102 protein-coding genes (1 of these 102 cut by a window edge) are annotated in these 114,493 nt (G+C 64.1%); 53 read left to right on the plus strand and 49 right to left on the minus strand.

The genetic code is table 11. The features are described from left to right. The first annotated feature begins 151 nt into the window (after positions 1-151). The 3 genes from FLQ44_RS05075 (at position 152) to FLQ44_RS05085 (ending at position 2,365) form a co-directional block, all read left to right on the plus strand. Positions 152-1,687: a hypothetical protein gene (locus tag FLQ44_RS05075; protein WP_147693361.1), complete on the plus strand. Its 1,536-nt coding sequence runs from the start codon at positions 152-154 to the stop codon at positions 1,685-1,687. Then, complete coding sequence (locus tag FLQ44_RS05080; protein WP_147693362.1) at positions 1,684-2,001, plus strand: hypothetical protein; 318 nt, start codon at positions 1,684-1,686, stop codon at positions 1,999-2,001. The genes FLQ44_RS05075 and FLQ44_RS05080 overlap by 4 nt, the downstream gene beginning before the upstream one ends. 172 nt (positions 2,002-2,173) lie before the next feature. Further along, positions 2,174-2,365 carry a DUF7940 domain-containing protein gene (locus tag FLQ44_RS05085; protein WP_147693363.1) on the plus strand — a complete coding sequence of 64 codons (192 nt, stop codon included), beginning with the start codon at positions 2,174-2,176 and terminating at the stop codon, positions 2,363-2,365. Positions 2,366-2,826: 461 nt separating this feature from the next. Here FLQ44_RS05085 and FLQ44_RS05090 read toward each other — a convergent pair whose 3' ends face one another. Continuing rightward, positions 2,827-5,358: a cation-translocating P-type ATPase gene (locus FLQ44_RS05090; RefSeq protein WP_147693364.1), complete on the minus strand. Its 2,532-nt coding sequence runs from the start codon at positions 5,356-5,358 to the stop codon at positions 2,827-2,829. A 359-nt stretch (positions 5,359-5,717) separates the two neighbouring features. Between FLQ44_RS05090 and FLQ44_RS05095 the strand changes: the two genes are divergently transcribed. The 3 genes from FLQ44_RS05095 to FLQ44_RS05105 all read left to right on the plus strand — a co-directional run bounded on the left by FLQ44_RS05095 (position 5,718) and on the right by FLQ44_RS05105 (position 8,289). Next, a complete protein-coding gene (locus FLQ44_RS05095) occupies positions 5,718-6,308 on the plus strand; it encodes a helix-turn-helix domain-containing protein (protein ID WP_240801189.1) in 591 nt (196 codons plus the stop codon). Next, the gene (locus FLQ44_RS05100; protein ID WP_147693365.1) at positions 6,305-6,835 is read left to right on the plus strand and encodes a GNAT family N-acetyltransferase; all 531 of its coding nucleotides are present in this window, start codon (positions 6,305-6,307) and stop codon (positions 6,833-6,835) included. The genes FLQ44_RS05095 and FLQ44_RS05100 overlap by 4 nt, the downstream gene beginning before the upstream one ends. A gap of 263 nt (positions 6,836-7,098) precedes the next feature. Beyond that, positions 7,099-8,289: an alpha/beta hydrolase gene (locus tag FLQ44_RS05105; RefSeq protein WP_170252811.1), complete on the plus strand. Its 1,191-nt coding sequence runs from the start codon at positions 7,099-7,101 to the stop codon at positions 8,287-8,289. On the opposite strand, the gene FLQ44_RS05110 is transcribed toward FLQ44_RS05105, so the two are convergent. Continuing rightward, the gene (locus FLQ44_RS05110; RefSeq protein WP_147693366.1) at positions 8,253-9,146 is read right to left on the minus strand and encodes a LysR family transcriptional regulator; all 894 of its coding nucleotides are present in this window, start codon (positions 9,144-9,146) and stop codon (positions 8,253-8,255) included. The two genes, FLQ44_RS05105 and FLQ44_RS05110, sit on opposite strands and share 37 nt — an antisense overlap. Before the next feature lie 94 nt (positions 9,147-9,240). On the opposite strand from FLQ44_RS05110, the gene FLQ44_RS05115 reads away from it, so the two are divergent. The 6 genes from FLQ44_RS05115 to FLQ44_RS05140 all read left to right on the plus strand — a co-directional run bounded on the left by FLQ44_RS05115 (position 9,241) and on the right by FLQ44_RS05140 (position 15,027). Next, positions 9,241-10,272 (plus strand): agmatine deiminase family protein, encoded by a 1,032-nt coding sequence (locus FLQ44_RS05115; RefSeq protein ID WP_147693367.1) that lies wholly within the window; start codon positions 9,241-9,243, stop codon positions 10,270-10,272. Between the two features lie 35 nt (positions 10,273-10,307). Beyond that, positions 10,308-11,231: an N-carbamoylputrescine amidase gene (aguB, locus tag FLQ44_RS05120; RefSeq protein WP_147693368.1), complete on the plus strand. Its 924-nt coding sequence runs from the start codon at positions 10,308-10,310 to the stop codon at positions 11,229-11,231. Next, positions 11,228-12,322 carry a polyamine ABC transporter substrate-binding protein gene (locus tag FLQ44_RS05125; RefSeq protein ID WP_147693369.1) on the plus strand — a complete coding sequence of 365 codons (1,095 nt, stop codon included), beginning with the start codon at positions 11,228-11,230 and terminating at the stop codon, positions 12,320-12,322. Before aguB ends, FLQ44_RS05125 begins: the two co-directional genes overlap by 4 nt. A 21-nt stretch (positions 12,323-12,343) precedes the next feature. Further along, entirely contained in the window at positions 12,344-13,450 is a 1,107-nt protein-coding gene (locus FLQ44_RS05130; RefSeq protein WP_147693370.1) for an agmatine deiminase family protein, read from the plus strand. Between the two features lie 91 nt (positions 13,451-13,541). Then, a complete protein-coding gene (locus FLQ44_RS05135; protein ID WP_147693371.1) occupies positions 13,542-14,627 on the plus strand; it encodes an agmatine deiminase family protein in 1,086 nt (361 codons plus the stop codon). A gap of 64 nt (positions 14,628-14,691) precedes the next feature. Beyond that, on the plus strand, positions 14,692-15,027 hold the full coding sequence (locus FLQ44_RS05140; protein WP_147693372.1) for a hypothetical protein: 336 nt from the start codon (positions 14,692-14,694) through the stop codon (positions 15,025-15,027). 3 nt (positions 15,028-15,030) lie between these two features. On the opposite strand, the gene kdpE is transcribed toward FLQ44_RS05140, so the two are convergent. The 5 genes from kdpE to kdpA all read right to left on the minus strand — a co-directional run bounded on the left by kdpE (position 15,031) and on the right by kdpA (position 22,941). Further along, positions 15,031-15,723, minus strand: coding sequence for a two-component system response regulator KdpE (gene kdpE / locus FLQ44_RS05145; RefSeq protein WP_147693373.1), 693 nt, complete (start codon positions 15,721-15,723; stop codon positions 15,031-15,033). Further along, on the minus strand, positions 15,720-18,365 hold the full coding sequence (locus FLQ44_RS05150; RefSeq protein ID WP_147693374.1) for a DUF4118 domain-containing protein: 2,646 nt from the start codon (positions 18,363-18,365) through the stop codon (positions 15,720-15,722). The genes kdpE and FLQ44_RS05150 overlap by 4 nt, the downstream gene beginning before the upstream one ends. A 92-nt stretch (positions 18,366-18,457) precedes the next feature. Then, positions 18,458-19,075, minus strand: coding sequence for a potassium-transporting ATPase subunit KdpC (gene kdpC, locus FLQ44_RS05155; RefSeq protein ID WP_206208674.1), 618 nt, complete (start codon positions 19,073-19,075; stop codon positions 18,458-18,460). 25 nt (positions 19,076-19,100) lie between these two features. Beyond that, complete coding sequence (gene kdpB / locus FLQ44_RS05160) at positions 19,101-21,239, minus strand: potassium-transporting ATPase subunit KdpB (RefSeq protein ID WP_147693375.1); 2,139 nt, start codon at positions 21,237-21,239, stop codon at positions 19,101-19,103. Positions 21,240-21,252: 13 nt separating this feature from the next. After that, positions 21,253-22,941, minus strand: a complete 1,689-nt coding sequence (gene kdpA, locus FLQ44_RS05165) for a potassium-transporting ATPase subunit KdpA (RefSeq protein WP_147693376.1) — start codon at positions 22,939-22,941, stop codon at positions 21,253-21,255. A gap of 383 nt (positions 22,942-23,324) precedes the next feature. On the opposite strand from kdpA, the gene FLQ44_RS05170 reads away from it, so the two are divergent. The 8 genes from FLQ44_RS05170 to FLQ44_RS05205 all read left to right on the plus strand — a co-directional run bounded on the left by FLQ44_RS05170 (position 23,325) and on the right by FLQ44_RS05205 (position 33,246). After that, complete coding sequence (locus FLQ44_RS05170; RefSeq protein WP_147693377.1) at positions 23,325-24,434, plus strand: ABC transporter substrate-binding protein; 1,110 nt, start codon at positions 23,325-23,327, stop codon at positions 24,432-24,434. Then, on the plus strand, positions 24,431-25,471 hold the full coding sequence (locus tag FLQ44_RS05175; RefSeq protein WP_147693378.1) for a FecCD family ABC transporter permease: 1,041 nt from the start codon (positions 24,431-24,433) through the stop codon (positions 25,469-25,471). Before FLQ44_RS05170 ends, FLQ44_RS05175 begins: the two co-directional genes overlap by 4 nt. Further along, on the plus strand, positions 25,471-26,232 hold the full coding sequence (locus tag FLQ44_RS05180; RefSeq protein WP_170252813.1) for an ABC transporter ATP-binding protein: 762 nt from the start codon (positions 25,471-25,473) through the stop codon (positions 26,230-26,232). Before FLQ44_RS05175 ends, FLQ44_RS05180 begins: the two co-directional genes overlap by 1 nt. A 172-nt stretch (positions 26,233-26,404) precedes the next feature. After that, on the plus strand, positions 26,405-27,928 hold the full coding sequence (locus FLQ44_RS05185; RefSeq protein WP_147693380.1) for an ABC transporter substrate-binding protein: 1,524 nt from the start codon (positions 26,405-26,407) through the stop codon (positions 27,926-27,928). Further along, positions 27,929-28,891, plus strand: a complete 963-nt coding sequence (locus FLQ44_RS05190; RefSeq protein WP_147693381.1) for an ABC transporter permease — start codon at positions 27,929-27,931, stop codon at positions 28,889-28,891. It begins immediately after the preceding gene. Continuing rightward, positions 28,892-29,689 (plus strand): ABC transporter permease, encoded by a 798-nt coding sequence (locus FLQ44_RS05195; protein ID WP_147693382.1) that lies wholly within the window; start codon positions 28,892-28,894, stop codon positions 29,687-29,689. It begins immediately after the preceding gene. Then, positions 29,686-31,059, plus strand: coding sequence for an ABC transporter ATP-binding protein (locus tag FLQ44_RS05200; protein ID WP_147693383.1), 1,374 nt, complete (start codon positions 29,686-29,688; stop codon positions 31,057-31,059). The genes FLQ44_RS05195 and FLQ44_RS05200 overlap by 4 nt, the downstream gene beginning before the upstream one ends. A gap of 321 nt (positions 31,060-31,380) precedes the next feature. Further along, a complete protein-coding gene (locus FLQ44_RS05205) occupies positions 31,381-33,246 on the plus strand; it encodes a methyl-accepting chemotaxis protein (protein ID WP_147693384.1) in 1,866 nt (621 codons plus the stop codon). Between the two features lie 70 nt (positions 33,247-33,316). Here FLQ44_RS05205 and FLQ44_RS05210 read toward each other — a convergent pair whose 3' ends face one another. Both FLQ44_RS05210 and gcvA read right to left on the minus strand, forming a co-directional pair. Further along, a complete protein-coding gene (locus FLQ44_RS05210; protein ID WP_147693385.1) occupies positions 33,317-33,733 on the minus strand; it encodes an aminotransferase-like domain-containing protein in 417 nt (138 codons plus the stop codon). Between the two features lie 35 nt (positions 33,734-33,768). Then, the gene (gene gcvA / locus FLQ44_RS05215; protein WP_147693386.1) at positions 33,769-34,662 is read right to left on the minus strand and encodes a transcriptional regulator GcvA; all 894 of its coding nucleotides are present in this window, start codon (positions 34,660-34,662) and stop codon (positions 33,769-33,771) included. 77 nt (positions 34,663-34,739) lie between these two features. Between gcvA and FLQ44_RS05220 the strand changes: the two genes are divergently transcribed. The 6 genes from FLQ44_RS05220 (at position 34,740) to FLQ44_RS05245 (ending at position 38,967) form a co-directional block, all read left to right on the plus strand. Then, positions 34,740-35,291 (plus strand): chromate transporter, encoded by a 552-nt coding sequence (locus tag FLQ44_RS05220; RefSeq protein ID WP_147693387.1) that lies wholly within the window; start codon positions 34,740-34,742, stop codon positions 35,289-35,291. A gap of 1 nt (position 35,292) precedes the next feature. Further along, entirely contained in the window at positions 35,293-35,808 is a 516-nt protein-coding gene (locus FLQ44_RS05225; RefSeq protein ID WP_147693388.1) for a chromate transporter, read from the plus strand. Between the two features lie 98 nt (positions 35,809-35,906). Further along, a complete protein-coding gene (locus tag FLQ44_RS05230) occupies positions 35,907-36,686 on the plus strand; it encodes a DNA/RNA non-specific endonuclease (RefSeq protein WP_147693389.1) in 780 nt (259 codons plus the stop codon). Positions 36,687-36,809: 123 nt separating this feature from the next. Beyond that, entirely contained in the window at positions 36,810-37,271 is a 462-nt protein-coding gene (locus FLQ44_RS05235; RefSeq protein ID WP_147693390.1) for a DUF3429 domain-containing protein, read from the plus strand. Between the two features lie 3 nt (positions 37,272-37,274). Next, positions 37,275-37,637 carry a hypothetical protein gene (locus FLQ44_RS05240; protein WP_147693391.1) on the plus strand — a complete coding sequence of 121 codons (363 nt, stop codon included), beginning with the start codon at positions 37,275-37,277 and terminating at the stop codon, positions 37,635-37,637. Then, positions 37,561-38,967, plus strand: coding sequence for an ABC1 kinase family protein (locus FLQ44_RS05245; protein ID WP_206208675.1), 1,407 nt, complete (start codon positions 37,561-37,563; stop codon positions 38,965-38,967). The genes FLQ44_RS05240 and FLQ44_RS05245 overlap by 77 nt, the downstream gene beginning before the upstream one ends. Here FLQ44_RS05245 and FLQ44_RS05250 read toward each other — a convergent pair. From FLQ44_RS05250 to FLQ44_RS05290, 9 genes are all read right to left on the minus strand, one after another. Further along, positions 38,962-40,356, minus strand: coding sequence for a B12-binding domain-containing radical SAM protein (locus FLQ44_RS05250; protein WP_147693393.1), 1,395 nt, complete (start codon positions 40,354-40,356; stop codon positions 38,962-38,964). The genes FLQ44_RS05245 and FLQ44_RS05250 overlap by 6 nt on opposite strands. A gap of 203 nt (positions 40,357-40,559) precedes the next feature. Next, entirely contained in the window at positions 40,560-41,051 is a 492-nt protein-coding gene (locus tag FLQ44_RS05255) for a heme-degrading domain-containing protein (protein WP_147693394.1), read from the minus strand. A gap of 80 nt (positions 41,052-41,131) precedes the next feature. Further along, complete coding sequence (locus FLQ44_RS05260) at positions 41,132-41,938, minus strand: TOBE domain-containing protein (RefSeq protein WP_147693395.1); 807 nt, start codon at positions 41,936-41,938, stop codon at positions 41,132-41,134. Beyond that, the gene (locus tag FLQ44_RS05265) at positions 41,931-42,635 is read right to left on the minus strand and encodes a sulfate/molybdate ABC transporter ATP-binding protein (RefSeq protein ID WP_147693396.1); all 705 of its coding nucleotides are present in this window, start codon (positions 42,633-42,635) and stop codon (positions 41,931-41,933) included. The genes FLQ44_RS05260 and FLQ44_RS05265 overlap by 8 nt, the downstream gene beginning before the upstream one ends. 8 nt (positions 42,636-42,643) lie before the next feature. Continuing rightward, positions 42,644-43,315, minus strand: a complete 672-nt coding sequence (modB, locus tag FLQ44_RS05270; protein ID WP_147693461.1) for a molybdate ABC transporter permease subunit — start codon at positions 43,313-43,315, stop codon at positions 42,644-42,646. A 12-nt stretch (positions 43,316-43,327) separates the two neighbouring features. Continuing rightward, complete coding sequence (gene modA / locus FLQ44_RS05275) at positions 43,328-44,080, minus strand: molybdate ABC transporter substrate-binding protein (RefSeq protein ID WP_147693398.1); 753 nt, start codon at positions 44,078-44,080, stop codon at positions 43,328-43,330. A gap of 89 nt (positions 44,081-44,169) precedes the next feature. Continuing rightward, positions 44,170-44,964, minus strand: coding sequence for an EAL domain-containing protein (locus FLQ44_RS05280; protein ID WP_147693399.1), 795 nt, complete (start codon positions 44,962-44,964; stop codon positions 44,170-44,172). Positions 44,965-45,321: 357 nt separating this feature from the next. Beyond that, positions 45,322-46,500, minus strand: a complete 1,179-nt coding sequence (locus FLQ44_RS05285) for a UvrD-helicase domain-containing protein (protein WP_147693400.1) — start codon at positions 46,498-46,500, stop codon at positions 45,322-45,324. Then, a complete protein-coding gene (locus FLQ44_RS05290) occupies positions 46,493-48,151 on the minus strand; it encodes an ATP-dependent nuclease (protein WP_147693401.1) in 1,659 nt (552 codons plus the stop codon). Before FLQ44_RS05290 ends, FLQ44_RS05285 begins: the two co-directional genes overlap by 8 nt. A gap of 414 nt (positions 48,152-48,565) precedes the next feature. Between FLQ44_RS05290 and FLQ44_RS05295 the strand changes: the two genes are divergently transcribed. The 4 genes from FLQ44_RS05295 to FLQ44_RS05310 all read left to right on the plus strand — a co-directional run bounded on the left by FLQ44_RS05295 (position 48,566) and on the right by FLQ44_RS05310 (position 52,073). Then, positions 48,566-49,174, plus strand: coding sequence for a TetR/AcrR family transcriptional regulator (locus tag FLQ44_RS05295; protein ID WP_147693402.1), 609 nt, complete (start codon positions 48,566-48,568; stop codon positions 49,172-49,174). A 91-nt stretch (positions 49,175-49,265) separates the two neighbouring features. Next, positions 49,266-50,006, plus strand: a complete 741-nt coding sequence (locus FLQ44_RS05300) for an NADPH-dependent oxidoreductase (RefSeq protein ID WP_147693403.1) — start codon at positions 49,266-49,268, stop codon at positions 50,004-50,006. 21 nt (positions 50,007-50,027) lie between these two features. After that, positions 50,028-51,128: an alkene reductase gene (locus FLQ44_RS05305; RefSeq protein ID WP_147693405.1), complete on the plus strand. Its 1,101-nt coding sequence runs from the start codon at positions 50,028-50,030 to the stop codon at positions 51,126-51,128. A gap of 261 nt (positions 51,129-51,389) precedes the next feature. Then, complete coding sequence (locus tag FLQ44_RS05310; protein WP_147693406.1) at positions 51,390-52,073, plus strand: type 1 glutamine amidotransferase domain-containing protein; 684 nt, start codon at positions 51,390-51,392, stop codon at positions 52,071-52,073. 170 nt (positions 52,074-52,243) lie between these two features. Here FLQ44_RS05310 and FLQ44_RS05315 read toward each other — a convergent pair whose 3' ends face one another. Next, positions 52,244-53,401 carry a response regulator gene (locus FLQ44_RS05315; protein WP_170252815.1) on the minus strand — a complete coding sequence of 386 codons (1,158 nt, stop codon included), beginning with the start codon at positions 53,399-53,401 and terminating at the stop codon, positions 52,244-52,246. Between the two features lie 501 nt (positions 53,402-53,902). Between FLQ44_RS05315 and glpK the strand changes: the two genes are divergently transcribed. The 3 genes from glpK to glpD all read left to right on the plus strand — a co-directional run bounded on the left by glpK (position 53,903) and on the right by glpD (position 57,963). Next, entirely contained in the window at positions 53,903-55,405 is a 1,503-nt protein-coding gene (gene glpK / locus FLQ44_RS05320; protein ID WP_147693408.1) for a glycerol kinase GlpK, read from the plus strand. 109 nt (positions 55,406-55,514) lie between these two features. Beyond that, entirely contained in the window at positions 55,515-56,219 is a 705-nt protein-coding gene (locus FLQ44_RS05325) for an MIP/aquaporin family protein (protein ID WP_147693409.1), read from the plus strand. Between the two features lie 217 nt (positions 56,220-56,436). Continuing rightward, a complete protein-coding gene (gene glpD, locus FLQ44_RS05330) occupies positions 56,437-57,963 on the plus strand; it encodes a glycerol-3-phosphate dehydrogenase (RefSeq protein ID WP_147693411.1) in 1,527 nt (508 codons plus the stop codon). Between the two features lie 22 nt (positions 57,964-57,985). Here the strand turns inward: glpD and FLQ44_RS05335 are convergent, their stop codons facing one another. Continuing rightward, entirely contained in the window at positions 57,986-58,615 is a 630-nt protein-coding gene (locus FLQ44_RS05335; protein ID WP_147693412.1) for a LysE family translocator, read from the minus strand. A 143-nt stretch (positions 58,616-58,758) separates the two neighbouring features. Next, positions 58,759-59,523, minus strand: coding sequence for a DeoR/GlpR family DNA-binding transcription regulator (locus FLQ44_RS05340; protein WP_147693413.1), 765 nt, complete (start codon positions 59,521-59,523; stop codon positions 58,759-58,761). Positions 59,524-59,700: 177 nt separating this feature from the next. Between FLQ44_RS05340 and FLQ44_RS05345 the strand changes: the two genes are divergently transcribed. From FLQ44_RS05345 to FLQ44_RS05395, 11 genes are all read left to right on the plus strand, one after another. Then, positions 59,701-60,627: a diacylglycerol/lipid kinase family protein gene (locus FLQ44_RS05345; protein WP_170252817.1), complete on the plus strand. Its 927-nt coding sequence runs from the start codon at positions 59,701-59,703 to the stop codon at positions 60,625-60,627. Positions 60,628-60,750: 123 nt separating this feature from the next. Next, positions 60,751-61,446 carry a 7-cyano-7-deazaguanine synthase QueC gene (gene queC, locus FLQ44_RS05350; RefSeq protein WP_147693415.1) on the plus strand — a complete coding sequence of 232 codons (696 nt, stop codon included), beginning with the start codon at positions 60,751-60,753 and terminating at the stop codon, positions 61,444-61,446. After that, on the plus strand, positions 61,443-62,453 hold the full coding sequence (locus FLQ44_RS25220) for a 6-pyruvoyl trahydropterin synthase family protein (RefSeq protein WP_147693416.1): 1,011 nt from the start codon (positions 61,443-61,445) through the stop codon (positions 62,451-62,453). The genes queC and FLQ44_RS25220 overlap by 4 nt, the downstream gene beginning before the upstream one ends. A gap of 10 nt (positions 62,454-62,463) precedes the next feature. Next, positions 62,464-63,105: a 7-carboxy-7-deazaguanine synthase gene (gene queE, locus FLQ44_RS05360; RefSeq protein WP_147693417.1), complete on the plus strand. Its 642-nt coding sequence runs from the start codon at positions 62,464-62,466 to the stop codon at positions 63,103-63,105. 222 nt (positions 63,106-63,327) lie between these two features. Then, on the plus strand, positions 63,328-63,585 hold the full coding sequence (locus tag FLQ44_RS05365; protein ID WP_147693418.1) for a BufA1 family periplasmic bufferin-type metallophore: 258 nt from the start codon (positions 63,328-63,330) through the stop codon (positions 63,583-63,585). A gap of 66 nt (positions 63,586-63,651) precedes the next feature. Further along, the gene (bufB, locus tag FLQ44_RS05370; RefSeq protein ID WP_147693419.1) at positions 63,652-64,500 is read left to right on the plus strand and encodes an MNIO family bufferin maturase; all 849 of its coding nucleotides are present in this window, start codon (positions 63,652-63,654) and stop codon (positions 64,498-64,500) included. Next, positions 64,497-65,246: an HvfC/BufC N-terminal domain-containing protein gene (locus FLQ44_RS05375; protein ID WP_170252819.1), complete on the plus strand. Its 750-nt coding sequence runs from the start codon at positions 64,497-64,499 to the stop codon at positions 65,244-65,246. The genes bufB and FLQ44_RS05375 overlap by 4 nt, the downstream gene beginning before the upstream one ends. Next, complete coding sequence (locus FLQ44_RS05380) at positions 65,243-65,695, plus strand: DoxX family protein (protein ID WP_147693421.1); 453 nt, start codon at positions 65,243-65,245, stop codon at positions 65,693-65,695. Before FLQ44_RS05375 ends, FLQ44_RS05380 begins: the two co-directional genes overlap by 4 nt. Before the next feature lie 49 nt (positions 65,696-65,744). After that, entirely contained in the window at positions 65,745-66,590 is an 846-nt protein-coding gene (gene serB / locus FLQ44_RS05385) for a phosphoserine phosphatase SerB (RefSeq protein WP_147693422.1), read from the plus strand. Positions 66,591-66,593: 3 nt separating this feature from the next. Continuing rightward, on the plus strand, positions 66,594-67,106 hold the full coding sequence (locus FLQ44_RS05390) for a hypothetical protein (RefSeq protein WP_147693423.1): 513 nt from the start codon (positions 66,594-66,596) through the stop codon (positions 67,104-67,106). After that, a complete protein-coding gene (locus tag FLQ44_RS05395) occupies positions 67,103-68,983 on the plus strand; it encodes a sensor domain-containing diguanylate cyclase (protein ID WP_147693424.1) in 1,881 nt (626 codons plus the stop codon). The genes FLQ44_RS05390 and FLQ44_RS05395 overlap by 4 nt, the downstream gene beginning before the upstream one ends. A 465-nt stretch (positions 68,984-69,448) precedes the next feature. Here FLQ44_RS05395 and mpl read toward each other — a convergent pair whose 3' ends face one another. From mpl to glyQ, 9 genes are all read right to left on the minus strand, one after another. Further along, a complete protein-coding gene (mpl, locus tag FLQ44_RS05400; RefSeq protein ID WP_206208682.1) occupies positions 69,449-70,828 on the minus strand; it encodes a UDP-N-acetylmuramate:L-alanyl-gamma-D-glutamyl-meso-diaminopimelate ligase in 1,380 nt (459 codons plus the stop codon). 85 nt (positions 70,829-70,913) lie between these two features. Next, the gene (locus FLQ44_RS05405; RefSeq protein ID WP_147693426.1) at positions 70,914-72,308 is read right to left on the minus strand and encodes a sodium:proton antiporter; all 1,395 of its coding nucleotides are present in this window, start codon (positions 72,306-72,308) and stop codon (positions 70,914-70,916) included. Between the two features lie 207 nt (positions 72,309-72,515). Next, positions 72,516-72,905: a lactoylglutathione lyase gene (gene gloA, locus FLQ44_RS05410; protein WP_240801190.1), complete on the minus strand. Its 390-nt coding sequence runs from the start codon at positions 72,903-72,905 to the stop codon at positions 72,516-72,518. A 142-nt stretch (positions 72,906-73,047) separates the two neighbouring features. Continuing rightward, entirely contained in the window at positions 73,048-73,761 is a 714-nt protein-coding gene (locus FLQ44_RS05415) for a M48 family metallopeptidase (protein ID WP_147693428.1), read from the minus strand. Next, positions 73,721-74,491, minus strand: coding sequence for a lysophospholipid acyltransferase family protein (locus FLQ44_RS05420; RefSeq protein ID WP_147693429.1), 771 nt, complete (start codon positions 74,489-74,491; stop codon positions 73,721-73,723). Before FLQ44_RS05420 ends, FLQ44_RS05415 begins: the two co-directional genes overlap by 41 nt. 5 nt (positions 74,492-74,496) lie before the next feature. Then, the gene (gene gmhB / locus FLQ44_RS05425; RefSeq protein ID WP_147693430.1) at positions 74,497-75,039 is read right to left on the minus strand and encodes a D-glycero-beta-D-manno-heptose 1,7-bisphosphate 7-phosphatase; all 543 of its coding nucleotides are present in this window, start codon (positions 75,037-75,039) and stop codon (positions 74,497-74,499) included. Positions 75,040-75,161: 122 nt separating this feature from the next. Then, positions 75,162-77,228, minus strand: a complete 2,067-nt coding sequence (glyS, locus tag FLQ44_RS05430; RefSeq protein ID WP_147693462.1) for a glycine--tRNA ligase subunit beta — start codon at positions 77,226-77,228, stop codon at positions 75,162-75,164. Positions 77,229-77,230: 2 nt separating this feature from the next. Further along, on the minus strand, positions 77,231-77,698 hold the full coding sequence (locus FLQ44_RS05435) for a surface-adhesin E family protein (RefSeq protein ID WP_147693431.1): 468 nt from the start codon (positions 77,696-77,698) through the stop codon (positions 77,231-77,233). Between the two features lie 3 nt (positions 77,699-77,701). Next, positions 77,702-78,592, minus strand: coding sequence for a glycine--tRNA ligase subunit alpha (gene glyQ, locus FLQ44_RS05440; protein WP_147689114.1), 891 nt, complete (start codon positions 78,590-78,592; stop codon positions 77,702-77,704). 382 nt (positions 78,593-78,974) lie between these two features. Between glyQ and FLQ44_RS05445 the strand changes: the two genes are divergently transcribed. Both FLQ44_RS05445 and FLQ44_RS05450 read left to right on the plus strand, forming a co-directional pair. Beyond that, positions 78,975-85,940, plus strand: a complete 6,966-nt coding sequence (locus FLQ44_RS05445; RefSeq protein WP_147693432.1) for a response regulator — start codon at positions 78,975-78,977, stop codon at positions 85,938-85,940. Then, complete coding sequence (locus FLQ44_RS05450) at positions 85,937-86,878, plus strand: diguanylate cyclase (RefSeq protein ID WP_147693433.1); 942 nt, start codon at positions 85,937-85,939, stop codon at positions 86,876-86,878. The genes FLQ44_RS05445 and FLQ44_RS05450 overlap by 4 nt, the downstream gene beginning before the upstream one ends. A gap of 22 nt (positions 86,879-86,900) precedes the next feature. On the opposite strand, the gene FLQ44_RS05455 is transcribed toward FLQ44_RS05450, so the two are convergent. Both FLQ44_RS05455 and FLQ44_RS05460 read right to left on the minus strand, forming a co-directional pair. Further along, positions 86,901-87,527 carry a 2OG-Fe(II) oxygenase gene (locus tag FLQ44_RS05455; RefSeq protein WP_147693434.1) on the minus strand — a complete coding sequence of 209 codons (627 nt, stop codon included), beginning with the start codon at positions 87,525-87,527 and terminating at the stop codon, positions 86,901-86,903. 70 nt (positions 87,528-87,597) lie between these two features. Further along, positions 87,598-88,527, minus strand: coding sequence for an alpha/beta hydrolase family protein (locus FLQ44_RS05460; RefSeq protein WP_147693435.1), 930 nt, complete (start codon positions 88,525-88,527; stop codon positions 87,598-87,600). A 165-nt stretch (positions 88,528-88,692) separates the two neighbouring features. Here FLQ44_RS05460 and FLQ44_RS05465 point away from each other — a divergent pair, with 165 nt between their 5' ends. Beyond that, positions 88,693-89,922 carry a DEAD/DEAH box helicase gene (locus FLQ44_RS05465; protein WP_147693436.1) on the plus strand — a complete coding sequence of 410 codons (1,230 nt, stop codon included), beginning with the start codon at positions 88,693-88,695 and terminating at the stop codon, positions 89,920-89,922. Here the strand turns inward: FLQ44_RS05465 and FLQ44_RS05470 are convergent. The 11 genes from FLQ44_RS05470 to FLQ44_RS05520 all read right to left on the minus strand — a co-directional run bounded on the left by FLQ44_RS05470 (position 89,919) and on the right by FLQ44_RS05520 (position 99,153). After that, entirely contained in the window at positions 89,919-92,570 is a 2,652-nt protein-coding gene (locus tag FLQ44_RS05470; RefSeq protein WP_147693437.1) for a bifunctional diguanylate cyclase/phosphodiesterase, read from the minus strand. The two genes, FLQ44_RS05465 and FLQ44_RS05470, sit on opposite strands and share 4 nt — an antisense overlap. Positions 92,571-92,583: 13 nt before the next feature. Beyond that, a complete protein-coding gene (locus FLQ44_RS05475) occupies positions 92,584-93,363 on the minus strand; it encodes a substrate-binding periplasmic protein (RefSeq protein ID WP_147693438.1) in 780 nt (259 codons plus the stop codon). 218 nt (positions 93,364-93,581) lie between these two features. Next, positions 93,582-94,541 carry a 23S rRNA (adenine(1618)-N(6))-methyltransferase RlmF gene (gene rlmF, locus FLQ44_RS05480; RefSeq protein ID WP_147689106.1) on the minus strand — a complete coding sequence of 320 codons (960 nt, stop codon included), beginning with the start codon at positions 94,539-94,541 and terminating at the stop codon, positions 93,582-93,584. Positions 94,542-94,683: 142 nt separating this feature from the next. Further along, on the minus strand, positions 94,684-94,989 hold the full coding sequence (locus FLQ44_RS05485) for a hypothetical protein (protein WP_147693439.1): 306 nt from the start codon (positions 94,987-94,989) through the stop codon (positions 94,684-94,686). An 87-nt stretch (positions 94,990-95,076) separates the two neighbouring features. Beyond that, the gene (locus tag FLQ44_RS05490) at positions 95,077-96,018 is read right to left on the minus strand and encodes a GlxA family transcriptional regulator (protein WP_147693440.1); all 942 of its coding nucleotides are present in this window, start codon (positions 96,016-96,018) and stop codon (positions 95,077-95,079) included. 16 nt (positions 96,019-96,034) lie between these two features. Next, positions 96,035-96,535 carry a DUF1579 domain-containing protein gene (locus tag FLQ44_RS05495; RefSeq protein ID WP_147693441.1) on the minus strand — a complete coding sequence of 167 codons (501 nt, stop codon included), beginning with the start codon at positions 96,533-96,535 and terminating at the stop codon, positions 96,035-96,037. Between the two features lie 27 nt (positions 96,536-96,562). Beyond that, positions 96,563-96,760 (minus strand): DUF1737 domain-containing protein, encoded by a 198-nt coding sequence (locus FLQ44_RS05500; protein WP_017507177.1) that lies wholly within the window; start codon positions 96,758-96,760, stop codon positions 96,563-96,565. 16 nt (positions 96,761-96,776) lie between these two features. Further along, on the minus strand, positions 96,777-97,238 hold the full coding sequence (locus FLQ44_RS05505; RefSeq protein WP_147693442.1) for a GNAT family N-acetyltransferase: 462 nt from the start codon (positions 97,236-97,238) through the stop codon (positions 96,777-96,779). A gap of 10 nt (positions 97,239-97,248) precedes the next feature. Further along, on the minus strand, positions 97,249-98,142 hold the full coding sequence (locus FLQ44_RS05510) for an EamA family transporter (RefSeq protein WP_147693443.1): 894 nt from the start codon (positions 98,140-98,142) through the stop codon (positions 97,249-97,251). A 176-nt stretch (positions 98,143-98,318) separates the two neighbouring features. Next, on the minus strand, positions 98,319-98,564 hold the full coding sequence (locus FLQ44_RS05515) for a DUF1272 domain-containing protein (protein WP_240801191.1): 246 nt from the start codon (positions 98,562-98,564) through the stop codon (positions 98,319-98,321). 13 nt (positions 98,565-98,577) lie between these two features. Beyond that, a complete protein-coding gene (locus FLQ44_RS05520) occupies positions 98,578-99,153 on the minus strand; it encodes an isochorismatase family protein (RefSeq protein ID WP_147693444.1) in 576 nt (191 codons plus the stop codon). A gap of 220 nt (positions 99,154-99,373) precedes the next feature. On the opposite strand from FLQ44_RS05520, the gene FLQ44_RS05525 reads away from it, so the two are divergent. From FLQ44_RS05525 to FLQ44_RS05540, 4 genes are all read left to right on the plus strand, one after another. Then, positions 99,374-99,850, plus strand: a complete 477-nt coding sequence (locus FLQ44_RS05525) for a hypothetical protein (RefSeq protein WP_147693445.1) — start codon at positions 99,374-99,376, stop codon at positions 99,848-99,850. A 72-nt stretch (positions 99,851-99,922) separates the two neighbouring features. Next, positions 99,923-100,633 (plus strand): response regulator, encoded by a 711-nt coding sequence (locus FLQ44_RS05530; RefSeq protein ID WP_147693446.1) that lies wholly within the window; start codon positions 99,923-99,925, stop codon positions 100,631-100,633. A 22-nt stretch (positions 100,634-100,655) separates the two neighbouring features. After that, positions 100,656-101,702 (plus strand): ATP-binding protein, encoded by a 1,047-nt coding sequence (locus FLQ44_RS05535; protein ID WP_206208676.1) that lies wholly within the window; start codon positions 100,656-100,658, stop codon positions 101,700-101,702. Positions 101,703-101,848: 146 nt separating this feature from the next. After that, positions 101,849-102,616, plus strand: a complete 768-nt coding sequence (locus tag FLQ44_RS05540) for an EF-hand domain-containing protein (RefSeq protein ID WP_170252821.1) — start codon at positions 101,849-101,851, stop codon at positions 102,614-102,616. Positions 102,617-102,772: 156 nt separating this feature from the next. Here FLQ44_RS05540 and FLQ44_RS05545 read toward each other — a convergent pair whose 3' ends face one another. Further along, the gene (locus FLQ44_RS05545) at positions 102,773-103,462 is read right to left on the minus strand and encodes a response regulator transcription factor (RefSeq protein WP_147693449.1); all 690 of its coding nucleotides are present in this window, start codon (positions 103,460-103,462) and stop codon (positions 102,773-102,775) included. Beyond that, a complete protein-coding gene (locus FLQ44_RS05550; protein WP_147693450.1) occupies positions 103,438-105,267 on the minus strand; it encodes a sensor histidine kinase in 1,830 nt (609 codons plus the stop codon). The genes FLQ44_RS05545 and FLQ44_RS05550 overlap by 25 nt, the downstream gene beginning before the upstream one ends. 118 nt (positions 105,268-105,385) lie before the next feature. Here FLQ44_RS05550 and FLQ44_RS05555 point away from each other — a divergent pair, with 118 nt between their 5' ends. Continuing rightward, complete coding sequence (locus FLQ44_RS05555; protein ID WP_147693451.1) at positions 105,386-105,820, plus strand: DUF411 domain-containing protein; 435 nt, start codon at positions 105,386-105,388, stop codon at positions 105,818-105,820. A gap of 188 nt (positions 105,821-106,008) precedes the next feature. Here the strand turns inward: FLQ44_RS05555 and FLQ44_RS05560 are convergent, their stop codons facing one another. The 4 genes from FLQ44_RS05560 to ppsA form a co-directional block, all read right to left on the minus strand. Beyond that, entirely contained in the window at positions 106,009-107,631 is a 1,623-nt protein-coding gene (locus tag FLQ44_RS05560; protein WP_170252823.1) for a methyl-accepting chemotaxis protein, read from the minus strand. A gap of 553 nt (positions 107,632-108,184) precedes the next feature. Further along, positions 108,185-109,717, minus strand: a complete 1,533-nt coding sequence (locus tag FLQ44_RS05565; RefSeq protein WP_147693453.1) for a fumarate hydratase — start codon at positions 109,715-109,717, stop codon at positions 108,185-108,187. Between the two features lie 184 nt (positions 109,718-109,901). Then, complete coding sequence (locus tag FLQ44_RS05570; protein ID WP_147693454.1) at positions 109,902-110,906, minus strand: class 1 fructose-bisphosphatase; 1,005 nt, start codon at positions 110,904-110,906, stop codon at positions 109,902-109,904. Between the two features lie 170 nt (positions 110,907-111,076). Next, a complete protein-coding gene (ppsA, locus tag FLQ44_RS05575; protein WP_147693455.1) occupies positions 111,077-113,464 on the minus strand; it encodes a phosphoenolpyruvate synthase in 2,388 nt (795 codons plus the stop codon). Positions 113,465-113,752: 288 nt separating this feature from the next. On the opposite strand from ppsA, the gene ppsR reads away from it, so the two are divergent. Next, a protein-coding gene (ppsR, locus tag FLQ44_RS05580; protein ID WP_147693456.1) for a posphoenolpyruvate synthetase regulatory kinase/phosphorylase PpsR crosses the window boundary here: on the plus strand, positions 113,753-114,493 show its 5' portion. Its footprint extends 81 nt past the window's final position; only the first 741 of its 822 coding nucleotides appear in the window; it begins with the start codon at positions 113,753-113,755; its stop codon lies beyond the right edge, outside the window.

Genomic DNA, 114,493 nt, shown 5'->3' on the forward strand with positions numbered 1-114,493 from the left:
CTTCCGACACCACCAGCTTCCGCATTCCGGCCAACACTTCGCAGGTTCTGTCGGTGGTTGGCGACAAGGTAAGCGTCACCCTGTCGTTGAAGCGCACGAATGGCAGCAGTGCCGAAGTTGTCTACGTCTGCGCTGGCGCGGGTTTCTAATCATGGGTGCCATGCTTAATGGGCAGCCGCGGCGCACGGTGCGCTCGCGGCGCAGTAGCTCGATCATCGCCCAAGCCATCGCTGTGCTGGCCAAGTACGGCGGTTCGTGGTGGCAGTCTGGCCCAGAGTATTCATTCACTGGTAGCGATGGCACTGGCGCTGCCGGTGACGGCTCGGACGTTGGCTACGGTGTTGACCGGTGTGCGACGCTCGGGCCGGAGCGTATAGCAGACGTTGAGCTTTCGACTGGCAATAATCCTGTCGAGTGGACTACGAGCGGCACGAACGCATCGAATACCGTGGCGTTTTCTCCGGGCTTTGTTACCTTCAATACTTCGGACACCACCAATATTTCTATGAACAAGGCGAATGCCTTAGTTATTGGTGCTGCGTATGAGGCGGAGATTGTCGTAACAGATCAGTCTGGCGGCATTGTTCCGGGCATATTTACCGGCAGTGCAGATATCACGTTTGGTTCTGGCGTAGGTACTAAGCGCGTGGTTTTCGTCGCAAACAACACGACGTTGGTGATAAAGCGTATTGGTGGCGGTGTTGGCTCATTTACTATCGACCGCGTGTCGGTGAAGGAAATCATTGGCCGCCCGCTCACGCAAGCAACCACCGGCTTCAAGCCTAAGCTGAAACGGGTTCCGAAGCGGCTGGGGGCGGAGTTGGTGACGAACGGGGATTTTGCTAGCGCAACCGGCTGGAGTGCTGGCACCAACTGGGCGATAAGCGGCGGAGTGGCAACGCACGGAGCGTCTGGCGTCAACACTCTTACTCAGACGATAGGAACTACAGCAGGAAAGACTTACGCTGTTGCTTGGCAAATATCAGCAGTTACATCCGTAGGTGGTGGCCTATCGGCTCGTATTGGCACTGGTGGCGCCGGTTCGGTGCTGGGCGGCGTCTACAGTGCAGTAGGCTCTTACGTTGATCTACTAACCCCAACAGTAGACCAGACGGGGTTTCAGTTAATTACCCGTGGTGCTGTTGGCGACTGGGTTGGCTCAGTAGATAACATCAGCGTCCGCGAGGTGCTGGAATGGACGTGGGCTTGGGTGTTTGATGGGGTGGATGACCTGCTGGCTACGGCGTCGCAGCCGGCAATCACTGGCGAGACATTTGGCATCGCTCTACAGCATATCGACGTAAACCCGTTTGAAAACTTGTTTGCCAAGCGTGTTGCGTCGCCGGCTGCGGGTTGGCTGCTTTTTGCTGACAAGGCGCAATCCCGCGAAACGTTGTCTATCCAAGGTTTTACTGGCGCAACGGTGGCAAGCACCACGTCGGCAACGGTAATTTCCGCACGCGCTGCGCCTACGGCGTTGGCGTTCCGCAAAAACGGCAGCCAAGTAGTGGCTCCAGTTGGCACGTACACGCCAGCATCTGCGCCAGTGCAGATCGGCGGATTTGCAGGCAACTACTCTCGCCCAAGCGTGATGGCGGCTTTCTACGCCCCTGCGGCAATCCCTGACGCCGAGCTACTTATCATCGAACGCGCCATGGCTCAACTTGCCGGAGTGACCATCTTATGAGCGACTACCGCGTGACCGTGACCGTGCCGGTTGATCACCGCGACACCGCCAGCGCCATAGGCAGGGCCATGGATATCGACGTTGGCGGGGCCGATAGCTTCATCGAAGCCGACGGCGTGCTGGCAGCCAGGACGTGGGCGAGTGCAGAATTCGCCACAATGTTCGAATACCTGATTGCACGACCCGAGGCGCTGTATATGGCAGTGGCCACAGACTACGGGGCACGCTGGCCGGAGCTGGTACCGCCAGACCTGAAGGCCATCGAGACGTTTTGCCATGCGGCCAGCATGACAATAGACCCGCCGCTAGCGTAGCACCGCGAAAACCTGCCACCACCCCCGATACATTCACCGTGTCGGGGGTTTTTCATTGGGCCCCTGCATGTGGAGCTGATGACGATGTTTCGTGAGTTCAAACCGTGCGGGGTATGCGGCCAACGTTACCCAGGTACGCACAGCAAACACTGGAACTGCCAGGGAAGGAAAGATGATGAAGCTGGAATTGATCGAGAACGCGGGCGCGGCATGGCGCTTTTGGAGTGTTCGCCTGTCGGCGGGCATTGTGGCAGTCGCTGCAGCAGAGCCGTACCTTCCGACGCTGAAGGCAGTACTGCCCCCGGCGTGGTACGGCTATGCTGCCGGCGCTGTGATGGTGGCGCGGCTGTTTAAGCAGCGCTGAGTGAATGTGCCGGTTTTGTACCGACACAGAGAAAAGGGGTCATGTGGCAATTGTGTGCCGCACTGTGTAATAGCTAGCATCACTGTGACGCAGTGTGCCGCAACTTGCGGGTAGGCAAAAGGCGCAAGTCTTTGAATTTAAACGTTTCTACAGATAAAACGCGGACTCGAAATCAGGCGTACGTGCGAGCGTACCGAGGGTTCGAATCCCTCCCTCTCCGCCAGTACACACAGCTAAGTCCTTGAGAAATCAAGGGCTTTTTTGTTTTTGCATTACTGGCACGCACCGGCATTCATACCTGATGCCGTTCTACAAAACTGACAAACGCTCTGCTTTGTTGCGCCAGCCAGCCGATAACCGGCACGCCACCAAACGCATACCAGGCCACCCTGCTGCAGGCCATGTGCGGCATGCCACGCCTGGCGCGTACACCGATGCGGCAGAACGGCCAACCTTATCCCTCACGACATGTGCTTGTGCCGGATGAACACTAGCCGCTTGACGGTTTCGAACCACAGCAGATTCGCCACCGCCACCGCCACACCAAATAGCAGCCACATGGCAGAGGGTGCAACAAACCCGAATAGCTGGCGAATGGCCGGAATATAGAGTGTAGCGGCGAGCAAAAGGCCGGTGGCCAGGCTGATCCAGGCCAGATAGCGATACGCGGTACCAGCTGCCTGCTTGCCGGCGCGCCCCCACGAGCGGTTGGCCTGTATCAAGCCCAGGTTGGACAGGATCAGCACGAAAAAGGTGAGCGCTCTGGCGATGTCGTCCGACGCTGTTTCGCTCTTTGTGTACGCATACACCGCTAGCAGCACCAGCAGCAGGCCTGTGCCCTGCCACAGGCCAAGCGCCAGCACTTTGCTGTCAAACAGGCGGGACGCCGGGCTGCGTGGCGGTTTTTGCATGGCGTCGGCTTCTGATGGCTGCGCCTCGAACACCATGGAGCACGCCGGGTCGATGATGAGCTGTAAAAACAGTACGTGCACCGGCATCAGCAGCATGGGCCAGCCCAGTAATACCGGCACGATGGATAGACCGACAATGGGCACGTGCACTGCCACCACAAACACGACGGCTTTGCGCAAATTGGCAAACACCCTGCGCCCGTAACGGACTGCGGTCACCAGCGAGGCAAAGTCATCTTTCAACAGCACCACATCTGCCGCCTCCCGCGCGACATCGGTACCATGGGCGCCCATGGCCACACCGATGTGGGCGGCTTTTAACGCTGGCGCATCATTCACGCCATCCCCCGTCATGGCTACCACCGCCCCACTGTCTCGAAATGCCTGAACCAGGCGTAGCTTCTGCGCGGGCAGAATGCGGCAAAACACCGTGATATTGCTGATCTGCTGGGCCAGCTCTGCCGCACTGTATGCGGCCAAGGCCTGGCCGGTCATGACGCCGCCACTGACGGGCAGCCCTGCCTGGCGGGCGATGGCCAGCGCGGTTACCGGGTGATCGCCCGTAATCATCACCACCTTGATACCCGCCGCATGGCATTCGGCGATTGCTGCGGGCACCTCTGGCCGTAAGGGGTCTTCCAGGGCGAGCAAACCCGAGAACGCGAAGGCAAAGTCGTGCTGCTTGCCTGGCAAGGTTTCTGCAGCAAATGTTGCCTGGGCCACACCCAGCACCCGCAGCCCGTCTGCCGCCCACAGTTCTACCTGTTTCACGATCTGGCTACGCGTAGCAGGGTCCAGGTGGCACAGGTCGATGATGGCCTCTGGCGAGCCTTTGGCCGCAATAATGCGCTCGTGGCAGTCTGGCGACTGCCACACCCGCGACATGGCCAGCATGGCCGGTGACAAGGCGTAGTCGTCCACCAGGGTCCAATCCGCATGCAGGTGCGCTGTGTGGGCCAGCAGGCGCTGCCCCGCGTCGGCAATCGCCGTGTCCATCGGGTCCAGTGCCTGCCGGTGGCTGGCCAATACCGCAAACTCCAGCACTTCATGCAAGGCCTCTGGCAGCGGCAAGCCCGGCAAGGTGTCGTACCCGGCGGTGCCGGACCACAAGCGCCGCACCGCCATCTGGTTGCTGGTCAGCGTGCCGGTTTTATCCACGCACAAGACCGTGGTGGCCCCTAGCAGCTCGATGGTGGGCACATTTCTGGTTAATACTTTTTCACGGGCCAGCTGCCAGGCGCCCAGCCCCATGAACACCGTAAGGATAACGGTGAGCTCTTCCGGCAGAATGGCCATCGCCAAAGTCAGGCCGGCAAGCAAGCCATGCAGCCAGTCGCCCAGCAGCAAACCATAAGCCACGGCAAGACAAGCCGCTAGCACCAAACCCAGCACGGCTACCCGCTGGACAATCCGACGGGTTTCTCTTTGTATCGGCGTCGTTTCCTCGCCCAGCCCGCGCAGTGATACGCCAATCCGCCCCAGCTGGCTTTGCTCCCCGGTCGCCACCACGTGGCCGCGCGCGGTTCCCCGGGTAACGAGCGTGCCGGAAAAAACCTGCGCAAGGTGCAACGCTGCCGGGTCCTGGGCGCCCTCTGCGGCCACGGTACTGACCGATTTGTCTATCGGCACAGACTCGCCGGTAAGCAGCGACTCATCCACCTGCAGGTTCGTGGCCTCGGTCAGGACAAGATCTGCCGGAACGCGCACGCCTTCGGCCAGGAGCACCGTGTCACCGCACACCAGCTCCCGCGCAGGCACGCGAGACAGCCGGCCACCACGCATGACCAGGGCTTGCGGGCTGGACAGGTCTCGCAGTGCATCCAGCGAGCGTTCGGTGCGCTGCTGCTGAAAATAGGTCATCACCATGACGACCAGCACAAAACCCAGCAGCATCAGTGCCTCGCGCTTGTCCCCCAGCAGCATATAGATGCCACCGCATGCCAGCAGCAGCAGAAACATGGGGTCTGCCACGATGGCACGCAGCAGGCGTAAGCGGCTACGCGGGCGCGACACGGGCAATTCGTTTGGGCCGTCTTTGGCAAGACGCTGCCGTGCTTCCATGTCGCTTAGGCCATCAGGCATAGGTTTGCTCCCCGCTTTACGTCGGTACTTGTTGGCCGCTACCCGGAAAATCGCAAGAAACACGGCTGGTCGCCCTGCATCCGGCAGCACGCCTGCGCACGATGACACCAGCCAGACAGCGCAAGGCATAGCAGTCGGGTGCACCCCGTGCGAAGGCGCTCGCGGCGATGGCTCATCATAAAAACACCTGCCGGCAGCATCTGTACGCTAGCGCACAGCCTGGCATGCGCCGACAAGGGGCCGCTGTGTTCAGGCAGCGCCAGCACTGTGCGGCCAACCCCAAGCCCATCAGCGGCAACGCAGTTTGGCGGCCAACGACAAACATCTTGTTTAATGGATTTGTATTCCCGTATATTGGAATGATGAATCTGGATACCCTGCTGGCCCAACGCATCCGCTCGCTACGCAAGCAGCGCGCTTACGCGCTGGACACCCTTGCCGAGCTCAGCGGCGTGAGCCGTTCAATGATTTCGCTGATCGAGCGCGCCGAAACCAGCGCCACGGCCATGGTGCTGAACAAGCTGGCCGACGCGCTGGGCGTGAGCCTGGCCTCGCTGTTTGCAGAAGAAACCGCAGAGCAAGCCGCCTCGCCGCTAGCCCGCCATGGCACCCAGCCGGTGTGGCAAGACCCCGGCAGCGGCTACCTGCGCCGCCAGCTGTCACCACCCGGCTTTGCCACCCCCATCGAGCTGGCCGAGGTCACGTTCCTGCCCGGCCAAAGCGTTACCTTTGATAACGCCCTGCGCAGCATCGTTACCTACCAGCAGATCTGGCTGTTATCCGGCGAAATGCACATTACGGCAGCGGGCCAGTGCTGGCAGCTACAGGCTGGCGACTGCCTGGCGATCACGCTGGGCCCGCAGATCGTATTCCATAACCCCGCGGCCAACCCGGCACGCTATCTGGTTGCGCTGTGCGCGCAACCTTCCGCCATAGGGAAACCATCATGAGTGAGAACAAGCTGGTTCACTGCACTGCCGAGCGCCACGCCGCCGCCATTCTGGACATCTTCAACGAAGCCATCCTGAACTCCACCGCACTGTACGACTACACCCCGCGCCCACCCGAAAGCATGGTGAGCTGGTTTGATACCAAGCAAAAAGGCGGCTTCCCGGTGATTGGCGTGGAAGACAGCCAGGGCACCCTGCTGGCGTTTGGCAGCTACGGTACCTTCCGCGCCTGGCCGGCGTTCAAGTACTCGGTGGAGCATTCCATTTATGTACACAAGGATCACCGCGGCCAGGGCCTGGGCCGCACCGTGATGCAGGCGCTGATTGCCGCCGCACGGCAAAACAATGTGCACGCCATGATCGGCGGCATCGACGCCAGCAACAGCGGCAGCATTGCCCTGCATGAACAGCTGGGCTTCAAGCATGTGGCTACCCTGCCGGAGGTAGGCTTCAAGTTTGGCCGCTGGCTGGATTTATCCTTCTACCAGCTGCTGCTGGACACCCCGCACGCGCCGGTGGATGGCTAGGCCGCTACGGCCAGCGCTGCGGCCATAAGGCGCCGCCTTGTGTGCCAGCCACATGCTGGCTGGCCATAAAAGAAAACCCGCCATGGGGTAGCGGGTGTGGCACAGACTGCCGAGTGATGGAGACAACACGAGGAGGATCCTCGCTTTCAGCCTAGACGCCACATTGCTGCATTGCAACAAATATATCGCCGGCAGGCCCCACCGGCGAAACTTAGCGCCGCCTTGTTACTCCATATCCCTTTGCCTTGCCGCCGCCACACACGATGAAACCTGTATTGCCTTTGTTATTGGCGCTATGCGTCACGGCCTGTACACAAACCCGCGCACCGGACGCGCTGCCCCCGCTGGGGCAAGCTGACTTTGCCAGCTATCAGGCGCAAACCCGGCAATGGCTGCAGCAGCACCGCCAGTTCGTCACCGCCACCCCGCAGGACGAGCTGGCCTATAACAGCCCGCAGCAGTGGCGGCCAGCCGGCGCGCCACGCGGTGCCATCCTACTGGTACACGGGCTGGGCGATTCACCGTATTCGTTTACCGACCTGGGGCCAGGGTTGGCCGCAGCCGGCTACCTGGTACGCAGCGTGCTGTTGCCGGGGCATGGCAGCAAACCGGCCGACCTGATGGCGGCACGCTACGAAGACTGGCAGGCGCTGGTAGCGCAGCAAACGGCGCTGCTACGGCGCGAAGGCGTACCGGTTTACCTGGGCGGCTTTTCCACGGGCGCCAACCTGGTGATGCTGCAGGCACAGGCCGACCGCAATATTGCCGGTGTACTGCTGTTTTCGCCGGCGTTCAAATCCGATAGCAGCATAGACTGGCTGGCGCCGTGGGTGGCACCGCTCAAGCCATGGCTGCGCCAGCCGGACGAGGGCACACAGCAGACACCGGTGCGTTACCTGAACGTGCCCACCCACGGCTTTGGCCTGTTTTACCGCAGCAGCAGCGCCGTGCTGTCTGCGCTCGCCGCCAAGCCGTACGACAAACCGGCCTTCATGGTGCTGGCCGAGCACGATTCGGTCGTGGATGTCGGGCAGGCGCGCACGCTGTTCCAGCAGCGCTTTACCCATCCCGCCAGCCGCCTGGTGTGGTACGGCCGCCAGGCACCGGCCAGTAGCGATACGCGCCAGCTGTGGCAAAGCGACTACCTGCCGCAACAGCGCATCAGCCAGTTTTCGCACATGAGCGTGCTGTTTTCGCCGGCCAACCCGCTGTACGGGCAAGACGGCAGCCTGCGCATGTGCCGTAACGGCCAGGAAGATGCCGAAGTTACCGCCTGCCAGCGCGGCGCCACGGTGTGGTATAGCGACTGGGGCTACCGCGAACCCGGCAAGGTGCACGCCCGCCTTACCTTCAACCCGTATTTTGACTGGCAGCTGGGCGTGGCCCGTAGCGTGCTGCAGGCCGCCCAGCCTCCCACTCAAACCACCCTGGCCGCTTCGTCCAGCAGCCACTGATACAGCTGGCGCACCATCGGTGCCCGCGTGTCGCCCTCTGCACGGGCTATCCACCATTGCTGCCCAGGCTGCGCCGGGTAGCCCGCCACCGCCTGCAGCCTGCCGGCAGCCATGGCGTCGGCCACTTGCCAGCGCGACAGCCACGCCACGCCCAGGCTGCGCTCGGCTGCTTCTTGCAGCAGGCGGGCATCGTCCACAATCAGGCGGCGGCGAAAGCCCGCCAGCGCGGCGGGTAGCGCCTCGTGCCCGCTGCCTATCGTCAGCGCACGCTCCAGGCACAGCAGGCCGGCATGGGCCGCGTGTTCGGCCAGCGGCAGCGGTGCCAGCCGCTGCGCCAGTGCCGGGCTGGCCACCAGTAGCTGCTCATCCTGCAGCCACGGCTGCTCCAGCACACCCGGCTGCTGCAGTGGCCGCGCCACGATATTGATATCCACATCCAGCTCGTCTACATAGCGTGCGCTTTCGTCAGTAGACAGCAGCGGGCATAAGCCGGGCAGCGCCTGCTGCAATGCGGCCAACCTGGGCAGCAGCCAGCCCTGCTGCAATGGCGCCGGGCACACCAGCACCACCAGCCCCGGGTCCAGATACGTGGCAATACGCCCCAGCCCGCTTTTTAGCGCGTCCAGCGACAGCTGCACGCTGCGCAGCAGTACCTCGCCCGCCACGGTCAGCTCTACCCCGCGCCCTACCCGGCTAAACAGCGGCTGGCCAAGCTGTTCTTCCAGCTGCTGTATCTGGTGGCTAATGGCGGACTGCGACAGGTACAGCTCTTCGGCCGCACGGGAAAAGCTGCCCAGCCTGGCGGCGGCCTCGAAGCCGCTAAGCAGGCGTAACGACGGAATACGTGGCTTGTTCATATGAGAAAACCTGGTCAATACCCGCAATAAACATCAATTTTTCTAAAGTCATGCTAGCGCCACAATACGCCCATCACAACAGGAGGCAAACCAGATGGGACGTTTTGATGCACGCATACAGGGCTACCGCATGCCCGCCGAATGGGAAACCCAGCACACCACCTGGCTGGGCTGGCCGATGCTGGCCGACCGCGAAGAACTGTGGGGTGAACACTACGCCCAGGTGGTGGCCGAGTTTGCGCTGACCGCCCGCACCATTGCCCGCTACCAGCGCTGCGTGGTGACCGCGCATCACAGCCTGGCGGCGCAGGCGCGCGAGCTGTGCGGCCCCACGGTAACGGTGCTGCCGGTGGCGGCTGAGGACAACTGGGTGCGCGACTGCGGCCCCATCTTCTTGCAAGGCCAGGGCGGGCAGTTGGCCGCAGCGGCGTTCCGCTTTAACGCCTGGGGCAATAAATACCAGCCCTACGATGGCTGCCAGCAGCTAGCCCAAGACATCGCCCGCCACGCCGGCGCCACACTGTTCAACAGCGATATGGTGCTGGAAGGCGGCTCGTTCTACGTGGATGGCCAGGGCACGCTGCTCACCACCGAAAGCTGCCTGCTGCACCCCAACCGCAACCCCGGTATGCGCCGCGCCGAGATCGAAGAAGAGCTGGGCCGCATGCTGGGCATCCGCAAGGTGATCTGGCTACCGGGCAACCCGCTGGAGGTAGAAACCAACGGCCATGTGGACGGCATCGCCTCGTTCATCGCGCCAGGCCAGGTGCTGTGCCAGGGCGCCACGCCAGACCAGGGCGACTACTACTACGTGCTGCGCGAAAACCGCCGCGCACTGGCGCTGGCCACCGACGCCCGCGGCCGCGCGTTCAGCTTTCTGGAGCTGCCCTCGCCGCAGGTCACCCAGCGCTACGACAGCGAACGCTACTGCGACTGCTACGCCAACTACATCCTGCTCAACGGCGCGGTGATCAGCACCGCCTTTGGCGTGGCCGAAGACGCCGCCGCGCGCGAGGTGTTTGCCCAGGCCTTCCCGGGGCGCGAGGTCGTGCTGCTGCCGGTGACCGCCATCTCCATCGGCGGCGGCAGCCTGCACTGCTCCACCCAGCAACAGCCAGCCGTCTGAGCCTGGCAGCACACAACACACCAAGGAGAACCCCCATGAGCCGAACCCTTACCGTCGCCGCCGTACAAATGGCCTCCGGCAGCTGGCAGACAGAACACAATATGGACCGTGCCGAACGGCTGATCCGCCAGGCTGCCGCCGCCGGCGCACAGCTGGTGCTGTGCCCCGAGCTATTCATGCTGCCCTACTTCTGCATCGACCAGCACGTAGACCACCTGCAGCTGGCGCAGCCGTTTGCAGGCCACCCCGGCATCGCCCGCTTTGCCCGCCTGGCCGGCGAGCTGGGCGTGGTCATCCCCATCGGCTTTTTCGAGCGCGCCGGTAATGCCGCCTACAACAGCATTGCCGTGGCCGATAGCGATGGCCGCGTGCTGGGCGTATACCGCAAGACGCACATTCCGGACGGGCCGGGCTACACCGAAAAGTTCTACTTCACCCCCGGTGATACCGGCTTCAAGGTATGGGACACCCGCGTGGGCAAAATCGGCATCGGCATCTGCTGGGACCAGTGGTACCCGGAAACCGCGCGCAGCCTGGCGCTGATGGGCGCCGAGGTACTGTGCTTCCCCACCATTATCGGTAGCGAGCCGTTCAGTGCAGATTACGACTCATCCGGCCACTGGCAGCGCACCATGCAGGGCCACGCTGCGGCCAACATGCTGCCGGTAGTGGCCGCCAACCGCATCGGCAGCGAAACCGGCATCGGCAACGGCAACCCGCACCAGCAGGGCCTGAGCGCCACCTTTTACGGCAGCAGCTTTATTGCCGACCACACCGGCCACAAGGTGCAAGAGGCTGGCCGCAGCGAGGAAGCCATCCTGCTGCACACCTTCGACCTGGACGCCATCCGCGACGAGCGCCAGAGCTGGGGCTTCTTCCGCGACCGCCGCCCCGAGATGTACCGCACGCTGCTGACTAGCGACGGTGCAGCATCCTGCTACCAAGGAGCCCCCGCATGAGCCCGCGCCACAGCCTGTTAGCCGCCGCACTGGCGCTGGCCTGCACCGCAGGCCACGCCGCCGAAGAGAAAATCCTCTACCTGTTCAACTGGGCCGACTACTTTGCCCCCGACACACTCAGCCAGTTTGAAAAGGAAACCGGCATCAAGGTACGACTGGACGTGTACGACAGCGATGAAACGCTGCAAGCCAAGCTGCTCACCGGCGACAGCGGCTACGACGTGGTATGGCCCAGCAACGACTTCATGGCCAAGCAGATCCAGGCCGGCGTATACCGCCCGCTGGACAAAAGCAAGCTGCCCAACCTGAAGCACCTGGACCCGCGGCTGATGAATATCATCGCCCAGTCCGACCCCGGCCACCGCTACGGCGTGCCCTATATGTGGGGCACCATCGGCGTGGGCTACGACCGGGTAAAGGTAGAAAAACTGCTGGGCAAGGTACCCGCCAACAGCATGGACCTGCTGTTCGACCCCGCCACCAGCGCCAAGTTGGCCGCAGGCGGCTGCCGCCTGGGCGTGCAGGACTCGGCCAGCGCCATGCTGCCGCTGGCGCTGCGCTACATCGGCCGCGACCCGGTCAACCCCGCCAAAGCCGACTTTGACGCTGCGCTGGCCATGCTGAAAAAAGTGCGCCAACACATCAGCCTGTTTGTGGCCTCGCCCAACGCCAACGAGCTGATCAGCGGCGAGCTGTGCGTGTTTGCCGGCTACTCCGGCGCCATCAACCTGGCGGCAGAAAAAGTACGCGAACAAGGCGGCAAGCGCAGCATTGTGTACGACATCCCCAGCATGGGCAGCCTGATGTGGTTCGACGGCATGCTCATCCCCAAAACCGCGCGCCACCCCGACAACGCCCACGCCTTCATCAACTACATCCTGCGCCCGGACGTGGTGGCCAAGATCAGCAACGCCACCCGCTACGCCAACGCCAACCTGGGCGCACTCAAGCTGATGGACCGCACGCTGGTAAGCAACCCCAGCGTGTATCTGAATGACGAGCGCAAGAAAACGCTATTCCTGCAAAAAGTGCAAAGCAGCGACACCACGCGGCTGGAAGGCCGCACCTGGATGAGCTTCAAAAAGGGCTGACCGCCACCTAAAGGACACACCATGAACCGACGACACTTTCTGGGCTACAGCAGCGCCAGCCTGCTCGCCAGCGCACTGGGCAGCCACGCGCTGCTGGCCAGCGCCCCCGCCCATGCGGCCAACCCCACCCGCTGGCGCATGCCGGACGAAGGCGAACCGCACGCCGCCACCTGGCTGGCCTTTGCTGCCAGCCAGGCCATCTGGGGGCGCAAGCTGCTGGCCGGCGCCCGCGACAGCCAGGCGCGCATTGCCCAGGCGATTGCCGGCTACGAAACCGTAAACATGCTGGTGCGCGAACAGGACTACGACCTGGCCTACCGCCTGTGCGGTGCGGCGGCCAACCTGGTGGTGGCCCCGCTGGACGACCTGTGGCTGCGCGACAGCGGCCCGGTGTTTGTAGAAGACGCACAAGGCCAGCGCGCCGCTATCGACTTCAACTTTAACGGCTGGGGCAAAAAGCAAACCCACGCCAACGATGCCAAAGTCGCCGCCCGCGTGGCCGCACACAGCCGCACCCCGCTGCTGCATACCAAGCTGGTACTGGAAGGCGGCGGCATAGAAGTAGACGGCGAAGGCACCGCCATCATTACCGAAAGCTGCGTACTGAACCGTAACCGCAACCCCGGTGTGAGCAAAGCGGCTTGCGAAACCGAGCTCAAACGCCTACTGGGCTTGCAAAAGATCATCTGGCTGCCTGGCATTGCCGGACGGGATATTACCGACGGCCACACCGACTTTTACGCCCGCTTTGCCGGCCCCGGCGTGGTAGTGGTACACAGCGATACCGACCCGGCCTCGTACGACTACGCCGTCACCCGCCGCCACCTCGACATCCTGAAAACCGCCACCGACGCCCGTGGCCGCAAGCTGCAGCTGATCGTGATCCCCGGTGCGCGCAGCACACGGCCGCGCTACCGCAATGCCGACTTTGCCGCTGGCTACATCAATTTTTATGTGTGCAACCACGCCGTGATCGCGCCGCAGTTTGGCGACGTGCGCGCCGACAGCTACTGCCGCGACGCGCTGCAGGATGCCTTCCCCAGCCGCGACGTGGTGCAGCTGGATATCGACGCCATTGCCGCCGGTGGCGGGGGCATACACTGTATTACGCAACAGCAGCCCGCCTGAGTCATTCCATCCGAATTGGTTAAATCGTTGCTGCCACCTATGGTAAGAACACCCCTGCGGCCAACCTTGGCCCCTGCTAGAAAGGCACACCATGTTTACACGCAGACACTTTATCGCCTCCTCCGGCCTGGCCTTGCTCGGTAGCAGCCTGGCGCTGCCCACCCATGCCGCCGCCAGCAGCTGGCACATGCCGGATGAGGGCGAGCGCCACACCGCCACCTGGATGGCCTTTGGCCCCGGCACCGAGGTGTGGGGGGAAGACCTGCAGCGCGGCGCGCAAGAAGCCCTGGGCCGCATCGCCCGCGCCATCGTGGCCTATGAGCCGGTCAACATGCTGGTACGCAAAGAAGACCATGACACCGCCAGCCGCCTGTGCGGCAACAAGGTAAAACTGATCGTGCAGGACATAGACGACCTGTGGATGCGCGACACCGGCCCGGTGTTTGTGAAGAACAGCAGCGGCCAACTGGCTGGCGTGGACTTCAACTTCAACGGCTGGGGCGACAAGCAGCAGCACGACGCTGACGCCGCCGTGGCCGGTTTTGTGTGCGAGCACAGCGGGGTAAGCCGGCTGGAAACCAAGCTGGTGCTAGAAGGCGGCGGTATCGAGGTAGATGGCCAGGGCACTGCCATCATCACCGAAAGCTGCGTGCTGAACCCCAACCGCAACCCGGGCGTAAGCAAAGCCGCCTGCGAAGCCGAGCTGAAACGCCTGCTGGGCCTGCAGAAAATCATCTGGCTACCCGGTATTGCCGGGCGCGACATTACCGATGGCCATACCGACTTTTACGCCCGCTTTACCCAGCCGGGCGTAGTGGTAGCCGCACTGGATACCGACCCGCAATCCTACGACCACCCAGTGACCAAGCGCCATCTGGACATCCTGAAAAGCGCCACCGACGCCCGCGGGCGCAAGCTGAAAGTGGTGGTGCTGAACGCACCTACCGATATCCGCCCGCGCTACCGCAATGACGACTTTGCCGCCGGCTACATCAATTTTTACGTGTGCAACGGCGCGGTAATCGCCCCGCAGTTTGGCGACACACGCGCCGACCGCAACTGCCACGCCATCCTGCGCGAGCAGTTCCCCGGCCGCGACATTGTCCAGCTGGATATCGACGCCATCGCAGCGGGTGGCGGCGGCATACACTGCACCACACAACAGCAGCCAGCCTGAGCCCCTGCGGCCAACCTTCCCCCACCCCGCCCGGCCCGCCAGCCGGGCTTTTACGGAGTACGCCATGAGCCAACCCGACCCCGACATGAACCACGACATGAAGGACTTCCGCCAGCCCATGGTGACCTCGCTGGGCATTATCCTGGGCTTCATGCTGAATTTTCTCGGCCAGTGGGCCATCCAGGACGACGGCGAGATAGCGGTCACCACCAAGGCCGACTTTGTGGTGGCGCTGGGCCTGATTGGCGCCATCGCGCTAATGCTGTGGGTGCTGTTCCGCCTGCTGAACAACCGCTACCCGCTGCAACAGGCCGGCCACTACTACCACACCACCTTCCGCGCCTACATGCTGGCCATCCTGCTGGCCTTTGGCGCGGTGGCGGCGGCGTTGTTCGTGTAGCGGCTAGCCGGCTGCCAGCCGGTAGCCCACGCCGGTTTCGGTCAGCAGGTAGCGCGGCTGGGCCGGGTCTTGCTCCAGCTTTTGCCGCAGGTGGGCCATGTAGATGCGCAGGTAGTGGTTGTGCTCGATGTGCGCCGGGCCCCACACCTCTTTCAGCAGCTGGCGGTGGGTCAGCACCTTGCCGCGCTGTGCAATCAGCGCCACCAGCAGGCGGTATTCCAGCTGCGTCAGGTGCAGCGGCTCGCCGCCGCGGCTAACGCTGCGCAGGCCCAGGTCTACCACTACGTCGCCCAGTGTGACTTTGTCGCTTTCGCTGGCGGCGCTGCTGCCACGGCGGCGCAGCTGGGCGCGCACGCGGGCTTGCAGCTCGCCGGTGCCAAACGGTTTGGTGAGGTAGTCGTCGGCGCCGGCGTCCAGCGCGGCGATCTTGTCGCCCTCGTCTACCCGTGCCGACAGCACGATCACCGGGACGCTGCTCCAGCTGCGCAGGTCCAGCAGCAGCGCCACGCCGTCGCCGTCGGGCAGGCCCAGGTCCAGCACCACTAGGTCGGGCTTGCGGGTACCGGCCTCGATCAGGCCGCGCGCCACGCTATCCGCCTCGTACACGCGGTGGCCGTCTTCTTCCAGCGCCGCTTTCACAAAGCGGCGGATCACCGCCTCGTCTTCAATGACCAGAATGCTGGGGGCGTTGTTCACTGCAGGTTCTCCGGGTCGAAATCCAGCGCCGGCTGGGGCGCCAGCGGCAGGCTAAGGGTAAAGCAGGCACCACCGGCCGGCAGGTTGGCCGCAGCGATGCGCCCGCCATGCACGTCGGCAATGGTGCGACAGATGGCCAGCCCCAGGCCCACGCCGCTAATGGCCGACTCGCGCTCGCCACGGGTAAAGGCGGTAAACAGCGTGTCGGGGTCGCCCGGCGGCAGGCCGCGCCCCTGGTCGGCCACGCTCAGCACAATGTGCTGCGCGCTGGCCGTAGCCGTGAGGGTGATGGTGCTGCCGGCGGGGCTGTATTTGAGCGCATTTTCCAGCAGGTTGACCAGCAGCCTTTCCAGCAGGATGGGGTCGGCGTACAGCATGGGGCAGCTCAGTGGCGCGTCTACCTGCAGGCGGTGGCTGGCCGTGGCGCTGCCCAGCGCGGCGATGGCGCTGCCGAACAGCTCTTGCGGCGGCAGCCAGTCGCGGCGCAGCGTCACGCCGCCGGCCTGCAACCTGGCCATTTCCAGCAGGTTGGTCACCAGGCGCGAGATACGCTGGCTTTGCGCCTGCAATGTGGCCGCCTGCGCGGCGTGCGGTGATGCCTCGCGGGCAAGCTGGCGCTGCAGGGTTTCGGCCTGGCCTGTAAGCGCGGTGAGAGGCGTGCGCAGGTCGTGCGACAGCGCAGCCAGCAGCGAGTGGCGCAGCCGTTCCGATTCCATAGCCACCAGCGTTTGCTGCGCCACGGCAATGTAATGCAGCCGTTCCAGCGTTTGCGCCGCCAGCGCCGCTACCGCCTCGGCCAGGCGGCGGTTGTCCGGCTCGCCCAGCATGGCAGGCTCGGCCACCCGCAGCACCAGCACGCCACGGGTGCGCATCGGCGCTTTTAGCGGCAGGTACAGGCACGGCGCCTGCGGCAGGGTGTGGGTGGCGATGCCGGCTGGCGCAGCGTGGTCGTAACACCAGCGCACGATGGCGGCGTCTTCGCCCAGCGCGTCACCGGCCTGCGGCTGCAGCACGCCGTCTTCGTCGTCCGGCGGCAGCCACAGCCGCACATTGGCGCCCAGGCTGGCGTGCAAAAAGCGCTGGCTGATCTCGCCCACCTGCTCCGGCAGCAGGGCCACGCCCAGCTCGCGTGCCATCTCGTACAGGGTGCGGGTGTGCGCCTCGCGCTGGCGTGCTTGCGCGGCGGTGTGGCGCTGGCTGGCCACCAGCTGGCCGGCCACCAGACCCACGATCAGCATCACCGCAAAAGTAATCAGGTACTGCACGTCGGACACCGCAAACGAGAAATGCGGCTGCACGAAGAAAAAGTCGAACAGCGCCACCGACAGCACCGCGCTGAGCGCCGCCGGGCCGCGCCCGTAGCGCACCGCCACCCACAGCACGCCCAGCAGGTAGAACATCACCAGGTTGGTGGGCTCCAGCACGCCGTGCAGCGGGCTGGCCAGCACGGTGATGGCCACGCACAGCAGGCTGGCGGCCAGCCAGCCCTGGCGTGATAGCTGCCATTGCGGCCACTGCAGCCAGCGTTGCGCGCCGGCAGCCGGCGCCTGGCCGGACAGCAGCAGCAGGTCGAGGTCGCCCGCGTGCTGCTGCAGTGCGCGCTGCAGGCGCGGCCGTGCCTGCGGCGCAGCCATGGCCAGCAGCGACAGGTTGTGGCGGCGGGCGTAGTCCACCAGCAGGCGGGGGGTGGACTGGCCGCTGAGCACCAGCGTGGTGGCGCCCTGCTCGGCCGCCTGCTGCAACGCAGCCAGCGCGGCAGCGCGCTGGGCGCCGCTGGTGTGGCCATCGTCTACCCATACCGCGTGCCAGGCAGCGCCCAGCTGCCGTGCCAGCCGCTGGCACTGGCGCACGCTGTCGGCACCAAAGCGGCCATCCACCAACAGTAGCAGGCCGTGGCGCGTGGCCCATACCGGCGCCGCCTGCTGCGTGGCGCGCTGCGCTTTCATCTGGCCGTCTACCCGGTCGGCCATGCGCCGCAGCGCCAGCTCGCGCAGGGCGATGAGGTTGCCTTTGCGAAAGAAGTTGGCCGCAGCGCGCTCGGCCACCTCGGGCAGGTAGACCTTGCCTGCGGCCAACCTTTGCAGCAGGTCGTCCGGCGGCAGGTCTACCAGCCGTACTTCGTCGGCCTGGTCAAACACGTGGTCGGGCACGGTTTCGGCCACCTCCACGCCGGTTACGCGGCTGACGATGTCGCGCAGGCTGTACAGGTGCTGCACGTTCATGGCGCTGTACACGTCGATGCCGCTGGCCAGCAGCTCTTCCACGTCTTGCCAGCGTTTGGGGTGGCGGCTGCCGGCGGCGTTGCTGTGCGGCAGCTCGTCTACCACCACCAGCGCCGGGCGGCGCGCCAGGATGGCGTCGATGTCCAGCGCGGCCACGGTCTTGCTGCGGTGGTCCAGCTGGCGGCGCGGCAGCAGCGCCAGGCCGTGCAGCATGGCTTCGGTATCGGCGCGGCCGTGGGTATCCACCCAGCCCACCAGCACGTCCAGGCCCTGGGCGCGTTTTTCCTGTGCCTCGGCCAGCATGGCGTAGGTTTTGCCCACGCCGGGGGCGGCGCCGAAAAACAGCTTCAGCCGGCCACGCGGGCGCGGCAGGCTGGCCAGCAGGGCGTCGGGGTCGGGGCGGCGGTCTGGGTCGGTCATGGTTGGGGTGTGTCTTGATCAGTTACGGGAAACAGCCACAGGGTTGGCCGCATGCGGCCAACCCTGCAACGTCAAACGGCACGCCGATGGTATCAGCTGCGTGCCAGCGCCAGGTTCAGCTGCAGCACATTCACCCGTGCGGTGGCGTCGCTGCCGAACCACGCCTGCTCGGCCTGCTGGCGTACCCGCTGTGCCAGTTTAGCGGCGTCCAGCTGGCGGGCAGCGGCCACGCGCGGCACCTGGTACAGCGCGGCGGCCAGGCTGATGTGCGGGTCCAGGCCGCTGGCAGATGCGGTGACCAGGTCAGCCGGTACCGGCCCCGCGGGCAGCGGGCCGGCGGCTTTCAGCGCGGCGATGCGCTCGGCCACGGCCTTGGCCAGCGCCGGGTTGGCCGGGCCCAGGTTGCTGCCGCCGGAGCCGGCACCGTTATACGGGGTGCTAGCGGTGGCGGACGGGCGGCCCCAGAACTCGCCCGGTTTGCTGAAGGCCTGGCCCACCAGCGCCAAGCCCACGGTGCGGCCTTGCTGTTGCAGCAGCGAGCCCTGCGCCTGCGCCGGGAACAGCCACTGCGCCAGGCCGGTTACCGCCAGCGGGTAGCCCAGGCCCAGCAGCAGGGTGAGACCCAGCAGCAGGCGGGTGGCGGGCCACCACAGTGCGCTGGCCGCGGGTGTGGCCGTTGGGGTAGCGGTGCCGGAAAGTGCGTGTTGCATGATGCTTCCTTTCAAGGTGTGTTGCTTACACCAGCCCCAGCAGGGCCAGCAGCATGTCGATCAGCTTGATGCCGGCAAAAGGCAGCAGCAGGCCGCCCAGGCCATACACCAGCAGGTTGCGGCGCAGCAGCGCCTCGGCGCCCAGCGCGCGGTAGCGCACGCCTTTGAGCGCCAGCGGTATCAGCACCACGATGATCAGCGCGTTGAAGATCACCGCCGACAGCAGGGCCGAGGCCGGGCTGGCCAGCTGCATCACGTTCAGCAAGCCCAGCTGCGGGTAGGTGCCGGCAAAGGCGGCCGGGATGATGGCAAAGTACTTGGCCACATCGTTGGCCAGGCTGAAGGTGGTGAGCGCGCCGCGTGTCATCAGCATTTGCTTGCCGATTTCCACGACCTGAATCAGCTTGGTGGGGCTGGAATCCAGGTCCACCATATTGGCGGCTTCGCGCGCGGCCTGGGTGCCGCTGTTCATGGCCACTGCCACGTCGGCCTGCGCCAGCGCCGGGGCGTCGTTGGTGCCGTCGCCGGTCATGGCCACCAGTTGGCCGCGCTGCTGGTAGTCGCGTATCAGCGCCAGCTTGTTTTCCGGTGTGGCCTCGGCCAGGAAGTCGTCCACGCCCGCTTCGGCGGCGATGGCGGCAGCGGTGAGGCGGTTGTCACCGGTGACCATTACCGTCTTGATGCCCATCTGCCGCAGCTGGGCAAAGCGTTCCTTGATGCCTGGCTTCACCACGTCTTTCAGCTCCACCACGCCCAGCACCTGCGCGCCCTCGGCCACCACCAGCGGCGTGCTGCCACGGCTGGCAATGCCGTCTACCTGCTGCTGCAGCGCGGCGCTAAAGCTGCCGCCCAGCTGCAGTACGTGGCGGCGAATGGCGTCGGCCGCGCCCTTGCGGATCTGGCGCTCGCCCAGGTTGACGCCGGACATGCGCGACTGCGCGGTAAACGGCACAAAGGTCGCGCCAGCGGGGATCACGCCCAGGTGCAGCGCCTGCAGCGTGCTGCGGCCCAGCAGGCTTTCGCTCTGCACACCGTCGTGGTGGGCGGCCGGTGCGCGGGTATGCTGCTGCGCCAGCACCACGATGCTCTTGCCTTCCGGCGTGTCGTCGGCCAGCGAGGCCAGCCAGGCTGCCTCGGCCAGCGCAGCCGGGGTGGTGCCGGCAGCGGCGATAAAGGCGGCGGCCTGGCGGTTGCCAAAGGTGATGGTGCCGGTTTTATCCAGCAGCAGCACGTCTACGTCGCCGGCGGCTTCTACCGCACGGCCGCTGGTGGCAATCACGTTGGCCGCCATCAGCCGGCTCATGCCTGCTACGCCAATAGCCGACAGCAAGCCGCCGATGGTGGTGGGTATCAGGCACACCAGCAGCGCCAGCAGCACCGGCAGCGAAATCACCTGGCCGCTGCCGGCGGCGCCCACGCTGTATACCGAGAACGGCAGCAGCGTGACTGTCACCATCAAAAACACCAGCGTCAGCGCCAACAGCAGGATGGTGAGTGCAATCTCGTTGGGCGTTTTGCGGCGCTTGGCGCCTTCCACCATGGCGATCATGCGGTCGATAAAGGTTTCGCCGGGGTTCACGCTGACGCGCACCACGATCCAGTCCGACAGCACGCGGGTGCCGCCGGTCACCGAGCTGAAATCGCCGCCCGATTCGCGGATCACCGGTGCCGACTCGCCGGTAATGGCCGACTCGTCCACGCTGGCAATGCCCTCGATGATCTCGCCATCGCAGGGGATCAGGTCGGTGTGCTGCACCAGCACCACGTCGCCCTTGCGCAGGTCGCTGGCGTCCACCACGGTAAAGGCGGCACCGTAGCGCTGCGGTGCGGCCAACCTTTTGGCGATGGTGGCTTTTTTCAGGCTCTTGAGGCTGGCGGCCTGGGCGCGGCTGCGGCCCTCGGCCAGCGCCTCGGCAAAGTTGGCAAACAGCACGGTAAACCACAGCCACACGGCAATGCTGCCGGTGAGCCAGGCCGGTGCGTCGCCCTGCCCTTGCAGCGCCATGACCCACAGCACGCTGCACAGCACGCTGCCCAGGTACACCACGAACATCACCGGGTTTTTCAGCTGCTCGCGCAGCGCCAGCTTGCGCACGCTGTCGCGCAGCGCCGGGCGTAACAGTGCCGGGTCGAACAACGGCAGGCTTGCTTTTTTGTCAGTCATATTGGTCTCCTGCTTAACGCGCCCAGATCATCAGGTGCTCGGCCACCGGGCCCAGCGCCAGTGCCGGCAGATAGGTCAATGCGCCCACCAGCAGTACGCTGCCGACCAGCAGGCCGATGAACAGGCCGCCGTGGGTGGGCATGCTGCCGTTGGTGGTGGCCAGCGTCTTTTTGGCGGCCAGGCTGCCGGCCAGCGCCAGCACCGGCACGATGACGGCAAAGCGGCCCAGCCACATGGCGATGCCCAGCAGCGCGTTGTAGTACGCGGTGTTGGCAGACAGGCCGGCAAAGGCGCTGCCGTTGTTGTTGGCCGCCGAGCTGAACGCGTACAGCACCTCGCTAAAGCCGTGCGCGCCAGGGTTGGCCAGGCCAGCCAGGCCCGGCGCCAGCAGCACGCTGGCAGCGCTGCCAGCCAGCACCAGTGCCGGGGTGGTGAGGATGACCAGCGCCACCATTTTCATGTCGAAGGCTTCGATCTTCTTGCCCAGGTATTCCGGCGTGCGGCCCACCATCAGCCCGGCCACGAACACCGCCAGCACGGCAAAGACCAGCATGCCGTACAGGCCGGAGCCCACGCCGCCGAACACCACCTCACCCAGCTGCATCAGCCACATCGGCAGCATGCCGCCCAGCGCGGTGAGCGAATCGTGCATGGCGTTGACCGCGCCACAGCTGGCTGCCGTGGTAACGGTAATGAACAGGCTGCTGGCGGCCATGCCAAAGCGCACTTCCTTGCCTTCCCAGTTACCACTGCTGCCGTCCACGCCCAGTGCGGCCAACAGCGGGTTGCCCTGGCTTTCGGCGGCCATCACGCCGATGGCGCAGGCGATAAAGATCACGCTCATGGCCGCGTACAGCGCCCAGCCCTGGCGGCGGTCGCCGGCCAGGCGGCCAAAGGCGTGGGTGAGCCCGGCCGGAATCAGGAAGATGGCCAGCATCTGCAGCAGGTTGGTCAGCTCGGTGGGGTTTTCGAACGGGTGCGCCGAGTTGGCGTTGAAGAAGCCGCCGCCATTGGTACCCAGCAGCTTGATGGCTTCCTGCGAGGCCACCGGGCCTAGCGCCAGCGTCTGCGCGTGGCCGGCTAGCGCGGTGTAATCGCTATACGCGGCCAACGTTTGCGGCACACCTTGCTGCACGAATACCAGCGCCAGCAGCAGCGACAGCGGCAGCAGCAGGTAGACCGACACGCGCAGCACATCGGCCCAGAAGTTGCCCAGGTCGGCGCTTTCGCGACGGGTAAAGCCGCGCATCAGCGCAAACGCCACGGCAATGCCGGTAGCGGCAGACAGGAAGTTCTGCACCGCCAGGCCGGCCATCTGGGTGAAATAGCTCATGGTGCTTTCGCCGGCGTAGCCCTGCCAGTTGGTATTGGTGACAAAGCTGATGGCGGTATTGAATGCCGAGCCGGCCTCCACCGCGCCCATGCCCTGCGGGTTGAACGGCAGCACGCCTTGCAGGCGTTGCAATGCGTACAGCAGCAGCGCGCCCAGCAGGTTGAACACCAGCACCGCCAGCGCGTACTGGCGCCAGCCCATGCCGGTATCGCGAATACCCGCCACGCGCAGCAGCGCGCTATCGAATGTTTGCCAGCGCGCTGGCAGCTGGCCTGCGGCCAACGGTGCCAGCCAGGCGCCCATGGGGCGGGCAGACAAGGTCAGCAGCAGCATGAATAGCGCCAGCAGGCTGTAGAACTGCAGCATCATGACAGGTCCTCCGCGTGCAGCAGGGCATGCACCAGCCAGCCTGCCAGAAGTACGGCCAGTACGGCCGCGATCAGGGTCAGCAGGGTCATAGCGCCCCCCTGCCGGACAAAGCGTGATAAACGCGCAGCAGGCCGACCGTGCTGCCAAACAGCAGCACCAGCCCACCCAGCCAGATCAGATCGTGCATGATTTCCTCGACAGTGAATGCAACACTGCCACTGTAGGGAGGCGCGTGGAAAGATCGTGCTAAATGACAAGGGTGCGGTGTAAACGCCGTATAAAAACGCGGCCACGCCGCCCCCTGCGACACTATGTCGCAGGCGCTGCGGCCAACCTTTATCGATAATCCGGCCTTTGATTCTCATCCCTTGCCGGAGCACCGCATGCCTGCCCTTTCCCGCCCCCTGTTGCTGGCCACCCTGTGCCTGCTGCCTGCCACCAGCGTGCTGGCCAAACCGATCAAGCTCACCGATGTCAGCGGCCGCGAAGTCACCGTGGACGCGCCGGCCAAGCGTGTGGTGCTGGGCTTTCACTTTGAAGAATTCACCGCCGTGGCCGGGGCCAAGGCGTGGCAGAACGTGGTGGGCATCAGCAAAACCGGCTGGGCTGGCTGGCGCGCCGGCAACTGGGCACGCTATGTGGAGGTGATGCCGCAGCTGAAAGACATGCCGGACGTGGGCTTTACCGACGACAACAGCTTTAGCGCCGAAAAAGTCATCGCGCTGAAGCCCGACGTGCTGATCCTGCCGGAATGGGGCTACAAGGCACTGGGCCCGGCAGCGCAGCAGCTCAGCGCCGCCGGCATCCCCATTGTGGTGGTGGACTACAACGCGCAAACGCTGGAACGCCACCTGGCCAGCACCCGCTTGCTGGGCAAGGTGATGGGCACCGACAAGCGCGCCGAAGAGCTGGCCAGCCTGTATCAAAGCAAATACCAGGACGTGATGGCGCGCATCACCCGCGCCAAGGCTACGGTCAAGCCCAAGGTGTACGTAGAGCTGGGCCGTGACGGCGCCGATACCATCGGCAACACCTACCGCGACACCATGTGGGGCCAGATGCTGGACAACCTGGGCGCCGACAATATCGCCAACGGCCGCATCAGCGCCAACTGGGGCCCGCTGAACCCCGAAGCGGTGCTGGCGGCCAACCCGGAGCACGTGATCATTGCCGGCTCGTCGTGGCAGAACCGCCCCAAGGCGGTCAAGCTGGGCTACGCCTCGGACGACGCTACCGCGCGCGCCACGCTGCTGCCCTATACCAAACGCGCCGGCTGGGACACGCTGAAAGCCGTGCAACAGCAGCATGTGTACACGCTGGACCACGGCCTGGCGCGCACGCTGGTGGACTACACCGCCATGCAGTTCATCGCCAAACAGCTGTACCCGGCGCAGTTTGCCAATGTGAACCCGGTGGCCGAGCTGCGCCAGTTCCACGAACGCTACCTGCCGGTGAAATACAGCGGTAGCTGGATGGTGACGCTGAAACCGTGAACACGCTAAGCCTGCCCCTGTACACCGCGCGCCGGCTGGCACCGGCCGTGGCCACCCTGCTGCTGCTGGCAGCCTTGCTGTTGCTGTCGCTGTTGCTGGACGTGGCCAGCGGCCCGTCCATGCTGCCGCTGCGCGAGGTCGCCAGCGCGCTGGCGGGCGGCGCGGTAGAACGCGGCAGCGAGGTGATCGTGTGGCAGATCCGCCTGCCGGTGGCGCTGATGGCGCTGCTGGTGGGTGCCGCGCTGGGCTTGTCCGGCCTGGTGATGCAAACCGTGCTGCACAACCCGCTGGCCAGCAGCTACACGCTGGGCGTATCGGCCGGGGCGGGTTTTGGCGCGGCGCTGGTGATTGTGCTGGGGGCGGCACTGCCGCTGCCGGAGGCCATTGCCGTCCCGCTGGCCGCCTTCCTGTTTGCCGGCATCGCCTGCAGCGCGGTGCTGGGCATAGGCCGCGCCAAGGGCGGCCAGGCCGATAGCTATGTGCTGGGCGGCATTGCGCTGTTGTTCCTGTTTCAGGCGCTGCTGTCGCTGCTGCAATACCTGGCCTCGCCCGAGGCGCTGCAGGCCATTGTGTTCTGGCTGTTCGGCAGCTTGTACAAGGCCAGCTGGCCCAAGCTGGGGCTGGTGGCCGCGGTGCTGGCCGTGTGCCTGCCGCTGCTGCTGCGCGACGCGTGGCGCTTTACCGCGCTGGGCCTGTCGGACGAGCGCGCGCAGAGCCTGGGGGTGAATGTACCGGCGCTGCGCTGGCGCGCGCTGGCGATTGTGTCGCTGCTGACCGGCGCGGCGGTGGCCTTTGTCGGCACCATCGGTTTTGTCGGGCTGATCGCGCCGCATATCGCGCGCTTTTTGCTGGGCGAAGACCAGCGCCTGCTGCTGCCCGGCGCCGCGCTGTGCGGGGCGCTGCTGCTGTCGCTGTCGTCGCTGCTGGGCAAATGGCTGTCGCCGGGGGCGCTGATTCCCATCGGTATTGTTACCGCCGCCGTTGGCGTGCCGTTCTTTCTGCTGCTGGTGATGCGCAGCAAACCGGGGGCGTGGTAATGCTGCAAGCACAACAACTCTGCGTCAGCCTGGGGCGGCAGGCCATTTTGCACGATGTGTCGTTCGAGGCGCAGCCGGGGCAGGTCACCGCGCTGCTGGGCCCCAACGGCAGCGGCAAAACCACGCTGCTGAAAACGCTGGCCGGCCTGCTGCCGGCACGCGGCCAACTACAGTGGCAGGGCCAGCCACAGCCGCTGCAGCGCGGCGGCCAGCTGCACGCGGCGTGCGGCTACCTGCCGCAAGACTGCAGCACGCGCAGCCGCCTGACCGTGGCCGAGGCGGTGCTGCTGGGGCGGCTGGGCACGCTGGGCTGGCGTGTCAGTGCCGAACAGCACGCGGCGGTACAGCAACAGTTGGCCGCACTGGGCCTGGCGGCGCTGGCCGGGCGCCGCCTGTGCGAGCTCAGCGGCGGGCAGCGCCAGATGGTGTTTCTGGCGCAGGTACTGCTGCGCGAGCCCAGCCTGCTGCTGCTGGACGAGCCCATCAGCGCGCTGGACCTGCAGCACCAGGTGCAGGTGATGCGTACCGTGCGCGAGCAAACGCGCGCGCGCCAGCTCACCACCGTGGTGGTGCTGCACGACCTGAACGCCGCGCTGGCCTACGCCGACCGCGTACTGCTGCTGCAGCACGGCCGGCTGGTGGCGGCAGGCAACACGGCCGACATCCTCACCCCCGCCGTGCTGGCGCCGGTATTCGGCGTGGCCATCCACCAGGCGCACACTGCCAGCGGCCACAGCGTGCTGTGCCCGCACAGCGGCTAGCACCGCTCGGCCCGCCTTCCTCGCCCACAGCCCGGCCTGCAGCGTGCACGCCGGGCTGCTACTTTTGGCAGCCCCTGCACCCTGCTGCGGTGCGGCAATCTGCACTTGCCAAACAAAATGTTACTGTATAGCATTCCGCCCGATAATAATTCTCGATAAGATCGGATACGACATGCACCCTCTGCCATCCCGCCTGTTTGCCGGCAGCTTGCTGCTGGCTATCGGCCTGTCTGCCCAGGCCAAACCGCTGAACCTGATCGGCCCGTGGGAAATCCACAGCCTGGACCCGTCCTCCAGCAGCGGCATCCTGTTTACCCGCATGCAGGTTGCCGAAACCCTGGTCGACGCCGATAACCTGGGCACACTCAAGCCCGGCCTGGCCAGCCGCTGGCAAGCCAGCAGCGACCAGCTCAGCTGGCGCTTTACCCTGCGCGACGGCGCACGCTACCACGATGGCAGCGCCGTGACCGCGGCCAACGTGGTAGCCGCGCTGGAAAAAGCGCGCAAGAAACCCGGCATGCTGGAAAACGCCCCCGTCAGCGCCATCCGCGCCGACGGCAAAGACGTGGTAGTGCAGCTGAGCAAACCGTTTGCCCCGCTGCCCGCCGTGTTTGCCCATACCCATACCCAGATCCTGGCGCCGGCGTCCTACGCCGCCGACGGCAGTGTAAAAAGCATCATCGGCAGCGGCCCCTACCGCATTAGCCAGCTGCAACAACCGCAGCGCGTCAGCGTGCAGGCCTTTGCCAGCTGGCAGGGCAAGAAACCCGCCATCGGCGAGGTGAGCTACCAGGCCATCGGCCGTGCCGAAAGCCGCACCCTGATGGCAGAAAGTGGCCAGGCCGACATCGCCTTCGGCCTGGACCCGGTGAGCATTACGCGGCTGAAAGCCAGCCCGCGTGTGAGCATTGTGTCGGCCACGCTGCCACGCGCGATCCAGCTCAAGTTCAACGCTGGCCACAAATGGCTGAACAGCCCGGCCATGCGCCAGGCCATCAGCCAGAGCCTGAACCGCCAGGCCATCGCCACCGCGCTGCTGCGCGACCCGGACATGGCCGCCACGCAGCTGTTCCCGCCCAGCATGAAAGCGTGGCACCAGGCCGCGCTGCCCGCGCTGGCCTACCAGCCGGACCAAGCCCGCCGCAGCTTTGCCGCACAGGGCTGGAAGCCGGACGCCGACGGCCAGCTGGTACGCAACGGCGAACGCCTGGCGCTAACGCTGCGCACCTACCCCGACCGCCCCGAGCTGCCGCTGATTGCCACCGCGCTGCAAGAACAGCTGCGCCAGGCCGGCATCAGCGTGCAGGTAAAGGTGGGTAACTCCAGCGAGATTCCGGCCGGCCACAAAGACGGCACGCTGGAGCTGGCACTGTACGCGCGCAACTACGCACTGGTGCCGGACCCGCTGGTCACACTGCTGGGTGACTTCACCGACGATGGCGCCGACTGGGGCGTGATGAAATGGCAGAACGCCGTGCTATCGCAACAGTTGGCCGCACTGGGCCAGGGCGGGCTGAAACCGGCGCAGGCCGCCGCCGCACGGCTGAAGATAGCCAGCATCCTGCAACAGGAGCTGCCGGTGCTGCCGGTGGCCTGGTACCGCCAGAGCGCAGCGGTCAGCAAAGCGCTGCGCGGCGTGACGCTCGACCCGCAAGAGCGTAGCTACCGCCTGGCCGACATGAGCTGGGGCCGCTAAATGGCGGCACTCACGCAACACGGCCTGGCCCGCGTGCTGGGCCAGCGCCTGCTGCAGGCGCTGGTGGTATCGCTGCTGGTGGCCACGCTGTGCTTCGTGCTGGTACAGCAGCTGCCGGGGGACATGGCGTTTCGCATTGCCGCCGGCCGCTACGGCTACGACTACGTGGACGCCGCCGCTGCCGAGGCGGTACGGCAAGAGCTGGGGCTGGCACGCCCGGCCTGGCAGCAGTTTGCCGGCTGGCTGCAGCAGCTGGGCCAGGGCCAGCTGGGGCAATCGCTGGTCACCGGCGGCGCGGTGCTGGACGAAGTGCGCCACCACCTGGGCGCCACGCTGCAGCTGGCCGCCGCCAGCGTGGTGCTGGCGCTGGGGCTGGGCCTGCCACTGGGGCTGGCCAGCGGCCTGCGCCCGGGCGGCTGGGCCGACCGCCTTACCCTGCTATGGAGCGTAGTGCTGCGCACGCTGCCGCCGTTTTTACTGGGCCTGATGCTGATGCTGGGGCTATCGGTACAGCTGGGCTGGGTACCGGCTGCCGGCCACGGCGACAGCGGCAACCTGCTGCTGCCGGCGCTGACGCTGGGGCTGGGCCTGTCCGGCCTGACCGCACGCATCGTGCGCGACAGCGTGCTGGCCGTGGTGCAGTCCGACTACTACCGCTTTGCGCTCACCAAGGGCCTGTCACCGTGGCGGGCTTTCTGGCGCCACGGTCTGCGCAATATCGGCGTCACCGTGGTGGCTTACGCCGGAGTGCAGCTGATCCTGCTGATCGAGGGCGTAGTAGTGGTGGAAAGCCTGTTTGCCTGGCCCGGCGTGGGTCACGCGCTGGTGCACGCCGTGTTCTGGCGCGATGTGCCCATGATCCAGGGCTGCACCTTGCTGCTGGCCTGGCTATTCGTGCTGCTCAATACCCTTACCGACCTGTTATGCCTGGCCATCGACCCGCGTGGCCCGGCGGAGCCGTAAATGACTGACCTTGCTTTCTTACCCTGGCACCGCCGCCTGGCCTGGCTGCTGCTGGCGCTGGTGCTACTACTGGCCATCGTCGGCCCGTGGCTGTGGCCCGACCCGGCGCGACAGGACCTGATGCAGTTTCTGGCCAGCCCCAGCCTGGCCGAGCCGCTGGGCCGCGACCAGCTGGGCCGCAGCGTGATGGCGCGCGTGGCCAGCGCCACCCGGCTATCGCTAGGGTTGGCCGCACTGTGCGTGCTGAGCGCTGCGCTGCTGGGCAGCCTGCTTGGCGTGCTGTCCGCCTGGCGCGGCGGCCTCACCGACACCCTGCTGCGCGGCGTGGCCGACGGCGTACTGGCGCTGCCTGGCCTGCTGATCGTGCTGATTTTCTCGGCCATGGCCAAAGGTGGCTTTCTCACGCTGTACCTGGGCCTGGCGCTGGCGCAATGGGTGGAATACTTCCGCATGACGCGGGCGCGCAGCCGGCTGGTACTGGCCAGCCCGCACGTGGAAGCCTCGCGCCTGCTGGGCTTTGGCCCGCTATACATCGTGCGCCGCCACCTGTGGCCGGAGCTGTCCCCCATGCTGCTGACCATGGCCAGCTTCGGCATGGCCACTGCCATTCTGGCGCTGTCCACGCTGGGCTATGTCGGCGTGGGCCTGCAGCCGCCCGCCGCCGAGCTGGGCCTGATGATGACCGAAGCACTGCCGCATTACAGCGAGGCACCGCGCCTGGTACTGGCACCGGTGGCCGTGCTGGCGCTCACGCTGGCCGCACTGGTGCTGCTGCGCCCGCTGGAGGTAACACGATGAGCACCCTGCATCTGGGCGGCGTAGCCGTCTACCAGCAACAGCACTGCCTGCTGCAGCCGCTGGACCTGACCCTCTACCCCGGCGAGGCACTCACCGTGCTGGGCGAAAGCGGCTCCGGCAAATCGCTGCTGGCGCACGCCATCATGGGCACCCTGCCCACCGGCCTGCGCGCCAGCGGCGAGCTACGCCAGGGCAGCCAGGCCTGGCCGCTGGCCGATGCGGCCAACCGCCGCGCGCTGTGGGGCGCACAGCTGGCCATCCTGCCGCAAGAGCCCGCCACCGCACTGGACCCCACCATGCGCGTACTGCCGCAGGTGGCCGAAGGCTGGCGCGGTGCGGCCAACCAGGCCCACGCCCAGGCGCACAGCCTGCTAGGCAGCCTGGGGCTGCACGCGGCACAGCGGCACTATCCGCACCAGCTGTCGGGCGGCATGGCGCAGCGGGTGGCGTTTGCCGCCGCCACGCTGGGCGGTGCCGGCCTGCTGCTGGCCGACGAACCCAGCAAGGGGCTGGACAGCCAGGCCTGCGCCACGCTGGCGCAACTGCTGCAACAACACCTGGCCAGCGGGCAATGCCTGCTCACCATCACCCACGACATCGCCCTGGCGCGCGCGCTGGGTGGCCAGGTGCTGGTAATGCGTGGCGGCGAGGTGGTAGAGCACGGCCCGGCCAGCCAGGTATTACAGCAGCCACGGCACACGTACACGCAGCAGCTGCTGGCCGCCGAGCCGCAAGCCTGGCCCGCCATCGCCCACCCGGCAGCGGGCGACTGGCTGCTGCAGGGGCGCGGCCTCAGCAAGGCCTACGGCAGCCAGACACTGTTCCGCAACGTGGATATCGATATCGCCGCTGGCGAGCGCGTGGCGCTGCTGGCCCATAGCGGCGCCGGCAAAAGCACGCTGGGCAATATCCTGCTGGGGCTGACCCGCGCCGACCACGGCAGCGTGCGCTACCGCGACGGCCTGCCGCGCACCGCCTGGCAAAAGCTGTATCAGGACCCGGTGCAGGCCTTTGCCCCGCACATTAGCCTGCACACCGCGCTGCACGACGTATTGCAGCGCTGCGGCCAACCTTTGGCCAGCCTGGAAACGCTGCTGCACCGGCTGCGGCTATCGCCCGATCTGCTGGCGCGCAAGCCGTCGCAGGTATCCGGCGGCGAGCTGCAGCGGCTGGCGCTGATCCGCACCCTGCTGCTGCAACCGGCGCTGCTGTTTGCCGACGAGCCCACGTCGCGGCTGGACCCGCTCACCCAGCAGGACACCCTGCACTGCCTGCTGGACGAGCTGGCGCGCATCGGCTGCGCGCTGCTGCTGGTGACCCACGACCACGCACTGGCCGGTAAAGCCACCAGCCGACAGCTACGCTGGTAAACCACCGCCCCGTACCGCGCCTGCCGTGGTGCGGGGCAGCCCTTCACCACGCCCCCGCCATGGCCCGGATACCGGGCGCTCACGGCACGCAGCAGCCCGCATTTTTGACGCCGCCCCCGCCCCCACACGCACATCGACGCTGGACTATTTGTCATTGCCTGTTAACATTTAGCCGGTATATTCATTACAAAACAATACAAATAGTAAGGTTATTCCTTACCACACACCTACCCACCCAGAGGCGAACACCGGCCGGCGCGATAACGGCAGGGCTCGCCCTTTTTCATCTAGAGGCACACCATGTCGTTAAAACAGCGACTTATGCTTTTTGTGGCCATCCTGCTGGCCATCGCCATTGCCGTGCTGTCGGCACTGGCCTACCAACGCATGCGCAGCGAAATCGTACGCGGCGTAGAGCAGGAACTGAACGCCGCCATTGCCGGTAACAGCCAGGCACTGGGCCGCTGGGTAGGCCAGCGCAGCGATGCGATCCGCGCCACGGCCAACCGCCTGGGTAAAGAAGACGCCAGCGCGCCGTACGCTAGCCTGGAACAAGGCAAAGAGGCCGGCGGCTTTGACCAGATTTTTGCTGGCTACGAAGACAAGGCCATGCACTATGACGACCCGAACCGCCCACCCAAACCCGGCTACGACCCCACCGCCCGCCCCTGGTACAAGCTGGCCAGCGAAAAGCGCAGCGTGGTGCTAACCCAGCCTTATATGTTTGCCAGCCCGGCCAAGCTGGGCGTCACCCTGGCCAGCCCCATCCTGCGTGACGGCCAGCTGGTGGGCGTGGCCGGTGGCGACATCGTGCTGGAAGGCCTCACCGCCGTGGTGAAAGGCATCAAGCTGCGTGGCGACGGCTACGCTTTTCTGGCCACGCGCGAAGGCAATATCGTGGTGCACCCGGCCGAGGGCAGCACGCTCAAACCGGTGAGCGAGGTGATGAAGGGCTTTGACACCAGCCTGCTGACTGCGGCCAACAGCACACCGCAGCTGCACGAGGTCGATATCGACGGCCACACCTACTACGCCGAGCTGGTACCGGTAGAAGGCACCGACTGGGTGCTGGGTACCGTCGCCGAAAAAGACGTGCTGCTGGCGCCACTGAACCAGATGCTGGTCACGCTGATGCTGGCCGGCCTGGCCGTGGCGGTAGCCGCCATCCTGCTGGCCAATGTGGCGCTAAACCGCCTGCTGGCCAACCTGGTACGCCTGCGCGATGCCCTGCTGGACGTGGCCAGCGGCCAAGGAGACCTGACCCACCAGCTGCACATCGATAGCCGCGACGAAATCGGCCAGACAGCCCAGGCGTTCAACCGCTTTATCGGCAGCCTGCGCCAGATGTTTGTCGAGGTACGCGACCACTCGGTATCGCTGAACGGCGGCATTGACGCGCTCAACGGCATTACGCGCCAGCTGGCCAGCGATTCGCAGCAGCAGGCCGATGCCTCCAGCGCCACCGCGGCTACCATCGAACAGATCACCGTCAGCATCAACCACATTGCCAGCAACGCCGGCAGCGCCGAGGAATCGGTGGTACAAACCGGCCACACCTCGCGCCAGTCGGCGCAGTCGGTGGGGGCACTGGCCGACAGCATCGAAGGCATTGCCTGTTCTGTGGGCGAGCTGGCCAGCACACTGGGTGGCCTGGGCCAGCGCTCGGCGCAGATGGACCAGATCATCAACGTGATCAAGGATATTGCCGACCAGACCAACCTGCTGGCGCTGAATGCGGCGATTGAAGCCGCCCGCGCCGGCGAAATGGGCCGCGGCTTTGCCGTGGTGGCCGACGAAGTGCGCAAGCTGGCCGAGCGCACGTCCAAGGCCACGGTGGAGATCGGCGGGCTGATTCACGCCACCCATGCCGACGTGAACTCGGCACTGGCCAATATGAACAGCACGCAGCAGTCGGTGCAGTCCGGCGTGGGCGCTTCGCGCCAGGTGGCGCAGGAGATTGCCGGCATCGAAAGCGAAGTTGGCCGCGTGGTGCAAACCATCCGCGACATAGCCGACGCCACCCGTGAGCAGTCCATTGCCACCACCGAGATGGCGCGTGCGGCCGAGGTGGCCAACCACATGGCCATTGAAACCGACCAGGCAGTACAAACCGCCACGCACACGGTGAACGAGCTGCACCAGCTGTCCAGCCACCTGCACGGCATGGTGTCGCGCTTCCGCCTGTAAGCGGCAGCCCGGCAAAAGCACAAGGCCGCAGCATCCGCTGCGGCCTTGTTGTTTTATCCAGCCAGGCTAGCTACAACGCCAGGCACAGCTGGCTGGCCAGCTGCCCCAGCCGCTGCAACCGTGCGTGCTGCTGTGCACTCCACGGGTCGGCACAGGACAGGCGCAGGCAGTGCCGGTAGCCACCGCGCGGCGAAAACAGCGGGCCGGGCGTCAGGCCTATGCCCTCCAGCCGCGCCTGCTCGTACAGGGCAATGCTGTCAAAGCCGGGCGGAAACCTCAGCCACAGGCAAAAGCCGCCCTGCGGCGCCACAAACTGCACACAGCCCGGAAAGTGGCGGCCAACCTCACCCTGCAATACCGCCATCTGGCTGGCAATGCTGCGCCGCAGCCGCCGCATGTGGCGCGGGTAGGCACCGCTGTCCAGAAAGCGTGCCAGCACCTGCTGGTTCAGCGTAGGGGTGGAATGGCTGGCCAGGTACTTTTGCACCTCGATCTGGCTGTGATAGCGGTAATGGCTAGGGCCTAGCCCGCTTGCCAGGCCTGGCCTTCGTCCTCTAGCCAGGCGCAGAACCCGGCGCACAGCGGGTCTTCTGCCAGCGCCAGCGGCACCACCCACGAGTAGCCGCGCACCCGCACGGCCGGGGCGGGCAGCGCTACCTGCAGCTTGCCGCTGGCCAGCAGCTCGTCAATCACCGGCCGCGGCCCCAGCGTAATGCCCATGCCGTCTACTGCGGCCTGCAGCGCCAGATAGTAGTGGTCGAAATGCTGGTTGGCCGCAGGCTGCAGGCCGGGCACCCCTGCGGCGGCCAGCCAGCGCTCCCACGCCACCGGCCGTGTTTCGGAATGCAGCAGGGTGTGCTGCGCCAGCGCGGCGGCGTCGGGCAGCGGCTGGCGCGCCAGTAGGGCTGGGCTGGCTACCGGCAGCTCGTGCTCGGTCAGGAAAATATGCGAAACAAAGCCGTGCCAGTGGTCGTTGCCACGGCGGATGGCGATATCGAAATCGGCGTTCTGGTTGTTGATGATGGCGTCTGAGGTGGCCAGGCGTAGCTCGACCTCGGGGTGGCGGCGCTGGAACTGCGTCAGCCGCGGCAGCAGCCAGTGCATGGCCAGCGTGGGGGCGGCATTGATGCGCAGCAGCCTAGGCTTCTGGCTTGTGAGTTTTTCGGTGGCATTGGCCAGGCTGTCAAACGCGGCTTGCACCACCGGCAAATACTGGCGGCCAGCGTCGGTAAGCTGCAGCCTGCGGCCAACCCTGTCGAATAATGTCAGGCCCAGCCAGTCTTCCAGCAGCTTTACCTGCCGGCTCACCGCGCTGTGGGTGACGTGCAGCTGCTCGGCTGCGGCAGTCAGGCTTTGGTAGCGGGCGGCCATTTCGAAGGCACGCAGCGCGTTAAGCGGGGGGAGCTTGCGGTTCATGCTTGTGAGAATAACGCACAAGCAAAGCCAGAAAAAGCCGTTTGTGCCACGGCGCTGGCCGCCCTACGCTAAGGGGTATGAACACCCTGATCATTCCAGACAAAAAAGCCTTGTTCCGCGGCTTTTTTCTTATCGGCCTTAGCGGCTTTGGCGGCGTGCTGCCGCAGGCGCAGCACCAGCTGGTACAGCGCCGGTGCTGGCTTACCGACACCGAGTTTGCCGAGCTGCTGGCGCTAGGCCAGGTACTGCCGGGGCCGAATATCGTCAATATGGCGGTGGCCATCGGCAGCCGCTTTCACGGCGTGGCCGGCGCACTGCTGGCGGTAGCCGGCCTGCTGCTGGCCCCGCTGGTGCTCATCCTGCTGCTGGCGACGCTGTACCAGCACTATCAGCAGGCCAGCTGGCTACAGCAGCTGCTGGCCGGGCTGGCACCGGCCGGCATCGGCTTGTTGCTGGGCATGGTGCTGAAGCTGGCGGCACGGCTGCCCCGCCGCCTGCTGCCGTGGCTATTGGCCGTGCTGACCTTTATTGCCGTAGCAGGCGTACACCTGCCGCTGTGGATCGTGCTGCTGGTGCTGGCACCGCTGGGCATAGGCCTGGCATGGCGCTACCCGCAAGGAGGGCTGTGACATGTTGCTGTTCCTGTTTCTGATGTTTGTACAGTTTTCCCTGCTGGCGGTGGGCGGCGCCAACGCCATCGTGCCGGAGCTGCACCGCGTGGTAGTGACCGAGCTGCACTGGATGAGCGGCCAGGAGTTTGCCGCGCTGTTTGCGCTGGCGCAGGCCGCGCCGGGGCCAAATGTACTGATAGTGAGCCTGGTAGGCTGGAAGGTAGCGGGCGTGCCCGGCGCCATTGTCAGCCTGATCGGTATCTGCTTGCCGTCGTCGCTGCTCAGCTTCTGGGTGGCGCGCTGGTGGCAGCAGGCGCGCGGCAGCCGGCTGACTACCGCCATCAGCAAGGGGCTGGCGCCGCTGACGGTGGGGCTCATTGCGGCAGGTGTGGCCATGATGGCAGCCAGCCATCCGCCATCATGGGCCGCCGGGCTGCTGCTGGCTAGCTGCGCACTACTGAGCTGGCGCACGCGGCTGAACCCGCTGTGGCTGCTGGCGGCGGGTGCTGCCGCCGGGCTGGGCGGGCTGGTCTAAGCCAGCTACCGATAGCCTGCCTGCTGGCGGGCAACAACGCTACATTGCGATAAAACTTGCTATAGAATTGCCGGCCTTTTCCCGCTGTTGTTGCTTGCATGAAAAAGCCGCTTGCCCTGTTGCCCCTGCTTGTTGCCCTGCTTTACGCTGCTGTCGAACACTACCAGGCCCCGGCCACCCCTGCTGCGGCCAACCCTGGCCCAGGCGGGCCGCAAGTAGCCACCCGCTTTGCCGACTGCCCGCAGCTGTTCTACCGCAACACCCCGCCCGCCATCCCCGCCGAACAGCAGCACGCCAGCACGCGCGAGCTGTGCTTCGACGATTTTGCCATTCTGTACGACGGCGACCGCCGCACGCCGGTATTTGCCGCCGAAAAGCTGTCTGCGCGCAGCCTGGCCGACGCCGACGAAAAACGCACCGACCGCTTTTACGAAGAAGCCCGCCTGCGCAGCAACGAGCGCGCCACGCTGGCCGACTACCGCGGTAGCGGCTACGACCGTGGCCACATGGCCGCCGCCGCACAGCGCACCACGCCCGAGGCCATGGCGCAAAGCTTTAGCCTGGCCAATATGGTGCCGCAGGTGCCGGAAAATAACCGTGGCGTGTGGGCGCGCGCGGTAGAGGCCGCCACGCGCAAGTACGTGCAGCGCACCCGCGGCGATGTTTACGTGTTTACCGGCCCCTATTTCGATATGCAGCAAACCCCGCGCTACGCCGGCAAGGTGCGCGTGCCCGACGCGCTGTACAAGCTGGTGTACGACCCGGCCACCGGCAAGTCCTGGGTGTACTGGACGGCCAACGCCGACGTGGCCAAGCCGCAGATGCTGACCTATGCCGAGCTGCAAAGCCGCACCGGCATAAGCTTTCTGCCGCAGTAAGCGCCGCCCAGCCAGCAGGCACGGTTGGCCGCATTGGCATTTTTGTTCATGCTTTGTGTTGGACAAAAACCGGGCGCATTACTATGATCAGGGCAGTAATGAACCCTGCCCTGGCCCGCCATCATGACTTCCGATACTGCCCCCGCACCTCTGCCCGCCCCGGCCGCCTGGCTGGGCTACGGCGGTGCCTTGCCCTTTATTGCCCTGGCTGCCTTGTGCTGGCTAGCCGCTAGCCACGCCGGTTTCTGGTTCGGCCTGCTGCTGGCCTACGGTGCCGTGATTTTGTCGTTTGTCGGCGCGCTGCACTGGGGCTTTGCCATGACGCTGCCGGGGCTGGATAGCGCACGCCGCAGCCGCATGATGGCCTGGAGCGTGGTACCGGCGCTGCTGGCCTGGCCGGCGGTGCTGCTACCTGCCGCCCCCGGCGTAGCCACCCTGCTGCTGGGCTATCTGCTGCATTACCTGCAAGACCAGCGCCTGTGCCGCCATGCCGACCTGCCCAGCTGGTACCTGCCGCTGCGCCGCCACCTCAGCCTGGCCGCCGGCACCAGCCTGCTGGCCGGTATGCTGGCACTGCAGGGCTAAGCCATGAGCCGCTACTTCAACAAACTGGGCGGTTTCCAGCGCAGCCCGGCCGGGCTGGAAAGCCGCCTGCTGGCGCTGGCGCCGCGCTGCCTGGCTTATGGCACGCTGCTGCTGGGCAGCCCTATCTGCCTGTGGCGGCTGCAAGTCTGGCTATGGCCGGGCAGCCTTAGCGCACAACAGGCGGGCATGGTGGATATTCTGGCCATCAGCTGGCTGATTCTGCTGTGGACGGTGGTGTTTACCGTGGCGCTGGGCGCGTGGATCGTGCGCATCATGAAAGGCCCGGCTTATGTGGCCGACGCCTACCCGTTGGCCGACCACCCGCGCCCCGGCAGCCAACCCGCCGCGCCACCACACCATGACTGACAACGCCAAATCCCGCGCCGTACCCGTGGGCCGCCTGTCGCGGCTGGCGCGCCTGGGCACCCTGGCCGGCGGCATCGCCAGCGGCATGGTGGCCGAAGGCGCACGCCGGCTGGCCAGCGGCCAACGCCCGCAATGGCAAGACCTGCTGCTGACCCCGGCCAATGCCACCCGCTTTGCCCACCAGCTATCGCAGATGCGCGGCGCCGCCATGAAGATGGGGCAGCTGTTATCCATGGACGCAGGCGACCTGCTGCCGCCCACGCTACGCGACATCCTGGCCACGCTGCGCGAAGACGCACACACCATGCCGCTCAGCCAGCTGGCGGACGTACTGGAGCAGGAATGGGGCGAAGACTGGCAAACGCGTTTCAAGCGTTTTTCCTTTCAGCCGGTGGCGGCCGCGTCCATCGGCCAGGTACACCGGGCCGAGCTGGCCAGCGGGCAGACGCTAGCCATCAAGGTGCAATACCCCGGTGTGGCACGAAGCATTGATAGCGATGTGGACAATGTCGCCAGCCTGCTGCGCCTGAGCGGCCTGCTGCCGCCAGGCTTCGAGCTGGCCACGCTGCTGACCGAAGCCAAGCGCCAGCTACACCAGGAAGCCGACTACCAGCAGGAAGCGGCCAACCTGCAACACTACCGCCAGCTGCTGGCAGGCCACGCCGACCTGCTGCTGCCGCAAGCCGTGCCCGAGCTGTGCACGCCCCGCATCCTGGCCATGGACTTTATCGACAGCGTGCCCATCACCACGCTGCAGCAGGCGCCGCAGGCCGAGCGCGACCGCGTGGCCACCCTGCTGTTCGATTTATTGCTGCGCGAAATTTTCGACTTTGCCTGCCTGCAAAGCGACCCGAACTTTGCCAACTATCGCTACCAGCCCGACAGCGGCCGGCTGGTGCTGCTGGACTTTGGCGCCACGCGCCGGCTGGCGGCCGACACCGTACAGCACTACCGCCGCCTGCTGTTGGCCGCACAGGCGCAAGACCGGCAGGCGCTGGGCGAGGCGGCCACCGCGCTGGGCTACTTTCCGCAGCAGGTGTCGGCGCAGCATTACGACGAGGTGATGGCTATCTTTCTACTGGCCTGCGAGCCGCTACGCCACGCCGGCGCCTATGACTTTGGCCACAGCACGCTGGCCGCCCGTATGCGCGACGCCGGCTGGGCCATGCGCCACGAGCGCGACGCCTGGCACACCCCGCCAGTGGATGCATTGTTCCTGCACCGCAAGGTAGCCGGGCTGTACCTGCTGGCCGCCCGCCTGCAGGCGCGGGTGGATATAGCCAGCCTGTTTGCCCGCTACCACAGCAGCCCGGCGGCGATCACGTCATAGTTTGCGCAGGTATTTGAAGCGGATATCGATAAACTTCTGGCGCCAGCTGCGCAGGTCTTCCAGGCTCATGTTGTAGGGTTTGATCACACAGCCGTCCTGGTGGGCGCGCACGGGCACCTGCCACAGGTTGTCGGTATCCAGGCCGCCGATAAACAGATTGTCACGCACGCTTTGCTCGAATACGGGGGTGCCGGGGAAGGGAATCAGGGTGCCTACCCAGTTACGGTCCAGCTGCAGGTCGTCGATCATGTCCATGGTTTCCTGCAGCGTTTCATTGGTGTCTTCCGGGAAACCCATGATCCAGTTGCCGGCCAGGCTGACGCGGTGTTTTTTCAGGTCTTCTACCACCTTGTAAATGGTGTCGCGCTTCAGGCCCTTTTTGATCACGGTGTTGCGGATATAGTCCGAGCCATGCTCTGGCGCCAGCAGGGCCGAGGTCATGCCCGCCGCCACCATGGCGTCGATCACATCGGTACGCAGGCTGTTCATGCCCAGCCCGCCGGCGGTGGTGAACTGGATATCCAGGCCGCGGCGCAGAATCTCGTTGCAGATACCCAGGATGTGCTTGTTGTCTACCGTGAGGTTGTCGTCCATGAAGGTAAAGAAACGTTGGCCGCGCTCGGTGGCCAGGTACTCCAGCTCGTCGACAAACTTTTCCGGCGTGCGCCGCCGCAGCTTGCGCCCCTGCACCAGGTACATATCACAGAAGGTGCATTTAAACGGGCAGCCGCGCTCGGAAATCACCGGCACCACATTCTTGATTACGTGGTTCTTGAAGTTGGAATAATGGCCCAGGTCCATTTCGAACTCGGTAAAGTCCACCATATCCCACGCCTGCATCGGCAGCTCTTCGTAATCGATCCACTCGCGGTCGCGGTTGATGCGCACTTTGCCCTGCTCGTCGCGGAAGGCAAACGACTTGATATCGTTCAGGTTGCCCAGCTCGCCGCTGGCAATGCGGTCGGCCATGGCCACCATCTGCGGCTCGCCCTCACCCAGCGCGATGTAGTCGAACTCCGGGCAGTTGGTGAGGATTTCCTGCGGGTAGGTGGTGGCGTGAATGCCACCGGTCATGATCTTGAGCCCGGGCGCTACCGCCTTGATCTCGCGCGCATAGCGCCAGGCGGTTTTCATGAAACCGGAAAACAGAAAGGAAATGGCCACCAGGCCCGGCTGCTCGGTACGGATGGCGTGCGTGATTTTGTCCAGGCAATACTGATTGGGCTCGGCCTGCTCGTGCACACGCCGGTTGTTCAGGTCTAGCAATACCGGTGTGTGGCCGGCCTTGCGCAGCACCGCTGCCAGCGACAGCAAAGCCGCAGAAGGCAGAAAATCTGTGCGGTTGGGCTGGGGCTCATCCAGATAGGGGGCAATCAGCAGTACTTTCACCTTGGCATTCTCCGTGTGTCTTTTATCGTGTTGTGCAACAGGCTTTCAGCTATAGCCCTTCTTGTGGTGGGTGTATAAAACCACAACATGGCCACGGCTTAAAGCAATAACTAAAGAATGCACACAGATAAAACGCAGGAAAACACACAAGAACCATAAAACAGCGCGCAGGCCGCAGGCCTAAGCGGGCAAGCCTGCGCCGTTTACACAGGCAACCGTGGCACGTCGGCCAGGCCGTACTGGCGGGCTAATGCTTCTACCACCAGCTCGTGGTCGGCGCGCTGCGCCAGGCCAGACACCCCTACCGAACCGATGCACCCTACGCCAGCCACGCGCAGCGGGAAGCTGCCGCCATGGCTGGCGTAGTCGCGCTCGGGCAGCGCGCTGCGCTCGGCCAGGGTTTTGCCTTTTAGCTGGCAGGCCAGCCCCACCGCGTAGGAGCTTTGCTGGAAATGCTGCACCACATTGTGTTTGCGCCGCAGCCAGTCGTCGTTGGCGGGTGTGGCGCCGGGCAGCATGCTGAAAAACAGGCGCTGCTGGTTTACCGTAATGGCAATGGCCACCGGGGCTTGCTGCGCCAGCGCCATGCCCCGCAGCGCCGAGCCCAGCTGCCAGGCGTCGTCTTCATCAAAATGCGGCAGTACCAGCATGGCTTCCTGCCGGGCTACCAGGGCAAGTTCGTCTTGTAGCAACATGGTTGGTCCTTGATGGTGGTGCTATCCAGTATGCGGCAGCGCGCGGCAATGGTCATGGCCGATATGCCGCGCGGTGGCAGTCAGGCCGGTACGGCCAGTATCACGCTGGATGCCTTGAACAGCGCACTGGCCGGCTGGCCCACGGCCAGCGCCAGGGTGTCGCAGCTATCGTTCGTCACCACCGCGGCCACGCTGACACCGCCGGGCAGTGCAATGACCACCTCGGTATTCACCGCCCCTGGCTGGATGCGTGCGATTACACCATGCAGCTGGTTGCGCGCCGAAAAGCGTGCGCTGCCCGCGTCGCTTACCAGCATGATGGACGATGCTTTCACCAGCGCCAGTGCCTGGGCTCCCGGCTGCAAACCCAGGCTCAGTACGCTGTCGTGGGTCACCGTCGCCACGATGCGCTGGCCGGCCGGGGTCAGCAGGGTCACTTCGTCGTTCACGGCGCCGGGCTTTACCGCCTCGACGGTACCGGCAAACTGGTTGCGTGCGCTGGTTCGCATGGCCATCTTCCGTATCAATACATAGTCGTCGGCCAGCGCGGGGGCCTGGCTGGCCAGGCTGTGGACAAAGCGCTGGTGCTCGGCCTGCAGGGTATGAAAGTTGTGCAAAAGCTGCGCGCCACGCGCGGTCAGCTGGGTGCCACCACCGCCCTTGCCACCGGCTAGGCGCGCCACCAGCGGCTCGCCGGCCAGGTTATTCATGGTGTCGATAGCGTCCCAGGCGGCTTTGTAGCTCATGCCTGCTGCCTTGGCCGCTTGGGTAATGGAGCCGCAGGTAGCGATGTGCGCCAACAGGGCCATGCGGTCGGCCCCACCCAGTGGCTGGCCGTTTATCGTCATCCACAGGCTGCCCTGCAGCTGGATGGTTTTATCAGTCATGGCGGGGCGTTGCCTCGGTAAAGGTAGCCAGGTTGGCCGCATGGGCCTGACCATCGCGCAGCTCGAATACCTGCTGGCCAAACAGGGCGACGTCTTGTTCGTCGTGGGTAATCAGCAGCAGCGGTATCTGCACCTGTGCCAGCAGGGCCAGCAGCGTCTGGCGCATGTCGTGGCGCAGCGCCGGGTCCAGCGCGGCAAAGGGTTCGTCCAGCAGCAAGGCGCGCGGTTTGGCCACCAGCGCCCGCGCCAGCGCCACGCGCTGGCGCTGGCCGCCGGACAGCTCGCCCGGCCGCTGCTGCGCCATGGCCGCCAGGCCAAAGGAGCGCAGCCAGTGCTCTACTTCGTCGTGCTGTGCGCTGGTACGCGGGTTCAGCCAGCCGCGCACCAGGCCAAAGGCCACGTTTTGGCGCACGGTCAGGTGGGGAAACAGCGCGTAATCCTGAAACAGATAGCCCAGCTGCCGCGCCTGCGGGGCCAGGTTTACCCCACCAGGCTGCGAGAACAGCAGCCGCCCGCCCAGGCGGATATGGCCGCTGTCTGGCGTCATCAGCCCGGCAATGGCCTTGAGGGTCAGGCTTTTGCCCGCACCAGACTGGCCAAACAGCACGGTGTGCTGGCTGGCCGACTGCAGCTGTACGTTCAGCTGAAAGCTGCGCTTGCCGGTGCGCAGGGTTTTCTGGATGGCAATATCAAGCATGCGGCCCCCTAGCGCTGCGCTACTCGGCCTGGCGCCAGGTAGCCTGCGGCCAACAATACGGTAATGCACACGGCCGAGATCACGGCCACCAGCAGGTTGGCCACATCGTCTTGCCCGGCCTGCACCGCTTCGTACACGGCTATCGACAGGGTCTGGGTTTTGCCCGGAATGCTGCCTGCCACCATCAGCGTGGCGCCAAACTCGCCCAGCGCACGGGCAAAGGCCAGCAGGATACCGGCCAGAATACCGCGCCAGGCCAGCGGCAGGGTAATGCGGAAAAACACTGCCAGACGGCTGATGCCCAGCACCTGCGCCGCCTGCTCCAGCTGGCCGTCTACCGCCTCGAACGCCGCCCGCGCCGGCTTGAACACCAGCGGAAACGCCACCACCGCCGCGGCGATGACCGCGCCCTGCCAGCTAAAAATCAGGTTAATGCCCCACTGCGCCTGCAGCCAGCCGCCCAGCGCGCCCTGCCTACCCAGTAACACCAGCAGGTAATAGCCCAGCACGGTAGGCGGCAGCACCATGGGTAGGGTCAGCAGCGTGTCCAGCACATCGCGCCCCGGAAAGCGCCCGCGTGCCAGCACAAAGCCGGTAGCCACGCCCAGCAGCGCCGCCAGCAAGGTGGCCAGGCCGGCTACTTTCAGCGACAGCGCCAGGGCGACCCATACGGTGTCCATACCCGGCATCACTCAGGGTTTCTGAAAGCCATAGCGGGCCAGAATGGCCTGCCCGGCGGGTGACAACACATAGTCGATAAAGCTTTTGGCCTCGCGCGGGTTGGCCGCAGCGGTGGTGCTAGCAATGGGGTAGCGGATGGGCTCACCCAGCGGCACGGTCAACGCCACTTTTACCTTGTCGGCCATCTGCCGGGCGTCGGTAGCGTACACAAAACCAGCGTCCACCTCGCCACGCGCCACGTAGTCCAGCGACTGGCGCACGTTCAGCGTGTTGACCGCCTTGGCGCTCACCACCGGCCATAACCGGGCCGCTGCCAGCGCGTCCTGGGTATAGCGCCCTACCGGCACGCTAGCCGGGTTGCCGATCGCCACCTTGCCATAAGCTGGCCGGGCCAAGTCGGCCAGGCTTTTGGGGGCCAGCTTGCTCCCCGCCGGCACTACCAGCACCAGGGTATTGCGCGCAAAATCGCGGCGGCTGGCCGGCTGGATCAGCCCCTGTTTGGCGGCCTGCTCCAGGGTTTCCTGGTCGGCCGAGGCCAGCACATCCACCGGCGCGCCTTTGGCCAGCTGCTGCAGCAGCGCGCCAGAGGCGGCAAAGTTCAGCAGCACCTTGCTGCCGGGGTGCTGGGCCTCGAAGGCCTGCGCCACCTCTTTAAAAGCATTACTCAGGCTGGCGGCGGCCGATACCGTTATCTCGCCCGCCAGCGCCATACTGCAGGCCAGGCTCAGGGCCATGCTGGCGAGCAGGGTGTAAAAGCGCGTCATGTTGCCTTGCTCCGCGTAGGGAAATCGATGCGCTATATAAGCATGTATATAGCGGTAGGCGCAATACGGCAGCATGCGGCCAATTAGCGCTAGGCCTGCGGCCAGATTTGGGCAATATCCGCCACGCACTGCTCGAATAGCGGCTTGCCAAACAGATAGCCCTGCACCAGGTGCACACCTATGTCTTGCAGGCAGGCCAGCTCCTCGCGCGTTTCCACGCCTTCGGCAATCACGCGGATACCCAGCTCGTCGCACATGCGCACCACGCAGGCCACAATCACGCGGCTGGCTTTTTTCTGCTCGATACCCCGCACCAGCGCCATATCCAGCTTAACGATATCCGGCTGAAAACTGGCCAGCAGGTTCAGCCCGGCGTAGCCCGCGCCAAAGTCGTCAATCGCCGTCATGAAGCCAATGCGCTGGTAGGCGCTAAACACCTTGGCCAGCCAGCTGCCATCGTCGATACGCTCGCTCTCTACCGTCTCGAAAATGATCTGATCTACCGGAAAGCCAAACTGGCGTGCCGCCTGCAGCGTGGTACGTATGCACACCTCGGGGCGGTAAATGGCGTTGGGCAAAAAGTTGATGGACAGCCTGCTGCGCATACCCAGCCGCGCCGCCACCTCGATGGCTTTCACACGGCAAGCCTGGTCAAAACGGTAGCGGTTGGTGTCGTTCACCTGCGCCAGTACGCTGAGCGCCCCTTCCCCTGCCGTACCGCGCACCAGCGCCTCGTGCGCAAAAATGCTGCCGGCGCGCAGGTCGATGATGGGCTGAAAAGCGTAGCTAAAGGCAAAACCCAGCGGCTCGCCATCGCGGCAGTCACCGCAAGGGGGCAAGGCGGCGGTGGGTTCGATTGCAGGGCTGATAGGTATAAGGCTCATGTGCGTACGGCATCACAATGCGTGAAGGGATATTTATTGCCAGTATAGGGCAACTTGCAAGTAATACCGTGGCATTGTCTGGCTTGGCCGCCAGATAATCTGTTCTGGCCCGTTAAAGGCGAAAACATATCCCCTGCCGTGGCAAGGCTTGCTGCGGGTCTGTTTCCGTTAGCGTTTTTGCTAGTGTCGAAAACAGCCAGCTTGCCAACACCCTGCCATGCTCACCCAGGCAAGGCGGCCACCCGGACAGTAGTGCAACAGCCTGACAAGGCGAGAACTGCGTCGTTGATCAGGCTCTTGTACGGTCACTCATCGGCCTTAGCGGTCATTGGGATGAGCAATGCGAAACGTCAGCAATCAGTCAGCTAGCCACTCTGCGGCAACACCATCCCACACAGGGTAAGGTAGATCTTTTACCAATTTGTCTTCGACCAAGAACGCTAGGCTATAGCGAGCCCGGGTGATCGCGACGTATAGCTTGTTTCGCGACTCTTCCGTTTTTTCCTTCTCGAAAACCTTGATATCGCCGCCGATAAATTTCAGATGCTTATCTGGGGGGATTACAAGCACTCGGTCAAAGCCAAGGCCTTTACAAGATCCGAACGTGTAACAGATAAGGCTGCTTGGGAGGTACCTACTGCCGGTGGTAGACGACCAGCGCAGTACTTGGGGCTGAAAGGCTGCCAGATAATCCTTTACTTGTGACTGCTTTACGATGAACACACCACAGTGATGGGCCATCTCGCCAGGAACTTTCTCAACACCAGATATTGTTTTATCATACATGCCAGTATGGATTGTATCTGACAGGTCGCAGATTTCCTGGACGCACCTGCGATTATTAGGTAGCGAACGTTTCTCGAACTTCATCTTACTGACGAAGTAATCAACTTTCTGCTGTGACGTCTGCGGAGCCTTATGGCCAAACGTCGTAGTGTAAATCGTCTGTCGAAAGTCCCCCACGCAACAGATCGAATTGACCATTACCTTGTTGAGCGATTTGATAACGTCGTAGTCCCAACCGACCAAATCCTGCACTTCATCAAAAAAGACTCTTTGATAAATTTCCTTCAGTCGCTTGGCGGGGGCATCGTTGGATAGCTTCGCAATTAGAGTCGCAAGCTTTGCCAACAATCCGGAGTAAGCCTTAGTTTTGCAGGGGGTAAGGTAATGCAGTGGATTGATCGTTCCGTCTTCCGATTTTTCTGCTCTGCCTTCAATGTAGTAGGTTGTACCTGGTCTCAAGTGAGGATTGTTCTCAGTGAACGAGATGCTCGTGATCCGATCGGGAAATACCTCGCTCTGATAGGGGCGCACCATGTCTTCGAGGTAAAAAGAGAACAGCCCCTTGACGACGAAATGCTCGCTGCTGGCACCATAGAGTTCGACAAATCGGGCACGCAATTCCGCTTGGTTGTTGGTGGTATAAGTAACCACCAGCACCCGCCCACCGCTCTTGATAACCTCAATGGCATCTGTGATGATCTTGTGAGTTTTGCCCGAACCGGCGCCAGCGATCCAGAGTTCGTTAGTCAAAAGCGAGCACCTCGTCCAAGAACGGTGGGTATTTGAAGTCCAGCTCACTATCAAAGAGCCTGATGGCCGAATCGACCTTGCGGGTACCTTTGCCATTGCCTTTTACGCTCTTAAACCACCCGATCAGATTTTCTCGTCTGTCTTCCAAGGTTATGTTTTCGTCGTACAGCTTATAGGTCTGACTCGATAACACCTCTTTTGCAAACGCATTAAGTGTTTCAATATCGATCGCATTGGCATAAATCATTGCCGGCTCAAGTGAAAACTCTTCGTTTTCAACTGGCGAGAACAGTTTGATATTGGGGAACGCTGTGTATTCCAGACGTTCTTGCACAACGTTAGCGTGATAGTCACCGTCATTATCCCTGAGCACATGGATCTTGGTGCCAATCTCCTTGCCCACCTCAATGAAAGTTTTGAATCCCACGCCACGCACCACGATGATATCGATCCCATCTTGCTCAGGCAGTCGTTCATGTTTTCGTTGGTAGATTTTTTTGAGTACCAGTTCATCCGACGGCCCCTCGACCAGAATGACCTTGCTAGACAGTGCCACCCGCAAAGTATCGTAGCCGGGGAGACGCTTGAGCGTTTTCACCACTTTGGGGTCTAGCTTGTGCAACCTTTTGTAGCCGGTTTGCACTAGGCAAATCTTGTCGATACTGAGTTTGTTCAGTACGTAGGAGCTATGGGTGGTCAGAAACAACTGCTTGTCGCCCCGCTGACTTTCGACGTAGTGCACGAGCTTGTTCAGATTGGTGTGAGACAGGTGGTTTTCAGGCTCTTCCATCATCACCAAATCGATATCATGGGATTTGTTCTGGATGGCCAGTTTGATCTGTATATTGCTTTGCTCGCCTTTGCCAATGAAGTGAAACGGCACATCATCGACCTCCAATTGCAGGCCGGTTTGTATGGAGCCCGCTGGTAACGTACTTGCTGCAATGGTGAGCTTGCTATCAGTGATGAGGTGATCCGCATCAAGATTGGAGTTAACCGTCTGAACCTCTCCAGAGTTGTTAAACACCTGTAGGTTTTCACGATAATTGAGGGTCAGTTTTACCAAATCCTCCTTCTCGAGAGCAGTGTTCAGGATGCTCGAAATGTACTGATTCTTGCCCATTGTTGGGTGGATGCGTGTGGGGTCGATGTACAGCGCCTTGAATTTCTTGGCGATCGGCTTAATCGGGTTCCAGGAGAAATCGAGCCAGTCCAGCTTGTAAAACTCGATCGGAATGCTGGTGATGTTGGGTCTGGTCAGCAGGTAGCGCTCGTACACCGGCTCCAGCGACGCATCGAAACAGGCTTGCACTACGACGCCCTGGGCGTCTGCCTTGAGGCTATTATTTACGCCTCGGTACTCAGGTACGCCTTCAATGTAGGCCTCGATGATCAGACTGGGTAGGTACTTCGGGGTTTTGTCAGAGGCGAGGAACTGATTGACGGCATCCTGATTGAAAAGATCAGGGGAGAATTCGTTGTTAAAGGGCCGACCTCGATGGTTGTAATTGAGAACAATTTCTAACGCTTCTAGGATCGTGCTTTTGCCAGCATTGTTATCGCCGACGAAAATATTAACGTCGTCATTAAACTCAAAAAGTTCGTTGCGAAATTTTTTGAAGTTGACCAGCTTGATTGATTTAACGTGCACTTTCCAATCCCTCTATATATCGTTCCGCAGTGGCGCATCACCATAATGAGTGAACGGTACCTCGAGTAGCGCATGCTGTCCATATGACGAGCAGCTTTTTAGGATCAACTGTAAATCGCCTATGGGTACAAAATCACACCAGATGGCTATTCTTGGACGTCTTGTGCCTATCACAACCAACCGCTTTGCGTCGGAGGCCGTCGATTCGGCGATGGAATCCAACTGTCCAACTTGACCGATAGCCAATCACTCACGACAGGTGCGACGCGCAAGCCTGGTATGACTCACCACAAGGCAGCCGTCGAATGCCTGGCAGGTCTGGGCGGTTGCTTGCCACTTCAATTACTGGATCAGCCCCGGCTCCCACCCAAACACCACTAGACTGACCAGTCTATTTGTCTTATCATGCAAGGCATGGCACGAGAACGACTACACACCGACACCCGCGAACACATCCTGGCTACTGGCGAGGCGCTGATCCATGGCCGCAGCTTTACGGCGATGGGCCTGACCGAGCTCTTGAACGAAGCCGGGGTGCCGAAGGGGTCGTTTTATCATTACTTCAAGTCGAAAGAAGACTTCGGCGTCGCCATGCTTACCCGCTACTTTGCGGTGTACCGCGAGCGTGTCGGCCTGCTGCTGGCCGATGACAACATGGGTGATGGCCGTGCCCGGCTGCTGGCTTACTTTCGGCAATGGCTGGACAACCACGCCCGCTGTGAAGCGCACAGCTGCCTGGCGGTAAAGCTGGCGGCCGAGGTGTCCGACCTGTCCGAGCCGATGCGCCTGGCGCTACACGAGGGCATGGACGCTATCGTGCACAGGTTGGCCGCATGCATCCGCGCTGGCCAGGCCGATGGCAGCATCAAGCCGCAGCTGCCACCGGATGAAACCGCCTACGCGCTGTACAGCCTGTGGCTGGGCGCGGCACTGATGCAGAAAACGCAGCACAGCCTGGTGCCGCTGCAGGCAGCCATGATCCATACCGAAGGCCAGCTGGCGCCCTGCCCCCCGGCAGCCTGACACCGACACATACCGTTTGCTCACGGGCAGGCGGTTTTTTTGAAGCACAATCTAGACGACTGGTCTAATAACTAATTCTTCGGAGCTTGTGATGAACCACGCGATTGAACAGATGCAACAACACCGCAGTATCCGCAGCTACCAGGACAAAGCGGTACCGGCCGAGGTGCTGGACGCGGTACTGCGCGCCGCCTGGCACGGCCCTACCTCCATCAACGGCCAGCAAGTGTCGCTGGTGGTGGTACAGGATGCCGCCCGCCGTGCGCGCATTGCCGAGATCGCCGGCGGCCAACCGTGGATCGCCCAGGCGCCGGTATTTATTGCCGTGGTAGCCGACTTCTACAAAACCCGCCTGGGCGTGGCTGCCGCCGGTAGCGAACAATTGATCCACGACAGCGTGGAAGGCTTTGCCGTGGCCGCTGTGGACGCCGGCATTACCCTGGGCAACCTGATGACCGCCGCCCGCGCCGCCGGCCTGGGCGTGGTGCCGATTGGCGGCATCCGCCGCGACCCGGCCGCCATGATCGAGCTGCTGGGCCTGCCCGAGCTCACCTTCCCGCTGGCTGGTGTGGTGCTGGGTTACAGCGCCGACGATAGCGCCGTGAAGCCACGCCTGCCACTGGCCACGTTTGCCCACAGCGAGCGCTACGACGCCGCCGCCCTGCCCGGCCATATCGCCGCCTACGACCAGACCCTGCAGCAACACTGGCAAAACCTGGGCCGCGCCGACGGCGAGCCGTGGAGCCAGAGCATCGCCCGCTATTATCAGCAAGTGTATTTCCCGCAAGTGGCCCCGGTAGCACGCGCCCAGGGCTTTGGATTCGACCGCTAAACCGCAAATAAAGGACACCTCATGCAAGCCGACAAACTGCTTACCCCCGTGCGCCTGGGCGCCGTTACCCTGAACAACCGTGTGCTGATGGCACCGCTGACCCGCCTGCGCAATACCGAGCCGGGCGACGTGCCCACCGAGCTGGCCATCGAGTACTACCGCCAGCGCGCCGGTGCCGGCCTGATCATCAACGAAGGCACCCACATCTCCCCCACCGCTAAAGGCTACGCCGGCGCGCCGGGTATCTACAGCGAAGACCAGATCCAGATGTGGCAGCGCGTGAACGACGCCGTGCATGCCGAAGGCGGCAAGATCGCCATCCAGCTGTGGCACACCGGCCGTATCTCGCACACCAGCCTGCAGCCGGGTGGCGAAGCACCGGTGGCCCCGTCCGCCATTGCCGCCGACAGCAACACCAATATCCGTGACGAAAACGGCCAGCTGGTACGCGCCCCGGTGTCCACGCCGCGCGCACTGGAAACCGCCGAAATCGCCGACCTGATCGAAGACTACCGCCGCGCCACCGACAACGCGCGCCGCGCCGGCTTCGACCTGGTGGAAATCCACGGTGCCCACGGCTACCTGCTGGACCAGTTCCTGTCGCCCGTGGCCAACCAGCGTACCGACCAGTACGGCGGCAGCGTGGAAAACCGCGCCCGCATCGTGCTGGAAGTGCTGGATGCGGTGATTGCCGAATGGGACGCCGACCACGTGGGCATCCGCCTGTCGCCGCTGGGCGTGTTCAACGGCCTGTCGGAAACCGACCAGCAAGAGATGGCGCTGTACCTGATCGGCGAAATCGCCAAGCGCGGTATCGCCTTCCTGCACCTGTCCGAGCCGGACTGGGCCGGCGGCCCGGCCTGGAGCGACGACTTCCGCCAGCGCGTGCGTGCCGTCTACCCAGGCAGCATCGTGGCGGCCGGTGGCTACACGCTGGAAAAAGCCGAAAAACTGATCGGCGCCGGCCTGATCGACGCCGTGGCCTTTGGCCGCAGCTTCATCGCCAACCCGGACCTGCCGGCCCGCCTGGCCGCCGGTGCCGCGCTGAACCCGCCACGCCCGGAAACCTTCTACGGTGGCGGCGCCGAGGGCTACACCGACTACCCGGTACTGGGCCAGTAAGCCCCCTGCCCGGCGCAGGTTTGCCCGTATCGGGCACATAACGACGATATTGCCTGCGGCCAACGGTGGCCGCAGGCCCGGCTGCTGACAACGTACCGACCAAGGTCTGACCTGCCTCGGCAAAGCCGGGCCGCTTACTGTCAGTACTGGCATCCGCAGCCTTGCTGCTTAGACAACAAACCCTGTGTGCACGGCAAACAGGGTTTGCCATCCATCTCTGCCTGCGGCCAACGTTGGCCGCAGGCCACTACGAGAGACACCATGAAAAATGTACTGTTTGTGCTGACCAGCCACGACCAGCTGGGTGATACCGGCCACAAAACCGGCTTTTGGGTAGAAGAATTCGCCGCGCCTTACTACGTGCTGGCCGACGCCGGCATCAACGTGACCCTGGCCTCGCCACTGGGCGGCCAGCCACCTATCGACCCGAAAAGCGCCGACCCGGCGTTTGCCACCCCCGCTACCCACCGCTTTGACGACGACAGCGCGCTGCAAGCCCGCCTGGCCGCTACCCTGCCGCTGGCCAGCGTGGATGCGGCCAACTACGACGCGGTGTTCTACCCCGGTGGCCACGGCCCGCTGTGGGACCTGGTAGACAATGCCGACTCGCTGCGCCTGATCGCCGACACCATCGCCGCCGGCAAGCCGCTGGGCGCGGTATGCCACGCCAGCGCCGCGCTGGTGAACGCGCAAGCCGCCGACGGCACGCCACTGGTGGCCGGTAAACAGGTCACCGGCTTTAGCAATACCGAAGAAGACGCGGTGCAGCTCACCGCCATCGTGCCGCTGCTGGTAGAGGACGCCCTGCAAGCCAAGGGCGGCTTGTACAGCAAAGGCCCGGACTGGGCACCGTTCGTGCTGGAGGACGGCCTGCTGATTACCGGCCAGAACCCGGCCTCGTCCGAAGGTGTAGCGCACGCGCTGCTGGCGCGCCTGCAGGGCTAAGCTGGCAATAGCTGGTTTAAAAGCAGACAGGGTTGGCCGCGGCCAACCCTGTTTTGCCTGGTACCTGCCCCGCCTTGGCCCCCTGCGATCATTTAGCCTCTGCCGCGCCGGTTACCACTGCGGTCAACACGGCATGCCGGTGTGGCCACGCTGCGCGCGTTGCCAGCTGCTTAGGCCGATGCCTGCTGTGCGGCAGGCGGCAATACGGTTTGCAGCTCGCCTATCGCCTGGGTCAGGGCGTTCTGAAAGTGTTCTTCGGCCAGGCGGCCGCTGGCCAGCTCGTCAAAACCATCGCGGATCATGGTGACGATATCTTGCTCCTGGCGCTGCGTTAGCCCCATGGACAACAGCGCCGCCTCTACCCTGTCCAGCACGCTGTTCAGGTGCAAGGTGGCGTCGGCACGGCTCTGGCGCTGCAGCCGGTCGATATCGCCCAGCACGCGCCCCAGCTGCGCCACGGTATCGCTGATGGCACTGCCCTGGCGGCGCGATTGCTGCTCGTATTGCAGGGCGTGCAAACGCACCTCGGCCGACTCGGCCAGCACGGCCAGGTGGTCGCGCAGGCGGCCGCAGCGTGCCTCGTCGTGCAGCGGCATATTGCTCACCATCAGGTGCAGGCACGGGTAGCTGATAGACAGGCGGTTCTTGAACTGCATGATCCGTTCCATGCCGGCCATATGGTGCAGCACCGAAATCTCCAGCGGCGATACCTGGCCATGGCTTTTCAGCGCCAGCGGGGCAGCATCGGGTGGCAGCAGCTGTACCACACCTTCAACATCAAAAGCCTGCAGCGCAGCCAGCACGGCCTGCGCCAGCGCCGGGTAGTCGGCGCAGTGGTTAAAGTGCTTGAGCGCGTCGATCAGCGTACCGGTTTCGCTCATGCTGCTCATGGCCACCATGGCTGTACTGGTGGCGTAGCCGGCCTGCTGGCGCAGCTGCTGGCGCTCGGCTACGTTGTGCAGCACCCGCTCTACTTTGGCCAGCAGCACCTGCGGCTCTACCGGCTTGGTAACAAAGTCTTCGGCGCCTACCTCGTAGCCGCGCACGTGTTCGTCCACGCCCTCCAGCGCCGACAGAAACAGCACCGGCACGTCGGCCAGCATGGGGTCCGCCTTAATGATCTCGCACAGGGTAAAGCCATCCATCGCCGGCATGCGCACATCGGCCAGCAGTAGCGCGGGGGGCTGCTGGCGCATCATGGCCAGTGCGGTTTCCGGGTGGTTGGCAATACGTACGGGGTAGTGCTGGCCCAGCGTTTCTTCCATAAAGGCCAGCATGAATTCATCGTCATCCACCATCAGGATGGGGTGGCTGTGGTCCATCGTCATGTTGTTCTCCTGTTGCCAGCAAAGTATAAGCGTTTGCGGTAGTAAAAACGCAGTACTCATGACAAAAGACAGAAACATTATTCAATAATGTTTATCGAGTTACGGCATGGCCATGCCAAGACAGGCGTTGGATTTTATTGCTACGGCAAGCGCAGATCGCGCTACGGCCCAGCCTGCGTCGCAGCCGGGCAGCCCGGGTGGCCAAACGGCCAGGCCCTGCAATGCACAATCTGTTACAAGGCTTGGTGCAGCTAAAAACAGGCTGATTCTTACCGCCGTATTGCCCGGTTTTCTCTTGCAGCGCAACAACTTGTAATAAGCCAACTACACCACATACCCCTTGCAAAAAGCAGGCTGCCCGGCGGTTTTTGCACGCGTGGCGATTGACAGCCAATGCCAGCGGCCTAGAATTGCACGAAAATAAAAGCAACATTTTTCAAACATAAATCAGACACAAAAAAACATAAGACAACACAGGCCATCGCGCCCAAGGAGAGTTACATGCAAAACCAGTTCATCCTCGCCCTGGACCAGGGCACGACCAGCTCGCGTGCCATCTTGTTCAACCGCAGCGGCGACATGGTATCTACCGCCCAGAAGGAGTTCCGCCAGATCTACCCGCAGCCGGGCTGGGTAGAGCACGACCCGATGGAAATCTGGGCCTGCCAGGTGGGCGTGGCGGCCGAAGCGCTGGCGCGCGCCGGGGTGCCGGGCAGCCAGATCGCCGCGCTGGGCATTACCAACCAGCGCGAAACCACGGTGGTGTGGGACCGTGAAACCGGCCAGCCGGTGTACAACGCCATCGTGTGGCAAGACCGCCGCACCGCCGGTTTCTGCGACGACATCCGCGCACGCGGCCTGGCCGACACCATCCGCAACAAGACTGGCCTGCTGGTAGACGCCTATTTTTCGGCCACCAAAATCCGCTGGATTCTGGACAACGTACCGGGCGCCCGCGAACGCGCCATGGCCGGCAAACTGGCTTTCGGCACCATCGATAGCTGGCTGATCTGGCAGCTGACCCATGGCGCGGTGCACGTTACCGACGTGTCCAACGCCTCGCGCACCATGCTGTACAACATCCACACCCTGCAGTGGGACGACGAGCTGCTGGACATGCTGGGCATCCCGGCCAGCCTGCTGCCGCAGGTAAAAAGCTCCAGCGAGGTGTACGGCCATACCCACGCCGCGCACCTGGGCGTGGCTATCCCCATCGCCGGTGTAGCCGGCGACCAGCAGGCGGCGCTGTTCGGCCAGCAGTGCACCCTGCCTGGCATGGTGAAAAACACCTACGGCACCGGCTGCTTCATGATGATGAACACCGGCGACAAGCCGGTACCGTCGCATAACAAGCTGCTGACCACCATTGCCTGGCAGGTGGGCGACAAGGTGCAGTACGCGCTGGAAGGCAGCATCTTTATTGGTGGCTCGGTGGTGAAGTGGCTGCGTGACGGCCTGGGCATCATCAAGCAGTCCAGCGACGTGGGCCCGCTGGCGGCGCAAGTGGCCGACAGCGACGGCGTCTACCTGGTACCGGCCTTTGCCGGCCTGGGGGCACCGCACTGGAACGCCGAAGCACGCGGCACCCTCGTGGGCATGACGCAGGGCACCAGCGCCGCCCACATCGCCCGCGCCGCGCTGGACAGCATTGCCTTCCAGACCATGGACGTGCTGGGCGCCATGCAGGCTGATGCAGGCATCACCATCGCCGAGCTGCGCGTGGACGGCGGCGCCTGCGTGAACAATGTGCTGATGCAGTTCCAGAGCGACATCCTGGGCACCGCGGTAGCGCGCCCGAAAATCACCGAAACCACGGCACTGGGCGCGGCCTATCTGGCCGGCCTGGCCGTGGGCTACTGGCAAAGCACCGACGACATCCAGGGCCAGTGGCAGCTGGATACGCGCTTTACCCCACAGCAAAGCGCCGACGCGGTAGCCCGCTACGTGGCCGGCTGGCACCGTGCCACCCGCGCCGCCATTGCCTGGGCCGGCGACCAGGGCTAAGCCGCCACCTGCGGCCAGCCTTACGTTGGCCGCCCACCCCCTTTACTGAACGCCCCTGCGCCCGGCCAAGCGGCGGCGCAGGCAGGCACCCCATTTCAAGGAATGTGTCATGAACCCCTTATTCGGTGAATTTATCGGTACCGCGCTGCTGGTACTGCTGGGCAACGGCGTGGTTGCCAACGTGATCCTCAAAAACACCAAGGGCCATAACAGCGGCCTGATCGTCATCGCCTTCGGCTGGGCCATGGCGGTATTTGTCGGCGTATTCAGCGTGGCGGCCATCAGCGGCGCCCACCTGAACCCGGCAGTTACCGTGGCGCTGGCGGTAGCCGGCAAGTTTGCCTGGGCCGACGCACCGGGCTACATCCTGGCGCAGATGCTGGGCGGCATGGCCGGTGCGCTGCTGATGTGGCTGGTGTACCGCGACCATTTTGATACCACAGATTGCGCGGATACCAAGCTGGCGGTGTTCTGCACCGGCCCGGCCATCCGCAGCACCACCGGCAACCTGTTGTCCGAAGTGCTGGCCACCTTTGTACTGGTGTTTGCCATCCTCAGCATGGTGTCGCCCAAAATCTCGCTGGGTGCCATGGACGCGCTGCCGGTAGCCCTGCTGGTATTGGGTATTGGCGTGTCGCTGGGCGGCACCACCGGCTACGCCATGAGCCCGGCACGCGACCTGGCGCCGCGAGTCATGCACGCGCTGCTGCCCATCAAGGGCAAACGCGACAGCGACTGGGCCTACAGCTGGGTGCCGGTGGTGGGCTCGCTACTGGGTGCCACGCTGGCGGCGGTAGCCCACGGCGTGGCCTGAGCTGCCCGCCCTCTGCCGGCTGCCATGGTGTAGCCGGCTGCCTCGCATGCCCTGCCATCTACGGCGGGGCATGTTCGTTTTAATCGCACATCAAACAAATTTCAAACATTTAATGTTCGTTCTTTGTTGATTTCTATCGGCCGTTTCTCTATCTTCTACACTGGGATCAACAGCACAGCCGGCCGCCCTGCGGCCAACGCAGCACAAAGGACAGACAGTGGAACAGTACGATTTGCTGGTAATCGGTGGCGGTATCAACGGCGCAGGCATTGCCCGCGATGCGGCAGGGCGCGGCCTGCGCGTGCTGCTGTGTGAAAAGGACGACCTGGCCGCGCATACCTCGTCGGCCAGCACCAAGCTGATTCACGGCGGCCTGCGCTATCTGGAATATTACGAGTTCAGCCTGGTGCGCAAGGCGCTGCAAGAGCGCGAGGTGCTGCTGGACGCCGCGCCGCATATCATGTGGCCGCTACGCTTTGTCATGCCGCACGACGCCGCCCAGCGCCCGGCGTGGCTGATACGCTGCGGCCTGTTCCTGTACGACCACCTGGCGCGCCGCCGCCGCCTGGCAGGCAGCGAGCGCATCCGTTTTGACCGCCACCCGGCAGGCAGCCCGCTAAAAGCCAGCTACCACCAGGGCTTTGTGTATTCCGACGGCTGGGTCAACGACGCCCGCTTGGTGGTACTGAACGCCATCGACGCCGCCGAGCGCGGCGCCACCATCCTCACCCGTACCGCCTGCGTGGCGGCCCAGCGGCATGGCGACGGCTGGCAGGCCACCCTGCAGGGCGCCGACGGCCAGCAAACCACCATCAGCGCCCGCGCTGTGGTCAACGCCGCCGGCCCCTGGGTGCAGCAATTGCTGGGCGGCGTCATCCAGGCGCCGGCCAGCAAAGCCATCCGCTTGGTAAAGGGTAGCCACATCATCGTGAAGCGCCTGTTCGCGCACCCCTACGCCTACATTTTCCAGAACCCGGACAAGCGCATCATTTTTGCCATCCCCTACGAGCAGGACTTCACGCTGATAGGCACCACCGACGTGGAATACCACGGCGACGCCGCGCAGGTAGCCATCGATAGCGACGAAGTGGCCTACCTGTGCCAGATGAGCAACCGCTACTTCTCGCAGCAGATCAGCCCGGCCGACGTAGTGGCCACCTACTCCGGCGTGCGCCCGCTGCTGGATGACGACGCGGCCAACGCCAGCGGCGTCACCCGCGACTACGCACTGGCGCTGGACAGCCACGGCGCGCCGCTGCTGTCGGTATTCGGCGGCAAGATCACCACCTACCGCAAGCTGGCCGAACAAGTGGTAGACCAGCTGGCGCCGCTGCTGGGCAATACGCGGCCAACGTGGACAGCTGGCGCGCACCTGCCAGGCGGCCAGCTGCCCGGCGGTGACTTCGACGCCTTCGTGGCAACACTGCAAGCCGACAAGCCATGGCTACCGGCCGCACTGGCACAGCGCCTGGCGCGCGCCTACGGCAGCCGCGTACACGCCGTACTGGGCAACGCCACCACCCTGGCGGGCTTGGGGGAGGAGATTCAGCCCGGCCTGTATGAAGCCGAGCTGCGTTATCTGGTAGAAAAAGAATGGGCCACCAGCGCCGACGATATCCTGTGGCGCCGCAGCAAGCTGCGCCTGCACCTGCCAGCGGGGGCGTATGCGGCGGTGGAGGCCTGGCTGGCGCGCCATCACGGGCAGGCAGCACCCAGTAGCCAGCAGGCCTCGCCGGTCTATTGAGGCTAGAGGGTTGGCCGCAACGTCAACGTTGCGGCTGCAGGGCCATACGCACCGCCAGCGCGGCCAACACACTGCCCATCAGGTAGCGCTGTAGCGCCAGCCAGCGCGGGCGGCGGGCAAAGCCGGCAGCCAGCCTGGCGGCAAACAGCACTATCAGCAGGTTTACCGTAAAACTGATCGCGATCTGGGCCAGCCCCAGCTGCAGGCTCTGACGGAACATACTGCCAGCCCCCGGCACCACGAACTGCGGCAGGATGGAAAGGTAAAACACGGCAATCTTGGGGTTCAGCACATTGGTGACGAAGCCCATCATGAACAGGCGCCGCGGCGAATCGGCCACTAGCTGGCGGGTAGCAAACGGCGACCGGCCACCCGGGCGCACAGCCTGCCAGGCCAGCCACATCAGGTAGGCCGCCCCACCCCACTGCAGCACCGCGTAGGCAAAGGGCACCGCCAGAAACAGCGCCGTCAGCCCCAAAGCCGCCGCCAGCATGTGCAGTAAAAACCCGGCAACCACCCCCAGCAGCGATATCAGCCCGGCACCGCGCCCCTGGCACAGGCTGCGCGATAGCAGGTACACCATATTCGGCCCCGGCGTCAGCACCATCAGCAGTGCGGCACCGGCAAACATGGCCCAGTGGCTTGTGTTCATACCCTCTCCTTGTTGGTAACGCCCGCTAAACTGGCAGCGCCTGCGCGCATGACAAGGCAATGATCGTGGACGCTACAGCCGGCAGGCCAGTCGGCCTGTCTGCATCGCCAACTTGCCCTGCGCGGCCAATGCCACGATGCGGATTATCCCGCCACCACCAGCCGTGTCTGGCCCTTGTCCAGCAGCGCCTGCAGGTCGGCGCTGACCGGGCGGTCGGTAAACAGCGCGTCCAGCTGCGACACGTGGCCCAGCTCCACCAGCGCCGGGCGCTCGAACTTGGAATGGTCGGCCACCAGCCACACATGGCGCGACTGCTGCATGATGGCCTGGCTGGTCAGCACTTCGCGGTAGTCGTAATCGCGCAGCACGCCGCCCTGCTCGATACAGGAAATGCCGATGATGCCGTAGTCCACCTTGAACTGGCGGATGAACTGCACGGTGGCCTCGCCGGTCAGGCCGCGGTCGCGCTTGCGCAGCGCGCCGCCGGCCACCAGCACCTCGCAGTCGGGGTAGTCGCACATCAGGTTGGCGATGTGGAAGTTGTTGGTAATCACCCGCAGGCCACGGTGCTGCGACAGCGCGCGCGCTACCTCTTCGGTGGTGGTGCCCAGGTTGATGAACAGCGAGGCGTTATCGGGAATCTCGGCCGCCACCGCGCGGGCGATACGGCGCTTTTCTTCCGCCATCAGCACCTGGCGGGCGTCGTAGGCCACGTTTTCCACGCTGGACAGCACGCTGGCACCGCCGTGGTAGCGCTGCAGCAGCTGGTTGTCGGCCAGCAGGGTGATGTCGCGGCGTATGGTCTGGTGGGTAACCTGGAAGTGGGCGGCCATTTTTTCCACCGCCACGTAGCCTTCACGGTTTACCCAGGCAAGCAGGTCTTTCTGGCGTTGATTGAGGATCAGCATACAGACGCTTAGGGTGACTGGAGAGCTGCATTGTACCCGACAGCACCCGCCGTCGGGCCAGGGTTGGCCGCAGCCGTGGCGTGCACGCACGCTCACGCCTGGCGCTGCCCTATCGCACCGTGGGCAGGCTGCCGCCTTTTGCGCATAATGCCCTGTCCACTTCGCTGCGTGTCCATCATGGCTACCTCATCCCGCATCGTCTTCATCCTGCATGGCCGGCACCGCCCGCAGGGCCTGCCCGAGCACCTGCTGGCGCCGCTGCGCGCCGATTTCGACGTAGACATACTGATGACCAGCAGCGCCGACAGCGCCACCCGCTACGCGCGCGAAGCCGCGCTATCCGGCGCACGCTGGGTGGTGGCGGTAGGCGGCGACGGCACGGTGCACGAGGTAGTCAACGGCCTGATGAGCGTGCCCGAGGCCGCCCGCCGCGATGTTGCCCTGGCGGTGCTGCCCACCGGCACCGGCAACGACTTTGTGCGCAGCCTGGGCAGCGGCGACAGCCTGCCCGGCCTGCCCGGCCTGATCGGGCTGATGGCGGCCGGCCAGGTCCACGCGCTGGACCTGATTCGCGTCACGCTGGCCGACGGCAGCGTGCGCTGGTGCAACAATATCGGCAGCATCGGCATTACCAGCGATATCGTGCGCCGCGTCAAAGCCATGCCGGCACGGCTGCCGGCCAGCCTGGCGTTTTACAGTGCGGTCAGCACCGCGCTGCTGCGCTGGCAGCCGCAGCCCATGCGGCTGACGCTGGATGGCGAGCTTATCGAGGGGCGCTTTACCTGCGTGTCGGCGGCCAACGGGCGCTTCTTTGGCAGCGGGCTGGGCATTGCCCCCGAGGCGCAGCTGGACGACGGCCTGATGGAAGTGGTGCTGATCGCCAACGCCGGCAGCCTGGATTTTATCCGCCTGCTGCCGCAGCTGCGCCAGGCGCAGCGCCTGACCGACCCGCGCGTGCGCTACCTGCGCGGCCGCGTACTGCAGGTAGAGGGCGAGCCGGCACGCTGCCCGCTGGAGCTGGACGGCGAGCTGGCCGGCCACGCCCCGGTGCGCTTCGAGCTGGTACCGGGGGCGCTGCGCTGCCTGCGCCGCCAGCAGGGCTGAGCCAGGCAGGCGCAGCGCCACGCCGCCGCCGTTCTAGGGTAGAATGGCCGGTTTTTCGCGCCGGGTGAGACCGATCCCGTGTGCGTCTATGCTGAATAACCTCGACTGTTTCTCGACGGAACCATGACCAAGACACCTAAAGCCCTTGTCGTTCTTTCTGGCGGCCAGGACTCCACCACCTGCCTGTACTGGGCGCTGCGCGAATTCGGTGCGGCCAACGTAGAAACCGTGACCTTCGACTACGGCCAGCGCCACCGCGTGGAGCTGGACTGCGCGCGCAAGATTGCCCAGCTGGCCGGCGTGCGCCAGACCGTGCTGCCTATCGACACCTTTGCTGCCATCGGCGGTAACGCACTGACCGACGACAGCATCGCGCCGGAAGAAGGCGCCCGCGACGACGCCGACACCGCGCTGCCCAATACCTTCGTGCCCGGCCGCAACCTGGTGTTCCTCAGCTTTGCTGCCGCGCTGGCCTACACACGCGGCATCGAGCACGTGGTGACCGGTGTGGCACAAACCGACTACTCCGGCTACCCGGACTGCCGCGAAAACACGCTGAAGGCACTGGAGCTGGCGCTGCGCCTGGGCATGGATAGCCGCGTGACCCTGCACACACCGCTGATGTTCATGAGCAAGGCCGACACCGTGCGCCTGGCGCAGGACGTGGGCGCCATGGACGCCATGGCCTGGAGCCACACCTGCTACAACGGCGAAGTACCGCCCTGCGGCCGCTGCGCCTCGTGCGAGCTGCGGGCCAAAGGCTTTGCCGAGGCCGGCGTCGCCGACCCGCTGGTGGTACGTACCGGAGGTGCCGCATGAACGCCCGCCACCATCTGCTAGGCGCCGGTTTCGAAGCTGCGCGCAGCCTGCCCGGCGTGGGCGAGCACGGCCACAGCTTTCGCGTGCAGCTGCGCACCGCCGCGCTGCCGGACACCCTGCCCGCGCTGCAAAACACACTGCAACAGGCGGTAGCGCCGTTCCACTACGGCAATATCAGCCAGCACCTGGCCGACGCCAGCGACCTGTCGCTCGCCCGCCACCTGCTGGCCGCCTGCGGCCAACCCGGCAGCCTGCACCTGGCCAGCGCGCCAGACCGTGGCGTGCTGCTGGGCGAGGGTGGCCGCGAGTACGTGTACTTCGATACCCGTTTCGAAGCCGCGCACCACCTGCCGCACGTACCGCCCGGCCACAAATGCGGCCGCCTGCACGGCCATGGCTTTGGCGTACGCATCGTGGCGGACGCGCGCCATGCCTCGCTGAACGACATCCTGCTGCAAGCCTGGCCACCGCTGTTTGCCCAGCTGAACCACCGCTACCTCAACGACATCCCCGGCCTGGACAACCCCACCAGCGAAGTGATGGCCGCCTGGCTGTACCAGCAGCTGCAGCCACGCCTGGCCGGCCTGGCCTGGGTGGAAGTGCGCGAAACGCACACCGCCGGCAGCCAGTTCGACGGCCACACCTACCGCATCTGGAAAGAACAGCACTTTGAAAGCGCGGTGCCGTTTGACGCCGCCGGCAACTACACCGGCCACAGCTACCTGATCCGCCTGATGCTGCAAGGCAGCGTAGACCGCGTCATGGGCTGGGTGCTGGACTTTGGCGACGTAAAAGACCGCTTCAAGCCCATCTACCGCCAGCTGGACCACAACCCGCTGGACAAGCTCAGCGGCATACGCGCTGCCGACGCCGGCAGCGTGGCCGAATGGGTGCACGGCGAGCTCAAACCGCTGGTGCCGGAGCTATCGCGCATCGACCTGATGGAAACCCCGGAGCAAGGCGTCTCGCTGACCTTCCGTGGCGACATGCAGTGGCCGTTGCTGTAAGGGGGCGAGCATGGCGAACTACACCGTAAAAGAAATTTTCTACACCCTGCAGGGCGAAGGCCGCCAGGCCGGCCGTGCGGCCGTGTTCTGCCGCTTTAGCGGCTGTAACCTGTGGAGCGGGCGCGAAGAAGACCGCAGCAAGGCCATCTGCCAGTTCTGCGATACCGATTTTGTCGGCACCGGCCCCGACGGCGGCAAGTTTGCCACCGCCGCCGAGCTGGCCGCGCGCATCGCCGCCACCTGGCCTGCCGATGCCACCGGCGGCCAACCTTATGTGGTGTTTACCGGCGGCGAGCCGCTGCTGCAGCTGGACGAGCCGCTGATCGACGCGCTGCACGCGCTGGGCTTCGAGGTCGCGGTGGAAACCAACGGCAGCCTGCCCGCCCCGCGCGGTATCGACTGGATCTGCGTCAGCCCCAAAGCCGGCGCCGACTGGGTACAGCGCAGCGGCCACGAGCTGAAGCTGGTCTACCCGCAGCCCACGCTGCTGCCAGGCGAGCTGCCCGCCGACCTGCAGTTTGACCACCTGTACCTGCAGCCGATGGACAGCCCACTACAGCGCCAGAACACGCAGGAAGCCATTGCCTGGTGCATGGCCCACCCGGCCTGGCGGCTGTCGGTGCAAACGCACAAGGTGGTGAACATCCGTTAAGCCCGTGTCTGGCCATGGCGGCCAACCTTGCCTGACACCAACCCTGTCTGCTACACAGACAGGGTTTTGTTTTGCCCATCCCTGCCGTTACACAAGCCACACAAAAAGACACTCGAAAATTTTTTTGCCGCAGTGTGTAATGAACTGCAATGTGGGCCGACTAAAGCTGGTAACGCGATACAACACGCGTTCCAAACCCACTTTCTACACAGGAGAATCACCATGTCCGCTACGTCCAAAACCCTGCTGGTTTCTGCACTGTCCGCTGCCATCGCCATGGCCGCCGTGAGCGCCCCGGCTGTCGCTGCCGACAAGGAAAAATGCTACGGCATCGCCATGGCAGGCAAAAACGACTGTGCTGCCAATGGCCACAGCTGCGCCGGCCAGTCCAAGATGGACAAAGACGGTACCGAGTGGAAATACGTGGCCAAAGGCAGCTGCACCAAAATGGGCGGCACGCTGGAACCGATGAAGAAGTAAGCCTGCTGCGGCTTGCTGCATGACGGGGCTGCGGCCCCGTTTCTGTTTCTGCACGGGTACCTTGCCATGACTGCCACCCTTCCCGCCTGCGCCGGCATCGGCCTGCGCCACCCGCACTACCGCCAGGTACTGGCCCAGCAGCCACCGCTTGGCTGGATAGAGCTGCACAGCGAAAACTTTTTCGACGGCGGCCAGCCGCTGGCCATGCTGCAACAGTTGGCCGCACGCTACCCGCTGTCGCTGCACGGCGTGGGCCTGGGCCTGGGCGCTGCCGCCCGCCCCGACGCCACCCACCTGGCCGCGCTACGGCGCTTGCTGGATGCAGTACCGGCGGTGGCAGTATCCGAGCACCTGTCGTTCAACCACGACGCCAGCCAGCGCTTTGCCAACGACCTGCTACCCCTCCCCTACACCCGCGCCATGCTGGATGTGGTGGCGGCCAACGTGGCCGAGGCACAAGACGCCCTGGGCCGCCCGCTGCTGATAGAAAACCTGTCCAGCTACCTGGCCTACCCCGGCAACGACATGCACGAGGGCGAGTTCCTGGCCGGGCTGGTCGCGCGTACCGGCTGCGGCATCCTGCTGGACGTGAACAACCTGTACGTGAACCAGCAAAACCTGGGCACTGACGTGGACGCCTTTCTGGCCGCGCTGCCGCCTGACGCCATTGGCGAAATCCACCTGGCCGGCTACACCGAGCGCAGCTTTGACGACGGCAGCCGCCTGCTGGTGGATACCCACAGCCGCCCGGTGTACCCGGCGGTGTGGCAGCTGTACCGCCAGATCATCGCGCGCTTTGGCGTGCGGCCAACCTTGATCGAATGGGATATCGACATCCCGCCGCTGGACACACTGCAGGCAGAGGCGGCCACTGCGCAGGCCATCCTCGATCAGCACACAGGGGCAGCAGCATGAACGAAACCGCCTGGCAACACGCCCTGCTGGACGCCATCACCACGCCGCAGTGGCAGCCCGACCCGCGCTTTGCCGCCGGTGCGCTGGCGGTGTACCGCAACAACTACCGCGTGGGGCTGATGGAGATGCTGGCGCTGGTGTACCCCCTATGCCGCCAGCTGCTGGGGGATGAGTTTTTCGAGGCGCTCAGCCGCGAATACGTCAAGGCCACGCCGTCTGCCAGCGGTAACTTGCACCGCTACGGTGAGGGTTTTGCCGGCTTTGTCGCCGCGTTCGACCACACCGCGCACATCGGCTACCTGCCGGACGTGGCACGGCTGGAGTGGGCCCTGCACCGTGGCTACTACGCTGCCGACGCCACGCCGCTGGCCATCGACACCCTGGTGGCTATCCCGCAGCAGCAGTGGGGTGAGCTGCGCTTTCGCTGCCACCCCGCCTGCCACGTACTGGACAGCGCGTGGCCGCTGGCCAGCATCCATGCCCACCACCAGCCCACCACCGCCGGCTGCGCAGTCAACCTGCACCAGGCACAGCCGCTGCTGCTATGGCGCAACACCGACGGCATCATGCAGCTGCAGAAGCTTGCGCCCGGCCAGCCGGCCTTCTGCCAGGCGCTGCTGGGCGGCGCCACACTGGACGCAGCCAGCGCCGCAGGGTTGGCCGCATGGCACGAATTCGACCTGCAAAGCGCCCTGCTGCTGGTACTACAGCACGGCGTGCTGTCTGCCATCAAGGAGCCATCATGAACGCTATCACCACCCTGCTGCGCCGCAGCCAGCCTGCTACCCGCTGGCTGGACACCTGGCTGTTGCCGCTGAGCCTGTTTGCCATGCGCCTGTACCTGGCGCGGGTGTTTTTTCTGGCCGGGCTCACCAAAATCCAGGACTGGGACACCACGGTGTTCTTGTTTACCGAGGAATACCGCGTACCACTACTCTCGCCAGCCGTCGCCGCCATGCTGGGTACCGCCGGCGAGCTGCTGCTGCCGCCGCTGTTACTGCTGGGCCTGGCCGGGCGCTTTGCCGCGCTGGGTTTGTTTGTGCTGAACATCATGGCGGTAGTGAGCTACTGGCACGCGCTGGAAGGCAGCGCGCTGGAGTTCCACCTGCAATGGGGGCTGATGTTGCTGCTACTGCTGGCCGCCGGGCCCGGCAAGCTGGCGCTGGACGGGCTGATCAAACGCCGGTGTGGCTGAGGGCGTGGCATAATTGCAGCCAGTCTTTCATCACCCTGCTACCCACACCATGAGCGTTCGCCCTACCCTGGTTTTGCAAGCCCCCCATCTGGACACCGCCCGCATCACCGAGCTGGCCATTCTGGCCGGCACCGAGCCGGTAGCACCTGTTGACGGTGTCGCCCGCCTGGTTGCGGCCAACCCCGAGCGCCGCGAGCTGGTGCTGGCCCGCGCCAGTGGCCTGGGCGTGGACGCCAACTACGTGGACAGCCAGCGCCGCTTTGCCGATTTCGGCCTGGTGGTGTCCGACATGGATTCCACGCTGATCACCATCGAGTGCATCGACGAAATCGCCGACATGCAGGGCCTGAAGCCGCAGGTGGCCGCCATTACCGCCCGCTCCATGCGCGGCGAGCTGGATTTTGCGCAGTCGCTGCGCGAGCGCGTGGCGCTGCTGGCCGGGCTGCCGGAAGCCGCGCTGGCCCGCGTGTATGAGGAGCGCCTGCAGCTGATGGCCGGTGCGCGCGAGCTGCTGGCGGCCTGCCGCGAGCACGGCGTGAAATTCATGCTGGTATCCGGTGGCTTTACCTACTTTACCGAGCGCCTCAAGGCCGAGCTGGGGCTGGACTACACCTACGCCAACCAGCTGGAAATCATCGATGGCAAGCTCACCGGCCGCGTGGTGGGCGATATTGTCGATGCTGAAGCCAAGCGCCGCCTGCTGATAGAAAAACGCAGCGAGCTGGGCCTGGCGCCGGAACAGGTTATCGCCATGGGCGATGGCGCCAACGACCTGCTGATGCTGGCCGAAGCCGGCGTCGGCGTGGCCACCCATGCCAAACCGGTAGTGAAAGCCCAGGCACAATACAGCCTGAGCGTCTGCGGGCTGGACGGCATCCGCAAGCTGTTCCTGTAAGCCATGTCTGCCCCCCTGCTGCTACCGCTGGACACAGTCAGCTTTGATGCCGAGCTGCCGCTGGCCTACCAGCCACAGGCCGACGCGCACGCCATTGCCCAGGCCTTGCTAACCACACGGCTGGCGCTAACCGTACTGGCCAGCCCGGCAGACAGCACCGAGCAAGCCAGCACGCTGCAGCGCCTGGAAGCCAAGCTGGACCTGGCGCTGGAGCTGGCGCTACAGCAGCGCTACCCGCAGGCCGGCGCGCTCACCCCCTGCCGTATCGGGCTGGAAAGCCTGTGCTGGCTGCACCCCGCGCCGCTGGATGTCGGCAGTAGCGGCATGGTTTTGCTGCAGCCCAGCACGCCTTCTGCGCTGACCCTGCAGCTGCCGCTTACCATCCGGCAGTGCCAGGCGGCTGGCCACGGCTACGCTATCCAGGCCAGCTGGGCCGGTAGCCTGGGCGATGCCCAGGCCGACTGGGAGCGCTGGGTATTCCGCCGCCACCGTCAGGCCATAGGGCGCCGGGCATGACGCCATCCACCCTTCAACAAGCCGAGCAAAGCGCCCTGCGCATGAGCCGGCTGCTACCGGTACTGTCTGCGCTGTTTTTATTGCTGCTGTGGTCAACGGTAGTCGAAACACTCAGCGAGCGGGCCACCTTTGCCCGCCAGCGCATCCATACCGAGCAGCACAGCTGGCTGAACCAGGCGGTGCGGGGTATCGACACCCGCCTGCAGGCGCTGCGCGAAGACATACTGCTGTACCGCGAGCCGGGCGACGGGCTGGCACGCCAGGCCAATGGCTTGTACCCGCTGGAAAGCGGCCGCCTGTGGCTGGTGGACGACATCTCGCAGGCACAGCTGCACGGCGAACCGCAAGCGCTGGACAACACCGCGCAGGACAATGTGCGCCAGCTGCTGCAGCAGCCGCTGATAGACGGCAAACTGCTGGTCATCGATGCCAACACCCCGCGCGACCCGGAGCGCCTGCAGATTGTGGTGCCGCAGTGCGACCAGGGCGGCTGCCAGGCCGCGCTGACCGGCCATGTCCGCTTTAGCGAGCTGCTGGACAGCGACCTGCTGGCCGACGACCCGCATATCCTGCTGACCGACAGCAGTAACAATGCGCTGCTCAACCACGGCAATAGCCCGCAAAAGCTGGAAAGCTATCTGGAAAACAAGCTGCTGCACACCAGCCAGGCCCAGGCCGAGCTAGCCAGCGTGCCGCTGCGGCTCAGCGTGCACCTGCCCCCGGTGCGCTACGCCGAGCCTTTTGTGCTGTTTGCCCTGTACCTTATCGGTGCCGCCACCCTGATGAGCGGTACGCTGGTGGTGATTCTGCTGCGGGTTGGCCGCAGGCTGGCGTTCATCCTGCAGCGCAGCGAAGAAGTCAACCAGGCCACCCAGCTGCTGACCCTCACCAACAACAGCCTGCGCGACCGCCTGCGCAAGCTCATCGAAGAACAGCGCGACCAGCAAACGCTGATCGACACCGTGCAGGTAGGCGTACTGCTGATTGATGCCGAGCACAAGATCGTGATTACGGCCAACGAAGCGGCCAGCCGGCTGCTGGGTTATACCCGCCAGGCGCTGTACCGCCGCACGCTGGAAAGCCTGTTTACCTCGCCCTTGCAATACAGCCAGCTGCTGGCCCTGCTGCAAGAGCAGCAACAGCTGAGCGAGCGCGAAGTGGAGCTGAACACGCGCCACGGCGAGCGGCTATGGAGCGTGCTATCCATGCGCGCCCTGCTGTTTCGCGAGCGCAGCGCCTATGTACTGAGCTTTGTGGACATTACCGAGCGCCTGCTGCACGCCCAGCGCATGGAAGAAGAAAAGCAGGCTACCGAGCGCGCCCTGTCGCAGCTGCAGTCCACCCAGCACGAGCTGTACCAGCGCGCCACCTGCGACGACCTGACCGGCATCGCCAACCGCCGCCACTTGCTGTCCGGTGCGGGCAAAGCGCTGGAGCTGGCGCGGCTGGACAACCAGCCCTATAGCGTGGCGGTGCTGGATATCGACCATTTCAAATCCATCAACGACCAGTACGGCCACGCCAGCGGCGATGTGGCGCTGCAGCGCATGACGCAGTTCATCACCGCCGCCCTGCCTGCCGAGGCGCTGTTTGGCCGTATGGGTGGCGAAGAATTTGCCATTACCCTGCCAGGCTACGGCCTGAACGAAGCGCATGCGCTGATAGACAACATCCGCCAGGGGCTGGCAGCGCAAGCGATGCAGATAGACAGCCACACGCTGCATATCACCTTTTCGGCAGGCGTAGCCGAGCGTAAACGCCACAGCAACCAGCTTTCCGAGCTGCTGAAAATCGCCGATCACGCCATGTACCAGGCCAAGCACAACGGCCGCAACCGCGTGGAAAGCGCTTTTCAGGCACCCGACAGCGCGGGCTGAAGGTTGGCCGCATGAAAAAGCCACCTTGCGGTGTAATGCCAGTCAGTTAACGCTGACTGGCATTTTTTGGTTAAGGATTTTAAGAGGCTTGAGTGTCCGCTATGCGGACGATAGTTAAATGCCGGTTCCGCCCGGCAAACGGGAAAGGGGGCGGATTGCCGCCCCCTTTTCATTCCCCCGCAACCCGGGGCTGCTCGAAACCCCGGCCAAAACGGCATGCCCCAGGCGCCGCCGAACTCACATCGCTGAGCGAATCAAAGATTCGCACGCAGATCGCTAACGGCTCGGGATTCAAACAAATCGGCGTCTTAAAACCTGGGGCATACCATTTTGCCCGGCTCGCGCCAACGGGATAGGGCGCTTCACTCACGCGCTCCCACTTGATGACCAGACATATTCGCTTCACTGACTGGCATTACACCTTGCGGTGGCTTTTTATCTTGTCGCTAAGCAGCAGCTACTGTACTACGCCAGCGCGGCCAGCAGCTTGGCGTGGATGCCGCCAAAACCGCCATTGCTCATCACCAGCACCTGGTCGCCGGCGCGGGCTTCGGCCACGATGGCGGCCACCAGCGCGTCGATATCGTCAAAGCAGCGCGCCTTGCCGCCCAGCGGCGCCAGCGCCTCGTCCACGCGCCAGCCCAGGTTGGCCGCACCGTAGCAGAACACCACGTCGGCGTCCTGCAGCGAGCCCGGCAGCGCGGCCTTCATGGTGCCCAGCTTCATGGTGTTGGAGCGCGGCTCCAGTACCGCCAGAATGCGCGTGCTGCGGCCAACCTTGTGGCGCAGGCCGGCTACCGTGGTGGTAATGGCGGTGGGGTGGTGGGCAAAGTCGTCGTACACGGTGATATCGCGCACGGTGCCTTTTACTTCCATGCGGCGCTTCACGCTCTGGAAGCGCGACAGCGCGTCGATGGCCACGGCAGGCGTCACGCCCACATGGCGCGCCGCGGCAATGGCGGCCACGGCGTTAAGGCGGTTGTGTTCGCCCGGCACGCCCCACACCACGCGGCCTTGCAGCTGGCCATCCAGCAGCACATCAAAGCTGCCGTCTGCGTCGGCCACACCGGCTTGCCAGCCGCTGTCGGTGCCAAAGGTTTCTACCGGCGTCCAGCAGCCACGGTCCAGCACGCGCTGCAGGCTGGCTTCGCGGCCGTTGGCCACCACCAGGCCCTGCCCCGGTACGGTACGTACCAGGTGGTGGAACTGCGTTTCGATCGCTGCCAGGTCGGCAAAGATATCGGCGTGGTCGTATTCCAGGTTATTCAGTACGGCGGTGCGCGGGCGGTAGTGTACGAACTTGCTGCGCTTGTCGAAGAAGGCGGTGTCGTATTCGTCGGCCTCGATCACAAAGAACGGGCTCTGGCTGGCCGCGTCCTGCGCCGGGGTACCCGGCAGGCGGGCAGAGATGCCAAAGTTTTCCGGTATGCCGCCAATCAGGAAGCCCGGCGCCAGGCCGGCGTCCTGCAGAATCCACGCCAGCATGGAGCTGGTGGTGGTCTTGCCGTGGGTGCCGGCTACCGCCAGCACCCATTTATCGTGCAGCACGTTCTCGGCCAGCCACTGCGGGCCGGAGATATACGGCAGGCCACGGTCGAGGATGGCTTCCATCAGCGGCTTGCCACGCGTGACCACATTGCCCACCACAAACACATCGGCGCCGATATCGGCCTGCTCGGCACCAAAGCCTTGCATCAGCTCGATGCCCATGGCTTCCAGCTGGGTGCTCATCGGCGGGTAGACGTTGGCATCGCAGCCGGTCACCTTGTGGCCGGCGGCTTTGGCGATGGCGGCGATACCGCCCATGAAGGTGCCGCAAATACCGAGAATATGGATATGCATGATGTGCTGCAGACAGAAATCGGGAAAGGCAGAAGCATACCGCAAAGCCGCCGTGGCTTGGTGGCCACGGCGGCTTTTACGCGGTGTATCAGAAGAACAGCCAGGTTTGCAGCACGAACAGCGGCAGCAGGAACACGATGGACCACGCCATGTAGCCAAAGAAGCTAGGCATCTTGATGCCACGCTGCTCGGCAATGGCTTTCACCATGAAGTTCGGTGCGTTACCGATATAGGTGTTGGCGCCCATGAATACCGCACCCATCGAGATGGCCAACAGGGTTTGCGACAGCGGGCCCATCAGCGTGGCAGCATCGCCAGAGGCCAGGTTGAAGAACACCAGGTAGGTCGGTGCATTATCCAGGAAGCTGGACAGGATGCCGGTCATCCAGAAATACATGGCATTCAGCGGGGCGCCGTCCGGGCCAGTAACCACGCCTACCAGCGGTGCCAGCGCGCCGGCCTGGCCGGCCTGCAGCACGGCAATCACCGGGCCGATGGTAATGAAGATACCGCCAAACAGTTTGGCGACTTCCAGAATCGGGTCCCAGTTGAACTCGTTACCGGCGCGCACCTGCTGCGGGGTAATTTTCAGCGAGATGGCGGCAATCAGCAGCAGCAGGCCATCGCGCACCAGGTTCTGCAGCGCCACCGGGGTGCCCATCACATCGAAGGTGATGCCTGGCTTCCAGAAACCGGACAACAGTACCGCACCAATCACCGCCAGCAGCAGCGGGATATTGCGCAGGCCGTACAGCTTGATGGGCGCATCGGGGGTCTTGTCCTTCGGCTGCACACCTTCTTTGCGGAAATAGTAGCTATCCACCATGTAGAACACCGGTAGCAGAATCGCCACCAACAGCAGTACCGGCAGCGCCATGGCCGACACGGTCCAGAAGAAATCCACGCCCTTCAGGAAGCCCAGAAACAGCGGCGGGTCGCCCAGCGGGGTCAGGCCGCCACCGATATTGGCCACCAGGAAGATAAAGAACACCACCACGTGCACATTGTGCTTGCGGTTGTCGTTGGCTTTGATCAGCGGGCGGATCAACAGCATGGCAGCGCCGGTGGTACCCATCAGCGATGCCAGCACGGTACCCAGCGCCAGCAGGCCGGTATTTAGCGCAGGCGAGCCGTGCAGATTGCCCCACACCAGAATGCCGCCCGACACGGTATACAGCGCAAACAGCAGCACCACGAAAGGGATGAACTCGGCCAGCATGGCGTGCACCACCAGCGCGGCACTGGTACCGGCACCAAAGCTCAGGGTAAAGGGCAGCAGGAACAGCAGCGTCCACATGGCGGTAATCTTGCCAAAGTGGTGGTGCCAGAAACCGGGGGCAAAAATGGGAAACAGCGCAATGGACAACAAAATGCCGGCAAACGGCAGGCCCCAGGCCAGGGACAGGGTGGCGCCGTCCAGACTAGCGGCCTGGGCAAGGCCGGGTAGCAAAGACAGCAGTAATGCGGTGGCAAAACGATTCATCGGGGCTCCTTGTGCAGGCAGCAAGGGTGCTGCTCTTTTTGTAACAGAATGTTTTAGGACTACAGTTTACCCGATTAATTCCAAAAGCCCTTTTCCACAAAAGCAAAAAACCGCGCCCTGCTCGCCGCAAAAGGCGTAAAAAAGCCCTTCAGCATAGCAGAAGGGCTGGCAATGACGGCAGCAAACGCGCCACAGGCGGGCAGCGCTTTAGCGGGTGCCTTTCTGGATAAACTCGATCTTGTAGCCGTCCGGGTCTTCCACAAAGGCAATCACGGTGGTGCCGTGCTTCATCGGGCCGGCTTCGCGTACCACTTTGCCGCCTTTGGCGCGTACGGCGTCACAGGTGGCGTAGGCGTCGGCCACTTCTACCGCCAGGTGGCCAAAGGCGTTGCCCAGCTCGTAGCTGTCGGTATCCCAGTTGTGGGTCAGCTCGATCACACTGTTGCTGTCTTCGTCGCCGTAGCCGACAAAAGCCAGGGTAAAGCGGCCTTCCGGGTAGTCGTGGCGGCGCAGCAGGGTCATGCCCAGCACGTCGGTGTAAAAGGCAATGGAACGGTCGAGCTGGCCGACACGGATCATGGTATGCAGCAGGCGCATGGGGTTCTCCGGCAAATAAGTCTGTGCACAGCTGGCATCACAGCCAGCGCACAAAAGCATCAAAGGTTGGCCGCATGGCGGCAAGAACGGGCAGATGGGGGCGCTGTGGCCCAGTTAAAGCCAGCCGGGCAGAACAGGCTGTTCAGCCGTAACGAAACAGGCTGTCGCCATGGGTTTTCAGCCACTGGCGCGCTGGCTGCCAGCCGGGGTACAGGCGCCCTACTTCGGCCCAGAAAGCGGGTGAATGGTTCATGTGGCGCAGGTGCGCCAGCTCGTGGGCGATCACATAATCCAGCACCGCAGGCGGCGCCTGCACCAGGCGCCAGTTCAGGCGAATAATGCCCTGGCTGGTACAGCTGCCCCAGCGCGTACGCGCCGACGACAGCGCCCAGCCGGACAGCGGCCGCGCCGCGTGCGCTTCCCACGCGGCCAGGCGGCTGCAAAAGCCCTCGCGCGCTTGCTTTTGCAGCCAGGCCACCACCGCTGCGGCCAACCTGGCCGGCTGCTGCAGGCCGGGACCGGCGATATGCAACCTATCGCCATCAATGCGCGCGCGGTGCCGCGTGCCCTCTTCCACCACCAGCTGCAAGGTGTGCCCGGCCAGCATCACCGTGCCACGGCTGGCTTCGCGCCGGTTTTCTTCGGCCTGGTAGCGCGCCAGATGCGCCATGATCCAGTCGCGCTTGCTGGCCAGAATATCCTGCAGCGCCGCCAGCGATACCGCTGGCGGGGCGATCAGCTCTACCTGGCCATCGCGTATGCGTATGCCCACGCTCTGCCGTGCGCGGCGCGTGAGCCGCACCGCCAGCGGGCCGTCAGGCAGGGTGAGGCTGAGCGGCGCGTGCTTTGCGTTCATCGGGGTGGGCAAACGGGCCGACGCCGCCAATCTCGCGCTGGCGCGCTTCGATCCAGCTTTGGGCAGCCTTCATCATGGCTTCGGGGCCGGCGTAGTTGGCCGGGAACAGCGGCGGGCCGATCACCACGGTGATTTCGCCCGGGTGTTTCAGGAAGGCGTTGCGCGGCCAGAATTCGCCGGCATTGTGCGCTACCGGCACCATGGGCATATCAAACTGCACCGCCATGCGCGCGGCGCCCAGCTTGTACTTGCCGGCCAGGCCGGGGCGAATGCGCGTGCCTTCGGGGAACACGCTGATCCAGAAGCCGTGCTGTTTGCGGTTCAGGCCTTGTTCCAGCAGGCGGCGGTTGGCATTGGCGCGGTCGGAGCGATTAATGGTGATGGGGTTGGTCAGCGCCAGGCCCCAGCCAAAAAACGGAATCATCAGCAGCTCGCGCTTGGCCACAAACACCTGCGACGGAAAGATTTCCTGCAGCGACAGGGTTTCCCAGCCGGACTGGTGCTTGGCGCAAATGATGGCCGGCTGATCAATGATGTTTTCCTGGCCGATAACGCGGTAGCGCAGGCCGACTACATGCCACAGCAGCCAGGTCAGCACCCGCGCCCAGCTTTCGCCCACCAGGTGGCGGCGGCGGCGCGGCAGCGGTGCGCACAGGAACAGCACCGCACAGAACAGCGGGGTGAGGATGGCCACCAGCAGCCAGTAGATCAGGTTACGAATCAGCAGCATGGCACTCAGTTGTCCAGATTGATCAGGTAGTCTGCCGCGTCAAACAGGTCGTCGAATACCTGCGTGCCGGCGGGCAGCCCGCCTTTGTCCAGCGTGCGCAGGCCCTTGCCGGTGCGCACCAGTAGCGGCAGGCCGCCGACTTCGGCCACTGCCTGCAAGTCGCGCAGGCTGTCGCCCACCATGGGCAAGCCGTCGCCGCGCACATTAAAGCGCTCCATCACCTCGTGCACCATGCCGGGCTTGGGTTTGCGGCAGTCGCACTGGTCGTCGGCGGTATGCGGGCAGAAGATCACCGCGTCGATACGGCCACCCGCCTGGTTCACCAGACGGTGCATTTTTTCGTGCATGGCGTTCAGCGCGTGCATGTCGAACAGGCCACGGCCGATGCCGCTCTGGTTGGTGGCCACCACCACGCGCCAGCCGGCCTGGGTCAGGTTGGCAATGGCTTCCAGGCTGCGCGGTAGCGGCTGCCATTCCATGGTGTTCTTGACGAAGTCGTCGCGATCCTGGTTGATCACGCCGTCGCGGTCGAGGATGACAAGTTTCATGGTGTCCTTTTAGGCCATTTTCTGCCACGAACCCCACAAAACACACGAAAGGAAAACACGCGCCGTACAGCGCATGATTCGCTTTGTTCGTGTTATTTCGTGGTTTTCGTGGCCAAGCAGTTTTACTCCGCCAGCAGCGAGATGTCCGCTACGCGGTTGAACAGCGCCGCCAGGCTGGCCAGCAGGGCGATACGGTTGCCACGCACGGCCAGGTCGTCTGCCATCACCATCACGCCGTCGAAGAAGGCATCCACCGGCGCCCGCAGCGACGCCAGCTGGGTCAGCGCACCGGCAAAGTCGTGGGCGGCAAACTTCGCTTCCACGGCCGGGGCCAGCGCCTGGATGGCGTCAAACAGCGCACGCTCGGCGTCCTCGGCAAACAGCGCCGGGTTCACCGTGGCGATGTCGCCTTCGGCTTTTTTCAGGATGTTCTTCACGCGCTTGTTGGCCGCAGCCAGGGTAGCGGCTTCCGGCAGCGCCTTGAACTGCGCCACGGCGGCCAGTACGGCGCCTACTTCGTTCAGCTGGGTCGGGGCCAGCGCCAGTACGGCGTCGATCTCGTCGGCTTTGTAGTCGTTGGCCAGGTAGTTTTTCAGGCGTTCCAGCGTGAAGGCGTACACCTCGTCTACCACGTTGGCCGACAGCAGCCCGGCCGGGAAGGCCGCGGCAGCGTCGCGAATCAGCGCTTTCAGGTCCAGCGGGGCGGCCAGCACCATGCGCAGCACGCCTAGTGCTGCACGGCGCAGCGCGAACGGGTCTTTGTCGCCGGTAGGGATCAGGCCGATGCCCCAGATACCCACGATGGTTTCCAGCTTGTCGGCCAGCGCCACGGCGGTAGCGATCGGGCCTTGCGGCAGGCTGTCGCCGGCAAAACGCGGGTGGTAGTGGCCTTCGATGGCGTCGGCCACGGCGGCGTCTTCACCGTCCAGGCGGGCGTAGTAACGGCCCATGATGCCTTGCAGCTCGGGGAACTCGCCCACCATGTCGGAGACCAGGTCGGCCTTGGCCAGGTAAGCCGCGCGCGCGGCCAAGGTGGCGTCGGCACCCAGCTGGGTGGCGATGGCGGCGGCAATGGCCTGCAGGCGTTCTACGCGCTGTAGCTGGCTGCCGATCTTGTTGTGGTACACCACATTGGCCAGGCGCGGCAGGCGGCTGTCCAGGCGCTGCTTCTGGTCTTGCTCGTAGAAGAACTTGGCGTCGGACAGGCGGGCACGCAGCACGCGCTCGTTGCCGCCAATGATGTAGCGCGGGTTGTCTGTCTGCAGGTTGGACACCAGCAGGAAGCGGTTCATCAGTTTGCCTTCGCCATCCAGCAGCGGGAAGTACTTCTGGTTCTGCTGCATGGTGAGAATCAGGCATTCCTGCGGTACGTTCAGGAACTCGGCTTCGAAGCCGGCTTCCAGCACCACCGGCCATTCCACCAGGCCGGTGACTTCGTCAAACAGCGCGTCCGGGGCGGCGATGGTGGCGTTCAGGCGGGCAGCGGCTTCGGCCAGCTTGTGGCGGATCAGCTCGCGGCGGGCGGTGAAGCTGGCGATGACTTTGCCTTCTTCGGCCAGCGTGCGGGCGTAGGCGTCGGCGTTGGCCACGGTCACGTCACCGGCAGACAGGAAGCGGTGGCCACGGGTGAGCTGGCGGCTTTGCAGGCCCAGTACCTCGCCGGCAATCACGTGCTCGCCGTGCAGCATCATCAGGCCGTGTACCGGGCGTACGAATTGCAGGTCCAGGTCGGCCCAGCGCATCAGCTTGGGCGCTGGCAGCTTTTTCAGGGCGGTGGCCACGATGCCGGACAGCACGGCAGACAGCGCCTCGCCGGCTTTGGTGGATTCGTAGGCGTATACGTCCTGCTTGCCATCGTGCACGGTGGTCAGCGCGGCCACGTCTACGCCGCAGGAGCGGGCAAAACCGGCCAGCGCGGGCGACGGCTGGCCGTCTTTCATGCCGGCAGACACGGCCGGGCCACGGCGCACGATGTGCTGGTCGGGCTGGATGGCAGCCACGGCCGGGATCTGCACCGCCAGGCGGCGCGGGCTGGCGTACACGTTGGCCGCGGCGTCGGCGGGGGCAAACTGCAGCTTTTTCAGCTCGTCGGTAATGGTGTCGGCAAAGCTGTTGGCCAGCTTTTCCAGTGCTTTTGGCGGCAGCTCTTCGGTGAGCAGCTCAATCAGCAAGGTGGCTTGTTGGGTCATGGTCATTCAATCTTTTCGCTGGGGGCGTTAGGTGCCAGGCGGCAGACAATCTTCAGCATGGTGTCGGCAATGGAGCCCTGCTCCACCGGCACGAAGGTCCAGTTAAAGCGCTGCAGCTGGAACATCTGGGTGTAGACATGCTGGTTGCGCTTGGTCCAGTAGCTGGTGTTCACAAAGGCGTACTGCATGTTCTGGCAGTCGGCACGGCCTTCAAGGCGGCGTACCTGGTAGCTGATACCCAGGCTGTCTTCCTGCTTTTTCTCGGCGTAACGCTCCTGGTTGATGAAGCGGACGAGGCCTTCGTTCACATTGGCAATGCTGTCCAGATCGATGGCCAGCTCCAGCGCGTCACCACTTTGGTACACCTGGAAGTTGCCTTCCTGCTGCGGGGCTTCCTGCTGGCTGGCCAGATACCAGGTCAGGCCGGCCAGCACCGCAATCAGGGTGAAAAAGGCTACCGCTGTCTTCATGGCTTAGTCTTTTCTGCACATCGGGAAGCCCAGGGCTTCACGCGCGTCGTAATAAGCCTGGGCCACACCGCGGGACAGGTTGCGGATGCGGCCGATATAGGCGGCACGCTCGGTGACCGAAATGGCGCCACGGGCATCCAGCAGGTTGAAGGTGTGGCCGGCTTTCAGGATGGTTTCGTAGCCCGGCAGCGGCAGGCCGGCTTCCAGCAGGCGTTTGGCTTCGCTTTCGTAGTCGGCAAACTGTTTGAACAGCAGCTCGACATTGCTTTCTTCAAAAGCGTATTTCGATTGCTCGAACTCGTTCTGGAAGAACACGTCGCCGTAGGTCACCACGGTGCCGTCCGGCAGGCGCGTCCACACCAGCTCGTACACGTTTTCGATGTCTTGCAGGTACATGGCCAGGCGTTCCAGGCCGTAGGTGATTTCACCCAGTACCGGCTTGCAATCCAGGCCGCCCACTTGCTGGAAGTAAGTGAACTGGGTCACTTCCATGCCGTTCAGCCAGACTTCCCAGCCCAGACCCCAGGCGCCCAGGGTGGGGTTTTCCCAGTCGTCTTCCACAAAGCGGATGTCGTGAATGGCCGGGTCGATGCCCAGCTCGCGCAGCGAACCCAGGTACAGGTCCTGGATGTCCGGCGGCGAAGGCTTCAGCACGACCTGGAACTGGTGATGCTGGAACAGGCGGTTCGGGTTTTCGCCGTAGCGGCCGTCTTTGGGGCGGCGGCTAGGCTGCACGTAGGCAGCGTGCCACGGTTCCGGGCCCAGGGCGCGCAGGAAGGTGGCAGTGTGCGAGGTGCCTGCGCCCACTTCGGTATCGTAAGGCTGCAACAAAGCGCAGCCCTGACGGTTCCAGTAGTGCTGCAGGGTGAGGATGATTTCCTGGAAAGTGAGCATGTGGCGGAATCTGAATGATTGAAAAACAAAGCCCGATTCTAACCGTATAGGGGAAGGCGGGGAAAGCATGGTGCGGCGGCAAGCCGGCTGCGGCCAACCCTGGCACGACAGCGGCAGGCCATTTATGGCACCGGCCAGCAGGCTTGCAGCAGGCCGGGGGCACGGGCCATCTGCATAAAATGCCACAGCTGGCGGGCTAGCCATACAAATTGCATCAAAGTAGTGGCAAATCGGCCATCATTTCACACAGAATCATAAAATAAGCACATGTTCTATATAAAAAGCTAGCAGATACCCCGCCAGCTCCCGGCTGTCGCCCCACAAGGCAAGCAGACATGCGCACAGGCGGCATAGCGCACACGCAGGAACACAGGCTCACACCATGATCACACTGCCCGCTTACCACCCAGGCAGCCTGCTATACGATAGCGGCACCTCGCTGATCTACCGCAGCCAGCACCGGCAAAGCGGCCAACCTGTCATCATGAAGGTGTTGCGCCACCCGCAGCCGCAGCCTGCCGATGTGGCACGCTTTCAGGCCGAGTATGCCTGCCTGCAGCGCTTTGCCCACGCCGGTATCGTGCAGCCACTGGCATTGCTGCAGCACCAGCAGCACTGGGTCATGGTGCTGGAAGACTGCGGTGGCGTGGCGCTCAGCCAACTGCTGGCACAGGCCGGCCAGGCGCTGCCGCCCGCTCTGGTGCTGGAAATGAGCCTGCAGCTGTGCGACGCACTGGACTGCGTACACCAGGCACAGCTGGTGCACCGCGACATCAACCCGTTCAATGTGGTGTGGAATGCCGACACGCACCAACTACAGCTGATCGACTTTGGCCTGGCCCAGCCGCCCAGCTACGAGCACCCCACCGGCCCGCTACACGAAGGCACGCTCGCCTACAGCTCGCCCGAGCACACCGGCCGCACCAGCCATACGCTGGGCTACCGCGCCGACTACTACTCGCTAGGCGTTACCCTGTACCAGCTGCTCAGCGGCCGGCTGCCATTCGACAGCCAGGACGCCATGGAGCTGGTGCACAGCCACCTGGCACGCAGCCCGGACTTCCACCTACCCGCCTTTGCCGCCCTGCCGCCGCAGCTGGTGGCCGTGGTGCAGCGGCTGCTGGAAAAACACCCGGACCGCCGCTACCAGACCATCGCCCTGCTCAAGAACGACCTGCAGCTGTGCCGCCAGCTACTGGCCGACACCCAAACCGACGCCAGCGCAGCGAGCGATGGAAGCCCGCGCGGCCAGCTGGTCCTGCCCGGCAACCTGTACGGGCGAGCCCCGCAGGTAGCCCAGCTGCTACAAGCCTTTGCCCGCTGCCGTGGCGCGCACAACGAGCTGGTATTACTGGGCGGCTACGCCGGCGTGGGCAAATCGGCGCTGGCAGACGCCCTGCGCCAGCCCGCCAGCGAGCAAGGCAGCTTTTTTGTGGCGGGCAAATGCGAGCAGTACAAACGCCACACCCCCTACGCCGCCGTGGTCCAGGCGTTTCAGGACTTGCTGCGCCAGCTGCTTACCCTGCCGCAAAGCCAGCTGGCACAGTGGTCGCAGCTACTGCGCGAGGCGCTGGGCGAGCAAGCCGACATCCTGTGCGCCCTGCTGCCCGAGCTGGCCCTGCTGCTGCCCACCCGGCACGTCAGCCCGCCGCTGCCGCCGCAAGAAGCGCAGCACCGCCTGCACCGGCTACTGCTCACCCTGGCCGCCACCTTTGCCAGCCCCTATCACCCGCTGGTGATCTTTCTGGACGACCTGCAATGGGCCGACCCCGCCACCCTGGGCCTGATAGAACAGCTGCTCGCCAGCCCGCAAGCCCGGCACATCCTGCTGCTGGGAGCCTACCGAGACAACGAAACCGGGCCCGCGCACCCGCTGTCCAGCCTGCAAAGTGCCCTGGCGCAGCAAGGCGTTGCCGTACAAACCCTGCACATTGCGCCGCTGGGGCAAGAGCACATCAGCCAATGGCTGGCAGACACCCTGCAATGCCCGGTAGACAGCATTAGCCCGCTGGCCACGCTATGCCAGCATAAAACACAGGGCAACCCGTTTTTCCTGCGCCAGTTCCTGCGCAGCCTGTACGACCGCGGCCTGCTGTTCTACCACCCGGCAGAGGCTCGCTGGTGCTGGCAGCAGCACGCGCTGGACAACACCGCCTTTACCGACAATGTCGTGGCGCTGATGGTAGACAAGCTGCGCAGCCTGCCCGTCCCTACCCAGGCCCTGCTACAGCTGGCAGCCACGCTGGGTAACCGCTTTACTCTGAGCCAGCTGGCGCGCATTGCCGCCCAGCCGCTAGCCAGCGCACGGCTACAGCTCAAACCTGCGCTAGCCCACGAGCTGATACGCCCCGCCAGCCACGACAGCAGCACCGGGCAAGACGACTACCGCTTTGTGCACGACCGTATCCAGCAAGCCGCCTACGCCCTCTACGACGAAGCCGGCCAGCTACAGCAACACCTGAAGGTTGGCCGCAGCCTGCTGGCGCACAGCACCCAGCTGCAAGACGACCTGTACGCCATACTGGAACAGCTCAACCCGGCCATATCACTGCTGCACGACCCGGCCGAGCGCGAACAGCTGGCCGTACTGAACTACAAAGCCGGCAAGCTGGCACAAGGCGCAGCCGCCTACCCCGCCGCCCTGCACCACATGCAGCTGGCGCAACAGCTGCTGCCCGACGACGCCGGCAGCGACGACCTGCGCCACATCCTGCTGGGCCTGTGCGACGCCGCCAGCCACTGCGGCCAGTTTGCCCTGGCCGACAGCCTCTACCCGCAACTGCAAGCCCACAGCCCCTGCACCGCCACGCAAATCGAAGGCTACCTGGTGCAGATGCACCAATACCTGCTGCAAGGCCGCTTTCACGATGCCCTGCAGCTGCAGCGCCACGGCCTGGCCATGCTGGGCATTACCCTACCCGCCACCCTGGCCGAGCAACAAACCCAGCTGCAAGCACTGGAAAACGCGCTAGGCACCGCGCACGGCCTGCCAGACTGTGCCGTACTGCACGCGCTGGGCCAGATGACCGACCACACCGCGCAAGCCGCCATGGCCCTGCTGTTTGGCGTAAGCCACGCCGCCTACCTGTCCGGCCAGCTTACCCTGGACGCCCTCGCCATCCTGCACATGACCCGGCTGTCGCTCACCCACGGCCACAGCGAGCTATCGCCCTACGCCTACGCCCTGTACGGCTTTACGCTGGGGCAGCTGCACCAGCAGTACCAGGCTGGCGAGCAGTGGGGCCAGCAGGCGCTGGCGCTCTCCAACAAGCAGCCCCATATCGCCATTCGCGGTAACACCCACTTTCTGTACGCCAGCAAACTGGGGCACTGGCAGCACCCGCTGCACAGCCTGAACGGCTACTACCAGGAAGCCCTGCACTGGAGCCAGGAAAGTGGCGACCTGCTGAACGAAGGCTACATCCTGGCCGTACGCGGTACCGACCGCATCATGCAGGGCCAGTACCTGCCCGCGCTGCTGGAGCTGGGCGAGCAAGACCTGCAGCGCCTGCAAAACCCCAGCCGGCAAGACATGTACGACTGCACCCGCGTCAGCAGCGTGCAGCCGCTGTGCTGCCTGATGGGCCTGAGCTACCAGCCGCACAGCTTCGACGACGAATCGTTCAGCGAGCACGACTTCCTGCAGCGCTACCAGCACAGCCCGCTGCACCTGGCCTACTACCACTACAGCAAGCTGTTTACCGGCTACCTGCTGCGCAGCCCCGATGCGGTAGCCCTCACCGCCCAGCTACCGCACATTGCGGCCAACGTAGCCGGCCAGTTCAAGGAAGCAGAAGCCACGTTCTACTGCGGCCTGATTCTGGCCCGCGCCCTGCGCGAACAGCCGGCGCACCCCGAGCGTGACAGCTGGCAAGCCACGCTGGCCGCCTGCCTGGCCCGCCACGCCCGCTGGGCCAGCCTGTGCGCAGACAACTTTGCCGCCCGGTACAGCCTGCTGCAGGCCGAGCAAGCCCGGCTACACGGGCAGCAGCTAGCGGCGCAACAGCACTATCAGCACGCCATAGAACAAGCCACGCAGCATGGCTTTGCCCACATCGCCGCCATGGCATGCGAAAGCTATGGCGACTACTGGCTAAGCTGTGGCCAGACCACCATTGCCCAGCTGTTCCTGAGCCAGGCCTGGCAGGGCTACCAGGCGTGGGGGGCCAGCGGCAAAGCCAGCCAGCTGCAGCAGCACTACCAGCCCGGCGGCCTGCAGCTAGCCCAACAGCCCGCTCAGCCCAGCCCCCCGCCCGAGCGACCGCCCGGCAGCCCTACCGCCACAGACAGCAGCAACGCGCTGGACTTGTCGTCCATCCTGAAAGCGACCCGTGCACTGTCTGGCGAGCTCAGCCTGGACCGGGTGCTGGCCCGGCTGCTAGACATCGTGCGCGAGAACACCGGCGCGCAGTACGCCCGCCTGCTGCTGCACTACCAGAACCACTGGCTGCTGGAACAAGGCGACAGCCAGCGCAGCAAGCCCGAACCCGTGCTGCTGGACGCCCGCCAGCACCCGCAGCTGCCGCTGTCGCTGCTGCGCTATGTGATCCGCACCGGCGAAGCCCTGATAGAAGGCAACCTGGCCGCCTCGCCACGCTTCCATACCGACCCCTACGTAGAGCAGCACCAGCCCGGCTCGGTACTGTGCCTGCCCATTTTGCGCAAGCAGCAGGTCATCGGCGTGCTGTATCTGGAAAACCGCCTGATCCAGCACGCCTTCAGCCACGAGCGGCTTACCTTCCTGCGCATGCTCACCCTGCAAGCACTGGTTTCCATCGATAACGCACGGCTGTACGACAACCTGGAGCGCCAGGTACAGGAGCGCACCGCCCGGCTAAACCAGATACGGCTGGAACAGCAAGCCATTCTGGACAATGCGCTGGTCGGCATTGCCTTCGTGCGCGACCGCATCTTCCAGCAATGCAACCTGGGATTCGGGCAGATACTGGGCTACCCGCAAGGCGCGCTGGACAAACAGCCCACCCAGCTGGTGTACCTGAGTGAAAGCGACTACCAGCTGACCGGCCACCTGACCCGCAGCAGCTATCTGGAAACCGATATGGCGCTGCGCCGCCAGGACGGCAGCCCGGTGTGGTGTGCCATCAGCGCCAAGCTGGTGAACCCCGCCGACACGGATGCCGGCATGGTCGTGGTGATCATGGACATCAGCGCACGCAAGGCCGCCGAGCAGGCCATGGCCGAATCGCGCCAGCGCGCCGAAGACGCCACACGCACCAAATCGCTGTTTCTGGCCAATATGAGCCACGAAATCCGCACCCCGATGAACGCCATACTGGGCATGGCCCGCCTGGCCCTGCAACGCGACCCCGACCTGCAAGTAGGCCACTACCTGCACAAAATCCTGGCCAACGGCGAAGGCCTGCTGCAAATCCTTAACGACATACTGGATTTTTCCAAGATAGAAGCCGGCAAGCTCACGCTGGAAAGCGTGCCGTTCACGCTGGACAGCATTCTGGAACGTGTCACCGACGTGATGGTGCTGCGCATACAGGGCAAGCCCATCGAGCCCGTCTGCCAGATTGCGGCCAACGTCCCCGGCCGGCTGATAGGCGACCCGCTACGGCTGGAGCAAATCCTGTGCAACCTGGCCAGCAACGCCGCCAAATTTACCGAACGCGGCCAGATCGCCCTGTCGGTAAGCGTGGCCGAGCAAGACGCCCACAGCGTCACCCTGAGCTTTACCATGCAAGACAGCGGTATCGGCATAGAGCCGGCCCTGCGCGAGCAGCTGTTCCACTCGTTTACCCAGGCCGACGGCTCGGTGACACGGCGCTACGGCGGCACCGGCCTGGGCCTGGCTATTTGCAAGCAGCTGGCCAGCCTGATGCAAGGCGAGCTACTGGTAGACAGCCAGCCCGGCCACGGCAGCCGCTTTACCCTGCGCCTCACCCTGCCATGGCAAACCGACACCGCCCCCGACACCCCGCTGCCAGGCCGCCACATATTGGTGGTAGACGACCACCCGCAAGCACGCGGCGCGCTGAGCAATATGCTGTTCAGCCTGGGCATGCAGGTGAGCGAAGCCAGCAATGGCATGGCGGCGCTGGCACGGCTACACCAAGCCTGCGAACAAGGCCAGCCGGTAGACCTGATCCTGCTGGACAGCCAGATGCCCGGCTGGAGCGGCGCCGACACCCTGCAGCGCCTGCGCGATGCCCGCCTGCCGCGCGAGCCGGCCGTCGTCATGCTCACCCAGCCCTATGGCGATAACGAAGACGAGCAGCCAGCCGGCGTGCAAGGCACCCTGGCCAAACCGCCGCGCCCCGCCAGCGTACTGACCCTGCTGCAAAGCCTGGCCGGCCACGCCCTGCCCGCCCCGCCCGACGAAAAACAGCGCCTGGCCCTGCAGCTGGCCAGCCTGACCAGCGTAGCCGGCTGCAGGGTACTGCTGGTAGACGACAACGCCATCAACCGCGAAGTGGTACTGGGCATGCTGGAAGACAGCGGGCTGCTGATCGATATCGCCGAAAATGGCGTAGATGCCGTAGACGCCGTCAACATCGGCCACTACGACCTGGTGCTGATGGATATCCAGATGCCCATGCTGGACGGCTTTGCCGCCACCCGGCAGATACGCGCCAACCCGGCGCACGCCAGCCTGCCCATCGTGGCACTCAGCGCCCACGCCATGGTCAGCGACCACCAGGCCAGCCTGGCCGCCGGCATGAACGACCATCTGGACAAACCCATCGTGCCGGACGCCCTGATTGCCGCCCTGCTGCGCTGGCTACCCGCCCAGCAGCCGCGCCGGCAGCTCGCCACCACACCCCGCCAGGGCAGCCATAATCTGGCGCAGCGCCTGCAATACCACTTTGTCAGCAGCTACCGCCAGCTACCGGCCAAGCTGCAGCTACTGCGCGAGGCCGGCGACTGGGCGGCGATCGAATACCACACACACAGCCTGAAAGCCGCCGCCGCCTACGTAGAGGCGCCGCGCCTGGCCCGGCTCGCCAGCGATATCGACAGCGCCCTGCGCGACCACCAGCGCCTGGCCGCCGAAGCCCTGCTGCCCGAGCTACAGGACGAGCTGGAAAGAACCCTGCAACAGCTACAAGCCGCCAGCAGCACCCCCGCACCCCGTACGGCCTCGCCGAAAACACCGCTGGAACAAGTGCGGCTTTTGCAACATTTGCAAGATAAACTCAAACACGCTGATTCTCGTGCCGATGAAGCATTAGCGGCACTTTTCGATGCAATGCCTATCGATAGTCATGAGCATTTGATTAATATCGGTAAATTACTCGATCAGATAGAATATGATCAGGCCTATAGACAGCTACAAACACTGATCAAGACACTGGACTTGCCCATCGGAAGTACCACATGAAACAACAACAAAAAATCCTGATCGTGGACGATGTCGTCATCAACCTGCACTTGCTGGACGGCCTGCTGAAGGCCGACTACACCGTCCTGATGGCCAAAAACGGCCAGCAAGCCCTGCAGCTGGCGCGCGAACACCACCCCGATCTGGTATTGCTTGATGTGGTCATGCCGGAAATGGACGGCTTTGCCGTACTGCAAGCCCTGCGCCATGATGCCCGTACCAAAAACATTCCCGTGATTTTCATTACCGGCCAGGACCGGCCGGAAGACGAGGCACAAGGCCTGCTGCGCGGCGCGGTGGACTACATCACCAAACCGCTGAACGAAGTCATCGTCAAAGCGCGGGTCGCCACCCACCTGAAGCTGGAACGCCAGCGCCGCATGCTGGAAAGCCTGGCCAATATCGATGGCCTGACCGAGCTGCCCAACCGCCGCCAGCTGGACCAGGTCTACCACGGGGAATGGGAGCGCGCCCGCCGCAACCAGCTGGCGCTGTCGGTCGCCATCATCGATGTGGACTGCTTCAAGCAATACAACGACCACTGCGGCCACGCCATGGGCGACCGCGTACTGCAGCAGCTGGCGCAAACCATTGCGGCCAACCTGGGCCGCCCCGGCGACCTGGCCGCACGTTATGGCGGCGAGGAGTTTGTGCTGATACTGCCCGCCACGCAAAGCCAGGGTGCCTGGCAGCTGCTGGAAAGCATGCGCCGCACCATAGAAAGCATGGCCATTCCACACCCGGCGTCGCAGGTGAGCCCGGTGGTCACCATCAGTGCCGGCGTCGCCAGCCTGCAAAACGGGGCGGACACCCCGGCGGCACTATTGCAGCTGGCCGACCAGCGCCTGTATCACGCCAAGCGCAGTGGCCGTAACTGCGTGATAGGCGAAACCGGTATCCACAGCGAGCCAAGCACCGCGCTATATAGCCTGGGCTAGATTCCACTGCGCACCGGCAGGCTCACAGCACGCGGTCGCTACGGCGGCGGTACCAGCCGGTCACCGACAGGCGCTGCTGCCGCGCCGGCAGCACCTCGTGCCAGAAACGGTCTGACAGGAACAACACCAGCGTGCCGGCTTCCGGCTCGATATCGCGGTACTCGCTGCACGCCTCGTCCAGATACAGGCGGATCTGCCCGCCAGCGTCCTGCGGCCAACCTTCATTCAGATAAAACACCGTGGTCAGCGTGCGCGCATCGTCGTCCTGAAAGCGGTCCAGGTGCTTTTTGTAGAACGCCCCCGCCGGGTACACGGCAAAGTGCGACTCCAGCTCGGCCAGGCCCAGATACAGGCCACGGTTCACCGCGTGCATGATGTCGTCCATGGCGGCGTTATACGCCAGCACCGCCGGCTCGGCCGCCACCTGGTCCAGCCACAGTACCGAGTCGCTACGGATCTCGGCGCGGCGCGCCTGGCCGGTAGCACGGCCGGTAGCCGCCTCGTGAAACAGGCCCTGCTGCCATACCGACAGGCAGGTATCGCGCAGGTTGTGCACCAGCGGGGCGGGCAGCGCATGCGGTATCACCACCCAACCTTTGTCGGCCAGGGTGTCCAGCACGGCATCCAGATCAAATTGCAAAACAGTCATGGCGGTATCCGGCAAAAAACATCAAGGCGGGCTTTGTACCATGCGCGCAGCCTGGCGCCAATGCGCCAGATCAAGCGCCCGGGTGCTCGGCCACGCGCTGGTGCTGGCCGGCTAGCCAGGCCAATACCAGCGGGAAATGGTCGTTGGCCGCATCCGGGTGGGTCAGCAGGCTCACGTGGTCGTAATCGTGGCGGTGGCCGGTATGGCGCGCCAGCAGGTGCACGCGCGACAGGTGCGCGCCGCTTTCTGCGCGAAAACGCCGGACATCGTCGGGGTGGCCGCGGCAGGGGTCGTTCTGCGCGGCAAAATACAGCGCGGGCGGCAGGCTGTGGCGCTGCGCGGCGGCGGCGTAGTCAAAGCCGTCATCGCTATCGACCCAGGGGCGCACCTTGGCCCACTGCTTGCTCTGCCAATGGCTCTTGTTGCTTTCGTCGTCCGCCCCCAGGCCCATGCGCCGCGCCGGCAGGTAGCCCACGCTGCGGCACAGCAGCCGCGCCACGCCGTTCCACATCAGGTCTACTTCCAGCAGCTTGTTCAGGTTGCGCACGTGCACGCTGCGCTTGCTGCCGAAATACACCAGGCTGGCAACTTGCGGTATCAGCGCGGGCTGGTACAGCAGCGCGCTGCTCATATGCACCCCGCCCCAGGAGTGCGCCATCCAGTGCACCGCCTGCCCGCCGCTATGCTGACGCACCGCCGCGTGCAGTGCCGGCAGGTCTTCGCGAATGATCTCGGTCTGGCCGTGGCGGGCATGGCGGCTGATGCGCGGCGTGCTGCGCCCACGCCCGCGCAGGTCGGCCACGTACACGTCGTAGCCCTGGCTGGCCAGGTAGTGCGCCAGCCCCTTGCCGCTGTCGGAATAAAAAATGCGCCCGTTGGCCATCACGCCGTGCACCATCAGTACCGGCTGGCCGTCGTGCAGCGGGTGGCGGATGCGCTTTACATACAGGGTATCGCGGGCGGTAACGGGCACGAACAGGTCTTCTTCGCGGTTTTTCATGGGGCCTCGGCTGCGGGATGGCAATAATCAAACAAGCGCTTGAATCATGCGCATCCTGCCCGGCGCCGTCAATCGCCATGCCAAGGTCGTGGCGTGATGGCTGCGCTGGTTGCCACAGCGCAAACCCCGTAGACTGCCGCCTTTGCACCTTACCCGGCCCTGCCCATGCCTTTTTCTACCCTGGCGCTCGACGCGGCGCTGCAACGCGCGCTGGCCGACGCCGGCTTTGACACCGCTACCGCTATCCAGCAAGCCGCCATCCCGCCCGTGCTGGCCGGCCACGACGTGCTGGCCACCGCCCGCACCGGCTCGGGCAAAACCGCCGCCTACTGCCTGCCCCTGCTGCAAAAACAGCTGGCCGCTGGCCGTGGCTGCAGCCTGATCCTGCTGCCCACGCGCGAGCTGGCGCAGCAGGTAGGCGACACCCTGTGGCAGCTGTCTGCCCACCTGCCCCGCCCCAAGATCGTGGTGGCCTACGGTGGCGTATCGATTAACCCGCAGCTGATGGCGCTGCGCGGCGGGGCCGACTTCATCGTGGCCACGCCAGGCCGCCTGCTGGACCTGATCGACAATAACGCCGTGCCGCTTGGCAGCATCGATACCCTGGTGCTGGACGAAGCCGACCGCCTGCTGGCGCTGGGCTTTGCCGACGAGCTGGGCCGCATCCTGACCCTGCTGCCGGCGCAGCGCCAGACGCTGATGTTCTCGGCCACCTTTGCGGCCAACGTACAACAGTTGGCCGCACGCCTGCTGCAACAGCCGCAGCGCGTGGCTATTGCCGACGAAGCCGCGCCGGATATTACCCAGCGCGCCATCGAGATCGACGCAGCAGACCGCTACGCCGTGCTGCTGGCGCTGCTGCGCGAGGCGGCGTGGCCGCAGGTGCTGGTGTTCGTGAACAGCAAGCACGACGCCGCCGAGCTGGCGCAATGGCTGCAACGCGAAGGCATCCGTGCCGCCGCCCTGCACGGCGAGCTGGCGCAGGGCCGGCGCGAGCGCGTGCTGGACAACCTGAAAAACGGCACGCTGCACGTGCTGGTGGCCACCGACCTGGCGGCACGCGGTATCGATATCCCCGCCCTGCCGGCGGTGATCAACGCCGAGCTGCCGCGCTCGCCGCAGGATTACACCCACCGCATCGGCCGTACCGGGCGCGCCGGGCAAGCCGGTGTGGCCATCAGCCTGATCGACGCCGATAGCCGCGCGCACTTTCGCCTGATAGAAAAACGCCTGGGTTTGAAGATCGCCCGCGAGCAGCTGGCGGCCTACCCGGCGACCGATACGCCGGCGGCCAGGTTGGCCGCAGCCGACGATAACGGCGGCATCAAGGGCAAGCGCATGAGCAAGAAAGACAAGCTGCGCGCTGCCGCCGCGCAAGGCGGCAACAAAACCTAGCTGCGGCTATGGGCCGCGGCCAGCAGCTGCTCGAATGCGGCCAGCGGCTGCGGCGCGCCAAACAGGTAGCCCTGGAAGTGCTGGCAGCCACAGGCCAGCAGGCTGTCGTGCTGCGCCTGGCTTTCCACGCCCTCGGCCAGTACATCCAGCTGCAGGGTTTGTGCCAGCCCCAGCACCGCGCGCACGATGGCGGCATCGGGGCCGTCGTGCAGCATGCCCTGCACAAAAGACTGGTCCAGTTTCAGCTGGTCCAGCGGCAGCTTTTTCAGGTAGCTGAGCGACGAATAACCGGTGCCGAAATCGTCCAGCGCCAGGCGCACCCCCAGGCGGCGGAGTGCGCGCATCTTGCTGCTGCCGCTGCCATCGTCGTCCATCAGCACACTTTCGGTCAGCTCCAGCACCAGCTGCGCAGGTGGGGCAGCGGTTTGCGCCAGGATGGCGCGCAGCTGGGCCACAAAATCCGGCTGGCGCAGCTGGCATACGCTCACGTTTACCGACAGGCTCAGCCCCGCCGTATGCGGGTGGGCCGCCCAGCGCGCCAGCTGCCAGCAGGCCTGCTCCAGTACCCATAGGCCGATAGGCACAATCAGCCCGCTCTCTTCGGCCAGCGGCACAAAGCGCTGCGGCGACAAATCGCCCAGCACGCTATCGTGCCAGCGCAGCAGGGCTTCCGCGCCGCAGATCCGGCCGCTGGCATCCACCTGCGGCTGGTAGTGCAAGCTCAGTTGATCTTCTGCCAGCACGCGGCGCAGCGCGCTTTCCAGCCGGGCACGCTCTGCCACGCTGCGCTGTAGCGCCATATCAAAAAAGCGCACGGTATTACGCCCTGCCGCCTTGGCGCTGTACAGCGCCATGTCGGCACGCTTCATCAGGTCGTCGCATTGGCGCGGGCCGTCGGCAAATAGCGAGATGCCGATACTGGGCGTGCACTGGTAGTCGTGCCCGTTCAGGTCGTAGTGCGCGTTCAGCGCCAGGCGCAGGCTTTCGCCCAGGCGCTGCGCCACGGCCGCGGCTTCGCCCACATGGCTGCCCAGTGCCGGCAGCAGTACCACAAATTCGTCCCCGCCCAGCCGCGCTACCGTGTCGTTCTCGCCTACCCCGGCCTGCAGCCTGCGGCCAACCTGCTGCAACAGCGCATCGCCATGGTCGTGCCCCAGGGTGTCGTTCAGTGTCTTGAAGTTGTCCAGGTCGAGGAACAGCAGCGCGCCCTCGCCCTCGGGGTGTGCCAGCGCCAGCTGCAGGCGCTCCAGCAGCAGGCGGCGGTTGGGCAGGCGGGTGAGCGGGTCGTAGTAGGCCAGCTGCTGGATCTCCTGCTCGGCCGCCTTGCGCTGGGTAATGTCGGTGAGCATGGCCACGTAGTGGCTGACCTCGCCGTGCGCATCTTGTACGGCGGTGAGGGTGAGCCATTCGGGGTAGATTTCGCCGTTTTTGCGCCGGTTCCAGATTTCGCCACACCAGCTGCCATGGCTGAGCAGCTGGTGCCACAGATGGGCATAAAACGCCGGGCCGTGGCGGCCGGAGCTCAGCAGAGCGGGGGTCTGCCCTACCGCCTCGGCCTGGGTATAACCGGTAATGCGGGTAAAGGCGCTGTTTACGCGCAGAATCACGCAGCGGGTATCGGTAACAAAGATGCCTTCTTGCGAATCAAACGCGGCGGCGGCAATGCGCAGGTCTTGCTCGTCGCGCGCCCGCGCCCGCGCCAGCCGCTCGAAGCGCAGGAAATACAGCGTGGCCACCCCCAGCAGTATCAGCAAGACACTGGCCACCACCCAGGCTGTGCGCCAGGCTTCCTGCCGCCAGGGGGCCAGCGCCCGCGTTTCGTCCAGGTGTACGGCCAGCACAAAGGGGTACACGCGCGAGGCGCGATAGGCGGTGAGCACGCGCTGGCCGCCCGGCCAGGTTTCGCGGTAGCTGTCGGCATCGGTCTGGGCCAGCCGGGCGGGCAGCAAGCGGCTGGGGCCAAGGTGGCCGGGCCGGGCCTGCGGGTCGGTGCTGATGATCAGGCTGCCGTCGTAACGCAGCAGCGCCACCTGGCCCTGCTGCGGGCTAATGTGGTTGCTGTAGAAGTTCAGGAAATAATCGGTATTCAGCGTGGCCAGCACGGTGACCCAGCGCTGGTCGTCCTGCATCACGTCCAGCGCCACGGGGATAAAGCTGATGCCGCTCTGCGCCGGCTGGCCGGCCAGCGGGCTATCGGCAAAGTCGCGCCCGGCGGTGAGCGGGCCGGTGCGCAGCACACCCAGCGGCTCGGTACTTTGCGGCATGAATTGCTGGCGCGGCAGGCGCAGCCCCAGGTTGGCCGCATTGGTGCTGGCCTCGATCACGCCCTGGCCGTTTTCCAGCGCGATAGAGCGGATATAAGGCGCCTGCTGCAGAAATGCCTTGAGCTTGTCGCTACGCTGCGGGCTGCTGCCGGACAGCAGCAAGGTGCGCTCCACCACGTTCAGGCTCTGGGTGAGCTGGTCTTCCAGCGCGCGTACCGTCAGGCTGGCCAGGGCAAACTGGCGCGACAGCGCTTCGCTACGCAAACGCCATTGCACCGAGGCGGTAGCCAGCGCAGTAAACAGCAGCACCAGCGCCACCACCATGACAAAGGTCGCGCGCTGGTTCAGGCCAAGCCGGGTTTGCAGGCTGCGGTGCTGACTCACTGGCTACCCTGCTCTAGCGCTCGGCCACCGGGTCCAGCTTGTGGCGTTTGATCGCCGCGGCCAGGCTGCCATCTTGCCGTGCGCTGTCCAGGTAGCGCGTAACCCGGGCGTACCAGGCGTCGTCGCCCTTTTTCATGGCGTAGGCGTAATGGGTCAGGTGGTAGGCGGCGGGCGGGGCCACCAGGCGTGCCCAGTCGGTGGTTTCCAGCATGCGGCGGCTAAACGGGTAGTCGGTCATGAACACGTCGGCACGGCCGGACTCCACCTCTTGCTCGCGCCCTTGCGGCGTATCGGTCACCAGCAGCGTGGCCTGCTTCAGTTTTTCACGCATCACCGGCTCGTGCAGCGTGCCTTTGGCTACCGCCACCACCATGCCGGGTTTGTCGATGTCTTCCCAGCGCTGGATGCGGCGGTTGCTTTTGGTGGTAATGGCGTAAATATCGCTGATCAGGTGCGGGCGGGTAAAACGCAGCTTTTCGCTACGCACCGGATTAATGCCGATGGCAAACATGGCGATATCGCAGCGGTTTTGCTCGATATCGGGAATCAGGCTGGCAAAAGAGCTATCGACAAACTTCACCGCCACGCCCAGGTCGCGGCCCAGGCCCTGTGCCATGTCGATATCCACCCCGCTGAGCTGGCGGGTTTTCGGGTTGCGGTAGGAAATACCGTAGTAGTCGGGCCAGATGCACACGCGTACTTCGCGTGCCGCCAGCACATCATCCAGTCGGCCAGCACTGGCGGCAGCCGGCAAGGTAGCCAGGGCGGCCAGGCAAAGCAGGGGGTATTTCATGACAGGTTTCCAGGCGGGCTAAGTGGCGAACTCAATACGTATTTTAACAATCAAAAATCATAAAAACACGCACTTTAAATTAATATAATCTATCTAATACACACCTTATCAGCCACCGTTTTACCCAGCCATGCACTAGATCAACTATTGCTTTGCCACCCTGGCGCAGGCTGCGCACCGCCTGGTGCGCGCCGCCTGCGGCAGGTGTCGGCTGCGGGTCAGGCTTCCCAGCGCTCTTCGCGCCACTCGGCCATGGCTTCTTTGTCCAGGAAGGTCCAGGCCACCACACGGCTGATCTTGTTGCCCTGCGCCATGTCCAGCGTGATCACACGCTTGGCATTGCACATTTCCAGCTCGCGCAGCAGGCCGCGTACGTTGTCCACCTTGGACACCAGCGAGCTGAACCACGCTACCTGGTGGCCGTAGCGCACGCTCTGGCGCGCCATGGTGGCCAGGAAATACTCCTCGCCGCCCTCGCACCACAGCTCGTGGTGGCGGCCGCCAAAGTTCAGTTCCACATTGGCCATGCGCTGGCCGGTAAGGTTGGCCACCTTGCGCCGCGCGGCGGCGTCGGCTTCGGCGGCCGAGCCGTGGAACGGCGGGTTGCAGATGGTCAGGTCGAAGCGGTCTTCGCGCTTGATGATGCCGTCGAACACGTTGGCCGCATCGGTTTGCTGGCGCAGCTTCAGGCCGCTTTTCAGCTGCGGGTTGGCATCCACGATCAACCGCGCCATGCGCAGCGCGTCGGCGTCGATATCGCTGCCGACAAAGCGCCAGCCGTATACGTGGCGGCCTACGATGGGGTAGATGCAGTTGGCGCCCACGCCGATATCCAGCACGGTGGCGCGCTTGGGAATGGTGCCTTTATTGCTCTTGGCCAGCAGGTCGGCAGCGTGGTGCAGGTAATCGGCGCGGCCGGGTACCGGCGGGCACAGGTAGCCGGGGGGGATATCCCAGAACAGCACGCCGTAGTGGTGCATCAGCAGCGCGCGGTTCAGCGCTTTTACGGCGGCGGGGTTGTGGAAGTCCACGGTTTCGATGCCGTGTTCGTTATGGCGCACAAACTCGGCCAGCTCGGGGTTGGCCGCAATCAGCGCCACAAAGTCATAGCGCTCGCGGTGCACACTGCGAAAGTGCAGGCCGGGTTTGCCGTCGCCGGCAGGTAGGGTAATGGTCATGGCAGATACCGCAAAATCAATCGGCGGATTGTACGGGCTTATTGCCATTTCGTGGGAATGGCGGTGCGCAGTGTTGTCGTAGCGGCCCGGCAAAGCACAAGGCCAGCCCGCGGGCTGGCCTTGCTGTGTTCACCGCCAGCACTCAGGCGAAAATATCGATGATGTTGCCGGCCACCTTCACGCCGTTCACCACGCTTTCACCGGTGGCGGCCACCGTTTCGTACACCACCTCCGCCGCCTCGACCGCCGTTTCTGCGGCACCGGCGGCCAGGTTGACCGCACCACTGGCCAGGTCCAGACCGGCTTCGCCGATGTCCAGCGCCGCTTCGCCAAAGTCGCCGCTCACCGTATCGACCACCGCCTCACCCGCGTGATAAAGGCCCTTGCCCAGCCCCACCATGCCTTTCAGCATCTGGCTGCCGCCTACGGCCATGCCGCTATAACTCATTGCTGCTCCCCGCTACGCAAAGCCATCAGCATGCCGCGCCAGGCAGGTACGCGGGTTGCCACATTGTTGCCGCCGGTAACAAGGCTTTTACAAACCCGCCGCCACCTGCCCCGGCAGCTGCTGTTCGAACTTGGCCCACACGCGGCGCATATCGCGGGCCGAGGCAAACCCTGCCCCCTCGGCCGCGCGCTCCACCGGCACGCCCTGCTGCAACAGCTGGCGCACCACCGCCACGCGCAGGCGCTGCTGGTATTCCACAATGCTCACCCCGGCCTGCTGGCGAAACAGCCGCGTGAGGTGGCGCGGGCTCAGGTGCACCCTGGCCGCGAGGCTGTCCAGCGGCCAATGCTGCGCCGGGTCGCGCGCGATGGCATCCTGCGCGCGGTGTACCGCCGGGTGCAGGTGGTTGCGGTACGCCAGCCACGGCGACAGCTGGGCGTCGTCCCCGGCGCGGCGGCTATACAGCACCATGCGCCGCGCCACCCGCGCCGCCACATCGGGGCCGGCGTGGCGCTCGATCAGTGCCAGCGCCAGGTCCATGCCGGTGGTAATGCCGGCCGAGGTGGCAATGTGGCCGTCTTCCACAAATACACGGTTATCCAGCACACGCGCCCGTGGCGCGGCGGCGGCCAGCTTGGCGGTAATGCTGTGGTGCGTGGTGCAGGCGCGGCCATCCAGTAGCCCCGCCATGCCGGCCAGCAGCGCGCCGGAGCACACGGTAGCCAGCGCCACCTGCGGGCGGATGTGCTGGCGCAGCCAGGCCACCAGCTGCTGCGCCTCGGGCGTGGCGTAATCCAGGTCTTCATCCACCGTACCCACCACGATCACCAGGCTGCCGTCGGCCACTGCGTCCGGCAACGGCGCGATGCGCGACACCAGCCCCAGCGAGCTGACGCACTCGGTAGCCGGGCCGGCAATGTGCAGGCGAAACGGCGCGCCCTCATCCAGCGCCATGCGAAAGGCCTCGGCCGGGCCGACAAAATCCAGCGCCAGGTAGCGCGGGGTGAGCAGGAAGTAAATGTCTTTCATGCGGCCAACCTTGGGGTCAACACCCGGCTGAATCTACCGGGTAGAACGTCATTTGCCAGTTGGTTTCCCAGCTTAGGCCACCATCGCTGGAAAAAGCCTGCTCCCACGCGGGCGCTTGCCCTGGCAAGGCAAACCAGGTGAAGCGAACCTTGATGGCCTGGCCGTCGAGCACATCGTCGGCGTAGAACAGCCCGATGTGATCGACAAATTTGCCGCGCACCGGCGTATCCAGACAGGTGGGATTGCGCCCATCCAGCCACCAGATCGACCACAAGCCGTCTGCCTCACAAAAGGAGCGTAATGCCGCGGCACGAAAGTCACCTTCCGGGAACTTCAGCAGATTATCTTCCAGGTTGCCGTAGCCCCCCAGTATCTTGGTGGTGGCAGACTCGCCCTCAAATGCCACCCAGTCCTGGCTGCCACAAAGGCGTGCCGCCAGTCGCCGATGCGCTACGCGCCAGCGCCCGATGATGAAATCAAAATCAGCCGGCGCATGCGCCTCACAAGGTAACAACATATTCGATCCTTTCAGGGATAGCTGCGCTTACAGCTCGCCCAGCTTGATATCCGGCTGGTAGTCGCCATCCACCTCTTTAACGATGGCCTGGCCGGCGATGACGCGTTCGCCGTTGAAGGTAAGCGTGGGCGCGCCGTGCAGCTGCCAGCCGCGGTTCAGCGCCTCGGTCACGCGGTGGCAGAAGGCGCTGTCGTCGGGGCCGGTCAGCAGTCGGTACAGTTTCATGGCGTGGGTCCTGGGGTCAGAAAGTATGACGATACACGACGAAGCCGGTATTCCGCGCCACGCGGTCGTACAGCAGGCGGGCGGCGGCGTTGTCGTAGCGGGTATGCCAGTACACGCTGGGGCTGCCGGCGGCCTGCGCCTGGGCCAGCACGGCGCTAATCAGCTGCCGTGCCACGCCCTGCCCGCGCGCGGCCGGCACGGTGAACAGGTCTTGCAGGTAGCAGGCGCGGTGCGCCATCAGCGTGTTGCGGTGAAATACATAATGCGCCAACCCCAGCAGCTGGCCGCCGCGCCAGGCTAGCAGCACGTGCATCGGCTCGGCGGGGGCGAGGAAGCGTTGCCAGGTAAGCTGGCTAACCGTCGCCGGCAGCGCCAGCTCGCCGTGGCGGCCATAAAAAGCGTTGTAGGCGTCCCATAGCGGCAGCCAGGCGTGGTAGTCATCCGGCTGCGGCGGGCGCAGTTGCAAGGTATCGCGCATGCGGCCAACCTTACGCTGGCAGCGGCTTGCGCCGCAGGGCAAGCAGGCGCGGGCCGAATACGTTTACCGCCAGCCCGGCTAGCAGCAGCGCGCCGCCGGCCAGCTGCCAGAAGCTGAGGCGCTCGCCCAGTACCAGCGCGGCAGACAGCACGCCGAAAAACGGCACCAGTAAAGAAAACGGCGCCACCACGTTGGCCGCATGACGGCTGAGCAGCTTGCTCCACTGGCCATAGCCGAACAGCGTGGCCACCAGCGCCAGGTAGGCAATGGCAAACAGGCTTTGCGGCGTGGCCACCTGCGCCCACACGATGCGCTCGGCCTCGAACAAGCCGGACAGCGCAAAGAACGGCACGATGGGCACCAGGCTGCTCCATACCACCAGCCCCAGCATGTCCGGCTTGTAGCCCGCCGCCACAATGCGGCGCACCACCACATTGGACAACGCCCAGCTGGCAGCGGCACACAGCGTCAGCACAAAGCCGGCCAGCGGCAGGTTGGCCGCGCCCAGGCCGCCGATCAGGTACAGCCCGGCGCTGCCGATCAGCAGGCCGGCCAGCTGCCAGGGGGTAAAGCGTTCGCCCAGCCACAGCATGCCGATAATCAGGGTAAAAAAGGCCTGTGACTGCAGCACGATGGACGCCAGCCCGGCCGGCATGCCCAGCTTGATGGCGGTAAACAGGCAGGCAAACTGCCCCAGCCCCACGCTCAGGCCGTACAGCGCCAGCCAGCGCCACGGGATGGCCGGCCGCCGCACAAACAGCAGGCCCAGGCCGGCGGCAGCGCTAAAACGCAGCGCCCCCAGCAGGAAGGGCGGCACGCCGGCTACGCCCCATTTGATGACCACAAAGTTGAAACCCCATACCGCAACAATTGCCAGCGCAATCAGCCGGTCTTGCCAGTTCATGGCCTGCTCCTGAAGGTTGGCCGCACGCGGCCCGGATGAATGACAAACAGCTTACGCAGGCTGGCCGCCCGCGCACAGCAACAGTGCGTTCCGATTTACGGGATACAGCCGCCGTCAACGCTGCGCAGGGGGCAGCCCGCCCTGTGCGGCCAACAGCGCGGCATGGGCGGCCAGGTCTACCGGGCGGTAGGTGACGGTGGCTGTAGCAGGGTGCGCGGCCAGGCCGGTGCGCCAAGCCACTGCCACGCCGGGCGGATGGGGCGCGGCGCGAAACCACCACCGCAGTTGGGACAGGTGTTGTGCAATACCGACGCCACACAATCGGCGCAGAAGGTGCACTCGTAGCTGCAGATGCGGGCGTCGGGGCTATCCGGCGGCAAGGGGGTGTTGCAGTGTTCGCAGCTGGGGCGCAGTTGCAGCATGGGGTGTGTCCTTTCAGAGGATGGCCTGGTTGGCCGCATCGGCGTCCAGCCGCGCCAGCACGCTGGCCACGGTGTGGATGTGGGCAAAGCGGCCGGCCAGCACCAGCTCGGTACGCTGGCAGATGTCGTCGGCGCTGTACACGCGGCCGCTGTGCGGGTGGGTCATGTCGAAGGTCAGCGTGGCCTCGGTGACAAAATCCACGGTAAAGCCCAGGTCGCTGCCGACACGGGTAGTGGTTTCGCAGCACTGCTCGGTGCGGATGCCGCTGATAATCAGCCGGTCTACGCCGCGTGCGGCCAACCATGCCTGCAGGCCGGTATCGGTAAACGCGTTGTGTACGTGCTTGGTAAAGGTAGCGTCGGGTGCCGGCGGCAGCCACGCCATGGGCTGTACATGGCCGCTGGCGGCGGCAAACGGGCCGTCGCCATCCTCGTGCAGCACGTACAGCACCGGCACGCCACGGGCACGCGCCCCGGCGATCAGCGCCAGCAGTGCGTGGCGAAAGGGCGGCAGCCGGGTGTCATCCCAATAGCTGCGGTGCAGAAAAGACTGCTGAACATCGATCACAATCAGGGCAGAACCGGACATGGCGACATACCTGTATGCCAGTGGAGACAGGCTTATTGTGCAGGGCATGCCAGCCAGGCACCATGCCGCGCCAAGCCAAATACAGGACAAATCGCGCCATCACACCCGCCAGCTGCCGCGCTATGTATCAGCCCTGTTACAAAGGGGACAAGGGCGCGATACAGCCCGGCGTGATACTGCCAGTATCGGCCCTGCGCCGCCGCCACCAAGGAGCCCTGTCATGAATAAGAAAACCCTGCTGCTGGCCACCGCCTTGCTGGCACTGGCCACCACCCTGCCCGCCCGGGCGGACGAGCCCGCCCCGCCCCCGCACGGCCCGGCACACGGGATGCCGCACGACATGCCGCCGCCACCGCTGGCCGTGGTACTGGAAGACGCCCTGCCTGCACTGCAGCTAAACGATGCCCAGCAGTCGCTGTGGCTCAAAGCCGAGCAAGAAGACCTGAACCAGCGCACGCGCCAGCAGCGTGGCCTGCAGCATGCCGGTTTCAAGCTGCAGGAAAAGCTGGCCGATACCCGGCTGAGTTTGTCGCAAGCGCTACGTGCGGCCAGCCTGGCGGCGCCTGCGATGCAGCCATCGCCCGCCTGGCTGGCATTTTTTGATAGCCTCACTGGCCAGCAAGCCGGCATCGTGCGCCAGGTGTTACAGTCGCCACCGCCGCCACCACCGGTGCACGATATGCCGCCTCCCGGCTAAACGGTTCTACCCAAGACAACACGGCCGTGCTGCCACCATGCAGGCTGCACGGCGCTTTCCCAAGGAGCATGCATGAACGAACACGGCATCCGCCTGCTGATCGTGGACGACGACCCCGACATCCGCAGCCTGCTGGCGCAATACCTGCAAGGCTATGGCATGCAGTGCCTGTGTGTGGGTGACGGCCACAGCCTGCGCCGTACGCTGGAAAGCGAGCAGCTTGACCTGATCATCCTGGACCTGATGCTGCCTGGCGAAGATGGGCTGTCGCTATGCCGCTATGTGCGCGCCCAGGGCGACACCCCCATCATCATGCTTACCGCCCGTGGCGAATCGGCAGACCGGGTGGTGGGGCTGGAGCTGGGCGCCGACGACTACGTGGTGAAACCGTTCGACCCGCGCGAGCTGGTCGCGCGCATTCACACGGTGCTACGCCGGGTACGCGGCAAAGCGGGCACGGCGGCCAACCAGGATACCGTGCAGTTTGCCGGCTGGCGGCTTAGCCACCAGAAGCGCCAGGTCACCACCCCGGCACAGCTGCTGGTGCCGCTATCCAACGCCGAGTACCGCCTGCTGTGCGCCTTTCTGGCGCGCCCGCAGCGCATCCTCAGCCGTGAGCAGCTGATGGACGCCGCCCGTGGCCGTACCGTCGAAGCGTTCGACCGCAGCATCGACCTGCTGGTATCGCGCCTGCGCCAAAAGCTGGGCGACGACCCGAAACAGCCGCAGCTACTGAAAACCGTGCGCGGCGAAGGGTACTTGCTGGACTGCAAGGTTAACTGAAAGCCACCGTATGAAATGGCCTGTGCCCGATACTGTTTTTACCCGCCTGTTTGGCCTGGTGTTGGCCGCACTACTGTGCAGCCACCTGGTGATGACTGCCCTGTTCATGGTGTTTGCACCCGATGGCCCGCCACAAGACAGGAGGCCACCTGGCGCCGAGGCACAGCACCCGGACAGGCCCCCGCCAGGCGATCGCGCGCCACCGGGCAAGGGCGAGCGCCGCATGCCGCCAGAATTCTGGGCCGGTTTTGCCATACAGCTAGCCGTTGTCACCCTGCTGGCCTGGTACGGCGCGCGCCGCCTGGTACGGCCTATCGAGCAGCTTACCCAGGGCGCCCGCGAGCTGGGCCGTACGCTGGATTCGCCCCCGATAGACGAAACCGGCCCGCTGGAAACCCGCCAGGCCGCGCAGCTGTTTAACGACATGCGTGCCAAGCTGCGCCGCCAGATGGACGAGCGCAGCCATTTCCTGGCGGCGGTATCGCATGATTTGCGCACCCCGCTAACGCGCATCCGCCTGCGCGGCACGCAGATAACAGACAGCACGCTGCAGCAGCGCCTGAACCAGGACATAGACGATATGGCCGCCATGCTGGACGCCACCCTGGCCTACCTGCGCGATAACAGCCAGCAAGAAAACTGGGAGCAGCTGGATATCGAAGCACTGCTGCAAGCCATGGCCGAAGATGCGCAGGAGCTGGGCCAGCCCGTTACCTGTAGCGGCCAGGCCAGCCAGCTACGTACCCTGCCCGCCACCCTGCGCCGCTGCCTGGACAACCTGCTGGAAAACGCCCTGCGCTACGGCCTGCGTGCCGACATCAGCCTGCAGCAAAGCAACACCACGGTAGAAATCTGCATTCGCGACCACGGCCCCGGCATACCGGAAGCCGAGCTGGCACGGGTATTCGAGCCCTTTGTGCGGCTGGAAGACTCGCGCAACCGCCACACCGGCGGCACCGGTCTGGGGCTGACCATCGCCCGCGATGCAGCGCGGCGCATGGGCGGCGAGCTTTACCTGAGCAATGCTGGCGGTGGCGGCCTGATAGCGCTGCTGGTACTACCACGCTAGGCGGGCAGTTTGTATCGAGCATGATACAAAGTGGATAAATCATGCTTACAACAGCGCCATAAAGTGTCATAACCCGCTACGGGCTGTGGCAGGCATTGGCCCTGTGCGACCCGGGTGGGCTTTCTGACCCTTCAGGGAGAATGACCATGAGCAGCGTAACAAGCAGTACCAGCAGCTACATGCCCAATATGATGCAGGGCCCCGGCGGGCCCCGCGGCATGCGGCAGCGGCCGGAAGCCAGCGAAGTCGCCCAGCAGATTTTCAGCAAACTGGATACCGATAACCAGGGCTATCTGGAAGCGGGCGATTTTGCCTCGGCCATCAGCCAGCTATCGCGCAGCGGGCAAAACAGCAACACCGCCAGTAGCGACGAGGTGTTTTCCAGCCTGGATGGCGATAGCGACGGCAAGGTGACCCAGGACGAGCTCGCCAGCGGCATCCAGTCGCTGCAGGATCAGCTGGATAGCCAGTTCAACGCCATGCGCATGCAGGGCGGCATGCAGGGCATGGGCGGCGGCGGCATGCCACCGCCACCCCCGCAAGGCGGGCGGGGTGGCCCAGGCCAGGACAAGGGCCTGGACCAGAGCCAGCTGGGCGACCTGGCCTCGGCAGCGTCAGAGTCTGGCAATACCCAGGCAGCCAGCCTGTTCAGCCAGCTGGCTGACAACTTTGACGCCGCCGACGCCGACGGTGATGGCAAAGTGACCTTCAGCGAAAGCGTGGCCTACCAGCGCCAGCAAGCGCAAGCCGGCAGCACGGGCACCGACATTAGCAGCGACTCGGCCAGCAGCAGCACTGTGGCCAGTAGCCAGGACAGCCAGGGGCGTATCGCGCAGCGGCTGATGGACATGATGCGTGCCTACGACGACTTTAGCGCGCCGGGCGAAGGCAGCAGCCTGCGCTCTGCCGCCTAGCCCTCCTGCTTTAACAGCGTACCGTGCTGCCGGCAACGTATCGACACGGGGGCCAGCCACACCCGCCAGATAGATACCCGGCCGCCTGGCTGCTAAAAAACAAACCCCGCTTGCCTGGCAAGCGGGGTTTGTTGCGGCCAACCTTTAGCCAGGGTACTACTGGATAGCCAGCGTCACGGCCAGCTGGTAGCCCTGCCCGCGTACCGCTTTCAATGCATTATTGTCGCAGCCGGCCTGTACCAGCTTTTTGCGCAGGCGTACCAGCTGTACTTCCAGATTGGCTTTGCTGTATTCCTCTAGCCGCTTGCCCAAGAGCTCGATCATCTGCCACGTTTCCAGCTGCCGCCCCGGCGCACGCGACAGGCCGGCCAGCAGGGCAAACTCGGACGATGTCAGCGCCACCTGGCCACCGGGGCCAGACAATTGCTGCTTGTCGGTATGCAATAGCCAGCCATGCTCCGGCCCCTGCCCGGTAAGGCGGCGCGCCAGCGAACGCACGGCAGCCAGCAGCTCTTCCAGCGAACAGGGTTTGGTCAGGTAAATGTCTGCACCACTGGCGTAGCCTTCTACCTTGGCCGCAATGCTGTTGCGGGCGGTGGTCATGATGATGCCGACCTCGGGCTGGGCTGCACGCAAGCGCCGCGACAGGCTGATGCCGTCTTCACCTGGCAGGTTCAAGTCCACGACGTACAGGTCGGGCTGAAACGGCAGATCGCCCAGCGCCTCGGCACAATCGACGCCTTGTACGTGGTAGCCCTGTACGCGCAATGCATCCAGGGTGACTTCTCGCAAGACGTCGTGGTCTTCTACGACCACGACGTTTAACGGGTTGATACGGGTAACCATACTTCGAATCTCACAATATTGGCTTCAGGCCGGTAAGAAACCATCCCTTGCAGCTGGGTACACAGGCCCCGCACCAGATAGAGCCCCAGGCCGGAACCGGTTTTGCTATGAGCGCCAGGGCTTCGATAATACTTTGTAAACACCTTGCTTGCATCCGGCATGCCTGCAGATGACGCAACATTGTCAACAGATAGCCACAATCCGGCGGATTTTACCCCCCATTTGACATTAATCACGCTGGCAGCTGGCGAATACTTCATAGCGTTGTCTATCAAGTTTGATAACACTGTGCGCAAAAGCTGGCTATCACTGTGCAGCAAGGGCACGGTGCCGGGGTGCAGGACGACCCGCTCGGGCTCGCGGCTGTTACTGCATACATCCTGTACCAGCTCGGCCAGCACAATGGTCTCGCGCAGGATATCCAGCTGGCCTTGCTCGATACGGTCGGCCTGGGTGCAGCGCTCTACCACGGCATTCATGTCGTCTACCGCCCGCTCGGCGTGCAACAGGATACGTTGCTCGCCCAGCTGCATGCGCAGGCTGCCTAGCGCCATGCTGATGACCGACATGGGGGTTTTCAGCTCGTGCGTCAGCATGGCCATAAAGCGGGACTGTTCCTCGCTCTGCTGGCGTTCGATAGCGATTTGTTGCTGGGCCAGCTCCAGCTCTACGGCAAAAACATGCCGCTCACTGCGCAGCTGGGTGGAGCGGCGCTGCAGCAGCACAAAGGCCAGCGCGCTGATCAGCAGCGACTGCATCAGTTGGCCGTACTGGTTCATTTCCAGCACATTGCCGATACCGAGCAAGGGCAGCATGGTGAGCGCCACCACCGCGATAGACAGCGTATACAGCACACGCAGTAGCCGGCGCAACGGGTGCGGCGGCACCAGCCAGGCGGTCATGGCCATCAGCAGCACCTGCACCGGCGCCATCATGGTATTGGTCTGCATCACGGGCTGAACCATGCCGAAAGCCAGTAGCAGAAACAGTAAGGGGAAGTAGCAAGGCAGCAGCTTCAGTACCCACTGCAACAGCCACGGTGGCGAAAAGCCCAGTAGCAAGTGGCGGTGGAACATCAGGCTGGCCAGACAGAACAGGGTGGATGTCCAGCTGGTAGCCACATCGGCCAGCTGCGGGTAGCTGGCCGGGGCCAGCATGCTGTAGTAACCCATGAAAGCCAGGTTGATGAATACCGATAGCAGCTGGTAGGGGATAAACAGCCCTACCACGCGGTCGCGGCTTTCGCGGTAATCGGCAATGGCCCATACCAGCAGCCATAGCAGAATGGCGTAATAGGGTATCTGCCAGGCAGATTGCCGCACATCAAACTGCAGTGCCTGCTGCAGCGGCTGGGCCTCTACACTGAGCATGCTGGTACTGGTGGTGTGCAGGCGCAGGTAGTACACCGCTTGCGCTTGTGCCTGTCGCACCAGAAAGCACGGGGTGATACCGGGGTAGCTGCGCTTTACATAGGGGTAGCGGTCGCCAGCGACTTGCTGCTGCCAGCGCCCCTGGGCATCTTGCGCGTAGAGGCGTACCTCATCCAGATAGCCCGGGCGTATGCGCAGCACCAGCGGCTCGCCGGGGGTAGCGTTTTGTACGGTAATGCGCAGCCAGGTGACGGTGGGGGTATAACCACGCGCCAGAATGCCCGGCAGCGGGGTAAACAGCTGCTGGCGTACCTGGGGAAAATCCAGCTTGCCTTGCGGGTCTACCAGGTAGGCGCGGGACAGTACCTGGGTTTGCACCGCCCAGGCGGGCGACAGGCACAGCAGCCATAGCCATAAGAAAATCCGTAATCGCACTACTTGCCCCGTGTTATTCGGCCGGTAACGGCATCAAGAGCGAGAGTATCGCATAGCTGGTGCAGGAACTCGGCACGGGAGCAGGCGTCCATGCAGCATTACCCTTGGTGAAACCGTCATGCGAACTGCTCATCTGCTTTTTCTGACCCTGGCCATCAGCCTGCCTGCCCTGGCGACAAGCAGCGGCCAACTCTACAAAGACCCGTCCTGTGGCTGCTGCGGCAAGTGGGCTAGCCATATGCGCGCCAATCAGCTGGCGCTGCAAAGCCAGGACCACGCCGATATGGCACAGCTGAAAAGCCGGCTGGGCGTACCGGCCAACTTGCGCTCCTGCCATACAGCGCAGATAGGGCGCTACGTGATCGAGGGCCATGTACCGGCGGCCATGGTGCAGCAGATTTTACGCGACCAGCCCGCCATCGCAGGGTTGGCCGTGGCGGGTATGCCGCAGGGTAGCCCCGGCATGGAAACCGGGGTACGTGAAACGTATCAGGTTATCGCGTTTACCCGCGCCGGCCACCAGTATGTGTATGCCACGGTAAAAGGGAGCTAGCCATGTCGGTAAAAAAACGTATTGTCCTGATGGTGGCAGGCATAGCGGCCCGGTGGCTGTGGCAGCGCGTGAAACGCCAGATTTTCCGCCGCTAGCGGGGTGAACGGCCCGGGTTAAATCGTAGCGCGGGTACGCCATGCCCCGCACCGGCCTAGCGGCCAACGCCAGCCGGATACGGGGGCTTAGGGCTACAGCTGAAAGCGTGCGGATAGCTCGGATAGCGTATCGGCAGCCTGGCTGATGGACTCGGCCATGTGCACCGTTTGCTGCGATGCCTCGCGCGTGCTGGACGATATCTTGGCCACGGCGTACAGGTCTTCGCGTATGGCGCGGCTGGCATCGGCCTGCTGCTGCAGCACCTGCTCTACTTTCTGCATGCTGGTACAAACCGACTCGGTCCCCTCGCGAATTACTCCTACCGCCTTGCCACCATCTTGCGCCTGTGCAATACCGCCATGCAGCTGCTCGACCATTTCGTCCATGCGCTGCTTGGCTTGCTGGCTGTTGACCTGAATGCTGCCGATGGTTTGGGTAATTTCACCGGTGGCCTGGCTGGTACGCTCTGCCAGCTTGCGCACTTCGTCTGCCACCACGGCAAAACCACGCCCCTGTTCGCCCGCGCGGGCGGCTTCGATAGCGGCATTCAGGGCCAGCAGGTTGGTCTGGTCTGCCACATCGCGAATCACACCGATCACCGCGCTGATGCTGCCCAGCCGCCCGGCCAGGTCGTCTATGCTGCGCTGCGTGGCCATCACCAGGGTGCCGATTTCATTCAGCCGCCCTACTGCCTCGGCAATCACTTTTTGCCCGCTGGCCGCGCTGTTGATGGCATCGTCACTTTGCAGGCGTGCCTCACGCGCCTGCCCTGCTGCACCGGCAACCTGCTGGCTAAACTGGTCGGTAGCCTGGCTGATGCGTACCGTGGCTTCGGTTTGCTGCTGCACCAGCACCCGGCTGCCAGACGCCTGGTCCACAATGGCGTGGCTGCTCTGGTTCAGTGTCATGACCGACTGGCTCATATTGCCCAGTAACTCACGCAAGGCAGAACGCATGGTCAGCACGGCGCCAAAAATGCTCTGCGCCGGTACCTTGCCTGCCAGGTCTTCCACGCCACGCAGGTCACCTGAGGCAACTTTTTGCACCAGTGCCTGTACCTCGTCCGGCTCGCCCCCCAGCTTGGCTAGCAAGCCGCGTACGGACAGCAATATCACGGCGGCGATGCCGGCCACCATCAGCAGGCACACCAGCACCTGCCAGCGGGCGGTATGCCAGAAGCGCTGATCGACCTCGGCAAAGCTGATACCGGTACCCACTACCCACTGCCAGCGCGGGGTACGCTGTGCCACTGACAGCAGGTTGACTACCTCACCCTCGCGCAGTGACGTCCACCAGTACTCGGTAAGTTGGCCGCCTGATTGCTGCAAAGCGGCGCTGAGGATGGCGCCGACACTCTGGCCATCCGCGTCCTTGAAATCATTAAAACTGGTGCCATGCAGCTGCGGGTCTAGCGGCGTGGCGACAAAGTTGAGCTTCTCGTCGGCCACGTACACGTACTCGGAGCTGCTGTATTTGTTTTCCCGCAGTATCTGCGTGGCGATGTCTTTGGCCTGGGCATCTGTCAGCTTGCCACTGGCGGCCATTTTTTCCAGCTCCAGAATGCCGGAGTAGGTACTGAACATCAGCTGTTTGATACGCGCCCGGTTATCCTGGTCGCTCATCTGGCGCATGGTATAGGTGCCTGCCAGCGCAATGGCCAGCATGCTGACCAGTATCAAAAGCGATACCCACCAAGCCTTGTGTTTCACTTTCATGGCCTGCTCCTGTGTCTGTGTGTGGTGCCACCGGGGTGGCAAATTAAGCTGTGTAAAGGCATTGTGGCATGGCAAAACCATGTGGTCTTTGATTGGTATTATCGAAATGAGAAACCATCTGGTAGCACCGTCTTTTTTTTACATCACGCTTTCAATCGCAATAAAAAAACCCTTCCGGATACCGGAAGGGGTTGGGAGAGATGACAAACGCTGTTTGCCACGCAAACAGCGTTTGTTTTGTAAACAGCCAGGCTGCGGATGCCGCTACTGCGGTGGCGCGGCCCGGCTTTGCCGGGTCCGGTGCGCGTCAGACAGCGCCACTACCAGCAGCCAAAAACCCCCTCCGGATACCGGAAGGGGTTGAGAGAGATGACAAACGCTGTTTGCCACGCAAACAGCGTTTGTTTTGTAAACAGCCAGGCTGCGGGTTCCGCTAGTGCTGTGGCGTGGCCCGGCTTTGCCGGGTCCGGTGCGCGTCAGACAAACCCACTATCAGCAGCAAAAACCCCTTCCGGATACCGGAAGGGGTTGTGGGATTGATACGGCCTGGCTATCAGGCAGGGCGCTTGGCGCGGGCAATATCGGCGATTTTCACGCTCCATGCCGCCGGGCCGGTGTTGTGCACCGAGATACCACTCGAATCCACGGCCACGGTTACCGGCATATCCTGCACCTCGAACTCGTAGATGGCTTCCATGCCTAGGTCGGCAAAGCCCACCACCTTGGACGCCTTGATCGCCTTGGACACCAGGTAGGCCGAACCGCCTACCGCCATCAGATACACCGCTTTGTTGTCCTTGATGGCTTCAATGGCAGCCGGGCCACGCTCGGCCTTGCCGATCATGCCCAACAGGCCGGTTTGCTCCAGCATCTGGCGGGTGAACTTATCCATGCGGGTAGCGGTGGTGGGGCCGGCCGGGCCAACCACCTCGTCACGCACCGGGTCTACCGGGCCAACGTAGTAGATAAAGCGGTTGGTAAAGTCTACCGGCAGCTTCTCGCCCTTGTTCAGCATGTCTACCATGCGCTTGTGCGCGGCATCGCGGCCGGTAAGGATCTTGCCGTTCAGCAGCAGCACATCGCCCGGCTGCCAGCTGGCGACTTCTTCCGGGGTAATGTTGTCCAGGTCTACACGCTTGCCATTGCTGGTGTCGTAGGTGATTTCCGGCCAGTCTTCCAGCTTCGGCGTTTCCAGCACGGCCGGGCCATTACCATCCAGGTGGAAGTGGATATGGCGCGTAGCGGCACAGTTCGGGATCATGGCCACCGGCAGGCTGGCGGCATGGGTCGGGTAATCCAGAATCTTTACGTCCAGCACGGTGGTCAGGCCACCCAGGCCTTGCGCGCCGATACCCAGCGCGTTCACTTTTTCGAAGATTTCCAGGCGCAGCTGCTCTACACGGCTCAGCTCGGCGCCGCTGGCGGCCTTGGCCTTCAGCTCGTGGATATCCACGTGGTCCATCAGCGATTCTTTGGCCAGCAGCATGGCTTTTTCCGGGGTACCCCCGATGCCGATACCCAGGATGCCCGGCGGACACCAGCCGGCGCCCATGGTGGGGACGGTTTTCACGACCCAGTCCACAATGCTGTCGGACGGGTTCAGCGCGTAGAACTTGGATTTGTTCTCGGAGCCACCGCCCTTGGCCGCACAGGTCACTTCCACGCCATCACCTTCAACGATCTCGAAGTGCACCACGGCCGGGGTGTTGTCCTTGGAGTTCTGACGCTTGCCTGCCGGGTCCAGCAGCACGGAAGCGCGCAGCTTGTTGTCCGGGTTGTTATAGGCACGGCGCACGCCCTCGTTCACCATTTCCTGTACCGACAGGGTGCTGTCCCACTGCACTTTCATGCCCACTTTCAGGAACACCACGGCAATACCGGTATCCTGGCAAATCGGGCGGCGGCCTTCGGCACACATGCGGCTGTTGATCAGGATCTGCGCCATGGCGTCTTTGGCGGCCGGGCTTTCTTCGTGCAGATAGGCCTGGTACAGCGCCTCGATATAGTCTTTCGGGTGGTAGCAGCTGATGTACTGGAAGGCATCGGCAATGCTCTGGATGAAGTCGTCCTGACGGATGATGGTCATTATTGGGTTCTCCAGCGTAGGGGCTGTGTTGGGTTTGTGCCGCTATTTTAGGCGTTTCGCCCACGGGCAGGAAGGCGCAATGCTGCAACGCAGGAAGATAAAAGCTGAACAATGCAAAACCGCCGGCTCGGCGCCGGCGGTTTTGTAGGCATGCGCTGCGGCCAACGTTGGCCGCATTCAGGCATCAGCCCTGATGGTAGCCGGTAACGCGGGCCACTTCGTCCTTGGAGCCCAGGAACACCGCTACGCGCTCGTGCAGGCCCTGCGGCACGATATCCAGGATACGGCGGTGGCCATCGGTAGCCAGGCCACCGGCCTGCTCGATGATGAAAGCCATCGGGTTGCCTTCGTACATCAGGCGCAGCTTGCCTGGCTTGGCCGGGTCGCGCGCGTCTTTCGGGTACATGAAGATACCGCCACGGGTAATGATGCGGTGTACTTCGGCCACCATGGAGGCAACCCAGCGCATATTGTAGTCCTTGCCCAGCGGGCCTTCCTTGCCAGCCAGCAGCTCGCCTACATAGCGTTGTACCGGGGCTTCCCAGTGGCGCTGGTTGGACATATTGATGGCGAACTCGCCGGTGGTAGCCGGTACGGTCATATTGCGGTGGGTCAGCACCCAGGAGCCCAGCTCGCGGTCCAGCGTAAAGCCGTACACGCCCTGGCCAAAAGTCAGCACCAGCATGTTCTGCGGGCCGTACACCGCGTAGCCGGCGGCGACCTGGCGGCTACCTGGCTGCAGGAAGTCGGCTTCGGTAGGCTGGGTGTTGCCTTCTGGCGCTTCCAGCACCGAGAAGATGGTGCCTACAGAGATGTTCACGTCGATATTGGACGAGCCGTCCAGCGGGTCGAACATCAGCAGGTAGCGGCCACGCGGCATGTGCTCGGGAATGGAATGCGGCAGCTCCATTTCTTCGGACGCCATGGCGCCCAGGTTGCCACCCCACTCGTTGGCTTCCAGCAGGATGTCGTTGGCGATCACGTCCAGTTTCTTCTGGGCTTCGCCCTGCACGTTGCCGGTGCCGGCATCACCCAGCACGCCAGCCAGCGCGCCTTTGTTTACCGAGTGGGCAATGGCCTTGCAGGCGCGCGCCACGGTTTCGATCAACAGGCGCAGGTCCGGCGGCAGCGCGCCGTGCTGGCGCTGTTCTTCAATCAGGAATCGGGAGAGGGAGATACGGCTGCTCATTATTGTCCTCGTATCACGTAGGTAGCAGAAAAGGTTGGCGAAGTTTACCACCCCACCCCGCCATGCTGGGGTGTTACCTGCGCACTACATGCATCAGCAAAGAAAAACGCCCGACCAGGGCAAAACGGAAACCGTTTTGGCAAGTCGGGCGTGGGGCATAAACTCAACGCTTAGACGTTCAGTTCCTTGGCCAGGTACAACCAGGTTTCCACGACGGTATCCGGGTTCAGCGAGATGGTCTCGATGCCCTCTTCTACCAGCCATTTGGCAAAGTCAGGGTGGTCCGACGGGCCTTGGCCGCAGATACCCACGTACTTGTCCAGCTTGCGGCAAGCCTGGATAGCCATATGCAGCATGGCTTTCACTGCTTCGTTGCGCTCGTCGAAGGTGGTGGCGATCGGGCCGCCGGAGTCACGATCCACACCCAGGGTAAGCTGGGTCATGTCGTTGGAGCCGATGGAGAAACCGTCAAAGTGCTGCAGGAACTTCTCGGCCAGAATGGCGTTGGTCGGCAGTTCGCACATCATGATCAGGCGCAGGCCGTTTTCGCCGCGCTTCAGGCCGTTGGCGGCCAGGATCTCGATTACTTTTTCGGCTTCGGCCAGGGTACGCACGAACGGGATCATGACTTCCACGTTGGTGAGGCCCATCACGTCGCGCACTTTCTTGATGGCGCGGCATTCCAGCTCGAAACAGTCGCGGAAGCTGTCGGCCACGTAGCGGGCTGCACCACGGAAACCCAGCATCGGGTTTTCTTCGTGCGGCTCGTACAGTTGGCCGCCGATCAGGTTGGCGTACTCGTTCGACTTGAAGTCGGACATGCGCACGATGACCTTTTTCGGCGAGAACGCCGCGGCCAGCGTGGACACGCCTTCGGCGATCTTGTCCACGTAGAAGTCTACCGGGCTGGCGTAGCCTGCGATGCGATCGGTAATGGTCGCTTTCAGGTCGGCCGGCAGGGTATCAAACTCCAGCAGCGCTTTCGGGTGGATACCGATCTGGCGGTTGATCACGAACTCCATGCGCGCCAGGCCCACACCTTCGTTCGGCAGCTGCGCGAAGTCGAAAGCCAGTTCCGGGTTGCCCACGTTCATCATGATCTTCACTGGCGACTTCGGCATCTTGTCGAGTTCGAGCTCGATGATTTCCACTTCCAGCAGGCCATCATAGATGTTGCCGGTGTCGCCTTCGGCGCACGATACGGTCACTTGCATGCCGTCGCGCAGCAGGTCGGTGGCGTCGCCGCAGCCGACTACAGCAGGAATACCCAGCTCGCGCGCAATAATGGCCGCGTGGCAGGTACGGCCGCCACGGTTGGTCACGATGGCAGCTGCGCGCTTCATGACCGGTTCCCAATCCGGGTCGGTCATGTCGGTTACCAGCACGTCGCCGGCTTTGACCTGATCCATCTCGGACGCATCCTTGATCATGCGCACGGTGCCCTGGCCAATTTTCTGACCAATGGCACGGCCTTCACACAGGATGGTGGAGGTGTTTTTCAGACGGTAGCGGCGCAGGGTGTCCTTGCGGTCTTCCTGCGATTTCACCGTTTCCGGACGTGCCTGCAGGATGTACAGCTTGCCATCCAGGCCGTCGCGGCCCCACTCGATATCCATCGGGCGGGCATAGTGTTTCTCGATGATCAGCGCGTACTGGGCCAGCTCGGCCACTTCGGCGTCGGTGATGGAGAACTGCTTGCGCAGGTCTTCCGCCACATCAACGGTTTTCACGGAACGGCCAGCTTGCGAGGCGTCGGTGAATTCCATCTTGATCAGCTTGGAGCCCATGGTCTTGCGCAGAATGGCAGGACGATCGGCTTTCAGGGTTGGCTTGTGAACATAGAACTCGTCCGGGTTCACCGCGCCTTGTACCACTGTCTCGCCCAAACCGTAGGAAGAAGTGATAAACACCACGTCTTCAAAACCGGATTCGGTATCGATAGTGAACATCACGCCTGCCGCGCCGCTATCGGAACGCACCATACGCTGCACACCCGCAGACAGTGCCACCACATCGTGGGCAAAGCCTTTGTGTACGCGGTAGGAAATAGCGCGATCGTTATAGAGGGAGGCGAATACGTGCTTCATGGCGTCCTTGACGTTATCAAGGCCACGAATATTCAGGAAGGTTTCTTGCTGGCCTGCGAACGAGGCATCAGGCAGATCTTCTGCGGTTGCAGAGGAACGTACTGCTACGGAAATATCGGCACCACCGGCATCGGCAACCATTTGGTCCCAGGCAGTCTTGATATCTTCATCAAGCTTGGCCGGGAATGGTGTGTCGATAATCCACTGACGGATTTCCTTGCCGACACGAGCCAGCTCCGTTACGTCGTCGATATCAAGCTTCGACAGCGCGGTATTGATGCGGTCAGCCAGACCGTTGTGCTGGAGAAAATCCCGATAGGCGTCTGCTGTGGTAGCAAAACCTCCCGGAACGCGCACCCCGGAATGGGCAAGCTGACTGATCATTTCGCCGAGCGAGGCATTCTTGCCGCCTACTCTCTCGACATCGGTCATGCGCAGGTTCTCGAACCAGATGACGTAGTTCTCTGCCATCACTTCACTTCCTGTGTTGGATTGGACGATAGGGAAGCACGCATTCTAGCCGAACAAGCCCCGGTTTGCGTAGCGACTTTTGCATCGCACAACACAGGGCTTTCCCTGAATTTTCAGCACACTGGATAAAAAATATTGTTTATCCCACTGAATAACAGGGGGAAATGTAATGCCGCCACTACACGCCACACAGGCAGATCGCCCGCCTGCTTGATCTACCTGCTTGCCGCTGGCAGCAAAACGGCACAGACTTCATGCCAGCGTACCAACCCAAGCACAGGACACACCATGCCACACCGCCGCTCTGCCTTCTTTGTCTCTGACCGCACCGGTATCACTGCCGAATCGCTGGGTAACACCCTGCTGACCCAGTTCGACACCGAAGAGTTCAAACGCGAAACCATCCCCTTCATCGACACCATCGAAAAAGCGCAAGAGCTGGCGCTGCGTATTGATGAGGTCGCTCAGCAAGACCACGAAAAGCCGCTGGTATTCACCAGCATCATCAAGGCTGACGTTCGTGCCGCACTGAATATTCCCAGCGCGCTGGTGATCGACTTCTTCGAAACCTTCATTGGCGAGCTGGAAAAAGAGCTGGGTGAAAAAGCCACACTGGAAGTGGGCAAAGCGCATGGCATGTCCAACGAAGAGAAATACGATCACCGCATCGAAGCAGTGAACTACTCGCTGAACCACGACGACGGCGTGAAGCTGAAAGACCTGGACGAAGCCGATGTGATTCTGGTGGGGGTATCGCGCTCGGGCAAAACGCCTACTTGCCTGTACCTGGCCCTGCAATACGGCATCAAGGCGGCCAACTACCCGCTGACCCCGGAAGACCTGGGCAGCCCGACGCTGCCCAAAATCCTGCTACCGTTCAAGAGCAAGATTTTCGGCCTGACCATCGACCCGAACCGCCTGCACTTCATCCGCTCCGAGCGCCGCCCGGATTCGCGCTACGCCAGCATGGACAACTGCCGCCGCGAGGTAAACGAAGCTGAATCGATGTTCCGCCACCATGCCGTACCG

The organism is Vogesella mureinivorans (assembly GCF_007644035.1).
In the GTDB taxonomy this organism is placed as follows: domain Bacteria; phylum Pseudomonadota; class Gammaproteobacteria; order Burkholderiales; family Chromobacteriaceae; genus Vogesella; species Vogesella mureinivorans.

Bases quoted from the DNA above. Each gene is read 5' to 3' on its own strand.
- FLQ44_RS05075 (WP_147693361.1), top strand. From the start codon at position 152: ATGGGTGCCATGCTTAATGGGCAGCCGCGGCGCACGGTGCGCTCGCGG.
- FLQ44_RS05080 (WP_147693362.1), top strand. From the start codon at position 1,684: ATGAGCGACTACCGCGTGACCGTGACCGTGCCGGTTGATCACCGCGAC.
- FLQ44_RS05085 (WP_147693363.1), top strand. From the start codon at position 2,174: ATGATGAAGCTGGAATTGATCGAGAACGCGGGCGCGGCATGGCGCTTT.
- FLQ44_RS05090 (WP_147693364.1), bottom strand. From the start codon at position 5,358: ATGCCTGATGGCCTAAGCGACATGGAAGCACGGCAGCGTCTTGCCAAA.
- FLQ44_RS05095 (WP_240801189.1), top strand. From the start codon at position 5,718: ATGATGAATCTGGATACCCTGCTGGCCCAACGCATCCGCTCGCTACGC.
- FLQ44_RS05100 (WP_147693365.1), top strand. From the start codon at position 6,305: ATGAGTGAGAACAAGCTGGTTCACTGCACTGCCGAGCGCCACGCCGCC.
- FLQ44_RS05105 (WP_170252811.1), top strand. From the start codon at position 7,099: ATGAAACCTGTATTGCCTTTGTTATTGGCGCTATGCGTCACGGCCTGT.
- FLQ44_RS05110 (WP_147693366.1), bottom strand. From the start codon at position 9,146: ATGAACAAGCCACGTATTCCGTCGTTACGCCTGCTTAGCGGCTTCGAG.
- FLQ44_RS05115 (WP_147693367.1), top strand. From the start codon at position 9,241: ATGGGACGTTTTGATGCACGCATACAGGGCTACCGCATGCCCGCCGAA.
- aguB (WP_147693368.1), top strand. From the start codon at position 10,308: ATGAGCCGAACCCTTACCGTCGCCGCCGTACAAATGGCCTCCGGCAGC.
- FLQ44_RS05125 (WP_147693369.1), top strand. From the start codon at position 11,228: ATGAGCCCGCGCCACAGCCTGTTAGCCGCCGCACTGGCGCTGGCCTGC.
- FLQ44_RS05130 (WP_147693370.1), top strand. From the start codon at position 12,344: ATGAACCGACGACACTTTCTGGGCTACAGCAGCGCCAGCCTGCTCGCC.
- FLQ44_RS05135 (WP_147693371.1), top strand. From the start codon at position 13,542: ATGTTTACACGCAGACACTTTATCGCCTCCTCCGGCCTGGCCTTGCTC.
- FLQ44_RS05140 (WP_147693372.1), top strand. From the start codon at position 14,692: ATGAGCCAACCCGACCCCGACATGAACCACGACATGAAGGACTTCCGC.
- FLQ44_RS05150 (WP_147693374.1), bottom strand. From the start codon at position 18,365: ATGACCGACCCAGACCGCCGCCCCGACCCCGACGCCCTGCTGGCCAGC.
- kdpC (WP_206208674.1), bottom strand. From the start codon at position 19,075: ATGCAACACGCACTTTCCGGCACCGCTACCCCAACGGCCACACCCGCG.
- kdpB (WP_147693375.1), bottom strand. From the start codon at position 21,239: ATGACTGACAAAAAAGCAAGCCTGCCGTTGTTCGACCCGGCACTGTTA.
- kdpA (WP_147693376.1), bottom strand. From the start codon at position 22,941: ATGATGCTGCAGTTCTACAGCCTGCTGGCGCTATTCATGCTGCTGCTG.
- FLQ44_RS05170 (WP_147693377.1), top strand. From the start codon at position 23,325: ATGCCTGCCCTTTCCCGCCCCCTGTTGCTGGCCACCCTGTGCCTGCTG.
- FLQ44_RS05180 (WP_170252813.1), top strand. From the start codon at position 25,471: ATGCTGCAAGCACAACAACTCTGCGTCAGCCTGGGGCGGCAGGCCATT.
- FLQ44_RS05185 (WP_147693380.1), top strand. From the start codon at position 26,405: ATGCACCCTCTGCCATCCCGCCTGTTTGCCGGCAGCTTGCTGCTGGCT.
- FLQ44_RS05190 (WP_147693381.1), top strand. From the start codon at position 27,929: ATGGCGGCACTCACGCAACACGGCCTGGCCCGCGTGCTGGGCCAGCGC.
- FLQ44_RS05195 (WP_147693382.1), top strand. From the start codon at position 28,892: ATGACTGACCTTGCTTTCTTACCCTGGCACCGCCGCCTGGCCTGGCTG.
- FLQ44_RS05200 (WP_147693383.1), top strand. From the start codon at position 29,686: ATGAGCACCCTGCATCTGGGCGGCGTAGCCGTCTACCAGCAACAGCAC.
- FLQ44_RS05205 (WP_147693384.1), top strand. From the start codon at position 31,381: ATGCTTTTTGTGGCCATCCTGCTGGCCATCGCCATTGCCGTGCTGTCG.
- gcvA (WP_147693386.1), bottom strand. From the start codon at position 34,662: ATGAACCGCAAGCTCCCCCCGCTTAACGCGCTGCGTGCCTTCGAAATG.
- FLQ44_RS05220 (WP_147693387.1), top strand. From the start codon at position 34,740: ATGAACACCCTGATCATTCCAGACAAAAAAGCCTTGTTCCGCGGCTTT.
- FLQ44_RS05225 (WP_147693388.1), top strand. From the start codon at position 35,293: ATGTTGCTGTTCCTGTTTCTGATGTTTGTACAGTTTTCCCTGCTGGCG.
- FLQ44_RS05230 (WP_147693389.1), top strand. From the start codon at position 35,907: ATGAAAAAGCCGCTTGCCCTGTTGCCCCTGCTTGTTGCCCTGCTTTAC.
- FLQ44_RS05235 (WP_147693390.1), top strand. From the start codon at position 36,810: ATGACTTCCGATACTGCCCCCGCACCTCTGCCCGCCCCGGCCGCCTGG.
- FLQ44_RS05240 (WP_147693391.1), top strand. From the start codon at position 37,275: ATGAGCCGCTACTTCAACAAACTGGGCGGTTTCCAGCGCAGCCCGGCC.
- FLQ44_RS05245 (WP_206208675.1), top strand. From the start codon at position 37,561: ATGTGGCCGACGCCTACCCGTTGGCCGACCACCCGCGCCCCGGCAGCC.
- FLQ44_RS05255 (WP_147693394.1), bottom strand. From the start codon at position 41,051: ATGTTGCTACAAGACGAACTTGCCCTGGTAGCCCGGCAGGAAGCCATG.
- FLQ44_RS05260 (WP_147693395.1), bottom strand. From the start codon at position 41,938: ATGACTGATAAAACCATCCAGCTGCAGGGCAGCCTGTGGATGACGATA.
- FLQ44_RS05265 (WP_147693396.1), bottom strand. From the start codon at position 42,635: ATGCTTGATATTGCCATCCAGAAAACCCTGCGCACCGGCAAGCGCAGC.
- modB (WP_147693461.1), bottom strand. From the start codon at position 43,315: ATGGACACCGTATGGGTCGCCCTGGCGCTGTCGCTGAAAGTAGCCGGC.
- modA (WP_147693398.1), bottom strand. From the start codon at position 44,080: ATGACGCGCTTTTACACCCTGCTCGCCAGCATGGCCCTGAGCCTGGCC.
- FLQ44_RS05280 (WP_147693399.1), bottom strand. From the start codon at position 44,964: ATGAGCCTTATACCTATCAGCCCTGCAATCGAACCCACCGCCGCCTTG.
- FLQ44_RS05295 (WP_147693402.1), top strand. From the start codon at position 48,566: ATGGCACGAGAACGACTACACACCGACACCCGCGAACACATCCTGGCT.
- FLQ44_RS05300 (WP_147693403.1), top strand. From the start codon at position 49,266: ATGAACCACGCGATTGAACAGATGCAACAACACCGCAGTATCCGCAGC.
- FLQ44_RS05305 (WP_147693405.1), top strand. From the start codon at position 50,028: ATGCAAGCCGACAAACTGCTTACCCCCGTGCGCCTGGGCGCCGTTACC.
- FLQ44_RS05310 (WP_147693406.1), top strand. From the start codon at position 51,390: ATGAAAAATGTACTGTTTGTGCTGACCAGCCACGACCAGCTGGGTGAT.
- FLQ44_RS05315 (WP_170252815.1), bottom strand. From the start codon at position 53,401: ATGACGATGGACCACAGCCACCCCATCCTGATGGTGGATGACGATGAA.
- glpK (WP_147693408.1), top strand. From the start codon at position 53,903: ATGCAAAACCAGTTCATCCTCGCCCTGGACCAGGGCACGACCAGCTCG.
- FLQ44_RS05325 (WP_147693409.1), top strand. From the start codon at position 55,515: ATGAACCCCTTATTCGGTGAATTTATCGGTACCGCGCTGCTGGTACTG.
- FLQ44_RS05335 (WP_147693412.1), bottom strand. From the start codon at position 58,615: ATGAACACAAGCCACTGGGCCATGTTTGCCGGTGCCGCACTGCTGATG.
- FLQ44_RS05340 (WP_147693413.1), bottom strand. From the start codon at position 59,523: ATGCTGATCCTCAATCAACGCCAGAAAGACCTGCTTGCCTGGGTAAAC.
- FLQ44_RS05345 (WP_170252817.1), top strand. From the start codon at position 59,701: ATGGCTACCTCATCCCGCATCGTCTTCATCCTGCATGGCCGGCACCGC.
- queC (WP_147693415.1), top strand. From the start codon at position 60,751: ATGACCAAGACACCTAAAGCCCTTGTCGTTCTTTCTGGCGGCCAGGAC.
- FLQ44_RS25220 (WP_147693416.1), top strand. From the start codon at position 61,443: ATGAACGCCCGCCACCATCTGCTAGGCGCCGGTTTCGAAGCTGCGCGC.
- queE (WP_147693417.1), top strand. From the start codon at position 62,464: ATGGCGAACTACACCGTAAAAGAAATTTTCTACACCCTGCAGGGCGAA.
- FLQ44_RS05365 (WP_147693418.1), top strand. From the start codon at position 63,328: ATGTCCGCTACGTCCAAAACCCTGCTGGTTTCTGCACTGTCCGCTGCC.
- bufB (WP_147693419.1), top strand. From the start codon at position 63,652: ATGACTGCCACCCTTCCCGCCTGCGCCGGCATCGGCCTGCGCCACCCG.
- FLQ44_RS05375 (WP_170252819.1), top strand. From the start codon at position 64,497: ATGAACGAAACCGCCTGGCAACACGCCCTGCTGGACGCCATCACCACG.
- FLQ44_RS05380 (WP_147693421.1), top strand. From the start codon at position 65,243: ATGAACGCTATCACCACCCTGCTGCGCCGCAGCCAGCCTGCTACCCGC.
- serB (WP_147693422.1), top strand. From the start codon at position 65,745: ATGAGCGTTCGCCCTACCCTGGTTTTGCAAGCCCCCCATCTGGACACC.
- FLQ44_RS05390 (WP_147693423.1), top strand. From the start codon at position 66,594: ATGTCTGCCCCCCTGCTGCTACCGCTGGACACAGTCAGCTTTGATGCC.
- FLQ44_RS05395 (WP_147693424.1), top strand. From the start codon at position 67,103: ATGACGCCATCCACCCTTCAACAAGCCGAGCAAAGCGCCCTGCGCATG.
- FLQ44_RS05405 (WP_147693426.1), bottom strand. From the start codon at position 72,308: ATGAATCGTTTTGCCACCGCATTACTGCTGTCTTTGCTACCCGGCCTT.
- gloA (WP_240801190.1), bottom strand. From the start codon at position 72,905: ATGCGCCTGCTGCATACCATGATCCGTGTCGGCCAGCTCGACCGTTCC.
- FLQ44_RS05415 (WP_147693428.1), bottom strand. From the start codon at position 73,761: ATGAACGCAAAGCACGCGCCGCTCAGCCTCACCCTGCCTGACGGCCCG.
- FLQ44_RS05420 (WP_147693429.1), bottom strand. From the start codon at position 74,491: ATGCTGCTGATTCGTAACCTGATCTACTGGCTGCTGGTGGCCATCCTC.
- gmhB (WP_147693430.1), bottom strand. From the start codon at position 75,039: ATGAAACTTGTCATCCTCGACCGCGACGGCGTGATCAACCAGGATCGC.
- glyS (WP_147693462.1), bottom strand. From the start codon at position 77,228: ATGACCCAACAAGCCACCTTGCTGATTGAGCTGCTCACCGAAGAGCTG.
- FLQ44_RS05435 (WP_147693431.1), bottom strand. From the start codon at position 77,698: ATGAAGACAGCGGTAGCCTTTTTCACCCTGATTGCGGTGCTGGCCGGC.
- glyQ (WP_147689114.1), bottom strand. From the start codon at position 78,592: ATGCTCACTTTCCAGGAAATCATCCTCACCCTGCAGCACTACTGGAAC.
- FLQ44_RS05445 (WP_147693432.1), top strand. From the start codon at position 78,975: ATGATCACACTGCCCGCTTACCACCCAGGCAGCCTGCTATACGATAGC.
- FLQ44_RS05450 (WP_147693433.1), top strand. From the start codon at position 85,937: ATGAAACAACAACAAAAAATCCTGATCGTGGACGATGTCGTCATCAAC.
- FLQ44_RS05455 (WP_147693434.1), bottom strand. From the start codon at position 87,527: ATGACTGTTTTGCAATTTGATCTGGATGCCGTGCTGGACACCCTGGCC.
- FLQ44_RS05460 (WP_147693435.1), bottom strand. From the start codon at position 88,527: ATGAAAAACCGCGAAGAAGACCTGTTCGTGCCCGTTACCGCCCGCGAT.
- FLQ44_RS05465 (WP_147693436.1), top strand. From the start codon at position 88,693: ATGCCTTTTTCTACCCTGGCGCTCGACGCGGCGCTGCAACGCGCGCTG.
- FLQ44_RS05475 (WP_147693438.1), bottom strand. From the start codon at position 93,363: ATGAAATACCCCCTGCTTTGCCTGGCCGCCCTGGCTACCTTGCCGGCT.
- rlmF (WP_147689106.1), bottom strand. From the start codon at position 94,541: ATGACCATTACCCTACCTGCCGGCGACGGCAAACCCGGCCTGCACTTT.
- FLQ44_RS05485 (WP_147693439.1), bottom strand. From the start codon at position 94,989: ATGAGTTATAGCGGCATGGCCGTAGGCGGCAGCCAGATGCTGAAAGGC.
- FLQ44_RS05490 (WP_147693440.1), bottom strand. From the start codon at position 96,018: ATGAAAGACATTTACTTCCTGCTCACCCCGCGCTACCTGGCGCTGGAT.
- FLQ44_RS05495 (WP_147693441.1), bottom strand. From the start codon at position 96,535: ATGTTGTTACCTTGTGAGGCGCATGCGCCGGCTGATTTTGATTTCATC.
- FLQ44_RS05500 (WP_017507177.1), bottom strand. From the start codon at position 96,760: ATGAAACTGTACCGACTGCTGACCGGCCCCGACGACAGCGCCTTCTGC.
- FLQ44_RS05505 (WP_147693442.1), bottom strand. From the start codon at position 97,238: ATGCGCGATACCTTGCAACTGCGCCCGCCGCAGCCGGATGACTACCAC.
- FLQ44_RS05510 (WP_147693443.1), bottom strand. From the start codon at position 98,142: ATGAACTGGCAAGACCGGCTGATTGCGCTGGCAATTGTTGCGGTATGG.
- FLQ44_RS05515 (WP_240801191.1), bottom strand. From the start codon at position 98,564: ATGCTGCAACTGCGCCCCAGCTGCGAACACTGCAACACCCCCTTGCCG.
- FLQ44_RS05520 (WP_147693444.1), bottom strand. From the start codon at position 99,153: ATGTCCGGTTCTGCCCTGATTGTGATCGATGTTCAGCAGTCTTTTCTG.
- FLQ44_RS05525 (WP_147693445.1), top strand. From the start codon at position 99,374: ATGAATAAGAAAACCCTGCTGCTGGCCACCGCCTTGCTGGCACTGGCC.
- FLQ44_RS05530 (WP_147693446.1), top strand. From the start codon at position 99,923: ATGAACGAACACGGCATCCGCCTGCTGATCGTGGACGACGACCCCGAC.
- FLQ44_RS05540 (WP_170252821.1), top strand. From the start codon at position 101,849: ATGAGCAGCGTAACAAGCAGTACCAGCAGCTACATGCCCAATATGATG.
- FLQ44_RS05545 (WP_147693449.1), bottom strand. From the start codon at position 103,462: ATGGTTACCCGTATCAACCCGTTAAACGTCGTGGTCGTAGAAGACCAC.
- FLQ44_RS05555 (WP_147693451.1), top strand. From the start codon at position 105,386: ATGCGAACTGCTCATCTGCTTTTTCTGACCCTGGCCATCAGCCTGCCT.
- FLQ44_RS05560 (WP_170252823.1), bottom strand. From the start codon at position 107,631: ATGAAAGTGAAACACAAGGCTTGGTGGGTATCGCTTTTGATACTGGTC.
- FLQ44_RS05565 (WP_147693453.1), bottom strand. From the start codon at position 109,717: ATGACCATCATCCGTCAGGACGACTTCATCCAGAGCATTGCCGATGCC.
- FLQ44_RS05570 (WP_147693454.1), bottom strand. From the start codon at position 110,906: ATGAGCAGCCGTATCTCCCTCTCCCGATTCCTGATTGAAGAACAGCGC.
- ppsA (WP_147693455.1), bottom strand. From the start codon at position 113,464: ATGGCAGAGAACTACGTCATCTGGTTCGAGAACCTGCGCATGACCGAT.